Below are 113,314 nucleotides of genomic sequence, written 5' to 3'. Positions count from 1 at the left end.
TGGTCGCACGCGTGACCGCCACCGCCGTGGATCGGGACAAGGGCCGCTGCACCTTCGCCACGGTCGCCCATGTCGGCGAGGTCCTGGTGGTGGAGGGCGAGGCGCAGATCCTGGTGCCCAAGCGCCCGACGGCGTGAGGCAGCATTCCGCCCCTGCTATAGTTTCCGAGTGATGCGGCTGTTTCGCCATCCCAACGAGCTCACGCCCGAATGTCGCGGTGCCGCGATCGCGCTCGGCAATTTCGACGGCGTGCATCTGGGCCATCAGGCGGTGATCGCGCGCGCCTTCGAGCTAGCGCAGGCCTATGACAGCGCGGTGGGCATCCTCACCTTCGAGCCCCATCCGCGCGCGTTCTTCAAGCCCGACCTGCCGCCGTTCCGCCTGACTCCCTTCCGCATCAAGATGCGCGTGCTGCAGGCCTTGGGGCAGGACCACAGCATGGGCCTCGATTTCGTGTGCTGCCTCGCGTTCGACCTGCACCTGGCGAGCATGAGCGCGCAGGAATTCGCCCAGCAGGTCCTGCATGACGGGCTCAATGCCGCGCATATCGTGGTGGGCGAGGATTTCTGCTTCGGCAAGGGGCGCAGCGGCAATGTCGCGACGCTGAAGGCCTTGGGGCAGCAGCTGAAATTCGGCGTGGATGCCGTCTCCGCCGCAGTCGATGGCAAGGGCGCGGTCCATTCCTCGACCCTGGCGCGGGAGCATCTGCAGGCCGGCCGGCCGCAAGCGGCCGCCGCGATCCTCGGCCGGGCGTGGGAGATCGCAGGCCGCGTGGAGCATGGGCAGAAGCTGGGGCGCCGGCTCGGCTTCCCCACCGCCAACATCATGCTGGGCGACTATCTGCTGCCCAAGCTCGGCATCTATGCGGTGCGCGTGGCAGTGGATGAAACCGATCATCCGACCTGGATCGATGGGGTCGCCAGCCTCGGCTACCGGCCGACGGTGGGCGGCGAAGAGATCCAGTTCGAAGTCTACTTGTTCGACTATTCGGGCGACCTGTATGGTCGGCACCTGCGTGTGGCGCTGCTGGAGTTCCTGCGGCCCGAGTTGAAATTCCCCGGCCTTGATGAGCTGAAGGCGCAGATCGCAGCGGATTGCGAGCAGGCGCGCCAGTTCCTGGCTCACTATCAGGGGCCGAAGCCGGGTCCGCTCGGGCGCGGCAGTTTCGTGCTTTAGAAGAGGCTTTGTTCGTGGACTACAAGAATACCGTTTTCCTGCCCAAGACCGACTTCCCGATGCGCGGCGACCTGCCGAAGCGGGAGCCGGCGATTCTCAAGACTTGGGCGGACATGAAGCTGTTTCACGAATTGCGGCGCCAGTCGAAGGGGCGGCCGAAATTCATCCTGCATGACGGCCCGCCCTACGCGAACGGCAACATCCATATCGGCCACGCCCTCAACAAGATCCTGAAGGACGTCATCAACCGCCAGCAGCAGATGACGGGCAAGGACGCGAACTATGTCCCGGGCTGGGACTGCCACGGCCTGCCGATCGAGTGGAAGATCGAGGAAGAGTATCGCAAGGCCGGCAAGGACAAGGACGCGGTGCCGATCAACGAATTCCGCAAGCAGTGCCGCGACTTTGCCGAAAAGTGGATCGACGTGCAGCGCGAAGAGTTCAAGCGGCTCGGCGTCGAAGGCGATTGGGATAATCCGTACCTCACGATGGCCTACGAGGCCGAGGCGGTGATCGTCGCCGAAATCGGCAAGTTTCTGATGAATGGCGGGCTCTATCGCGGCTCCAAGCCGGTTATGTGGTCGGTGGTGGAGAGGACCGCGCTGGCCGAAGCGGAAATCGAGTATCACGACCACACCTCGGACACGATCTGGGTCAAGTTCCCGATTGTGTCCTCGCCGGCTGCCGCGCTGGCTGGCGCTGCGATCGTGATCTGGACCACGACGCCGTGGACCATTCCCGGCAATCGCGCGCTCGCGACCGGCACCACGATCGATTATGTGGCGCTCGAGGTACGGTCCGTCTCGGACGGATCGCGCGCAAAAGCCGGCGACAAGCTGGTCATTGCCGAAGCCTTGATGAGCGACTTCCAGAACGAGGTCGGCATCACCAGCTCGAAGGTGGCGTGGCGCGGCAAGGGCGCGGATCTGGTCGGCACCGTTACGCATCATCCGCTCCACGGGCAGGGCTACGATTTCGACGTCAGGGTCTGGCCGGGCGATTTCGTCACGACCGAAGCCGGCACCGGCTTCGTGCACATCGCGCCTGGTCATGGCACGGACGACTATGAACTCGGTCTCGCCAATGGCGTGGAGATGCCGCATACGGTGGGACCTGACGGGCGCTACTTCGATCACGTGCCGTTGTTTGCTGGCAAGGCGGTGCTCAATCCGCGCGGCAAGGCGGGCGACGCCAACCCGGCGGTGATCGCGGCGTTGGATGCGGCAGGCAAGCTGCTGAAGAGCGGCAAGCTGGTGCACTCCTATCCGCATTCCTGGCGGTCCAAGGCGCCGCTCATCTTCCGCAACACGCCGCAATGGTTCATCTCGATGACCACCAACAATCTGCGGGACGTGGCGCTGAAGGCGATCGAGGAGACGCGCTTTGTGCCGCAGCAGGGCAAGACCCGGCTGCATTCCATGATCGCGCAGCGGCCGGACTGGTGCATCTCGCGCCAGCGCGCCTGGGGCGTGCCGATCGCGGTGTTCGTGAACAAGAAAACGGGCGAGCTCCTGCGCGACTCGAAGGTGATGGAGCGCATCGTCGATGCCTTCCGTCGCGAAGGCGCCGATGCCTGGTTCGAGTCGCCGCCATCGCGCTTCCTCGGCAACGACCACAATCCGGACGAGTTCGAGCAGATTAAGGACATCGTCGATGTCTGGTTTGATTCCGGTTCGACCCACGCCTTCTGCCTGGAGCCGCGCAAGAACCAGGACCTGTCCTGGCCGGCCGACGTCTATCTCGAGGGCTCTGACCAGCATCGCGGCTGGTTCCATTCCTCGCTGCTGGAATCCAGCGGCACGCGCGGCAAGGCACCCTACAAAACGGTGGTGACCCACGGCTTCACCCTCGACGAGCAGGGCCGCAAGATGTCGAAGTCCCTCGGCAACACCGTCGCACCGCAGGACGTGATGAAGCAGTACGGCGCGGACATCCTGCGCCTGTGGGTGGTGATCGGCTGCGACTATGCCGAGGACCAGCGGATCGGCGAGCAGGCGCTGAAGCTGATCGCCGATCACTATCGGCGTCTGCGCAACACCTTCCGGTATTTGCTGGGCGCGCTCGAGGGCTGGACCGAAGAGGAGCGCATCGAAGCCAAACAGATGCCGGAGTTGGAGCGCTGGGTGCTGCACCGCCTGAGCCAGATCGACGAAAACGTGCGCGCGACGGCGGAGAGCTTCGACCTGCACGCGCTCTATATGGAGCTGCATAATTTCTGTGCGGTCGATCTCAGCGCCTTCTACTTCGACATCCGCAAGGACTCGCTCTATTGCGACGCGCCGGGCAGCGCGCGCCGCCGCGCGGTCCGGACCGTGCTCAACGAAATCCTCGCGCGCCTGACGGCGTGGCTTGCACCCGTGCTGGTCTTCACGGCGGAAGAGGCCTGGCGTGCACGGCCATGGGGTGATGGGGAAGCCAGCGTGCATCTGCGCACGTATCCTGAGACGCCGGCCGGTTGGCGCGACGATGTGCTGGCCGCCAAGTGGGACAAGGTGCGCGAGATTCGGCGCGTCGTGACTGGTGCGCTGGAGCTGGCGCGTGCCGACAAGAAGATCGGCGCCAGCCTGCAGGCGCACCCGGTCGTTCACCTGACGCCCGAGCGGCGCGCCATGCTCGATGGCGTGGATCTGAGCGAGATATCCATCACCTCCGGCATCACCATCAGCGACGGACCGGTGGCGAACGGTGCCTTCACGCTTGCCGACGTGCCGGGCGTTGCCGTCCTGGTCAACACGGCCGAAGGCGGGAAGTGCGATCGCTGCTGGCAAGTGCTCCCCGAGGTTGGCAGCCATGCCCATCACCCGACGCTCTGCAGCCGCTGCGCAGAAGTCGTCGAGGGCGCGGTGGGGGGCGCATGAGACTGACCGCGCCGCGGCTCTTCTACCGGATGTGCGGCTTGAGTGCGGTCGTGGTCCTGCTCGACCAAGTCACCAAGCTATGGGTATTCCGCATTCTGATGGAAGATCAGGCTGAAATCGCAGTGCTGCCGATCTTCAGCCTGGTGAAGCGCTACAATACGGGGATCAGTTTCTCGATCTTTGCGACCGACCATGCGATCGGGCCGTGGATATTCGCGTTGCTCGCCACTATCATCGCCGTTGGCCTTCTCATCTGGCTGTCGCAGACGGCGGACCGGGTGCCGGCCGTCGGACTTGCGCTGGTGGTCGGCGGGGCGATCGGCAACGTCATCGACCGGGTGCGCGAAGGCGCGGTCATGGATTTCCTCCTGTTCCATTGGGAAGTGTGGGCTTGGCCGGCCTTCAACCTCGCCGATACCGCCATCACCATAGGAGTCGCCCTGCTCATCTATGACGGTATGTTCGGCGGCAAGAAACGCGCCTAAAAAGCGTTACCTTTCAAATCCTTGCTATGCCGTTTGGGGCGGGTTGTTTGAACGCCCGGTTCGCGGTAAAAAGCAGGCCTTGGATCAAGAGGGGTTCATCCCATGCGTCGCACACCGATTCTCCTCGCGGCCCTGGCCGTTGGCCTGTTGCTGGCGACAGGGGGCTGCAGCAGCGTGAAGCAGACGCTTGGTCTCACCAAGCAGTCGCCTGATGAGTTCAAGGTCGTCTCGCGCGCGCCGCTTTCCATGCCGCCCGACTACAATCTGCGCCCGCCGACACCCGGCGCGCCGCGGCCGCAGGAGGGTACGCCACGCGATCAGGCCGCTGCGGCCGTGTTCCAGTACTCCACCACCAATGGCGCGGTGCCGGCCGACGCCATTCCGCCGATCGGTGAAGGCGAGGCGGAGACGGCGCAATCCTCCGGCGAATCGGCACTCCTGCAAAGCGCCGGCGCGTCCGGTGTGGATCCCAACATCCGGCGGATCGTCGATGCGGAAACCGCTGAGGACGAAGCCGATTCGCGGACGTTGGCCGACACGCTGACCTTCTGGCGCGATCCGGAGCCCTATGGCGAGGTGGTCGATGCCGCCGCCGAGCAAAAGCGCCTGCAAGAGAATGCGGCGCTCGGCAATCCGGTCACCGAAGGCGAAACGCCGACGATCGTGCGCAAGAAGAAAGGCATGTTGGAAGGCATCTTCTAGGATCATGAGATTTTCGATCACCAGGGGGCCGGCAACGAAGGTTGCCGGCCTTTTGCTTGGCGTGGCGCTGGCCTTGGCGGTGCCGCGCCCGAGCCATGCGGACATTTTCGAGGCCCACGAATTCACCCTGCCCAACGGGCTGGATGTGGTGGTGGTGCCGAACCACCTGTCTCCAGTCGTCGTGCAGGCCGTGGCCTACAAGGCCGGCGCGGCGGACGGACTGCCGGGGAAGAATGGCATCGCCCATTTCCTGGAACATCTGATGTTCAAGGGAACCGATACTCTGGCGCCGGGCCAGTTCAGCAGGGAGATCGACAAGCGTGGCGGCTCGGATAATGCTTATACGTCCCAGGACGTCACGGTGTATCACCAGGAGATCGCGAAGGAACATCTCGAACTCGTCATGAAGATGGAGGCGGACCGGATGGTCAATCTGCGCCTCACCGACGCGATCGTGCTGCCGGAGCGGGACGTGATCCTGCAGGAACGCGGCGAGCGCATCGATAACCAGCCCGGCGGGCGCCTGGGCGAAGCTGTGGATGCCACGCTCTATCTTAATCATCCCTACCGGCTGCCGGTCATCGGCTGGCGGCACGAGATGGAGCGCTACACGACCGAAGACGCGCTTGCCTTCTACAAGCGATTCTACTCACCCAGCAACGCGGTGCTGGTGGTCGGCGGAGACGTGACGGTTGAGGACGTGCGCAAGCTCGCGGAGAAATACTTCGGGCCGCTCCCGAAGGGCGCGGACGTCACGCGCGAGCGGCTCCACGAGCCGCCACCGGCCGCGCCGCGCCGCGTCTCCCTCAGCGATGAGCGTGTGCGCCAGCCCTATCTCGTTCGTTCGTATCTGGCGCCCAACTATCGAAACGCCAAGGGCAACGAGGGTTATGCGCTCACCGTTCTATCGGAGATCCTGACCGGCGGGAGCGCGGGCCGACTGTATCGCCGCATGGTGATCGAGCAGCAATCGGCCCTCGCAGTCGACAGCGGCTATGATGGTGGACCCTATGACATCGGCCGCTTCAACTTCTACGCCACGCCGCGCCAGGGCGGCGATCTCGCCGCCGTGGAGCAGGAGATCGATCGGCAGATCGCCGCCGTGTTGAAGGACGGCGTGACGGATCAAGAGGTCGCGGATGCCAAGCGCCGCCTGCAGATCTCCGCGGTCAAGGCGCGGGACAGCGTCAGCGGCCCGGTCTTCATGGTGGCCGACGCCTTGGGTAAGGGCCGCACGCTCGCCGACGTACAGGCCTGGCCGGAGCGTATCGGTGCGGTCACTGCAGCGGACGTACTGGCCGCTGCCACGCAGATATTCAAACCCGCCAACTCCGTGACCGGCACCTTGCTGCCCAAACCTGCGCAGGAGGCAGCACAGCCATGATCATGCGCCTCCTCATCCTCGCTTGCGTGCTGGTCCTGCCGCGCTGGGCGTTTGCGCTCGACATTCAGTCGGTCAAGAGCGACAGCGGGATCGAGATCTGGCTGGTGGAGAACCACGTCAATCCCATTGTTTCCGTGGCGTTCGGCTTCAAAGGCGGATCGGGCTTCGATCCCGATGGCAAAGAAGGGCTGGCGAAGCTGGCATCTGGCCTGCTGGACGAAGGGGCCGGCGATATCGATTCCGAAACCTTCCAGAAGCGGCTGACCGACCGTGGTATCGACTTTTCGTTCGATGCCGGCCTCGACGATTTCACCGGCCGCGTCCGGTTCCTGCGGGAGGACCGGGATGAGGCGGCGCAGCTGCTTGGCCTCGCGCTCACCGCGCCACGGTTCGATGCCGAGCCGGTGGAGCGCATCCGCAACGCGTTGCTGATCGAGATCGCGCAGGATGAAAGCGACCCGGACAGCGTTGCCGGGCGCCACATGGAAGAGATGGTGCTGGGTAGCCATCCGTATTCCAGGCCGGCCAACGGCACCGCAGCCAGCATGAATTCCATTACGGCCGACGACCTCAGGCAGTTTGCCCGTCAGCGCTTCGTGCGTTCGCGCCTCCATATCTCAATCGTCGGCGACGTGTCCGCGGAAGAGGCGAGACGCTTCGTGCACGAGGCGTTCGGGTCGCTGCCGCAGGATGCAGCGCTGCCCGATATGCCGCCGATCGCGCCCAGCAAGAACGGCCGCACGCGGGTCGTGGATTTTCAGGTGCCGCAGGCGGTCGTGCAGTTTGCGCAACCCGGTATCCCGCGCTCCGATCCCGACTTCTTCTCGGCGTATCTGGTGAACTATGTCCTCGGCGGCGGTGGCTTCTCGGCGCGGCTGATGGAAGAGGTGCGTGAAAAGCGCGGGCTGGTTTATGGCATCGGCACGGGCCTCTGGACCTTCGATGCAGGCGGGCTCGTCGCCGGACAGTTCCAGACCGATCCGGGCCGGGTGGCAGAGGCCATCGATATCGTGCGGACCGAATGGCAGCGCATGGCGAGCGAAGGCCCGACGCAGCAGGAGCTGGACGACGCCAAGACCTATCTGCTCGGCTATTATCCTCGCAACTTCACCAGCACGATGAGTACCGCGCGGGTCTTGCGAGAGCTGCAGATCGAGAATCTCGGCATCGATTATGTGACGCGCCGTCAAAAGGAGATCGCCGCCGTGACGATCGAAGATGCGCGGCGTGCTGCCAAGCGCCTGTTCGATGCGTCGCAGCTGACCTTCGTGGTAGTCGGCCCGGCGGACCAGATCCAACTGCCCGGCGCGGAGGTGGTGAAGACCCCGGCACAGAATTAGCCGTAGTCGCTATACTGCTGGGCACACCCATCCACCATCATGGTCTTGCCAAGCAAGACCATGACGAAGGCAGGACGCCCTCGTCACTTGTTGTTGCCGCGGGCTGGCAAGCCGACTTTTTCGCGCACGTTGTCGACCTGACTCTTCTCTGCCTTCGCGGGAGTGGCTTTACTGGTGGTTCCGCCCGCCCCGGTCAGCAGCTCGGTCAGCCACGACCTGTCGGATCCACCCTGCGCGTTGAGATCGGTGGCCGCAATGACGTCACCGCCCGGCCGTCGGACGTCGGCAATCGGCGTGTTGGCGAGGGCAGGGGCCATGAAATCGTGCCAGATCGTGACCGGCAGCGTGCCACCGGTCACCTTGTCCATCGGCGCGTTGTCGTCGTTGCCGATCCATACGCCAGTTACCAGATCGTGCGTCAGGCCGACGAACCAAGCGTCACGGAAGTTCTGGCTGGTGCCGGTCTTGCCATAGACCGGCCGATCCAGCTTCGCCTTGCGCGCTGTTCCGCTCTCCACCGTGGCCGCCATTACGTCCAGCATCTTGCGCACGGATGCGGGACTTGCCACCGGCCCCGGGCCGGAGCCCTGCCGCTCGTAAAGCACGGTGCCATCACGCGCTGCGATGCGATCGATGCCGAACGGCCACACGCCGTTGCCGACATTGGCGAAGGTCGCGTAGGCGCCGGTCATCTCCAGCAGGGTGGTCTCGCTGACGCCGAGTGCAATGGCCGCGGTATTGTCCATCGGCTCGGTAATGCCGAGGCGATGGGCGATATCGATGACCTTGCCGCGGCCGACACGCTCGGACAATTGGACGGCAACCGAGTTCAGCGAGCGCGCGAAGGCCTCGCGCAACGTCACTTGGCCGTAGTATTTGTCTTCGTAGTTGCCAGGTGACCATTTGCCGATGCGGATCGGGCCGTCGACGAACAGGTTGCCGGGCACATAGCCGTTCTCGAACGCCGCCAGGTACACGAATGTCTTGAAAGCCGAGCCAGGCTGGCGCAGCGCCTGCGTGGCCCGGTTGAACTGGCTGCTGCGGTAGTCCGTGCCGCCGACCATCGCCACCACGGCACCGTCGGGGCGCATGGATACCAAGGCGCCCTGGCTCGCTTCCACGGCGGCACCGTGCTCGGTCAGCACGCGCACCAAGGTCTGTTCCGCCTGATGCTGGAGCGCCGGATCGAGAGTCGTCTGCACCACCAGATCCTGATCGGCATAGCCCACGTAGGACGAGACCTGGTCGATGACCCAATCCGCGAAATGCTGGCCGATCTGGCCCTTGCCCTGGGCGACCATGGAGGGGGCAGCGGACTTGGATATCGCGTTCGCCTCCGCTTCGGTCAACTGGCCGGCGGCCACCATGTTGCGAATCACGAGCTCGGCGCGCGATTTGGCGAGCGCCTTGTCGTTGAACGGATTGAAGCGGGACGGCGCCTTCAAGAGGCCCGCCAGCATCGCCGCCTGATAGATCGTGACATCGCGGGCGGAGCGGCCGAAATATTTCTTGGCGGCGGCATCGACGCCGTAGGTACCGGCACCGAAATAGACCCGGTTGAGATAGAGCTCCAGGATCTCGTCCTTGGTGAACGTGCGCTCCAGCCAGAGGGCGAGCAGCATCTCTTGGCCCTTGCGATGCAGGCTGCGTTCCGGTGTCAGAAACAGATTCTTTGCCACCTGCTGGGTAATGGTGCTGCCGCCCTGCACCATCTCGCCCTCGCGGACATTGATGTAGAGCGCGCGCGCAACCCCGCGCAGATCGACGCCCCAATGGCTGTAGAAGCGCCGATCCTCGGTCGCGAGGACGGCAGCCGGCAGATAGGGCGGCAGATTGGTCAAGCGCACGGAATCGCCATAGAGATCGCCATAGCTCGCGATCAGCGACCCGTCCGCTGCCAGCAGGGAGACGCTGCGCTGGCGCTTCAGATCATTGAGCCGCTCCGGCCCCGGCAGGTCATAAGCGCACCAGGCCAGGAACAGCAGCGCGAAAAAGCCGGTCCAGATCGCACCGACCATGCTCCACTTGGCAAGGAACCATAGGGCCGCGCGCCGCCAGGAGCGGCGCGGCTCGGGTTTGTGCGACTCGGGTTTGACCATAGCCCGTTTTTAGCAGATCGAAAGGATCGCCCATAGCGACCAGACGGTGACGCGATAGACCCGGCAGATGGCCGATTTATGGCAGGATTGGCTTGGGATTGGGCAGGAGCCGCCTGAGTTTCCGGCCCGACGGCGGCTCACGTCAGCTTGGTGACGCGTAATGAGTGTTAACGGCCGGTTTTGTCGGCCCACATACTCCCGCGGAGCGAACTAGGGCCCCCAGGTGAGCCCGCGGCACGCTCCTCTTCGATCTCGATAAGGGCCTCGGTGACGATCTGTTCCAGCGACCAGTCGGCGTCGGAGTTCTGCAGCCGCTTGCGCAGGATCGGGGTCGCCAGCTCCAGCCAACCCGGCGGGGCCTTGCCGTCACGGGTCGCCGGGAAGTTGCGGGCGGCATAGGCGAGATCAACGAACAGCGGACGATACACGGGATCGAGGCCGCAATGCTCGAACAGCTCGGCCTGGCCGCGGCCGCCTTCATCGGCCATCAGCTTGCGCACGTTGCTGATCGGCACATTGGCCTTGATCGAGAGAGCCTGAAGCAGGAACCCGAACTGACCGATCGCGATGGCGCGCATGACCAAGGTCGGACCGAGCAGGCGGTTGTCCTCGAGACGTTGCGCAAAGGCGCGTAATTCTTCCGCCGGCTCGCCCGCGATGCTCTGCAGCAGGAAATGCTCGCGCGAATGATGCAGGATCATCGCGACGCGGTGCGCGGGCACCGCATAGCGGCCGATCAGGCGTTCCAGCGTGCGGCCGGTGACCAACGTCGCCATCCGCTCGACGATCGCCAGCGGCAAGGCCGGGCGATTGCTCACCGCCTCCGCGATGCGCGCGTGATCGCCGAACCGGTCCAGAATGTGATGGAAGCCGCCGGCAGAGATGCGCGCGTTGTTGTTGGCCGCAACTCGCACCACGACGATCTCGTCATCGGTGCGAATCAAGGCATCGGTCACCGCGACATTGAGTGTCGGGCGCATCGCGACGACGCGGGCATGATCGATCGAGCAGCGCTGGATCACCTGCACCAGATCCTCGTCGGTCAGAACGACCGAATGAACCAGGATGGGGGTCGCGACATCGAGCACGTCCTCCGCCAATTGGCGCGCAAGATCACGATCGAGGTGCGGCGTTGATTTCAGTGTCTCCGAGAGACGACGGCGAATCTCGAGCTCGGCTTCGGGCAGAACCGTCTGCACGATGGACAATGCAATCTGCCGCTCGGCCTGGCTGAGCGGCTCCGCACTATAAAGTTCCGCGACGCGCAGCATCGCGTCCTGGCGATTGGTCGGATTCGGGTCCGCCGCCAAGAGCTCTACATCGCGCTGCGACAACCGCGCCAAGGTATTGTCCATCCTTTTCGTTTCGATGCTCTCTTGAATACGATAGGCGTCAAAACTTGCAATTACAATAATAAGATAGGTTTACCCTAGCAGAAGGAAGTAAACGAATTCTTAACCATCGAATTGGGCCAACTTCAGCTCAAAATTGGCACAAATTGCTGCACTGCAGCGTGGGGCGATCTGCGCTGTTTGCGAACACCTTCCGAGCACTGTCCAGGTCAACATTTTGCGCTGCGCTGACGCGGCCGCGATATTGCCCCTTGGTCTTGCCTTGGGCGCATTCTTATCTATGATGCCGGCCGCTTCGAGGTCGCCGCCTCTTTTGAGTGCCTTGGCCTGCGAACGCCCTCCACGGCTCTTCGGAGCCGGGGCCCCTGTGGCGGAATTGGTAGACGCGCCTGACTCAAAATCAGGTGGATTCACATCCGTGCTGGTTCGAGTCCGGCCAGGGGCACCAACTTAAGCGGGCATTCTTCGGACAACTTGAGTTGGAATTCCTGGATTTTCCGGGCTCTACCGGAAATCCGTTGCCGACTAGGACGTATTTCATTCTATTATACGAGTGATTGAAGTATCGCCCGGATCGAGCCCAAAGCATGACCGCAGAAATCCTGATCGCTGACGACCATGCCCTGTTCCGTAAAGGCTTCGGCCTGTTGCTGGGAGACGCCCTGCCCGGGGTGGCCATCAAGGAAGTTGCAGGTTTCGATGCCGCCCTGGACCTCCTGGCCGGCAGCGCGCAGATGACGGGTGCCTTCTTCGATCTCATGATGCCGGGCATGGCTGGGCCGGACAGCATCCGCGCGGTACGCGAGGCCTATCCGGCGCTCCATTTCGCCGCGGTCACCGGGCTCGAGGATCGTGCCCTCGCCCTCCAGGTCATCGACGCCGGCGCCAATGGCTACATTCTCAAATCCTCGCCTGAGGACGAGATCCTACGCGCCGTCAATCGGGTCATGGCGGGCGAGACCTACCTGCCGAGCGTCCTGCCCCAGATGGCGGAAGCCAAGTCTACCTGGACTCCGCCCGAGGTCTCGTTGAAGGCGGAAAAGGTCGCCGATTTGCCGCTGACCCACCGCCAGCGCGACGTGATCAGCCAACTCGCCAACGGCCTCTCGAACAAGGAGATCGCCCGCCAGCTTGGCTTGGCGGAGGGGACGGTGAAGGTGCACCTCGCCGCCATCTTCCGCGTGCTGGCCGCGCGCAACCGCACCGATGCGGTGCTGAAGGCAGCGAAGCTCATCGCGCACTAACGTTGCGTCGACAGCGGCACATCCACCCAGAACAGCGAGCCCTTCGCATCTGACGCGCGCATGCCGATCGTCAGGCCGGCGAGTTCAGCCAGGCGCCTTACGATGGCGAGGCCAAGGCCGAGCCCACCGGCCTCGCGGCCCGGATCCAGCTGATTGTACTCGCCGAAGATGAAATCACGCTGATCGGCGGGAATGCCGACGCCGGTATCGCCGACGATCATGCGCAGCATCGCCCCATGCCGCCGCGCGCCCAGCAGAACTTTGCCGGAGGGTGTGAACTTCACCGCATTGTCCAGGAACTGCCGCAGAATGCGCCGCAGCAGCACCGGATCGCACGCGATCATTGCCCGCGACGAAACCCAGCGGAAGGCGAGGCCGCGGCGCGCGGCCTCCGGCGCGAACTCCTGCGCCAGCGAGCTGAGGACCTCGCTGGCCGGAACGGCGGTTGGAGCAGTGCCGACCAGGCCGCTTTCGAGGCGCGTCCATTCGACGATGTTCTCGAACGTCGCCTGGATCGATCGCACGATCCGCGACAGATCGGCGACGATTTCGCGCGAATCCGGATCCTGCGTCCGGCGCTCCAGCGCGCCCGTCATCAGGCTCAGGGCATGCAGCGGCTGGCGCAGATCATGGGTGATCCTGGACAGGAATTTTGCCGTGCCAGCATCCGCGCGGGCCACCTGAACCTGCGCGGGCTTGGCGGATGGTATCCGGGAAAGATCGCGCACCAGGCCGGCGAAGATGCGCTTGCCGTCCAGCCAGGCTTCGCTGATGGTGATTTCCGCCGGGAACGTGCCGCCATCCTTGCGCCGGGCCGTGACTTGCCGGCTGGTGCCGATGATGCGCTTCACGCCGGTCTCGCGGTAGCGCCGCAGATAGGCTTCGTGGCGGCTGTGATCCGGCTCCGGCATCAGTATTTTCAGGTTGCACCCGATGATCTCGGATGCCGAATAGCCGAACACCGCTTCGGCGGCGCGGCTGAAGCTGGTGATCGTTCCATCTTCATCGCTGGTGATGATGGGATCCGCCACGGCGTCCAGGATCGCAGCCAACTTTGCGCGCTGCTCCTCGCGGCTTGCTTCGAGCCGGCGGCGGTCCGTCACGTCCTCCATCACGCTGATGATCCCGATGATCGCGTTATCTGGATCGCGCAGTGGTGTCGCGTTGATGACGAGATCGCGCAACGCTCCTTCGTCGTTGCGGCGTTGCGCAGGCAGGTTCTGGATCTCGTTGCCGGCAAGCACCCGCTGGCGGATCGACGCGTCCTGCGCTGCATGCTCGGGCCCCACGAATGGCGCCTCTCCGCCTTCGACCGCGCTGCGGCGCCAGCCGAAGACCCGCTCTGCGCCGCGGCTCCACAGGCTGACCTTGCCGTCGGGCGTGGAGCTGACGATGGCCAAGGGCACGGCGTCCATGATTGCACGAAGCGCCTGCAAGGTGGTCTGGCGGGCGCGATCGCTGGCACGCTGCTCCTCGGTGAAGAGGCTGGCGAACAAGGCCGGCACGATGATCGCAAGCAGGTAGGCCTGCCGTTCCTCCGCCGGTGCCATCGCGCGCTGAACCGCGTCGTATTGCGGCCACAGATCCAGGGTGGTGACCGCCATGGGCAGCAAGGCTACCACGACGCACAGCAGCGACGTGGCGCGGAAATCCAGCCGCAAGGCGGCCCACAGAACCACCGGCAGGCTCAGGAGCGACGGAAACCCGTCGGTCGCGTGGCGCGCGATCGCCGCGAGCAGCACGACCAATGCCAGGACGAGCAGTGCTTCCCGCCAACGGCTCAGCAGCAGCTTGTAATCGCCGGGCGCCGCATGGACCAGCGACAGGAGGAACGGCAGCAAGACCGCAGTGCCGACGGCACTCGCAATCCACCAGGCGAGGAATGCCTGCGTTGCCGGCAACGAGCCGTCACCGGAGAGCGCGACGCCCGCCATAACGACGGCGCCGGCAATGGGGGAGAGCAAGGCAGTCCACAGCAAGACCTGCACCAGGGCCCCAGCCGTTGCGAGCCGCACCGCATCCGGCGCAAACCGCACCAGCAGGAAGCGGGCCAGCGCCGCATGGAGAACGCCGGCGACCGGCACCAACACGGCCGGTGCGACAAACGGGCCGGCGACCAGAAGATAAGCGAGCAGCATGCCGAGAGCGCCGGCTGCCAGATTGATGGCCAGGGCGTGGTCGGCGCGATCCAGCACCAGAAATATCAGCAAGGCATCGGCAAGCCACAGCGGCGAACCGTCAATGCCGGACGCCATGGCCAGGCTGAGCCAGGCCAGCAGGAAGCAGCCAACTCCTCCCAGCAGGACGCGACCCCATTCCGGCACCGGTTCAACTCCGTCTGGCTTTTTCCCGCCGCCACCATAACGCAAGTGGCTGGAATGCCATCCAAAGATCAAGCTCTAGTCCCTTCGGGCTACGGGTCGATAGCGCTGGCGGTTTAAGCCGTCGCGGCGAATTGTCGCTCTGCCATGCGGGTCTTACCTTGAATGCCATGACGCAGCCCGCGGGTGGAGAGCGATCGTGTTCGCCGAGGTGATCAGGGGCAGGTTCCGGGAGGATAAGACAACCGATGCGGCGCCCTATGCGCTGCCGGTATCGGCCGAGATCGGCTTGCCGGTGCTCGACCAGGCGCATACCGCCCTGCTGGCGCGCCTCAACGCGGCGCACCGCGCTCTGGTCTCCGGCGACGAACCGCGTGCCCGGCTGCAGCTTGACATGCTGCGCTCGGATCTCGCGGTCCACTTCGATATCGAGGAGCAGATCATGCAGGCGCTCGGCTTCGCCGATCTGCGCCATCACATCCGGTATCACGCGGCGAGCACGGCGCAGTTCGACGAGATCTGCCGCGTTTCGCTTTCGCGCGGCTCGCTTACCGTGGGCGACCTCGATCTTTGCTTCCAAAGCCTGATCGACGAGATGCTGCGCGGCGATATCGATCTCAAGAGCCACTTCCAGTCCATGGGCTCCAGGCCGGCTACATCGAGGCGAGGTGCATGATGGATCCGGTGATCTCCCGGCTCAGCGAACTCGGTGCCAAGGGCGGCGCGCTTGCCATGCTCGCCGCCTTTGCCGCTTTCGTCGTCTCGCACGATCCGATCGCGCTGCTCGTCTTCCCGATCCTGATCAGCATCGTGCAGCTGCTCTGCCTGATCGAAGGGCCGTGGACCGCGCCGATGATGCAGAGGCTGCCCGTCGCGATCAGGGCGCAGCGGCGCCTGCCTCGCTAGCTAGCTCATCACGCCTGGCTCAAGGCTTGCCCGGCTTGCTGCGCGCAGGCTGACGCGCGCGGCTCTTGTGCGGCAGCTCGGGGTAGATACAAGCCAGAACCGCATCGACTTTGATGCCGTCGCTCGACAACGGCAGGATCAGCTTGCGCTGGGCGACCACGCCGCGCTTGCTGAGCTCGACCTCGGTCTCGTAGTAGGCGGGAAGCCCGGTATCGATTACCACGCGATATTGCGGAAGAATGCTGCTGCGCTCCCCTTCGGAGGTCATGGCTTCGATGCCCGTTCCGGCACGTGGCGTGCCGAACATCGTGGCTATTTCGGGGCCGAGCCAGCGAATACGGAAGTCTACAAGCTCGCCCGGAACGTCGATCAGCATCAGATTGTCGGCCCAGCGCGTCATGTCTGCAGGATCGAGGTCATCCGGCCTCGGCATGCGCCGGCCCTTCAGCATGCCATGCCAGAACCGGAACAGCGCAAGCAGTCGCTGATCACGGATCGCTACCGGATTCTCGATATCGACAAGAGCCATCGTCCAGTTGCCGGATCATGCCCGGCTGATTGCAAATGATTTCAACAATGTCTTCGCCGCGCAGAAATGACCAGCGCGCGACCAAAGTAGAGCGGAGCGACTTAGCGTCGCTCCGCCCGCAATGCAACCATAAAGACGAGGCGATAGTGACTTTACGCCACTGCGCTCTTTGCGCCGCTGAGCTTCGGCTGCGTGGCCAGCGCCTTTTCATAGAGCGCGATGACCTGGGCGCGCTCCTCGCCTGCCAGCTCCAGGCGCGGCGCGCGCACCTTTTCGCTCCCGAGGCCCACCACCTGCTGGCCGAGCTTGATGTACTGAACCAGCTTCGGCGACGTATCGAGGTGCAGCAACGGCGTGAACCAGCGATAGAGCGCGCGTGCTTCGGCGAATCGTCCGGCCTGGCACAGGTTCCAGAGCGCGACCGATTCCTCGGGGAACACATCGGTCAGTCCACTGACCCAGCCTTCGATGCCGAGCGCGCTGCTTTCTAGCAGCAGGTCATCGACGCCACAGAACAGGATGAAGCGGTCGCCATGGAGATTATGCAGGTCCGTGATGCGGCGCGGGTCGTCGGAGCTTTCCTTGATCGCGACGATGGTCTTCTCCGAGGCGAGCTCGGCAAAGGTCTCCGGCTTCACATCGACGCCATACACCGGCGGATTGTTGTAGATCATGATCGGCAGATCGCTGGCGCGGGCGATGGCGCGGAAATGCTGCAGCGTCTCGCGCGTGTCGGACTTGTAGACCATGCCGGGCAGGGCCATCAGGCCGTCGATGCCGATCTTCGCCGCGTCCCTCCCGTATTGCGCCGCTTCGGCCGTGGTGAACTCGGCGACACCGGAGAGGACCGGAATACGGCCATTCACCACCTCCTTGGCGGCGCTCAGCACTTTGCGCTTCTCCTCAGGCCGCAGGGAGCAATTCTCGCCCACCGTTCCCAACATGATGAAGCCGTGAACCCCGCCCTGTATCAGGCGCTCCATCAGCTTCTGCGTGGCCGGGATGTTCAGGCTTTCATCGGCGTTGAACTGGGTCGTCACGGCGGGGAAGACGCCGTTCCATTGGGGTCGCGCCATTCTGCTCTCCAAGGGCTGAAAACAAGGTCGTCGCTGTATATTGTATACAATCTCGCTTCATGTCAATATGGGCGCCGGAGAGGAGAAGTCAGATGGATTCAGGACTGCCCGTCAAGCGCACGATCGCCGATCAGGTCGCCGAACTGGTGCGCCAGCGCATCCTGACGGGTCAGCTGAAAGGCGGTCAGCCGATCCGCCAGGAACATTTGGCGACGGAGCTGGGCGTCAGCCGCATTCCCCTGCGCGAGGCGCTCAAGCAGCTGGCGGCCGAGGGCTTCGTCACTATCACGTCGCATAAGGGCGCGGTGGTGGCGGAGCTCTCGATCGCGGAAGTCGAGGAGCTGTTCGATATCCGCCTGAAGCTCGAGACCTGGCTATTGCAACTGGCAATTCCCGCCATGATCGAGCGGGATCTCGCGGCGCTCGAGAAGAATCTGGAGGAGCAGCGTCGCCCCGACATCCTGCCGCGCTGGGGCGACGTCAATTGGCGCTTTCACGAGGTCATGTACCTGCCCGCCGGCCGGCCGATCACGCTGAAGCTGCTGAAGAACATCCATGACAAGATCGACCGCTATCTCAGACTCGAAGTCACCATGCGCTCCGGCTTCGACCGCGCGCTGCGCGAGCATGACGGCCTGATCGCCTTCTGCCGATCGCGCGATGTGCCGGCGGCGGTGTCGCTGCTCGAGCGTCACATCCGCGACACCGCGCGTGGGCTGATCGCGTCGCTGAAGGTGCAGTAGCGTCAAGCGGTGATCCGCTCGCTCGACACCACCGCAGCGAACCGATCCGCCAGCTCTGCCAATGCGATGCGATGAACCGTGTCCGCCGGGATCGGCGCGCCGCCATCGTGCGCGGGCAGTGCGCGCGTCGCGGTCGCGTCGGCAATGACCGTGTTCTGGTAGCCTAGGTCCAGCGCCGCGCGCGTCGAGGCGCTGATGCACATATGCGTCATGAAGCCCACCAGGATCAGGTTGCGGCGGCCGCTTTGCTGCAATCGCTCGTGCAGCTCCGTGCCTGCGAACGCGTTGGGCAGGCGCTTCATGATCACTGGCTCGCCGGCAATAGGCGCCGCTTGCGGCAGGATTGCGCCGCGTTCGGTGTCCGGATCGAACAGAGTGCCCGCTTGTCCTGTCTGGGCGACGTGGAAGATCGGCGTGCCGGCCGCGCGTGCACGCTCCAGCAGCGCCGCAATCCGCGCCAACGCCGGTTCGATTCCGGGCAGTGCCATCTGCCCGCTGCGATATTCGCCCTGCGCATCGATGATGACGAGCGCGGCCTCGGCCAACCGCGCCGGTGCGAGCGATAGCCCGCGCATTTGCAGAAGGGTCTGGGGCATCGTCGCGTTCATCTCCGGTCTCCTCTTGTGGCGCGATGGGCTGAGGAAGAAGATAGTGCCCGCCGCGTTCTTTCACAGCGGAGAGATGCGCGGATGAGGCTGCGTTTTTGCAGGGTGGAGAGCGTGCGATATGGAAAATTGGGATGGCTGGCATACGCTGCTGACGGTCGTGGAAACTGGCACCTTGAGCGGCGCGGCAGCGCAGCTGCACATCGATGCCACCACCATCGGGCGGCGCTTGAGCCGGCTGGAAGCAAGGACCGGGCGGCGTCTGCTGGTGCGGCGCGGCGGCAGGCTGGAACCGACGGCAACCTGTCGTGCCTTGCTGCCGCGCCTGGAAGAAGCAGCGCAGCAGATCGACTCCGCACGCACGCTGGCGGCGGGCGAGGGCGCCAAGGCGCCGCGCCGGCCGGTGCGTATCACCAGCCTTGCCTTCTTATGCGATCATCTGCTGGCGCCGCAGATCGAGACGCTCGCCGCCGCCCGCCAGCCGATCGAGTTGCTGGCGGAGGACAAGAACCTCAATCTGGCGCGGCGCGAAGCGGATTTGGCGCTGCGTCTCGGTCCGCCGCAAGGTTCGCGGCGCGGCGCACGGCAGGTCGGCTGGGTGCGCTATGCCATCTATGCCGCCATCGACCGCGATCCGGGAAAGCTGCCGTGGGCCGCGCTGGACGCCGCGCTCGCGCCCTTGCCGGAGGTTCGCTACGTCGAAGCGCAGGCCAAGGATGGCGGCATCCAGTTCCGCGCCAGCAAGCTCGAAACCCTGGCGGTAATGGCGGCCGCCGGCGCCGCGCGCGTGGTGCTGCCCCATCTGATGGGCGACCGCCATCCCAGGCTGCAGCGCGTCGGCGATCTTTCGGTGCTGAAGCGGCCGCTCTGGCTCATCTCCGGCACCGACAAAGCGCAGTCGCCGCACGCCGCAGCCGTGGCGCGGCGCATTGAGCAAATCGCGAAGGCAGCGCTCAAGAGCTGAGCGATATGCGGGTCCCTAGCGTGACTTCACTCGCCAGGGCTCGATCTGATCGATTGTTCCCACAAGCCCGAAATAATCCTCCAGGGCAACGAACTGCTCGACCAGATCGCCGCCGCGCCGCAACGGAAAGATGCCGAACTCGTAATCCACCATGCCGCCCGCGCTACGCGGGACGGTCGTCGATCCGAACAAGGGCATGCCCGATCGATAGACCGTCAGATAGTGCTTCTGCCACGGCTGGTCCGGCTCGGCGCTCAGGAGTTCGTCAAGATAGTGGCCGGTGATATCGAGGCCGGTGATCTCCGTCACCTTGGTGCCCTGCAATCGATACCGGACCCGGAACGGATCGTGCTCCACCTCGGCGATCAGGATGTTGGGAAGCAGCGCCTTCAGCTCCAGCGGGTCAAGCGTGCTGCGATCCGGCACGCGTGACGGCCCGCCCTTGCGGCACCACCACTGATTCAACTGCTGCACCAGGCTTGATTTGCACCGCGCGGCATCCGTCCAGACAGGCATTGAAGTGCTCTTGGCAGTATGAGTGCGGTCGAAGAAACACCGTCATGGTTTTATACAGGTGTACGCCGCCTCCTTCCAAACACTCGAAAGTCGCATCAACGTTTGTCCAGCACCCGCCGCATGTCCTTGAGCAGGGCCATGCGCGCCTTGTCGTTTTGCGCCTGATCGAGGATGCGACGCAGCTCCAGCGAGAAGGCGGCGAGCTCGTTGTGCCAGTCCCAGCCCTGCTTGGCCTCCTCCGTGCGCACCGGCTCGAGGCGCGGGGTGCTGGCCACGGCAAGCGCGCCGGCGGCGCGATCGAGCTGATAGCGCTGGTCGAGATCGGGCACGATCACCTTGTCGGGCTCCAGGCCGAGGGTCAGCACATTCTCCCGCATGCCGGCCAACGCCGTAGTCTCGCCATGGATCAGGAACAGGCCGCGCTGGATCGGCAACCGCGCTTTCACCCAGGTCAGCAGATCGCCGCGATCGGCGTGGCCGGAATAGATCTCCAGCTTCCTGATCTTGGCTTTGACCTGGATCTCCTCGCCCATGATCTTCACTTGCGCGGCGCCGTCCTGCAACAGGCGGCCCAGCGTGCCAGGCGCTTGATAGCCGATCAGCAGCACCGTGGTGCGCGGATGCCAGAGATGATGCCGCAGGTGATGGCGGATGCGTCCTGCATCGCACATGCCGCTGGAGGCGATGATGATGGCCCCGCCACTGATGCGGTTCAGCGCCATGCTCTGATCGACCGTCTCGACGTAGTGCACGTTGGGCGCGCGGAACGGGCTGCCGGCCTTGGGATCGACGTCGTCCAGCAGGTGAAGGTGCCGCTCGAACACTTCGGTCGCGCGCGTGGCGAGCGGCGAATCGAGATAGATCGGCGCCGTCGACAGCTTGCCGCGCGCCATCAGATAGACGAGATCGCCGATCAGCTCCTGGCTGCGCTCGATGGCGAAGGCGGGAACGATCAGATTGCCGCCCACGCCGAGTGCCTGCGTGACGTCGCGCGCGATCGCGGCGCGCCGCTGATCGTCATCGAGATGCGGGCGCTCGCGGTTGCCATACGTGGACTCGCACAGCACGTAGTCCACACCTTGCGGGCCGCGTGGCGATTGCTGCAGGGCACCGTCCTGCGGACCGAGATCGCCGGAGAACAGGATGCTGAAGTGCGGCAGGTCCGCAGCGCCGGTTTCCACTTCGAGCTCCACCGACGCGGAGCCGAGGATGTGCCCGGCATTCCACCAGCGGCCGCGAATGCCTTTGGCGACGGGCTGCCAGGTCTCGTATTCCACCGCGCGGATGTGGCGCAGGGTCGCCTGCGCATCCTCCATGGTGTAGACCGGCTGGAGCTCCGGTCGATCCCGGCGGCGGTTCTCGCGGTTCAACCGCTCGACTTCCGCCTCCTGGATGGAGGCGGAGTCCGGCAGCATCCATTCCAGCAAGTCGCGCGTGCCTTCGGTCGCGAAGATCGGCCCCTTGAAGCCGGACTTGACCAGCTTCGGCAGCATGCCCGAATGGTCGGTGTGCGCGTGGGTCTGGACCACGGCGTCGAGGCGGACCGGTTCGGACGGCAAGGGCTGGTAGTTCAGCTCCTTCAGGGTTTTCGGTCCTTGGAACATGCCGCAACCACGGCGATGCGCGCCGTTGGCGTTTCCAGCACATAGTGCGATCCGGTGACCGTTCCGGCGGCGCCATGGAACGTCAGGGTAGCACTCATCGTTATTTCTCCCGCGGGGCTGTGCTATGACTGGTGGCCGCGATCATACGGTCGACACGGAATCCACGATAGGCTTGAACGGAATGCAATTGGACGAGACGCCGGTCGCATCATTGGGTGATCGCTCCTCCCTGGCTTTGTTCCTCGATATCGACGGCACGCTGGTGCCGATCGCGCCGACTCCGGCTGAAGTGCGGCCATCACCCGAACTGTCCGGGCTTTTGACGCGCGCCGCCACGCATCTTGCGGACGCGCTTGCCATCGTGTCCGGCCGTGAAATCACCTCGATCGATCAGGTGACGCACGGGGTCGTGCCGTATGCCGCCGGCAGTCACGGCGCGGAGTTCCGTCTGGGACTTGGTCAGCCGGTCCTGCGTCCAGGACCGCAGCCCGACATCGCGGGCCTCGAAACGGACGTGCTGGAGTGTATGAAGGATTGGGCCGGGCTGCTGATCGAGCCGAAGCGTGCAGGTCTGGCGGTCCACTACCGCAAGGCGCCGCATCTGGGTCCCCGCGTGCGCGATGAACTGGAAGCGCTGCTGGCGCGCCGCGGGCAAAGGGACCTGGCGCTCCTGCAAGGCGACCATGTGGTGGAAGTGCGCTCGCCCGCGCACAACAAAGGCGAGGCGGTGCGCCGCATCATGCATGAGGCGGTCTTTCACGGGAAGCGCCCGGTCTTCATCGGCGACGACGTGACGGATGAAGACGGCTTCCTCGTCGTTCAGGAGCTGGGCGGCACGGCCATCATCGTCGGGGAACGACGCCCGACCGTGGCGACGCACAAGCTCGCCTCCGTCGCCGCCGTTCTGGACCTGCTATCGAAACTCTAAGCCGCGGCGCGTGCCTGGCTGGCCATGAGGCGCGTGGTGAAGCTGGTCCACCAGGCCTTCACGTCGTTGCGGGTGATGGTGTCCATGGCGGTGCGCCAGCGTGCCTGGCGTTCCTCCAGCGGCATGACGAGCGCCCGGTGCATCGCGTCGGCGCATTGGTCGACGTCGAAGGGATTGACGATGAGGGCGCTGCCCAGCTCGGCCGCGGCACCGGCAAAGCGGGAGAGGATCAGCACGCCAGGGTCGTTTGGATCCTGTGCGGCGACATATTCCTTGGCGACCATGTTCATGCCGTCGCGCAAGGGCGTCACCACGCCGACCGCCGCCATGCGACAGAAGCCCGCCAAGGACTGGCGTGGATACGTGCGGTTGATGTAGCGGATCGGCGCCCAATGCACTTCCGAGAATGCGCCGTTGATCCGTCCGCTGAGGCGGTCGATCTCGCGCCGCAGATCGCGGTAGCTCGCGACGTCGGTGCGGCTGGGGGAAGCGATCTGCACCAACTCGAATTGGCCGCGATGCTCCGGATGAGCGCGCAAGAGCTCCTCGCAAGCTTCGAAGCGGCTGGGGATGCCCTTGCTGTAATCCAGCCGATCGATGGCGATCAACAGCTTGCGCGAGCCCAGCCCCTCCTTGATCTGCTGGCACTCCGGTTTGCTCAGCGCCTTCTCCGCCAGACCCGCAAAGACGCGCGTGTCGATGCCGATGGGGAAAGCACCCGCCTCGATGGTGCGGTCGAAGCAGTTGATCGTGCCGTTGGCCCCGATCGTGCCGCCGACCTCTTGGCGCACATAATCCTTGAAGCTCTGCAGGTCGCGCTCGGTCTGGAAGCCGACCAGGTCGGCGGCGGCCAGTCCGCGCATCAGCGTGCCGAGGCCGGGCAGAACGGCCAGAGTGTCCACGCCAGGCAACGGAATGTGCAGGAAGAACCCGATCTTGTTGGTGACGCCTCGCTTGCGCAATTCGCCGGCCAGGGTCAGCAGCTGGTAGTCATGAATCCAGATCGTATCGTCGGGCTTCAAGTGCGGGATCAGCATCTCCGCGAAGCGCGCATTGACCGCGAGATAGGTCTGCAGGGCCGACCGCGAGAACTTGACCAGGCCGATGCGGTAGTGGAAGAGCGGCCAGAGCGTGCTGTTGGCGAATTGATTGTAGTATCCGTCGAATTCGGCCGGCGTCAGGTCGAAGACCGCGAACTCCATCTTGCCCTTGGTGTCGGTCTGGCATGTCGGCTCGGGCGTCTCGGAGAGCTCGCCGCTCCAGCCGAACCACAATCCGCCGCTGCGTCCCAGCGCCTCGCGGATGGCGACGGCAAGGCCGCCCGCGCGCTGGATGCGCTCGCTGGGCAGGATGACCCGGTTGGAGACGACGACCAGGCGGCTCACGATGCCACCTCCCAGCTCATGCTGAGCTTGATGGCCGAGTTGATGAGGCCGACCAGCGAATAGGTCTGCGGATAGTTACCCCACAATTCGCCGGTCGCGATCGCGATGTCTTCGGACAGCAGGCCGTGCTTGTTGCGGCGCGTCAGCAGGGTCTCGAACAGGGCGCGCGCTTCCTCGCGGCGCCCGAGTGCCACCAGGGCGTCGATGTACCAGAACGTGCAGATGGTGAAGGCGGCCTCCGGCCGGCCGAAGTCGTCCGGCACCACATAGCGGAACAGGAAATCGCCGCGCTTCAGCTCTTTTCCGATCGCCTCGACCGTCATCCGGAAGCGCGGGTCGTCAGCCTCCAGGAAGCCGAGCGGTTCGACGAGAAGCATGCTGGCATCCAGTTCATTTCCATCGAATGTTGAAACGAGCGACTTGCGCTTTTCGTTCCAAGCGCGCTTAAGAATGGTCTCGCGCAGCCGGTCGGCGGAGGATCGCCAGCGATCGACGCGATCGTCACGGCCCATCACGGCCGCGATCTTGGCCAGGCGGTCGCACGCCGCCCAGCTCATGATCGCGGAGAAAGTGTGGATCGCCGCGCTGGTGCGCAGCTCCCACGGACCGGCATCGGGAAGCTCAAACACCTCTTCCGCTTTACGGCCGATGGCTTCGAGCTGCTCGAATAAGGCGGCGTTGGCGCTCTGCCGGATCAGGCGCTTGTCGAAAAAGACGTGGGTGCAAGCCAGCACCAGGCTGCCATAGACGTCATTCTGCAGCTGGATATAAGCCTGATTGCCGATCCGCACCGGTCCCATGCCGCGATAGCCGTTCAAGTCCGGGCTGATCGTCTCTTCCAGATGCGATTCACGTGTGATGCCATAGACCGGCTGGATGCCGCCGTCGCGCGCGTCATCGACGATGTCGGTGATGAAGCGGATGTAGTCTTCCATGGTACGCGTGACGCCGATCGCGTTCAGCACGCGGATCACGAAGAACGAATCGCGGATCCAGCAATAGCGATAGTCCCAGTTGCGTTCCGTGTTCGGCGCTTCCGGGATCGAGGTGGTGAGGGCCGCGACGATCGCGCCGGTCTCCTCGAAATTGCACATCTTCAGCGTGATGGCGGAGCGGATGACCGCTTCCTGCCACTCGAACGGGATGGAAAGACCGCGCACCCAGGTATGCCACCAGTCGAGCGTGGCCTCGAGCTGATTGCGGCCGACATCGCGCACGTCTTCCAGCACGCTCTCATCCGGGCCCAGCACGAACCACACATCATCGCCGAGGCGGAAGCTGCGCTCCTCCAGCAGGTACGCGATCGGCGCATTGGTCGTCACGCGCAGGACCTGGCGCGGTCCGACGAAGCGCATGTGGTTGCTGCCGCGGGTGATCTCCGGAATCATGGAGCCATTCGCCATCCGCGGCTTGATCCGGACCGTCACGATCGGCCGGCCGGAGACCGGGCGGATGCGCCGCATGATGGTGGGCGGCCGGAACATGCGCCCGAAGCGCAGGAAACGTGGGCAGTAGTCGAGGATCTCGATCGTGTTGCCGCCGCTGTCGGTCACCAGCGTCTCGAGAACCGCGGAATTGTCGACATAGCGCTGGGTGGAACTGGCGACGTCCTTCATCTCCACCGTGAAGGCGCCCTCATGGCTGTTGTCGCGCAAGAGTGCGCAAAAGACCGGGTCACCATCGAGTCGGGGAAAGCAGGACCAGACAATCGAGCCCGAGGAGTCGATCAATGCTGAGATCGCACAATTGCCGATAACGCCGAGTTCGAGATTTCGATCAGCCATTCCACGCGCTTGCAAAATTGTTCCAGGAGCGATTCTCAGCCGAACCGCGAAGCCTCGGCGCCACCCTATGGTCATCGATGCGGTGGATCAACCCTAGTTCGGCATTTGGGGGCGGCCACGCGGAACGGCTGCAACATGGTGTGAGGTGACAGAGCTCTGCCACACGGAGCGGCGCAGAATGGCCACAGTGTGTGGCCTCAGCGCACCGCGTCAGGGAGTCCGGCCTTCTTCCGCGCGATGAAGTCCAGCAGGGCTTCGTCGATCGCGGGGTCCAGCGGCGGAGCTTCATATTGCGCTAGCAGCTTGCGGGCGCGCTCGGCGGCGCGTTGGTTGGCGTCCTTGGCGCCTTCGGCCTCCCACTGCTCGAAGCTGTTATTGTCGGCGATGGTCGACGTGTAGAACGCGGTCTTGAAATTGCGCTGGGTGTGCGCGCAGCCGAGATAGTGTCCGCCCGGGCCTACTTCGCGCACGGCTTCGAGTGCAAGCGCTTCATTGGAGAGGTCCGGCCCCTCCGCGAAGATCTGCAAGGAGGCGAGCTGGTCGGCGTCCATCATGAACTTGGCATAGCCGGCGGAAAGCCCCGCTTCCAGCCAGCCTGCCGTGTGCATCACGAAGTTGGTGCCCGCCATCAAGGTCGGGATCATGGTCTGGACGGATTCGTACGCCGCTTGCGCGTCGGCGATCTTCGAGCCGTTCAGCATGCCACCAGTCCTGACCGGCAGCTTGTAACGCCGTGCCAGCTGACAGCAGGCATAGATCATCATCGCTGGCTCCGCCGTTCCCATCATCGGCGCACCCGATTGCATGGAGACGGTGGTGACGAAGCTGCCATAGACCATGGGCGACCCCGGCCGCTCCAATTGCCCGTACGCGATACCGGCCAGCGCTTCGGCATTCAATTGCGCGATCGCACCTGCCGCGCTGGCTGGCGCCATCGCACCCGCCATGATGAAGGGCGTCACCAGCACAGCCTGGTTGGCGCGGGCATAGACGCGCAGGGCGGAGAGCATGCTCTCATCCCACACCATCGGCGAGTTGCAGTTGACGATGGACGTCATCACCGTATTGCCGGCATCGATGAAGTCGTCGCCGAACAGGATGCGCGCCATGGTCACGCAATCCTCGGCGCGCTCCGGCGCCGTCACGATGCCCATGTAGGGCTTATCGGAGTATTTGATGTGGCTGTAGACGATGTCGAGATGCCGCTTCGGCACAGGCACATCGACCGGCTCGCAGATCACGCCGCCCGAATGGTGGACGTTCGGCGCCATGTAGGCGAGCTTCACGAAATTCTGCAGATCCTCCAGCGTGCCGTAGCGGCGCTTGTTGTCCAGGTCGCGCACGAAGGGCGAGCCGTAGGTTGGCACGAAGATGGTGTTGCGTCCGCCCACCGTGACGCTGCGCTCCGGATTGCGCGCCCGCTGCACGAATTCGGACGGCGCCTTTGCCAGGATTTCCATCAGCAGGCCGCGATCGATATGCACGCGCTCGCCGACCACCTTGGCGCCAGCCTTGCGCCAGGCCTCGAGCGCGACGACATCGCGGAAATCGATGCCGACCTCTTCCAGGATGGTCATGGAGGCTTGGTGGATGCGCTCCAGTCCCTCTTCGGTGAAGTACTCGTAATCGGGAATGCCTCGCACGACCGGCCGGCGCTGGACAATGGGGGCGGAGCCGCGTTCGTGGTGGCGGCCCTGTGTGCCGCCCCGGCGTCTGGTGATCGCTTCCGCACCCATGGTCCCGACCCTGATCTGGTTGTGATGGCAGGATGTTAGCCCAGCCCAACGCCGCCGGTTAAGGCATGGAAAGTTCCGGCCTCGGGTGAGTTCTGCGCAAGATAGCTAGCCTGAATGATGTGGCAGACATCAGTATACAGATCATTGACATCATATTAGAGCTCATGAATATCATAAAGGTGGCACCAGACGTTAGAATGGATGTTCTGCGTATGATCTCCTCTGCCCAGATTCGGGCCGCCCGGGCCCTCTTGGGGATCGACCAGCGCAAGCTGGCCGAGTTGTCGGGCCTTTCGGTCCCGACGATCCAGCGCATGGAGGCGAGCGAAGAGGTCGTGCGCGGCAATGTCGATTCGCTGATGAAGCTGATCTCGGCACTCAACGCGGCGGGCATCGAGCTGATCAGCCCCGGCGCAGCCATCGCGGGCAGCGGGCGCGGCGTGCGGTTCAAAGAATGAGCGCCGCCGCACTGGTTCTTCTGTGCGTCGTCGAACGGCGAAACCGTCCATCATCATGGCGCGCAGCAACTGCGCGCGGGGCGGAGCTGTCACGTCGAGCGTATCACTTACGCGATCCGTCCTCGTTCCAGTGACCGCTGCCGGAGGCGGTGATCGAAGGCAACATCGTCGCCGAATTCCCGCTCTGCAACAAAAGCTTCAACTGCTCCTATTCGGGCCACGATCTCTGAGGCGGATGCGATGAACAAGCTGCTCCTTCCATCCTTCGTCCTGCCGCCGGTCACGGAGTCGGCGCCGGCAGCGGACGAGGCGGTGCTGAAAGAGGTGGCCGCCAACGTGGATGCGGTAGCGTGCCGCAGGCTCGGCCGCTCGCTCTCCATCCGCGAGGTCGATGCCGGCTCCTGCAACGGCTGAGAACCGGAGATCCACGCGGTCAGCAACGCGCTCTACGACCTCGAGCGCTTGGGCCTGCGCTTCGTCGCTTTGGCCGCGACATGCGGACGTGTTGCTGGTGACGGGACCGTTGACCCGCACCATGCGCGAGGCGCCGGAGCGGACCTGCCGCGCGACGCTGAATCCCAAACGGGTGGTCGCGATCGGCGATTACGCCGTGGATGGCGGTCTGTTCGCCGGTTCCTATGCCTGCGCGGGCGGCATCTCCGCGGCAGTTCCTGTCGATCTCCATATCCGCGGCTGCCCGCCCAGCCCGACGCAACTGTTGAAAGGCTTGCTGGCTCTGCTGCAACAATAGGGTGGTTGCGGGAGCGTCGGCCAATCGCCATTTTGGCGTGGTCGACTGACGGCGAGGGCAGTTCATTGCGGCGAGAGGAACCAAGGGGGATCCCGTTCCGCCGGCCATCCGGCTTGTGGCACCGGTTGGTGCGGGCGATGCGATTCCGCTTGCTGATCCCGCTGATGCGCAGCCGGCACACGCCGGAATGGTCAGCGCGCGCCGCCCTGGTCGGGCTGATCTGGGCCTTTACCCCGTCCGTCGGATTTCAGATGCCGCTGGTGTTCGGCACCTGGCTGGCGGCGCGGCGTCTGTTCAACTGGGAGTTCAGCCTGATCCAGGGTCTCGCCTGGACGTGGGTTACCAATCCTTTCACGGCCGTGCCTTGCTATTACGCCTTTTTCATCACGGGGCAGGTGATGCTCGGCCGGTGGTCGGATCTCAGCGGCTACGAATCTTTCCAGCGCATATTCCACGCGGTCTTCGCCGACGACTTCACGCTGGTAGGCGCGACCAAGGCGGTCTCTCAGGTGCTGCTGCTGGAATGGGGCACCGCCTTATGGATCGGCTCCATGCCCTGGGCGTTGCTGACCGGCTGGATCGGGTATCGCCTGACCTTGCGTTTCGTGACCGCCTATCGCCACGCGCGGGCGCGGCGGATGGAACGGCGCCTGAGCAAAGGATTGCCGGTGTAGCCAAGTTGGGCCGCTTGTCCCGCGCCCGCCGCTTCAGTAGCGTGCAGGCCGACCGAAGATCGAGGGGGACAGAATGGCGCGCCGCACGGCACAGCCCGCAGCGAGGGCCGCGACGAAGGCGTCGCGCGAACTTGCCCGCTTCCTGAAGGCTCATCCGCATGTCACGCAGCTCGATGCATTTCTCGCCGACATGAACGGCGTGCCGCGCGGCAAGCGCTTTCCGGCGCATGAGGCGGCGAAGATCTGGTCAGGCGGCGTGCAACTGCCGTTCTGCCTCTATTTCCTCGATGCGACCGGCGAAGATCTCGATCCGGGCGGACGCTCGGAGGCGCGCGGCGATCCGGACGGCAATGCCTGGCCGGTCGCGGGCACACTAGCGCCAGTGCCATGGGCAAGCGAGCCGACCGCGCAGGTCCTGCTCACCATGCCGGATCAGGAAAACCAGCCTTGCCTGGTCGATCCGCGCCAGGTGCTGGCGCGGCTGCTCGCGCGCTTCGCCAAGCGCGGCCTCACTCCGGTCGTCGCGGTGGAGATGGAATTCTATCTGATGGACCGCAAGCGCGGGCCGATGGGCGAGCCGCTGCCGCCGATCTCGCCGGCGACGGGCGAGCCCGATTCGACGCGTCAGCTCTACAGTATCGGCGGGCTGGACATCTATGCCGACTTCGTGCGCGACGTCGCAGCCGCGGCGAGGATGCAAAACGTGCCGGCTTCCACTGCCATCGCGGAGAACTCCCCCGGACAGTTCGAGATCAACCTGCGCCATGATGTCGATGCGGTGCGGGCCTGCGACCACGCCGTCCTGCTGCGGCGTATCATCAAGTCGATGGCGCCGCGCCATGGTTTTTCCGCCAGCTTCATGGCCAAGCCGTATCTCGACCGCGCCGGCAGCGGCATGCATGTGCATTGCAGCCTGGTGGATGCAAAGGGCCGCAACGCGTTCGATGACGACGGGGAGAAGGGGACAAAGCTCCTGCGCCATGCGATCGGTGGATTGGCGGCGACCACGGCAGAGGCGATGGCGCTGTTGGCGCCGAACATCAATTCGTACCGCCGCTATCGGCCGGGCTCGCTGGTGCCGATGGGCGCCACATGGGGCTACAACAATCGCTCGGTCGCATTCCGGATTCCGACCGGATCGCCCAAGGCGCGGCGGATCGAGCATCGCATCGCCGGCGCCGACGCCAATCCGTATCTGGCGCTGGCCGCGACCCTCGCCGGCATGCTGCATGGCATGGAGCGCAGGATCGACCCGGGGGCGCCGGCCATCAATGATGTCAGCGCGCGCATCGATTCCAGGATACCGTTCCAATGGCACGAAGCAATCGCGAAGCTGCGCAAGGCGAAGGTCCTGTCGGACTATCTCGGCGCCGATTACTTGGCGCTCTATGCCGATGCGAAGGCTGCCGAGTTGGCGAAATTCAACAACGCCATCTCACCGCGGGAGCATGAGTGGTATTTGTGACGACATAGTCATCATATCGTCATGGTCGTGCCAGCACGACCATGACGATAGAAGAAAGTGCTTGGATGAGTACAAACTCAGATGTCCTCATCGTCGGCGCTGGCCTCGCTGGCGCGACGGCGGCGGAAGCTCTGGCGGCGCGCGGCTTTTCCATCTCCGTGCTGGAGGCGCGGGAAAGGGTGGGCGGGCGTGGCTTTGCACGCAGTTTCGCTGGCGGTGATGAGTCTCTGGAGTTCGGCGGTGCTTGGATCACACCCTGGCAGAGGCACATCCGCCAGGCCTGTGCGCGGCACAATGTTGCCTTGCGCCAGCGAGCGCCGGTGACCGAGCGGCGCTGGTTCCGCGATGGGGCGCTGCATCGCGATGCGCCCGCCTCCGCAAACGATTTGCCCCAGCATGAGCGCTGCTTGGCGCAGATCGCGGCCGACGCACGCCTGCTGAAGAAAGGCGAAACACAGGATAGGGCGGGCCGCTCCCTGACCAATATCAGCTTCACTGCGTATCTCGCGCGCATGGCGGCGCCGCGGTCCACTCGCGATCTCTGCAGCGCTTGGTGGACCGTCAGTGGCAATGGTGACCCGGCGCGTGTTCCCGCCTCGGAGTTCCTGTCGAGCTGCGCCTATGGCGGCGGTGCGCCCGACAGCATGATCGAGGTCTGGGCTGATACGTTGGTCGGGGGCGTCGCACTGTTGGCAGAGCGCATGATCGCAGCGTCGCGCGCGACGCTGATCCGCAGTGCTCCAGTGGCTAGGATCGCGCATGAGGCGGACGGCGTCACAGCCGAGACCCCGGATGGCCGCTCCTGGCGCGCCAAGGCCGTCTTGATCGCGACCGGCATCAATCCGCTCGCCGGGATCGAATTCGCTCCGCCGTTACCGGCCCCCCAAGTAACCGCCCTGGCGACCGGTCATATCGGCGCCTCGGTGAAGATCTGGGCCAAGGCCGCGGGCGTGCCGGTCGGTGTGCTCGTCACCGGTGGCGGCGATGGCATCGAATGGATGTTCTCGGAACGCACCGCGCAGGACGGCGCCACGCTGATCGTCGGGTTCGGCTTGGCCGCGCAGTTTGATCCAACGGCTCCAGGCGCCGTCGCGCAGGCCATCGCGCGCTTTTTTCCGGAAGGGCGACTGCTGGGGTATGACTGGCACGATTGGGTCGGCGACCCGTTCGCGCGCGGCACCTGGATTGCGCCGGTGCTGGGCGCAGAGGATGTGCTGCTGCCGGCCACCTGGCGCAGGATCGGTCCGCTGGCCTTTGCCTCCTCCGACATCGCGGTGGAAGGGGCCGGCTGGTTCGAAGGAGCGATGATCGCTGGCTTGCGGGCGGCCGACGAGATCGCGGCTTTCATGACAACGCGTTAGCGCAAGTCGAGCACGCGCACACTTAACGGCGCACGACTGTCTGCATGCGCTCGGTTCGCCCGCCGAGCGGTGAAGGACTTGTGGCCGCGTTCGCGACGAATCCGGACGGAACCCGCACCTGCTCGTTCGATGAGAGCCGGTTGTCGCGCGCCAGGTCGCGCAGGTGGTTGAGCCAGGCGGCCAGATCGGCGGCGTCCTGCTGACCGTTCTTGGCGCCATATTCGTCGGCGAAGATGCGCAGCACCTCGCACTGGTGCGTCGCGCCTGCCTTCATGCCGGGCTCCAGTGGCGCGCCTTCCATCGCCACGGTGTACCAGTCGATCCGCGTGCCGTTCTTGGTACGGCGCCTGCGCTCCAGCGTGTTGAATGGTGGCAGCTCACGCCATCCGTAGCGCTTCTGCTTGAACAGCGAGCGGACGAGCAATCCGTCGGCATTGATCTCGAGGTGATAATAGGGACTGCCCGGCAGCAGCTTCAGCACGGCGCTCGCGATGCCGCCCGCGCCGATCAGGATGAACGGCACGCCGAACAGCGGGAACAGGCGGCTCAGCCAGAACTCCGTATCGCTGGAGTCGCTGAAGCTTCGCGTGTCGGTGGTCACTGCGGCGCTTACGGTCCAGAAGATCGCAAACCCCAAAAAGGCTCCGAAAAACAGAATCAGCGGAATCTGCGCGCCTCTGCGCGGCAGCAGGCGGATCGGCAGGCGAACGTGCTGGTCCATGCTGCTAGCCCCGGCTTGGCCGGTTCTTGCGGATGATCGCGATGATGATGAGGCAGAAGGTGACGAGGCGCGCCAGGTAGATGAGCGGCTGCGTCTCCTCGGAGAGGTCGGCGAAGCCCAGAACGAACCGCGCCAGCGCGTCCAGCCCGAAGGCCCCCGCGAAGAACAGGAAGAAGCTGTCCCGGGTCTGCCGCCAGAAGCGGAGGAAGAACAAAGCCGCCACGCCCGAGGCCATGGCGACCGCACCCAGAAGAACTGCGCTGACCTGATCCATCATTCGGCATCCCAGACAAGGCCGTAGAGCAGAACGGCCATGGCGATCAGGGCGACGGAGGTGCGCCAGATCGAGAGGTCCTCAGTGAGAACAATCTTGTCCAACACGAGGATGAGATTGTTGAGGGTGAGCCCGGCGAAGCACAGCCCGCTCCACAGCAGCAATCGGTATCGGCTGCGCAGATAAGCGCGGAACAGCAGGAACGCGCAGACAAAAGCCGCCACCGCGCATAGCAAGTAGATGATCGGCGCCATCCTAGTTGTCCTTTCGGAACTTGAATGCGTCGGCAAACTGCCGGATCCGACGCGGCTTGCCGTGGATCAGGTTGGTGATCGGGATAAGCTGCTTGCTATAGAATTCCGCCAGCCGGTCGATCATCGCCAGGGTCTCCGCCGATTGGCCGGCATAACGGTAGAGGTCGTTTTCGCTGGCGATCAGCCCTTCTCCGCAGAGCTGGGCGAGCACCTCGCCCGCCTGAGCCTCGCTGGTGTAGAGCCGGGCGGCAACGGCGGGCACATCCCACGAAGTCTGCGGATTGGCACGCAACAGGAGAAGCGCCTCAAGATGCGCCACGGAATCGATGTAGCGGAGGATGAAATCCCGCAGATCCGCGGGGATCGGCTCATCCATCATTTCAACCCGTATTGAATCTCAAAAGACCCCGGAGGAATCGCCATGTGCGATGGCGTGCCTGATGGCAATCGACAACAAGATGAGCGGAAATGCAACCTAGGCCAAAGTCTCTCCTCATGCCCACACCCCGCTGAGGCGCGACAAGACTGGCAGTGGGCGGAGACAGCGGGCGTGACTAGGATCACGACCCCTCAGCCTTTTATTCTTGGCCGCGCTCGGCCGATCACGCTAAAAAGACGGCCGACGGGGATTCCGCAGGCTGGGGGCAGTGCTCCAAGCCATTGGGCCAATTAACAAATTTGCGACTCAGGGGGAGCATGCGAACCATCAGCCTGGCGATATTCCTGTTCGCCTTCTGGCTCGCCTTGTCGGGGCACTACACGTTCGCTCTGGTCGGCGCCGGGCTGCTGAGCGCCGTGCTCTGCGCGCTCGCCGCCCGGCACATGTTGGTGGTCGATCCGGAGGGCCACCCGTTTCAGCTCCTGAAGGGCATGGTCACCTACCTTCCTTGGCTGGCGTGGGAAATCGTGAAATCAGCCTGGGCGGTCACCAGAATCATTCTGCATCCGGGCCTGCCGATTTCACCCACCATGACGCGCGTGCAGGCCAGCCAGCGCAGCGCCGCCGGAATCGCGACCTACGGCAACTCCATTACCCTCACACCAGGGACTCTGACAGTCGGGCTCACGAATAGCGAGTTGGTCGTGCACGCCCTCACCAGAGATGGCGCGCTGGACCTGGAGTCTGGGCGGATGGATCGCCGCGTGTCCAAGTTCGAGGGCACTCTATGATGTTCGCCGGCGCTGCTGCAGCACTGCTGGTTGCTTTCGCCCTCGCCGCCTTGCGGGCCATCAAGGGACCGACCGTGTTCGACCGGGCGCTCGCCGGCAACACGGTGGGATCGCTCGCCATTCTGCTGCTCGCCGTATTCGGTTTCCTGACCGGGCGGCCGGAGTTCCTCGACATCGCGCTGACCTACGGGTTGCTGAACCTCATCGGTACCCTTGCGGTCCTGAAATTCTTCCGTCATGGCGACCTCGCCTACGATGCAGACGAGGGGAAGGAGCCATGATGGCACTGCTGATCGACGTCGCCAGCGGCGTGCTGATCGCCGCCGGCTGCTTCTTCATCCTTGTGGGCGCGTTCGGCCTCGTGCGCATGCCGGACGTCTATACCAGGGCGCACGGCACCAGCATCATCGACACGGTTGGCGCCGGATTCCTCCTCATGGGGCTGATGCTCCAGGCGGGTTGGAGCCTGGTGACGCTGAAGCTGCTGTTCGTGCTGGCGATCTCCTTCTTCACGCTGCCGGTGGTGGCCCACGCGCTAGCCCAGGCCGCCTTGCATGAGAACATCACGCCCAAGCTTGCCGAGGACCGCCGCACGCGCGCGCTGGGCAAGGATGCGCCGACGGGAACAGGCGACGAGTCCGGAAAGGCATAGGATGGAAACCGTCATCAATATGGCGCTGTTGACGCTGCTGGCTGTGGTGACGGTCGCCATGGTCGTTCAGCGCAGCCTGCTGAGCGTGGTGATCCTGGCTTCCATCTACTCCTTCCTGATGGCGAGCGTTATGATCGTGCTCGACGCGGTCGACGTGGCCCTGACCGAGGCGTCGGTCGGCGCCGCCGTCTCTACAGTCCTACTGCTTGCCACGCTTCATCTCACCAAGACCCGCGAAGACATGCCGCGGCACGGCAGAGCCTTGCCGCTCCTGCTGTCGCTGGCTGTTGGCGGAATGCTTGTCTGGGGCACTTTGGTGTTGCCGCCCTTCGGCACGGCGAATGCGCCGATCCATCAGCACGTGGCGCCCCGCTACATCAACGATGTGATGGCGGAGACCGGCGTGCCGAACATCGTGACCGCGGTTCTGGCCGATTATCGCAGCTTCGATACCTTGGGAGAGACCACGGTCATTTTCATCGCCGGGATCGGCGTCATGCTGCTGCTCGGCGGATTGCGGCGGCAGAGTTCCGAGGAAGGCGCCCCGGAGGATCCGTCATGAGCTCCGATCTCATTCTCAGGGTCGGCACCAAGCTCATCCTGCCGTTCATCCTGCTATTCGCCATCTATGTGCAGTTGCACGGCGATTATGGGCCAGGTGGCGGGTTCCAGGCTGGCGTCATCGTCGCGGCCGTCGTGATCCTGATTGCGATTACCTTCGGCCACAATGCCGCCAAGCGGGTCGCGCCGCGTGGCCTGGTGGAATGCATGGTGCCGATGGGCGTGCTGATCTTTGCCGGCACGGGCGTCGCCGGTTTCTTCCTCGGCGGCAACTACCTCGACTATTCGGTACTGTCGCACGACCCGATCCACGGCCATCATCTCGGCATCTTCCTGGTGGAGATCGGCGTGGCGGTGACGGTCAGCGGCACCATGGTTGCCTTGTTCTACGCCTTCGTCGAGCGAGGGCGCTGATGGAAGCATTCCTGGATTTCGCCGATCGCTACAACTACGTCATCACCATCTTCCTGATGATCGCCGGCCTCTACATCGTGGTTGCGCGCAGCAACATGGTGAAGAAGCTTGTCGGGCTGTCGATCTTCCAGACCTCGGTCTACCTGCTCTATCTCGAGCCGGCGAAGATCGTCGGCGGCACGGCACCGATCATCGACCCCGCGTTCACTGTCTACTCGAATCCCTTGCCGCACGTGCTGATCCTGACGGCCATCGTCGTCGGCGTCGGCACGTTGGCTCTCGGCCTCGCCCTCGTGGTGCGGATCAACGAGGCCTTCGGCACGATCGATGACGACGAGATCAAGCCGCAGGACGGCGGCTGATGGAGCTGGTGTCGTCGCATCTTCCCGCCCTGCAGATCGTCATTCCTCTGCTCGGCGGCCTCCTCGCGGCGCTGCTCAGGCGCGGCGTGCCGGCATTCGCGCTCACGCTTGCCGTCAGCTGGATCATGCCTGTCATCTCGGCGGTCCTACTAGACCGAGTATTGACCGGCGGCCCGATCTCCTACGCGCTCGGCGGATGGCCGCCGCCCTGGGGCATCGAGTACCGCGTAGATGTCCTCAACGGCTTCGTGCTGATGCTGATCTCCACCATCGGCGCGGTCATCGTGCCATTCGCCCGCCGCAGCGTGGCCTTAGAGGTCGGGGAGCGGCGCGAGGCCTGGTTCTACTGCATGTATCTTATGTGCCTGACCGGGCTGCTCGGCGTCACCATCACGGGCGATGCGTTCAATGCGTTCGTGTTTCTGGAGGTCTCGTCGCTGTCCACCTACGTGCTGATCGCGCTTGGCCGCGACCGGCGCGCGCTGGTCGCCGCCTTCCGCTATCTCATCATGGGCACGATCGGTGCGACGTTCTATGTGATCGGAGTCGGCTTCCTCTATCTGCTGACCGGCAGCCTGAACATGGTGGACATGGCGGCGCGCCTGGCGGCCGCGCCGCCGGAGATGGCGCGGGCCATGGTGGCCGCACTCGCCTTCCTGACCGTCGGCATCAGCCTCAAGCTCGCCTTGTTCCCGCTGCATTCTTGGCTGCCCGGCGCCTATGCCTATGCGCCCTCCTGGGCGACGGTTTTCCTGTCGGCGACGGCCACCAAGGTCGCGATCTATCTGCTGGTGCGATTCCTCTTCTCCATCTTCGGCATCGCCCTTGATTTCCGCGGCCTGCCGATCGTGGAAATCCTGCTCGCTCTTTCGATCGCCGCGATGTTCATCGCCTCAATCATCGCGGTCTATCAGAACAACCTGAAACGCATGCTCGCCTATTCCTCGCTGGCACAGATCGGCTACATGATGCTCGGGATCGGCATCGGCAATCTGGCCGGGCTCACCGGCGGCCTGGTTCATCTCGTCAACCACGCCATGATGAAGGCCGCCTTGTTCCTGGCGCTCGGCTCGCTGTTCTATCGCATCGGCACCGTGCGCCTGGCGGAGATCGCCGGCATCGGCCGCAAGATGCCGCTCACCATGGGCGCCTTCGTCGTTGCCGGCCTCGGCATCATCGGAACGCCGGGGACCGCCGGCTTCATATCGAAATGGTATCTGGCCGTCGGTGCGCTCGATCGCGGCTGGTGGATCCTGGTCTTTTTGCTGGTTGTGAGTTCACTCATCTCGGTGCTCTATATCGGCCGGGTGATCGAAATGGCGTGGTTCCGCCCGGTGGCCATTCAGGTGGCGGAAGCCAAAGATCCGCCGCTATCCATGCTGCTGCCGCTCCTGATCCTCGCGGCGGCGACCGTCTATTTCGGCATCGATACCAGGCTGACCGCCGGCATCGCCGCACAGGTGGCGGAGTTCCTGCTCGGGGGCCTGCGATGATGGCCCTCAGTCCGGATAGTCTGGCCCAGATCGCGGTGCTCGCCCCCTTCATCGGCGCACTGCTGATTCCGCTCTTCCACAGGGTTCCGAATCTGCGGGAGGCCGTCACCCTCGCAACCGCCGCAGTCTTGTTGTTCACGGTGATTCAGCTGCTGCCCGTGGTGATGCAGGGGCTCCGACCTGGTGCGACGTTGATCGACGTGGTGCCCGGCCTCGCCATCGCCTTCAGGGTCGAGCCGCTGGGCATGCTGTTCGCGCTCATCGCCTCGGCGCTGTGGGTCGTGAATTCGATCTATTCCATCGGCTACATGCGTGCCCATGACGAGCCGCGCCAGACCAGCTTCTATACCTGCTTCGCGATCGCACTCGGCAGCACCATGGGCATTGCTTTTGCCGACAATCTGTTCACGTTGTTCCTGTTCTACGAAGCGCTGACGCTCTGCACCTTCCCGCTGGTCACGCACAAGCAGACTGCGGAGGCGATGCGCGCCGGCCGGCTCTATCTGCTGCTGCTGCTCGGCACGTCGATGGTGCTGCTGCTGCCGGCCATCATCGCGACCTGGTTCATCGCCGGCACGATCGATTTCACACCCGGCGGCATCCTGGCCGGCAAGGCGAGCCCGCTCGCCATCGGCATCCTGCTCGCGCTCTATGCCTTCGGCATCGGCAAGGCCGCGTTGATGCCCGTGCATTTCTGGTTGCCGGCGGCCATGGTGGCGCCGACGCCGGTCAGTGCGCTGCTGCATGCCGTGGCGGTGGTGAAGGCCGGCGTATTCTCCGTGGTGAAGGTCGTCGTCTATGTCTTCGGGCTGGAGACGCTGACGTTGAGCGGCGCTAACGAGTGGCTGGTCTATGTCGGCTCGGCCAGCCTGCTGCTGGCGTCGCTGATCGCGCTCACGCGGGACAATCTCAAGGCGCGGCTTGCCTTCTCCACCATCAGCCAGCTGGCCTATGTGGTAGTCGGCGCCGCGCTGGCGGGCCCCGCCGGCGTGATCGGCAGCGGGCTGCAGATCGCCACCCATGCGGCCGGCAAGATCACCTTGTTCTTCTGCGCGGGCGCCATCTATGTCGCCAGCAACAAGACGGAGATCTCCCAGATGGCTGGGCTCGGCCGCAAGATGCCGATCACCATGATCGCGTTCCTGGTGGGTTCGCTCAGCATCATCGGCCTGCCGCCGTTTGGTGGGATGTGGAGCAAATGGGCGTTAGTACTGGGGGCGCTCGATGCGGGTTATGTCCTGGTGGTCGTGGTGTTGATGGTGAGCTCGCTGCTCAACGTCGCCTATCTGCTGCCGATCGTCGCGCGAGCCTTCTTCCTGCCGCCGCCGGTCGAGCATGAGGCACACGGGGAGCACGGCGAACATGGCGTGCACCACGGGCAGCATGCGGGTGTCGGCGCGCGATTCGGGCTGCAGGAGGCGCCGGTCGCCTGCCTGATCGCGCTCTCCACCACGGCCTTGCTGTGCTTTCTCCTGTTCTTTCAGGCGGACAGGATCGAGCTTCTGCTCCAGGGCATGTTCACGGTTTCGAGCTGAGAGGCGCTGCCAATGTCGGCACATCGCGACCCGAAGGAAAAACGCTACTGGTTGGACGACCCGGCCAATGTCACGCGCCTGGTGCGGGTGTTCTATGTCGTCTGCGCGGCGCTGATCGCGATCGACGTTTTCGTCCCCAAGCACGGCCCGTTCGCGATCGAGCACTGGTTCGGCTTCTACGGTTTCTTCGGATTTCTTGCCTGCGTGGCGCTGGTTCTGATCGCCAAGCAACTTCGCAAGGTCCTGATGCGGCCGGAGGATTACTATGATCGGTGAATTCTCCCCCGGCCTGATCCTGATCCTGGGCGCGCTGTTGGTGCCGTTGCTGCGTGGCCGTCTCCGCGCGATCTACATGCTGGCGTTGCCGGTCGCGGCCTTCGCGCATCTCACGACCCTGCCGCATGGCGACCTCGGCATCATCGAGCTTTCCGGCGTGTCGCTCACGACCCTCAGGGTTGACAAGCTGAGCCTGCTGTTCAGCTACGTGTTCCTGGTCGCGGCGCTGATCTGCGTCATCTATTCGCTGCATCTGCGCGATACGGTCCAGCATGTGGCAGCGCTGATCTATGCCGGCAGCGCCATGGGCGCGATCTTCGCCGGCGATCTGGTGACTTTGTTCATCTATTGGGAAGCGATCGCGATTGCCTCCGTCTTTCTGATCTGGGCGTCGCGCACGGAGGATTCCTATCGCTCGGGCATGCGATACCTCATCATCCAGGTGGGGTCGGGCGTGCTGCTGCTCGCGGGCGTTCTGATCCACTATCGGCAGACCGGCTCGTTGGCCTTCGGTGCGCTGGGGTTGGATACCCCGGGCGGACTGCTGATCTTCCTAGCCTTCGGCATCAAGAGCGCCTTTCCCGTGCTGCATGCCTGGCTGCCCGATGCCTATCCGCGCGGCACGCCGACCGGCACGGTTTTCCTCTCCGCCTTTACTACCAAGGTCGCAATCTATGCGTTGGCGCGCAGCTTCGCCGGTACCGACATCCTGATCCCGATCGGCACCGTGATGGCGGCCTTCCCGATCTTCTACGCGGTGATCGAGAACGACCTCCGCCGCGTGCTGGCCTACAGCCTCAACAACCAGCTCGGCTTTATGGTGGTGGGGATCGGCCTCGGCACCGACCTCGCGCTCAACGGCGCGGTCGCCCACGCCTTCGCCGACATTCTCTTCAAAGGGCTGCTCTTCATGTCTATGGGTGCGGTGCTGTTCCGCGTCGGGACCATCAAGGGATCGGAGTTGGGCGGGCTCTACAAGTCGATGCCGTGGACGACAGGTTTCTGCATCGTGGGCGCGGCCTCGATCTCCGCTTTTCCACTGTTCAGCGGCTTCGTCACCAAGTCGATGATCATGACCGCCGCGATGGAGGAGGGGTACTTCTGGATCTGGATCGTGCTGCTGTTCGCGAGTGCCGGCGTGTTTCATCATGCCGGGATCAAGATCCCGTATTTCGCCTTCTTCGCGCACGATTCCGGCAAGCGCTGCCAGGAGGCGCCGCTCAACATGCTAGTGGCGATGGCAGTGGCGGCGGCGCTGTGCATCGGCATCGGCAGCTTCCCGGACTTCTTCTACACGCTGCTGCCGTTCGAGACCGGCTACCGGCCCTATACGCTGGACCACGTGGTGGCGCAGGTCCAGCTGCTGTTCCTGTCCGCGCTGGCTTTCACGCTGCTGATGCGCACCGGCATCTACCCGCCGGAGCTGCGCTCGGTGAACATCGATGCCGAATGGTTCTATCGTCGCGCAGGACGTTCCTTGGCCGACGGCGCCCGCATGGCAGCGGAGAACGGCTGGAAGTCCGTGACACATGGCATCGGCCGGACCATCTCGGTGGTGATCGCCTATGTTCAACGCCACCACGGACCCGAGGGCCTGCTGGCGCGGCCCTGGCCGGCGGGCACCATGGCGCTTTGGACAACCCTGATGCTGGGCGCCTGTCTCATCTTGTTCTATCTGTAGTCCGCTGCGACCGGCGCGAGATTCGCGAGGAACTGCCGGGTCGCCGCTTCCCACGAGAAGTTCTGGGCATAGAGCCGGCAAGCGGCGCGGGGCAGGGCGATCGCGCGCTCGACCGCCTTCGTAAGGTCCCAATCGAGCGCGCCGACCTCGCCCTCGCGCACCACATCCTGGGGGCCGGCGACCGGAAAGGCGGCGACAGGCAGGCCGCACGCCAGCGCTTCCAGCATCACCAGCCCGAACGTGTCGGTCAGGCTTGGAAAGACGAACACGTCCCCGGCCGCAACATGGCGCGCCAGATCCGCTCCATGCTTGGCGCCGAGGAAATGGACATCGGGATGGTGCGTCTTGAGCGCCGCAAGCTGTGGCCCATCGCCGATCACGACCTTGGAGCCGGGCAGCTTCAGCGCCAGGAATGCGCCGATATTCTTCTCCACCGCCACGCGCCCGACATAGAGGTGGATCGGCCGCGGCAGGTCGAGATCCGCCCGCTCATCAGGCCGGAACAGCTCCAGGTCCACGCCGCGGGTCCAGCGGCTGATGTTGGTGAAGCCGCGTTGGATGAGCTCGTTCTCGATCGACTGCGTCGCGACCATGACGCGCGCCGCCGGCGCGTGGAATCTTCGCACGATGGCATAGGTCCAGGCGAGCGGGATGGCCCACCGCGCAGCGACATATTCGGGGAAGCGTGTGTGATAGGCAGTGGTGAACGGCAGGCGCCGCTTCAGGCACCAGGCGCGCGCCGCGCGGCCGAGCGGTCCTTCCGTCGCGATGTGGATCGCGTCGGGCATCAGCGCATCAAGCCGTTTGCCGAGATTAGCCGCGGGCCAGAGCGCCAAGCGGATTTCTGGATAGGTCGGGCAGGGGACGGTGAAGAACTGGTCCGGCGAGATCACGTCCACTAGGTGGCCGAGGCGCTCCAGCTCCAGCTTGGTGCGCTGCAGCGTCCGTACGACGCCGTTGACTTGCGGCGCCCAGGCATCGGTCACGAGGGCCAGATGCACGGGGCACCCTCAGCGCGCGGCGGTCAGGCTGAGTTCGGGGGACAGCATGGAGAACTGCCGCTTGGCCGCCCATTCGATGATCTCGAGCCTGCCGTCCCGATGTTCGACCAGGGCGGTGCAACTCTCTACCCAATCGCCGTCATTGCAATAGAGGATGCCGTCGATCTCCTTGATCTCAGCTTTGTGGATGTGGCCGCAGACGACGCCATCCAGGCCCCGGCGTCTGGCCTCCGCCGCCATCGCATGCTCGAAGTCGCTGATGAATTTGACGGCGTCCTTGACCCGCGTCTTCAGGAACGCCGACAGCGACCAGTAGGGGTAGCCGAGCGCGACCCGCGCGTGGTTGTACCAATGATTGATGTGAAGACACCAGGCATAGGCGTGATCGCCGAGCTTGGCGAGCCATCGTGCGTATTTGACGATGCCGTCGAACGCATCACCATGGGCGATCAAGAGCCGCCTGCCGTCGGCGGTGACGTGGATGGTCTCGTTCATCATCATGACGCCGCCGAACGCCATGCCGTCATAGTCGCGTAGGGGTTCGTCGTGGTTGCCCGGCACATAGGTGACGCGCGTGCCCTTGCGCGCCTTGCGCAACAGCTTCTGCACCACGTCGTTGTGGCTCTGCGTCCAGAACCAGGAGCGCTTCAGGCGCCAGCAATCGATGATATCGCCGATCAGGTAGATCTCGTCGGCGTCATTGTGCTTCAGGAAATCGAGCAGGAATTCTGCCTTGCAGCCGCGTGTGCCCAGATGGATATCGGAAAGAAAAATCGTGCGGTAGCGGTTGGTCGGCGGCGTCGCCTGCATCTCTCCTGCTTTCCGGCCGTTGCCCCAGTGCGCGAAACCCCGCTTCGCGCGGCTTAGAGCTAGTCGAAAGCAGCAACGGGAAAATGACAGCCAAGTGACCGATTTGAGTCACGGTCAAAAGAGAAGGGCGGCCGGAGCCGCCCTTTTTTCGGTACAGGCATCGAAATGGCGAGCTCAGCCGCCTTCCCCTTCGCCTTCCTCGCCACTTGGCGCGCAGTCTGTGGCGCCGCCTTCCTCGCCTTCACCGCTCTCGGTGGTGCATTCGGTTGCGGTGCCTTCCTCGCCTTCACCGGATTCCTGGGCGCTCGCCTCGTTGGTCAGATCGAGGCCGAACATGCCCGCGGTAACGGGCGACAGGATCTGAGCGGCCGGCAAGGCGCCGCTCGCCATGGCCAAGGCACTGGCGCCAAGCCACAATTTCCATCGATTGGTCATTTCATCCTCCCCCAGTCGGTCCACTTCTAGGCAAGGCGGGATGGGGCAAATGCGACGCATTTGCAATAGGTGGACGCGCCATTCGCGCGACCCAAACCCGCCGGCGGACAGTCAGTCGCCGGAAGGCGCCTGCCCGAGCGGACGTGGTTCTAGTCGCCCGGCGCGGCCAGCTTGGCGATGGCGCTGTAGACGGACTCGCGGCTGGTGGGCGAGCAGCCCATGCCGATGATCCGGCGTTTGAAGCCGCCCCACGCCGGATTCAAGTAGCGCTGGATCGCGACGCACGACGAGGGCAGCCCGCTGATCACGGCGGTGAACTCGGCGGTGTCGTACCCGTTCTTGTTGCCGATGCCCTTCCAGTCCTCGGCCTTGATGTCATTGAAGGTCTCGCGAAAGTTCTGCCCGAGGTTCTGGCGTACCAGATAGAGGCGGGGCGCCGCGACTCGAACCCCGACCACCGTCATGAACATGCGCGGATCATCTCCGCTGATGGTCATGACGTCAATTTCGCTCGCACCCGTTGATCCGCCAGAGCGGACCTGATCGACGGAACGCTGGCAATCGACGTGATACCCCGCGCCGGCGAATTCGAACGACGAAGAGCTGCAATCGATATCATCCATCGCACCCGACGCGGCCACCGGCACGGCCGTGATCGCGGCTAGAAGAAAAGCTGCCGCGGCGTCGACAATCCTGACCCTCATTACCGACACTCCCCCAATTCGCGGACGAAAATCATCGCCGCATCAGCAATAGTGACGGTCGAACCGCTTGAGGGTCAATAGGATTTGATCAGACGAAAGTTGTAGAGGCCATAGTTGGTGTTCGCGGCCAGGTCCTGCAGATTCGTGCGCAGGATTCTGCCTCGGCACCAGCGGCGCGTCAGTCCCCGAGACCGCCGTCATTGACTCCACCGCGAATCGAATCGCCGGTGCTCAAGCCGCCGTTGCCGCTGCGCGGCTGGGCTGGTCGGACCAGGGGCTGGCTGCCGTCGTCTTCGCCGCGTTCATCCGGTGTTGTGGATTCGAAGCTCTCGCCCGCTTCGGCGCAGCCGCCAGGCTCGCCGCATTCGTGCTGGAACCCGCCATGGGGATCGAGGTCGTTGTCCTGCGAACTGCCCTGCTCGGCAAAGGCTGGAACCGGCAGGGTCAGCGCGCCCAGCAAGGCACAGGCGCTGACCCCCAACCAGAGTTGTAGGCGTCGGTTCATGGCTTACCTCTCGCTCTATTCTACAAGAGAACGCACGAGCGGAGCGCGCAGTTGCTCCTCTACTTCACAAGATGGTGACATCACCAAGGTTTCGCCAGTCCGGGTCACAGAGGCGTGTGAAACGCTTCACGCCACCCTGCCGCGCGCGGGGATATGAGGCGGCTACGAGCCGGCGTCACGCCCCGGCCAGCGTCATGCCGTCGATGCGCACGGTCGGGGAATCAGTACCGTACCGAAACAGCAGATCGTTGGCGGGTGTCAGGTTCTGGAACATGTCCTTGAGATTTCCGGCGACCGTCACCTCGGAGACGGGATGGGTCAGCTTTCCATTCTCGATCCAATAGCCGGCCGCGCCGCGGCTGTAATCGCCAGTGACACCGTTGATGCCATGACCGATCAGCTCGGTGACGTAGAAGCCTTGGCGGATGTCGGCCATCAGATCCTCCGGCGTCACCTTGCCCGGCTCCAGATAGAGGTTGGTGGCGGAAGGCGATGGCGGTGAAGAGGTGCCACGCGATGCATGCCCGGTGGTGGTGAGGCCGAGCTGGCGCGCCGAGCGGCAATCCAACAGCCACGTGGTCAGCACGCCATCCTCTATCAAGGCGCGCTTCTTGTTGGCGACGCCCTCACCATCGAACGGCTTGGAGCGCAGGCCGCGCGGCCGATGCGGATCATCGATGATGCGGATACCGCGCGCGAAAATCTGCTGCCCCATCTTGTCCTTGAGGAAGCTGGTGCCGCGCGCGATCGACGCGCCGTTGATGGCGCCGACGAAGTGGCCAATCAATCCGTTCGCCACACGCGGGTCAAAGACAATGGGAATCTTGGCGGTCGCAGCCTTGCGCGGGTTCAGGCGCCGCACCGCGCGTTCGCCGGCCGATTTGCCGAGCGCATCGGGCGCCGGCAGATTCTCGCCGAACACCACGCTGGCGTAGTCGTAGTCGCGCTCCATGGCGGTACCTTCGCCGGCCAGCACGGAGACGCTGATGCCCCAGCGCGTGCCGGCATAGGAGCCGCGGAGTCCATTGCTGGCTGCGAGTGCGACCTCCACGCGGCCCCAGCCCGCTTCCGCGCCTTCGGAGTTGGTGACGCCGGGAACGGCGCGCGCCGCATCCTCCGCGCGCGCGATCATCTCTGTCAGCTCGGCCTCGCTCGGTTCCGCCTTGTCGTCGAGATCCAGGGGGACCGGCGCCTTCACCAACAGGCCCGGATCGGCGAGCCCGCAGAATTCGTCCTCCGGCACGACGCGTGCCATCGCAACAGCGCGGTCCGCCAACTCATCCAACACCTTGGGCTCGAGATCGCTGGTGGAGACGATCGCTTGGCGCTTGCCCACGAACACGCGCAGGCCCAGATCCTGCGCCTCCGACCGTTCCAGCTTTTCCCGTTTGCCCAGGCGCTGCGCGACGTTGAGCGATGTGTCGCGCACCATCAGGCAATCGGCCGCCTGCGCGCCCTTTGCCTTGGCGCGCTTCAGCAAATCTTCCAATATCTGGAGGGGTTCTGGCTTTGCGGTCATATCAGGCTCTTTCGGCTTGAGGCGGCCAAACTAGGCCGGGGGATGGGTGGTGGCAAGCGTCCCGGCAGGATAAACAGATGAACCTGAAACACGTTCTGATCGGCGCCATCGTCCTTGCCGTCTTCCTGCTTGGCGGGCTGTGGCTGTTTCTGCGCCAGGTGCCGCCCAGCCACACGCTCAGCAGCTTCCAGCAGACTTGTATCGAGGGGCAGCGGCGCGGCATCTCCGGCAACGCGCGGCCGCTGGACGATGCGACGGAAACGCGGTTGCTGGCTTTCTGCGACTGCGTGGCAGAGGAGGTGGTCAGCCGGTTGTCACAGCAGGACATCGCCGCCATCGGCCTGGAACAGAGCAGCCAGGCGATCGACGCCAAGCTGGCGGCCATTTTCGCGCGCTGCCGGATGCGCAACCCCTAGCCGGGTAGGGTTTCGACCTCTGCAAGGCCGAACTGCGCCAGGGCTCGCCGCATCGCCGGGTCGCACGCGGCGGAGGTGAGGGCAAGATCGGCTTCAATGCTGCTCCCGCGCGGCAGCGGCAACACGTCCACCACGCGCCGTGCGACCGCCACGCCGGAATCGACCCAGACAACATCCGCTGGCCCGACCGCCTGGAACTCCGCGCGCAGCAGCGGGAAATGCGTGCAAGCCAACACGATGACATCCGGCTGCGTAGCGGCAGAGCGATCGAAGAAGGGCGACAGAATATGCCGTAATCGGTCGCGATCGACTGTCTCGCCCAGCAGTTTCACCTCCGCCATCTGCACGAGCTCTGCCGACCCGACCTTCAACACGGTGCAATCGGCGGCGTAGCGCTGGATGAGGTCATCGGTATAGGGCCGGTTGATGGTCGCTGGCGTTGCCAGAAGTCCGATGATCTTGCGCCTGCTCTGCTGCGCCGCCGGCTTGATGGCCGGCACCACGCCCACGACCGGGATGCTGGTAGCCGCGCGCAATTGCGGCAGGCAGATGGTGCTGATGGTGTTGCAGGCCGTAACGACGAGGTCCGGTCGCACCCGCTCGATCGCGCGGTTCATCACGCCGAGAAAATGCGACAGTAACGCCGCATCCGGCCGCGTGCCATAAGGAAAGAACGCGTTGTCGCACAGATAGGCAAGCCGCGCCTGCGGCATCGCCTTGCGGATCTCGGCGACGATGGTAAGGCCGCCAAGGCCGGAATCGGCGGCCAGGATGACCGGCGTTGCCGCCTCGCTCATGGGGCTATTCAGCCGCCAGTCCGGTCGGGGAGGCGAGCGCCTTGCGGATCAGCGCTGCGGTCTCCTGGCGGCCATAGAGCTCGATGAAGGAACCGAAACGCGGCCCCTGGTCCTGGCCCAGCAGCACCTCGTAGAGCGCCTTGAACCAGGCGCGCAGCTCCGGGAAGGGATGCGCCTTGCCGATCTCGTACACCTGGGTCTGCATATCCTCGCCCGTCGCCTCGGCGGGCGCCGTTTCGAGGTAAGTCAGGAGTTCGCCGAGCGCCTTGCGCTCCAGCTCCGTCGGCGCACGGTACTTCTTCGTGGGCTTCACGAAATCGCGGTAGTAGTTGATCGCATAGCCGACCAGTTTGTCCAGGAACGGTGCGGTCTCCGGCGTTGCCTCCGGGCGGTAGCGCGTGATGAAGCCCCAGAGCTGCGCCTTCTCCTCGGCGTTCGCGACGCTCGCGAGGTTGAGCAGGATGCCGTAGCTGAGGTCCGAGGTCACTTTCGGCGGCTGGCCGTTATGGATGTGCCACACCGGATTCTCCAACCGCTGCGCCGGATTCTCCTGATCGAACTTCGCGTTGAAGGTGATGTAGTCGTCGACCGCGCGCGGGATCACGTCGAAATAGAGGCGCTTCGCCGCGCGCGGCTTCTGGTACATGAACAGGGACAGGCTCTCCGGCGGCGCATAGGCCAGCCATTCCTCGACGCTGAGGCCATTGCCCTTGGACTTGGAGATCTTCTGGCCCTTCTCGTCCAGGAACAGCTCGTAGTTGAAGCCTTCCGGCGGCGGGCTACCGAGGATGCGGCAGATCTTCCCGCCCAGCTCGACCGAGGGGATCAGATCCTTCCCCGACATCTCGTAATCGACGCCGAGCGCATGCCAGCGCATGCCCCAGTCCGGCTTCCATTGCAGCTTGCAGCGGCCGCCAGTGACCGGCGTTTCCACCTCGCTGCCGTCCTCGTCTTGATAGGTGATGGTGCCGGCGGTGAGGTCGTATTTCGTGACCGGCACTTGCAGCACGCGGCCGGTCTTCTCGCTGATCGGCAGGAACGGCGAATAGGTGGCAGCCCGCTCTTCGCGCAGCGAGGGCAGCATCACTTCCATGATCTTGGCGTAGTGCTTCAACACCTCCAGAAGCGCCGCATCGAACCGGCCGGCAGCGTAGAGCTCGGTGGAGGACTGGAACTCGTATTCGAAGCCGAAGGAATCGAGGAAGCGCCGCAACATCGCGTTATTGTGATGGCCGAAGCTTTCGTACTCACCGAACGGGTCCGGCACCTTGGTCAAAGGCTTGCCCAGGTGTTCGGCCAGCATGTCCTGTTTCGGCACGTTGGTCGGCACCTTGCGCAGCCCATCCATGTCGTCGGAGAAGGCGAACAAGCGGGTCGGAATGTCACTGAGGCGCTGAAAGGCACGCCGCACCATGGTGGTGCGCACGACTTCGCCGAAAGTGCCGATGTGCGGCAGACCGGAAGGGCCATAGCCGGTTTCGAACAGCACATAGCCTTTGGCCGGCGGCGCATCCTTGTAGCGCTCGACCAGTTTGCGCGCCTCCTCGAAGGGCCAGGCACGCGCCGCTTGGGCATATTGCCGCTCGGAACTCATCACTTTCCTCAACTAGCAGCTGACAACCGGCCCGAACCTAGTGACTGGCGCCGGGCGGAGCAAGCGATTCAGTGATCAGAAGATCAGAGATCAGAGGTTAACCAAAGCGCGTTGGGAGTTTGCATTGGGCACAGGTTCTTGCGACCAGTCACCAGCCCTATCTGACATCTGACTTCTGATCTCTGATACCTGAATTCCAGCCGAGTTCGGCAACCAGCGGCAGATGGTCGGAGCCGAACTTCGGGCCAAGCGCGGTCCGGAGCAGCGTCACGCGTCCGCGCACCCAGACATGGTCCAACGGCAGGCGCACCAAAGGCGGCAGCCAGACCGGCCAGGAGGGACGCACCTTCCGGTCGTTCGCGAGGCCTGTTTTCCGCTCCAGGTCCTGCAGATAGGAGGACCAGCCGGCCGCATTGCAATCGCCGATCAGGATCAGGTCGTCCGGCGCGGAACGCGCGAGATCGGCAACGGATTCGAACTCCGCCGGAATGCGATGCGCGCGGCTGACGCGCAACGGATTGGTCGAATGGATCGCAACCAGGGTGATCCTGCGCTCGTCGATCATGAAATCGGCGGCAAGGTGGCGCGGCAACGGGTCTTCACCGATACCGCTGGTGCGCAGAACCAGTGGAAATCGCGACAGGATGAGAATGCCATAGACGCTCTCCGGTGCGCATGTGTCGAGCGTGTGCGGGAATCTCATCTCGAGGCTGCGGAAGCGTTCGCGCGCCTCCGGGGTCACTTCGCATAGCACGATGACATCAGCATCGGTCGCGTTCACTCCTTCGACCACGCGATCGAAGTTGATATTCTGGTAGAGCAGGTTGGCGGACACGAGGCGCAGAAGCGGCTCGCCCTCCTTGACATCAGGCAGGGGTTTGCGCGGCCATAACCGCCAACTCCAGTAGCACGCGACGGCGAGCGACAAGGCAGCCGCAACCCAGTCGCTGAGCAGGATGCTGCCGATAAGAGCGAGGAGCCCAAGCTGCCAGAGCTGCAACCCCCAATGCTGCGGCACCCCTAGCAGGGGGCGGCGCGGAAACAGGATCGCCAGCAGACTTGCCACCGCGACAAACGCGACCAGCAGATGCAGGGCAAGCGGCGGCAGCCAGTTCATGCCTTCCTCACGCGGCTCGCGGCGGAATCGCCGGCATTTTGCTCAAGTCCTAACCTCTGTTTACGTCTCATTCACGATCTTTCTTCAGTACTCGTTGATGCCAAGCCGCTTTACTGCGGGCAGGAAGCGACCGAACCAGAAGGATTCCCCCAGTGAGCGGCCAAAGTCCTCTTTTGCGGATCGGCATGACCTGCGCGGCGATCGTCGTCGGATCCGCCATCATCGGCTCGCAGCTCTCCACCAGCACCGATGTTTCCAGGGTGAGTGTCGACATTGCGGATGAAGAGGATGCCGGCGCCGCCGAGGAGAGCGCATACGCAAGTTCTGAGGAAGGCGAAGACGACAGCGAAGACGACGCCGACGAATATGCCGAAGGCAGCGACGAGGATTGGGCCGGAGACGAAGACGTCTCGCAGGCAGACTATGGCCCCGAAGACCAGGGCAACGAACAAGCCGATGAGGAAGATGACGAGGACCGCGGCTTTACCGCGGTCCGCCGCAATCCGTGATTGTACGGACCGCTACGCGTAGTAGCGGCCGAACCGGTTTGCCAGGAAATCGCCCATGTCGCACTGCTCCTGGCGGATGAAGCCCTGTTCTGGCAGCTTGCCGTCGAAGAAGAGATCGACCATCGCCGTGATGCCGGCCGCCGTGGTGATCTGGATGGCGCTCATCAATTTGCCGCCGATCTCCTGGGCATAGATCTTCTTGGCGTAGCTCTCCTGCGTCAGGCGTCCGTCGCGCATGCCGGTGACGACGACAAAGATCAGCACCACGTCCTGATGTGTGATCGGCACGGAGGATTCGAGGATGTCCTTGAGCAATCCGCGCCGCTCCTTCAGGCGCAGATCCTCCAGCAGCATTTTCATGATCTCGCAATGGCCGGGATAGCGCACGGTCTTGTAGTTCAGGCTTTCGACCTTGCCTTCCAGGGTCTCGCACAAGGTGCCGAGGCCGCCGGAGGTGTTGAAGCACTCATAATCGATGCCGTCGAGCGAGAAATGCTCGAGGCCTTCCATCGGCATCACTTCCGTGAGCTTGCCTTCGTAGATGGCTTCGCATGGGTTACAGTATTCGTTGATGAGACCGTCGGTCGACCAGGTCAGATTGTATTTGAGCGCGTTGGCCGGAAACTCCGGTAGCGCGCCGACCCGCATGTGCACTTCGCGCAGGTTGTCGAACCGCGTGGCTAGGTGATTGGCGACGATCGAAATGAAGCCCGGCGCCAGCCCGCATTGCGGTGCAAAGGCGACCTCAGCCGTCTTGGCGATCGCCTTTACCGCGCGCGTCGTCTCCACGTCTTCGGTCAGGTCGAAGTAGTGCGCGCCGGCTTCGGCGCAGACTTTCGCCACACCGGGATTGAGGAAGAAGGGCAGAGCGGACAGCACCGCATCCTGTCCCTCGGCCACTTTGGTCAATGACGCGCGGTCGCTGACGTCGATCTGGTGAGTCCTGGCCCGGGCGCCGGCTGCCTGCTTGAGAAACGTGGCATTGCTGTCGGCGACGGAGATCTCGTAGGCGCCGGTGGCATGGAGCAGATCGACAATGGCGCCGCCGATCTTGCCGGCGCCGAGGATCAGAACTTTGCGGGTCATCAGATTTCCTTTGGGTACGCCACCGACGCGGCGGCGAGGCTGAATGGTTCCGTAATAATAAGACCTTGGCAGGGCTTGCCTTAAGCCGGCGAAAGGTGAAAAAAGAGGCAACAGACCGGCGAATCGACGGGGGATTATGGCAAAACGCAATTTGGACGACACCGACCGCCGCTTGATCTCCTTGCTGCGGGCGAACGCGCGGATGCCGACCGCCGCTTTGGGGCGGCATCTCGGCCTCTCGCGCAGCGCGGTGCAGGAACGGCTGAAACGGCTGGAGCGCGACGGCGTCATCACCGGCTATACCATCGTGTTGGGCGAGACTGCGGAGCATCCCGGCGTTTCTGCCCACGTGCTGCTGACCCTCGACCCCAAATTCCAGGACCGCGCCATGGCGGCGCTCAAGGGTCTGCCGGAGGTCTCGAGCTGCTACACGGTGAGCGGGGTGTATGACGCGGTCGCGATGGTGCGCGCGTCCACGTCGGCGCATCTCGATGAGGTCCTGACCCGCATCGGGCGATTGCCAGGCATCACACGCACGACCTCGGCGATCCTGCTCTCGACCATGTTCGAGCGAGGATAAGGAACGATTCGTCCTACGCCCCCACATTCGTCATGGTCGGAGCAAGTCCGGCCATGAATGAAGAGCGTGGCGAGGACGGAAATGCGCCAGGGCGACCGCTCAAAAATCCCCGAACGCCGCGATCGCGGCCGTGTCGTAGCCGCGGCTGGCGATGAGCAGCTGGCGCGAGTAGGCGTGCAGCAGGCGACCTTCGCTCAGCTCATCAGCGCTCGCGGTCTCCACCACTTCGCCCGTGCGCATGATGGATAGCCGTGAACACATGTGCGCAACGACGCCGAGATCGTGGCTGACCAGCACATAGGTGAGGCCGAGCTGCTGGCGCAGGTCGGTGAGCAGGTTCAACACCTCCGCCTGGATCGAAACGTCGAGTGCCGAGGTCGGCTCGTCCAGCAGCACCACCTTGGGTTCCAGGATGAGGGCGCGCGCGATCGCGACGCGCTGGCGCTGGCCGCCCGATAGCTGGTGTGGATAGCGGAACCGGAACACTGGCCCGAGGCCGACACGGTCCAGCGCCGCGCGTACCCGCGTCTCGACATCGTCGAAGCCGTGGATGGTGAGCGGCTCGCTCAAGATGCGATCCACCGTGTGCTTCGGATGCAGCGAGCCAAACGGGTCCTGGAATACCATCTGGACCAGACGGCGCAAGGCACGCGGGCGCTTGGCGCCGAGCTTCTGTCCGGTGATCGCCATGTGGCCGGACCAGAACGGATTGAGCCCGGCCAATGCGCGCAGGATGGTCGATTTGCCCGAACCGGACTCACCAACCAGCCCGTAGCTTTCGCCCGGCGCCACGGTGAAGCTGACATTCTTCACCGCATCGACACGATCCTTGCCAAGGCCGAAGCTGATGGAGAGGTCCTCGATCTCGATCATCGGCTGGGTCATGATCCGACCGGCTCCATCCAGCTGGGGTCACGCTGCAACACCGGCAGCCGCGACCGCCGATGGTCGATTTCCGGCGGACAGGCGAGCAGGCCGCGCGTGTAGGGATGCTTCGCTTCGGTGAGCTCGCTGGCGGTCAGCTTCTCCAGCACTTGCCCCGCATACATGACAAGCGCGCGGTCACAGAAGGTGCGCACCAGGTTGAGATCGTGGCTGATGAAGATGAGCCCCATGTGTCGCGTCTTCACCAGATCGTCCAGGATCGCCAGCACCTGGAGACGCACCGTGACGTCGAGTGCGGAGGTCGGCTCGTCCGCGATCAGCAGCTCCGGCTCCGCCATCAGCATCATGGCAATCATGGCGCGCTGTCCCATGCCGCCGGAAAGCTCGTGCGGCCAGGCGCGGAACACGCGCTCCGGATCGCGGATGCGTACCGCCGCCAGCATGCCGAGTGCGTGCTGGCGCGCCGCCGCGCCTTCCTTGATGTCGCGCGCAGCTTCAAGCAGCTGGTCGCCGATGGTCATGACGGGATTGAGCGAATATTTCGGGTCCTGCATCACCATCGCGATGCGCTTGCCGCGAATCCTGCGCCATTGCTGCTCTGCGAGGCCGAGCAGGCTCTGGCCGTGAAACGCGAGTTTCTGCGCCGTCACCTTGCCGGGCGTCAGACCCAGGATGGCGCGGCCGGTCTGCGACTTGCCGGACCCGGATTCGCCGACGATGGCAAGCTTCTCGCGCCCCATGGTGAAGCTGACATCGCGCACCGCGTGCACTTCGCCGACGGGGGTGTTGAAGCGGATGTTGAGCTTCTCGACTTCGAGGATGGGGTCCTTATCCATCACCCCTCCCGCGGGTCGAGCACGTCGCGCAACCCATCGCCGATCAGGTTGAAGCCGAGGCTGACGACGAAGATCGCGACACCGGGATAGGTGCAGACCCACCATTGCTCCAGGATCTGCGTGCGGCCCTCGGAAACCATGGCCCCCCATTCCGGCTGCGGTGGGGCAACGCCGAGACCCAGGAAGCCGAGGCCCGCCGCGATCAGGATCACGCCTGCCATGTCGAGCGAGACGCGCACGATCAGCGATGGCATGCACATCGGCATGATGTGGCCGATGAGGATCCGCAGGTCCGAGGCACCGCTCAGCCGCGCGGCCGCGACAAAGTCCGTGCTGCGCACCGTCAGAGTTTCGGCACGGGCGATGCGGGCGTACGGCGGCCAGCTGGTGAGCGCGATCGCCAGCACGGCATTCTCGATACCAGGGCCCAGGGCCGCCGCGAAGGCCAAGGCCAGCACCAGCTTGGGAAAGGCGAGGAATGCGTCGGTCAAGCGCATCAGGATTGCTTCGGTCTTGCCGCCGAGATAGCCGGCGGTCGCGCCGATCGCGATGCCGACCGGTGCCGCGGTGATCGCCACCATGAAGATGATGAGCAGGGTGGTGCGCGATCCGAAGATGATGCGGCTCCAGATATCGCGCCCCTGCTGGTCGGTGCCGAGCCAATGCGATTCGCCCGGCGGCTGCAGGCGGTTGCCAAGGTCGCCGGCGATCGGATTGTGCGGCGCGATCCAGGGAGCGAACAGCGCCAGAAATACCAGGATCCCGACGATGATGAGGCCCAGCATGGCGAGCGGATTGCGCGCGAACGTCACCCAGCTGAGATACGTGCGGCTAAGCCGCGCCTGCAGCCGCGAATGCGGCGTCTCCGCCAGCAGCCACCGGCGCCATCGCGGCGGCGTAACGGCAATCGCCCAGTCGGTCATGCGTGCCTCCGCCGCACGGACGCACCCGTTCTCTTCGACCTCATGGTCGGACCAAGTCCGACCATGAGGGTATTTTGCATGGAGGAGCGGTGCATCATCGCGCCCTCGGGTCCAGCACGCGGTAAGCGACGTCGGTCAGCATGTTGATGATGATGAAGATCATGCCGACCACGATGGTACCGCCCAGCACGGCGGGCATGTCCTGGCCGAAGATGGAATCGGTGATGTAGAGGCCGAGGCCGCGCCACGCGAACACCGTCTCGGTCAGCACCGAGCCTTCCAGCAGGTTGCCGTAGGAGAGCGCAATAACGGTCAGCAGCGGCACCAGGATGTTGCCCATCGCATGCTTCCAGATGATGCGCCGCTCCGGCACGCCTTTGACGCGCGCGGTCAGGATGTATTCCTGGCGCAGCTGTCCCAGCATGAGCGAGCGAGTCATGCGGCTGATGTAGGCGAGCGAGAAATAGCCGAGCAGCGAGGCCGGCAGGATCAGGTGGCCGAGGGCGTTCTTGAACAAGTCGATGTCGCCGGCGATCAGCGTGTCCACGGTCATGAGGCCGGTGACCGGCGTCACCAGCTCCTCATAACCGAAATCCAGGCGCCCAGGTCCTGGCAGCCAGTCGAGCTTGGCGTAGAACACCAGCAGTCCCATGAGGCCGAGCCAGAAGATCGGCACCGAATAGCCGATCAATCCGAAGAAGCGCACCAGGTGATCGATGTGGGTGTCCTTGCGCACCGCAGCCCACACGCCGAGCGGAATGCCGAACACCACGCCGATGATCACGCCGCAGGTGGCCAGCTCCAGGGTCGCCGGGAACACACGTAGCAGCTCTTCTGCGATCGGCTGGCCCGTGCGGATGGAGTTGCCGAGGTCGCCCTGCAGCACGTTGCCGAGATAGATGCCGAACTGTACCAGCAGCGGCTTGTCGAGGCCGAGCTGGATGCGGGCCTGCTCGATGGTCGATTCGGAGGCGTGATCGCCGACGATCGCCAGCACCGGGTCGGCCGGCAACAGGCGGCTGATGACGAAGGTCACCAGCAGCAGGCCAAAAAGGGTCGTGGCGACCGACAGGACAACGCGGGCAAATGACTTCATGGATGCGAATAAAAAATGCGACCGGCCGGATTCGTTCCCTTGCGGAAGCGAAGCCAGCCGGTCTGCGAGCAGATCGTCAGTGCTTGACGACGTCCCGGTAGAGGTTGAGGTCGAAGGTCGGGCCGATGATCAGGCCGTCGACATTCTTGCGAAGCGCCGCAGTCTCGACCCGCTGAAACATGATGACGTAGGGACTCTCTTCCAGGGCCATCTTCTGCAGATCGACATACATCTGCGCCCGCTTGGCCGAGTCCTTCTCGTCGCGCGCCGCGAGCACCTTCTGGCTGCGGGCCTCATCGACCCACTGATTGCGCTTGGCAAGCGGCGCCATCAGATAGCCTTCGGCATTCGAATGCGGATCCTGATAGTCGGAGCCCCATTCGCCCAGGTAGATGTCGTGCTCGCTGGCGCGATACTTGGTCAGGGTCGTCTTGTTGTCGGCCAGTTTGATGATCAGGTTGATGCCGGCCTGGGCCATGGTGTTCTGCAGCGAGGCCGACAGCTCGCGCGCCTCGGTCTTGTTGGTGGTTTCCATGGTGATGTTGAACCCATCCGGGTAGCCGGCCTTGGCCAGCAGCTCCTTGGCCTTGGTGACGTTCAGCGAATAGGGGTTCTCGTTGTAGGCGCCGAGCTGGCCGTCCGGCAGGAAGGACTGGTGTTTGATGCCGGTGCCGGCGAACATGCTCTCCCCCAGGCCGTCGTAGTCGACAAGGTATTTCATCGCCTGGCGAACCTCGACCTTTGCGATGTGCGGGTTCTTGGTGTTCAGGCCCATGTACCAGAGCGCCGCCTTGGGCTTGGACTGGATCTTGACGTTTGGATCCTTGGAAACCGCCGTCACCTGGTCACCGGTCAGGTTGCGCGCCACGTCGATGTCGCCCTTCTGCAGCAGCAGCTGCTGGGTCGCGCTCTCGGTGACGTTCTTGATCAGGACGCGCTTGATCTTCGGCGCGCCGTCCCAGTAGCCCTCATTGGCTTCCAGCACGAGCGAATCGTTCGGCTTCCAGCTGCGGAAGAAGAACGGGCCCGAGCCGGCATAGTTGGTGCGCATCCAGCCGTGACCGAGATCGCCGTTCTCCTCGTGCTCCATCACGGTCTTCTTGTCGACCACGACGCTGGTGTAGGAGAGGCAGTTCATGAAGAAGCTCGGCGCGTATGGCGCATCCAGCTCCACTTCCAGGGTCATCGGATCCTTGACGCGGACCTTGTCCTTCACGTTCTCCGCCGTGAGGCCGAACTGGTTCATGATGAAGGCCGGGTTCTTGTTGAGCAGCACGAAGCGCTCCATCGAGAACTCGGCATCCTCCGCCGTCATCTCGTTGCCGGATTCGAACTTGATGCCCGGGCGGATCTTGAAGGTGAAGGTCTTGCCGTCGTCGCTCACCGACCAGCTCTCGGCCGCCTGCAGCTTCAGCTGCGAGGTGTTGTCGGGATCGATCACGACCAGCCGGTCGTAGGTGTTGGCCATGTATTCCGAGGCCGCGAACTCGTAGATCTCGGCCGGGTCAAGAGAGATGAAGTCGTCGATCACGTAAGCCATGACCAGCGTGTCCGCCGGGGTCTTCGCTTGCGCCGCGACGGACGAAGCCAGGATCGCGACCGCCGCCAGGGAGCCCTGGAGCGCGGATCGCAGGAACGGTTTCATGATGGTGCCTCCACGAGGTTTTTCGTTATTGCCCGCCGAATTTCTAGCCGATCGGTCAATTTGTCCAGCGGGAACGGGCCGAGAAGGACTCCCCGCCCATCACCTTCCCAATCTTTTACAAGCCATTCGTGGACGGGCGGCGCGCTTCTGTGCCCGGGAACCCACCGCCCGGTCACGCCGTTGTTTGTTGCAGAACGATGACCGTCGCGCCATATTCGCGTGAATTTTCAGCGACGTACGGGGCGGTTGGAACCCGTTTCATGACAAGGCAACAGGTGCAAGACCGGGGGGTTTTGGCCCGCTGGCGCTGGGCAGTGCCGGCCTTCTCGACGGTCGTGCTCTATGCCGTCGCCTACGTCACGTGTTGGGCGGCATTCGGGATCAAGATCATCGAATCGCGCGTGCCCTATGATCTGGGCCTCAACCTGCTCCTGGCATTCCTGGTGTTCTCGGTCTCGCGCCGAGTGTGGCCGTTCCTGCTGCTGCAGTTTCTCTATTTCACCGTGTTCTATGTGGGGAGCGCGCTCAAGATCGCCATGCTCGGCCGGCCGATCATGCCGGAGGACGTCCACAATCTGGCGGCGCTGATCGAGATTCTCGGCGCGGTCGGCTGGCTGGCCATTGCCCTGCCACTCGCCGCTCTGGCCTGCCTGTTCGTCTTCAACCTCAAATTCCGGGCGCGGCCGGCGCAAGCCGGCTGGGCGCTGCTGATCGCCCTGCCGCTGGGTGCCGCGAGCGATCCAAGCCCCCTCAGCAGCAGTTTCGACCGGTTGTTCGGCAATACCCCCTGGGACCAACGGGAGAATTTCATCTGGCGCGGCGGGGCACTGCATTTCGCTCAGGAGTCCCTGCGCACCCTGGCAGCCCGCCGTCCGATACCGACCGAAGAAGAGGTCCGTACCGCCGTCCGGCGCCGCGCGGCCGCGAGCGGCGGGATGGATCCGCTGGTCCCGCTCGGCCGCCGGCGCAATGTTCACATCATCCTGGAAGAGAGCTTCTGGGATCCGACCATCCTCAGCAAGGCGGGCTACAGTGCCGATCCGATCGACCCGCGGTTTCGCGCCCTGTGGAAGCAGTCCAATCACACCCAAGCCCTCAGCCCGGCTTTCGGCGGACAGACCGCCAATGCCGAGTTCGAAGTGCTATGCGGCTTGCCGGTGAGCCAGATCGCCGTCAAGTTCGAGTTCAGCCTGCTCAATGATGTGCCCTGTCTGCCGCGCATCTTGAGCGAGCTTGGTTATCGCACCGTGGCTTCGCATCCCAACGTGGCCGGCTTCTGGAATCGCTATGTGGCGTACGGGCACCTGGGCTTCGAGACCTTCTGGGCCCAGGACGAGATGGACATGAGCGACCGCAACGGGCCGTTCCTGGCGGACCGCTCGCTGCACCGCCAGATCAGCGAGAAGCTGCAGGCGACCGGCGACGGCAGGCCGGTCTTCAATTACATCGTCACCATCGACGGCCACTGGATGTACGATGCCGGAAAAGCGCGCCCGCCGGTCCTGACCAGCACGTCCAAAGTGAAAGAGGTCGGCGACTACGCCAACCTGCTGCACTACAAGTCGCGGGAGATGATGGATGCGATCGAGGCCATTCAGCGCGACGATCCCGATGCCCTGATCGTGGTGTTCGGCGACCATCTGCCGATGCTGGGCCGCAAGTTCGCGGGCTATGTGGAATCCGGTCTGCTACCGGACAATTTCGGCGCCTTCACCCGGGACCAATATGACGTTGCCGCGGCGACGCCGCTGCTGGTGGTGGACGGGCGCAACGGCCCCATGGATCTCGGCCGCATCCCGATGTACCGGCTACCCGGGATCATCTTGCGGCTGCTGGGCGAAGAGCGGCAGACCATCTTCGATCTGGTGCAGGTGCCCGCTTCTGTCATTCCCCGGCCGCTGCCCGATGTCATGCTGACCTATCAAGCAAGCGCGCCGCAGGAGCTGTGCAAAGATAAGACGGACTCTGCGAGCTGTGCGGAGGCCGCGGCCTGGCTATCGGACGCCCTGCTGCTCGATCACGATCTGTTCGCAGGCGATCAGCACGCGTTGAAGTTCCTGGGCCATGCACCGCCGGCTCGCGACGGCCTCCACGCCCGGTTTCACGTGAACTAGACGGCGACGCTGACCACGCGCGGCTGGTTGTCGATCGCCGATGGCGATCCGCCGGCGCGGCGATAGGCATTGGACGCCGCTTCGAATTGCGGATTGTAGAGGCCTCGGCGCAAGCGCTCCTGTGCGATGACGCTCGCGAGGAAGGTGCTCGAATTGCGCGCGTGCGCGCCGTCGCCGAAGCCATCGAAGATATCGACCGAGATCTCGTCATCGTCGGCGCCGGTGCCGACCGTGCCGGCATCGCTCGCCTCTCGCGACCGGTCCGCTTCGCGCGGGTCTGCTTCCGCGGCGCCGCGGCTGTTGTACGGGCGGAAGCGGAACGGCTTGCCCTTGACCTCGACCGTATCCTCGCGCCGCGAGTCGAGCAGCGTCAGGAAGGTGTGCGGTGCGCCCGGCGCCGGGCGCCGCGTGTTGCGCACTGTTTCGATGACGGAGTCCGAATCGATCTGCACCGCCCGGGCGCTGGCGCGCTGGGAGAATTGCGACGACGGCGGCAGAAGGATGGCGCGTGGAATCTCTTGCATCGGCTCTACAACGACACACGGTGATCGCCCGACGCGCAGCGGCGGGACGGTGCATCAACACCCGGCCCCACCCGGACGATCCTCGCAATTTGGGGCAATTCTGGCGGAACCGCAACTCGAGTCTGCGTGACAAGTTGAGATTCTGTCGCGTTTACAAAGCCTTAACCAATAGGATGCAATGCCCGTAAAATTGGCTGGATTCAGGAAATGTTAACGGTCCTGGCCCTACGGTCCAGGCCCAGTCCAGCTCACGCCAATTGGGTGCCCGTGAACGTGCCGATCGGAGAACCGGAAAGCAAGAAATCGGCCCCCGATCGGTCGAGCAAGCCAACGCCAGAATGGATCGAACACGCGCTGATCTCGGCCGGCGATGTGGCTTACTCCTGGGATGTGGCAACCGACCGGCTGGCCTGGGCCGGTAACCTCTCCGATGTGCTCACCGACATTCCGATGGAGACGCTGGCGACCGGTCACGCGCTGAACGACCGCATCCATCCGGAGGATCTGCCGCGCCGCCTAAAGGCGCTGTCCGACCATTTCGCGCTGGGCAGGCTGTACGATTGCGAATATCGCCTGCGCACAGGCCACGGCCAGGTGGTGTGGGTACATGATCGCGGCCTCGCGCAAATGGGCGGCGCCGGCATCCCGAAGACCATGGCGGGCGCGCTGCGCATCATCACCCAGCGCAAGCAGACCGAGGCGCGGCTGGAGCGCGCCGCCAATTACGACGACCTCACCGGCCACTTCAACAAGTCGCGCCTGCGGCAAGAGCTCGAGCAGTCGTTGAGTTTCGCGCGCCGCTTCTCGACGTCCGGCGCGTTCCTGGTGGTCGGCGTCGACAAGCTCGCGCTCATCAACAGCGCCTATGGCTATGAAGTCGGCGATGCCGTCCTGGTGACGGTCGGCCAACGTCTCGATCGCTTCGTGCGCTCCAGCGACGTGATCGGGCGCCTCTCCGGCGACCGGTTCGGCATCATCCTGACACAATGTCCGGAGGACATGATCGCGACCGCGATGGACCGCGTGATCGAAGTGATCCGCGAGCGGGCGATCGAGGTCGACAGCCAGTCGATCCCGGTGACTGTCTCCGTCGGCTGCGTGATGTTCCCGAATTTCACCTCCACCGCCTATGACGTGATCGCGCGCGCGGAGACGGCACTCAATGCCGCGAAGCTCGCTGGCCGGTCCTGCTGGCAGGTGCATCGCCCGTCGGAGCAGCAGAGCATCCAGCATCGCCGGCACATGGTGGTGGCGGCCCAGGTGCAGCGCGCCGTGCGCGAGGATCGCCTGATCTTCACCTATCAGCCGATCGTCAAGGCCGACACGTTCGAAGTCGTGAAATACGAATGTCTACTGCGGCTCAAGGACGAGCAGGGCAAGATCATGTCCGCAGCCGACTTCATACCGGTGGTCGAGGAATTGGGCATGACCCGTTTCATGGACCGCCACGTGCTCGATATGGCGATCGCCGAACTGCGCGCCAATCCGCAGGTCGAGCTGGCGATGAACATCTCCGGCCTCACGGCCACCGACCAGGCGTGGCTGCGCGCGCTCAACTCCGCTGTCAAAGCGACGCCGGAAGTGGCGCCGCGGCTGGTCGTGGAGATCACGGAGACTGCGGCCCTGCACGACATCGAAGAGACCGCACGCTTCGTCAATGCGGTGCGGGATCTGGGCTGCCGTGTCGCGATCGACGATTTCGGCGCCGGCTTCACCTCGTTCCGGCACTTGAAGGCCCTGACGGTCGACATGGTGAAGATCGACGGCTCGTTCGTCCGCGACCTGGCGGTCAATGTCGACAACCAGCTCTTCATCCGTAATCTGATGGGCCTTGCCGAGACCTTCGGCCTCAAGACCTGCGCCGAGTTCGTGGAGAACGCCGATGATGCCGCTTTCCTGGTGAAGGCCGGCGTCGACTATCTGCAGGGTTACTATTTCGGGCGCCCCGATTTCAGCCGTCACTGGCGCACCGGCGAGAAGATCGCGCCGGCGGTAAAGGGCTAGCGGCCACAACACGCATTGCGTACGCGCCCAGTTCGCGCAATAACCGGGCAATGCGAACAAGCCAAGAACAAGCATGACGGACCTGTTGAGCCCGCAGCCGCAGCGCGGCGGCGCGCGGCCCATTCTAGTCGCCGGCTTTGCCGAGGCGGCGTGGCTCGGCGCGGACGAACGCGTGGAGACGCTGGATCCCGTGCTGGCCGCGCGGCGGGCACTGGTGGAGGGGCCGATCGTCTGTCACGCGCCGGCGACCTTTCGCAGGCTGAGGAGCCAGCGCGCGCCGGTGGCGGACATCCTGGAGCTCTATGCCTTCGTGCGGCCGGCCAGCTTCTGCCTGCCGACGCCACGCGGCATCGCGCAGGCGATGAGCTTGCCTTTGCCCGATCACGCGCCGCTCGCAGACCAGGCGCGCCTGCTGGCCCAGGCAACACGTGCGTTGCTGGGAGAACTGGCGGCGACAACCTCGAAACGCCGCCGCGTCTTGGGGCTCGCCAATCTGATGGCCAGGGCCGGCTGGGTGTGGGGCCCCGATGTGATGAAGGCGCTGGAACCTGGTGGACCCCTATCGGCACAGGCTGGCGTCGCCGTATGGGAGGACCTGCCGGAGTGGCAGGACCAGGCGCAGGAACCCGCGCCCAGCGATCTCGCCGTGGAGCCGGCGGAAACGCGCCGCCGTCTGGCCGAATTGCTCGGGCCCCAAGCGGAGCAGCGCCCGCAGCAAGCGGACTATGCGGAAGCTCTGGTGCCGGCCTTTGCGCCGCGTCCGGCGGAAGATTCCCCGAACGTCGTGCTGGCGGAGGCGGGAACAGGCGTCGGCAAGACCCTCGGCTATCTGGCGCCGGCCGGCCTGTGGGCGGAGCGCAACAAGGGCGCGGTGTGGATCAGCACCTTCACGCGTCATCTGCAGAACCAGATCGATCAGGAGCTGGATCGGCTCTATCCAAATCCTGCCGCCAAGGCATCGCGCGTGGTGCTGCGCAAGGGCAGGGAGAACTATCTCTGCCTGCTGAATCTCGCGGAGCATTCGGGGCCGGCTTCCTTGCGCACGCAGGATGCAATCGCGTTCGGCCTGATGGCGCGCTGGACCATGGCGACGCGCGACGGCGATCTCGCCGGCGGCGACCTGCCGGGCTGGCTGGGCGACATCCTCGGCACCTCACGTATTGGCAATCTCGCCGACCGCCGCGGCGAATGCGTCTACAGCGCCTGCCCGCATTACGGCCGCTGCTTCATCGAGCGCTCAGTGCGCCGGGCACGCCGCGCCGATATCGTGATCGCTAACCACGCCTTGGTGATGATCCAGGCGGCACTCGGCGCGGAGGATCAGCGCCTGCCAACGCGCTACGTGTTCGACGAAGGCCATCATCTCTTCGAGGCGATCGACAGTGCTTTCGCCGCGCACCTGACGGGGCAGGAAACGATCGAGCTGCGCCGCTGGCTCCTCGGCGGCGAAGGCGGCGGGCGCGCCTCGCGTGCGCGCGGATTGCGGAGACGCGTGGAGGATCTAATCCTGGATGATGCGGGTGCGATCGACCTGATGCGCGACATCGCGGAGGCCGCGCGCGCCTTGCCTGGCGATGGCTGGCTGCAGCGCCTGCAGGACAAGCGGCCGAATGGCGCGGTTGAATCGTTCCTCCATGCTCTGCGCCAGGAGGTACTGGCGCGCGCCACCGACGATGCGATGGGCTATGGGCTGGAAATCGACGCACGGCCGGTGAACGAGCACGTGCTCAGGTCGGCGCTGACATTGGATCGCGAGCTCCAGCGCCTGCAGACCCCGATGCGCGAGTTGGCCAAGCGCCTCGCCAAGCGGCTGGACGACGATGCCGATGTGCTCGATTCCAACACGCGCCTCAGGATCGACGCCATAGTGCGCGGCATCACCCGGCGCGCGGAGAGCGAAGTCACCGCCTGGCGCGCCATGCTGCAGTCGCTTAGCGCACCGATGCCACCAGAATTCGTCGACTGGTTCGCGATCGAGCGCGTGGAGGGGCGGGAGTTCGATGTCGGCTTCTATCGTCACTATCTCGATCCCACCAAGCCCTTCATCGAGGCGGTGGCCAAGCCGGCGCATGGGGTTGTCGTCACGTCCGCGACACTGACTGATGGCTCGGGCAGCGAAGCGGCGTGGGAGGCTGCGGGGCAGCGCGTTGGCGCGCCACATCTGGTCACGCCGGCCTTGCGCGTGCGCGTGCCGTCACCCTTCGACTACGCCAACCAGACACGGGTCTTCATCGTGACCGATGTGCCGCGCACGGACGGAGCGCAAGTAGCGGCCGCCTATCGCGAATTGTTCCTGGCGGCCGGCGGCGGCGCGCTCGGCCTCTTCACCGCCATCGCCCGCCTGCGCGAGGTGCATAAGCGCATCGCACCGGCCCTGGAGCAAGCCGGCCTCGATCTCCTGTCGCAGCATGTCGATGCGATGAGCACGGCCTCGCTCATCGATGTTTTCCGGGGCGAGCGCGACGCCTGCCTGCTTGGCACCGATGCGGTGCGCGACGGCGTCGATGTGCCAGGTCCCGCCTTGCGCCTGATCGTGTTCGATCGCGTGCCCTGGCCGCGGCCGCACCTCCTGCACCGTGCGCGCAAGAGCGTGTTCGGTGGCACCGAGTACGATGACCAGCTCGTGCGCCTGAAATTGAAGCAGGCATTCGGCCGCCTGATCCGCCGCGCCGACGATCGCGGCGTGTTCGTACTGCTGGATCGCCAGATGCCCTCGCGCCTGCTCGGCGCCTTCCCGGCCGAGATCAAGGTCGAACGGCTCGGTCTCGCGGAAGTGATCGAGAAGACGCGCGCCTTCCTGGAGCCGAATCGCTTGCGATAGGCTTCAGCCCACGCCGATGCCGACATCCGCCCGAAGCCGCGCGAGATCATGCGAGGGCAGCACGCCCGCCAAGCTGGTCCATACTGGTTCCGCGGGGACAGCTCCGCTCTTCATCATGCCGGCCAGCAGCATCGCGCGTTCATGGGGCGACAGGGCCGGCACTTGGCTTCGCAGATCGTTGATCTGGTCCGTTGTCGTCCGCGAGGCGGTAAACGCCCTGATCACGGCGAAGATCTCATCATCCGTGCAGGTGTCCCACAAAGCGGCCATCCCCACACGCTCTTCAGCGTCGAGATGCGCAAGATAGGCCGAAACCATGCGGCACCAGGCGCGATAGAGCTCCACGCAGGCATTGAACGGGTCATCCGCACCATCGAAGCCGCGCAGCATCTCCTCCACCTCCGCCAATGCGGGCTCAAGGGCGTGATGCTCTCGCTCCAGCCGCGCCGCAACTTCGGGCGCCCGCGCGCGCAGCAGCGGGTGAATGAACCGCTCTTCGTTCTCAGCGTGCTGGTGCAACTCGCCTACTGCCGCGCGCAGGCCACTGGCAAGCGCTGCGACAGCCGAAGCATCCGCGTGGTCGACACGCCCCAGCGCCACCGCAAGACTGAAAAGGTGCGCGCGCTGGCCCTTGTGAACGTTGCGATACAGATCGATCCTGGCCATCCGTTCCTCTCCGGGATATAATGGATATATGTTGCCAAAATGACAATATATTGTCAATATGGCCTCCGATGAGAAAACCTTCGTCCGATCCCTACGCCCTGCTGGTCGCCAGAGTGTTCCAAGCCGCCGGCGAGATGCGCCGCGCCGGCGAGGCAATCGCGGCGCAGGTGGGCCAGACCCAGGCGCGCTGGCAGCTCATGTCGGTTGTGTCGGAAGGACATTGGACCGTACCGGACGCCGCGCGCGAACTGGGCGTCACGCGTCAAGGCGTCCAGCGCATCGCCGATGAGCTGGTCGCAGACGGTCTCGCACAATATGTCTCCAATCCCCGCCACCAACGCTCGCCGTTCCTTCAGCTGACGCCGCGTGGTCACGAGACGCTTGCGAAGATCACGGCGGTGGCGCGCCGCTCAAATCAAAAGATGGCGCGGCTGCTCACGGCCGAGCAGCTCGACGCGACACGCGACGTGCTTCATCGAATCATTGCGTCCTTGCAGGAAATGCGATGACCGGCGCCGGCTTCCTCACACGCCGAGATAGTCCAGCAGCCAGGACAAGGTGACGACCGAGGCCAGCGTGCTGCCAAGGATGATTCCCGTCGCGCGCCGCACATAGGTGTCGTGCTGCGAGGCCAGCACGAACACCAGCGAGCCCGTCGGCAGGGCGGCCATCAGCAGCAGGACATCGCGCCAGGCCGGCTCGATGGGGATCAGCCACAGGACGATCGCGAACGTCGCCAGTGGATGCAGGATCAGCTTCAAGGCCGACATGGCGGAGACTTCGACCAGATCGCCTTTGAAGCTCTTGCCGACCATGAACAGGCCCATGGCGAACAAGGCCGCCGGCGGCGCCGCCGCGCCCATGATATCGCAGAAGGTGAGCAATGGCGCCGGCACGTCGAAGGCGAAGGCGGAAGCCAGGATGCCGGCGATCGCCGAGAGCACTAGCGGCGACCGGAACACCCCGGCGAAAGCATCGCGCGCCACGTGCAAGTGATGGCTTGCCGTCGAGCGCTGTGCCTCGATCCATAGGATGTAGAGACCCATGATCAGCGCACCATTCACGATGGTCGCCAGGATCGCAGGCAGCGCCGCCTCCCGGCCGAACGCGGTGATGGCGAGCGGAATGCCCATGTAGCCCGTGTTGGAAAACAGCGCGCCCATGTTCTGCACCGCCAGGGCTGGGCCGCGCGTGCGGAACACCAGCCGTCCGATGATGAGCGCCGCGACCGCCGTCGCCAGCATTCCAAGCAGAAAGGCGATGAGGTAAGGCCAGTTGAAGATCTGCGACAACTCGACCTTCGCCAGCGAGCCGAAGAACAAGGCCGGCAACGCGGCGAAATAGACGAATCCGTTCAACGCCTCGCTGCCGCCTTTCCCCAGCAGGCGCATCCGCCCGCAGGCGAAACCCGCAAGAACAATGGCGAAGACCGGGAGAACGACGTTGACGACGGCTTCCATGCGGCCGCGACCTTGGCAGAGGCTTGAAGCCGGGTCCAGGGCTTGAGTTTCCGGTCGTGCCCGCTAGAGTGCGCGCAAGTGCAAACGTAGAAAGCGAGCCACCGGATGATCAGCCACCACGCCGCCCTTATCTACACCATGGTCATCATGTCCGCTGCCGACCGCGACATGTCGGATGCTGAATTGGGTGCAATGTCGGACATGGTCGGGCACCTACCGGTGTTCCGGGACTATGATAGGTCGATGATCACCAAGACGTCGGCCTCTTGCGTCGAGACGCTGAAAGGCGAAGACGGCCTGGAGAAGATCCTGAAGCTGATCCGCGCCAGCCTGCCGGAGAAGCTGCGCGAGACGGCCTATGCGCTCGCCTGCGACGTGGCCGCCGCCGACAGCAGCGTGACGCGGGAGGAGGCGCGCCTGCTCGACCTGCTGCGCTACGAGCTGCAGATCGGCAAGCTGGTCGCCGCCGCCATTGAACGCGGCGCCCGCGCGCGCCATTTGACGTTGTAGCGCAAAGAGCTCTGACGGCCGCCACTCACACCCTCGTCATGCCCCATGCTCGGCATGGGCATGACGAGGGTGCTTGCGACTGTCGGATCACGCTCTTCGAAATTCGTGGATGGTCGGGCCAAGCCCGAGAGGGCATCAAACCGGCTGCGTCTTCGCGTATTCGAAATAGAGTTCGCGCGCCTGGCGATAGACCGGGCCGGGCTGGAAGTCGCGCGTTTCGTAGCGCGTGACCGGCAGCACCTTGGCGTAGTTACCGGTGGAGAACATCTCGTCGCATGTGTCGAGATCTTCCACCGTCAGGTCGCGCTCTTCTGCCTTGACGCCGCTGTCGCGCAGCAGCTTCAGCACGCGCTGCCGTGTGATGCCGTTCAGGAACGTGCCGTTGGGCTTGGGTGTCAAGGCGACGCCATCCCTCACGATGAAGATGTTGGAGCCCGAGAATTCCGCGACGAATCCGTCCGGGCTCAGCATCACGGCGTCATCGAAGCCACGCTGTTGTGCCTCGGCCTGCGCGCGGCCGGCCTGCGCATAGAGGCCGACGGCCTTCGCGTCGGTGGTGGCTGAATCGGGGCCGGGGCGGCGGTATTTCGTGAGGCAAACCGACATCGGCCCGGGCTGCGGCAGCGGTGTCACGCTGAGCGAGATGATGAGCTGCGTGCTCTCCGGATCGGGCACAAGGCCGCCCCGCTCCGCCCACATGAAGGGGCGCAGGTAGAGCGGCACGCCATGGGGGAATTTGCGGATGCCTTCGCGCAGGATGGCTTCGATCTCCTTCGGGCTCTTGGGCGACTTGAGGCCGAGATTGGCGGCGGAGCGGATCGCTCGCTCGCAATGCAGGTCGAGATCGGGCGCATAGCCATCGAAAGCGCGCGCGCCGTCAAAGATCGCCGCACCCAGCCAGATCGCCTGATCCCACGCTTTCATGATCAGTGGATCGCCTTCGACCCACTTGCCGTCGATCCAGTTCAGCTTGTCCACGTTCCTGCCCCTGACTTCTCTCTATCAAACGCGTGCGAGCATAGCGGTAGGGGATGTCTGAATCGAGGCTGCGTTCGTTCGGCAAAGGCGGCGAAACGTGTGCCGGTACAATGTCCGCCGTGGCGAATCGCATTTCCGACGCCGAACGGCTTCTGCGGGCCGGAAAATTGCCGCAGCTGAAATGAGACGGGCGATCGGCTCGCACCGATCGCCCGCTCCTTCCCCAAGTCAGCTAAGCCGACGCCAACGATAGTGATGAATGTCGTTATTGAGTCGCCCAGAGCACGCGCGCGATCCAGCGGATGTCGCTGGATTTGAAGAAGGCGCCCGAGGCAGTGTCCGTCAGCGATTCGAGGTAAAGCCCTTCGGCTTCCTGCCGCCCGACGCGGCGGAGCAGCACCGAACCCGACGTGGTTCCAACCACGATCCGGTCGCCGCGGCGCACCTCCTGTTCCGGCGAGGCGATGACGATATCGCCGTCGCGATAGACCGGGTCGAACTCGTGACCGTTGATCTCGATCGCGAAGGCGGTGCGGTCCACGATACCTGGCGCATTGAAGCGGCCCCAGGCGCTGCCCACCGGCTGGCCGCTCTGATCGAAGCAGCTCTCGGTCGCCAGCCGGGCCAGCGCGACCACCGGGATCGACTTACCCGCCGCACCGCGGCCGGCGAGCTTGCCACCCTGGAACACCTGGCCTTCGCCGGTGCCGGGCGCGCCGGTCAGCGACACGAAACTGGAGAAGCTCTCGCCGGTCACGGTCAGGATCTTGGCGACCGATTCGGTCGACGGCCAGCGCGGCCGTCCCTCGCGCGTGATGCGCTTGCTCGGGTTGAAGGCGGTCGGATCAAGACCCGCCCGCCGCGCCAGGCCCGATGCCGACAGGCCATGCTTGGCCGCCAGACGATCGATGCCGCGCCATACATCCGCATGCTGGAGCATGGGAACTAGACCGGGACGCACGCTGGTCTCGCTCGGACGTTCCACAGCGCCCTCGATACCATTATTCAACATTTACCCCTCCCAATGATCGGGCCGCATCCGCGTCCGAACGACCCAAAAACCCGAAAGCCCCTTCTCGGTCGGGAGGCAATGTACTCCCATCCCACCTGAAAATATTCAGCGCAGAGGTATAGGTAGTTCCAACGATGTATGCCCGGTACCCACAAATCATCGGTTCTTTTGCGCCTCGGTCCCGCAGTTCAACGGGCGGTTTGGCCAAATAACAGTCAGCCTGTATAAACCCGCGGCAAGTTGGGGGGATTTCGATAATGGACTTTTATTCCCTTATAAGGCCAGTGCTTTGGCGGCTTGATCCGGAGCGCGCCCATCGGCTGGCGCTATGGGTCCTGGCCCACCAGCCGATTGGCGCCTTGAAGGACGATCCGCGCCTTCGGATCGAGGTGCTGGGCCGCCAGTTCGGCAATCCGATCGGCTTGGCCGCCGGGTTCGACAAGGATGCCAAGGCTTGGCGCCAAGCGTCGCGCCTCGGCTTCGGATTCGTGGAGGTCGGCAGTGTCACGCCACGTCCACAGCCCGGCAACCCGCGCCCGCGTCTGTTCCGCCTTGATCAGGACCGCGCAGTCATCAATCGCATGGGCTTCAACAATGAAGGCATGGAAGCGATGGCTGCGCGCCTCAGATACACATGGCCGGAGAAAGGCATCCTGCTTGGCATCAATCTCGGCAAGAACAAGGATACCGAGGATGCCGCCGCTGACTATGAAGAGGCCGCGCAACGGCTCGGCGGCCGCTGTGACTACATGGTCATCAACGTGTCGTCGCCGAATACGCCGGGCCTGCGCGCGTTGCAAGGCAAGGAGCCGCTGGCGCAGCTGGTCGCGCGCACCCATGCGGCCCTGGCTCAATCGGACGCGCCCACGCCACCGCCGCTGCTGCTCAAGATTGCGCCGGATCTGACCGACCAGGATCTGGCCGACATTGCCGAGGTTGCGCTGGAAGGAAAGCTCGCCGGCCTCATCGCCACCAATACGACGATCGCGCGGCCGTCCGGGCTCGATGCACGCTACGCCGCGCAGGTGGGCGGGCTGAGCGGCCGGCCGCTGTTCGAACCGTCCATCAACGTGCTGCGTGCGCTTTATCGCCTGACCCAGGGCAAGCTGCCGCTCATCGGCGTCGGCGGTGTGTCCAGTGGTGCGCACGCCTATGCCAAGATTCGCGCCGGCGCGTCCCTGGTGCAGCTCTATTCCGCTCTGGTGTTCGAAGGGCCTTATCTCGTACACCGATTGAAACGGGAATTGCTGCAATGCCTCGAGCGCGACGGCCTGAACTCGATCGGTGACGCCATTGGCTTGGATCATCGATGAACGCTCCTTAATGTTGCATTAACCACGCCGGCGTTACGACCTGAGACCAGCATGTCGGGATTTCGCGCCTTTCTGCCTTGCCTGATCTACATCGTGCCGGCCGCGATCATCGCGTCGGGATGGCCGCCGCGCGTGGCGGGCCTCGCGCCCGGAATGGCCCTGGTGTTCGGATTGCTGGTGCTGCTGAGCGGTGCGTTGCTGCATCTGGCGTACGCGCTGATGCGCGCCCGCGAACGCGCCGACGGCGAGGTCGCCGGTGCGATGGAAGCGATTGCGCATCTCGAGCGCGTGCAGCGCCGGCTTGAAGGTGATCTTGCACAGGTGCGCAACGCGCTCTCAGATCTGCAGGCGCGGCCGGAGCAGAATGTCGGCGCCGTCATCGCGGAGGTGAAGGTGCTGCAGTCGCTGGTGGAGCGGCTCTACTCGGCGCGCGCCGGATCGCCGGCATCGCAAGCAGCGGCGCCCGCGTCTACGCCTCTGAAGCCTACTGCAGCCCCGGCTGAGAATGGCGTTGCCGCGGCCGCCTCTTCCCTGCCGATGCCGCCCCTGGCCGAAGGATTGGACGAACAGACGATTCTCGACCTGGTGCGCGAAGGCCTGCGCGAGAACGCGGTCGAATTGGCGCTGCAGCCGATCGTCAGCTTGCCGCAGCGCAAGCGGCGCTTCTTCGAATGCTATTCGCGGGTGCGCACCAATGACGGCCGGATCATCGTGCCGGAGCAGTATCTCGAGGTCGCGGAGCGCCACGGCCTGGTGACTGCGATCGACAACCTGTTGCTGTTCCGCTGCATCCAGACCTTGCGGCGCCTCCGCAAGAGCAACGCCAATGTCGGCTTCTTCCTCAACATCTCGCCGCATACGCTGGCGGACCGCGGCTTCTTCCGCGATTTCATCCAGCTGATGTCGCAGAATATCGAGCTGGCACCGGCTCTGGTCTTCGAATTCCCGCAGCGCGCACTGCGCGAGGCCGACGAATCGCTGTGGCGCGATCTCGACCGGCTAGCGCAGATGGGCTTCCGCTTTTCCATGGACCAGGTCGGCGATCTCGATATCGACGCCGCGACCTTGTCGGGCCGGCACTTCCGCTTCCTGAAACTGGAGGCTGGCCGCGTGATGGAAGCGGCGCGCAGCGGCCTGCTCGGCAACGATCCGAAGCTGCTCAAGCGAACCCTCGATTCCTACGCCATCGACCTCGTCATCGAGCGCATCGAGACCGAGTCCATGCTACTGGAAGTGCTGGATTTGCACGTCGATTTCGGGCAAGGCTTCCTGTTCGGCGAGCCCAGGATCGCGAAGAGCGAGACCGCCGGCGCGCTCACCTGACAGAAGAACCCTGACCACGCATGAGTTTCCCGACACGAGTGATCCGCGGCCTCGGCGAAATCGCGGGCCGATACGATGCTTTCATCCTCGATCTTTGGGGCTGTCTGCATGACGGAGTAACGGTCTATCCCATGGCACTCGAGGCACTGAAGCAGCTGAAGTCTGCAGGCAAGCGTTCGATCATCCTCTCCAACGCGCCGCGCCGCGCCAGCGAGGTCAAGGCGCGCATCGGGGAGATGGGCATCACTCCGGACCTCTACGAGTTCCTGCACACCTCCGGCGAGGAGACCTGGCGCGAGCTGTCGCAGAACGAGATCGAGGTGCTGAAGGGCCGCGGCCGACGTCTCTATCCGATCATGCCCGCGCGTGACCGCGCCGTCATCGAGGGGGTGACCGCAACCTTGGTCGACGATCCGGCCGAGGCCGACTTCATCCTGGTGACCGGCACCGAAACGGGACAGGAGGAATTGAGCTCGTTCGATCCCGTGCTGGCACCCGCGGCCAAGCGCGGCATTCCGCTGGTCTGCGCCAATCCCGATCTGGTCGTGCATCGCGGCGGCGTGGAGGAGATCTGCGCCGGCTCCATTGCCCAGCGTTATGAAATGCTGGGCGGTGCGGTGATCTGGTTCGGCAAGCCTTATCCGGCAGTCTACCGGCGCATCCTCGCCGAATGCAGCCTTTCGTCCGATCACCTGCTGTGCATCGGCGATGCCTTGCGCACCGATGTGGCCGGCGGCAAGGCAATAGGCGCGGCCACCTTGTTCACCGTCGGTGGCATCCATCATCAGGAGCTGCTCGTAGACAACCAGATAGACCCGGCCCGCCTGGAGGCCCTGTGCCGCAGGCTGGGCCCAACACCGGATTTCGCGATCGCGCATCTGGGCTGGTAGCGATTGCGCCGATCGGGGGCGGAGCGATGAGCGCGGTATCGCAGACCTGGGAATGGAGGTTCCAGCATCCACCCGCGGCGATGTGGCCGCTGCTGGCCGACACCGCGCGCTTCAATGAGGCCGCGAGACTGCCCAAGCATCAAATCACCGAAATCCTTCAAGCCGACGGCTCGGTGCATTACCTCGCCGATGCGAAGATAGGCCCCTTCGGGATCAAGTGGCAGGAAAAGCCGGTTAATTGGGTGAGCGAGCAATGGTTCGAGCACACCCGCTATTTCCGCAACGGCCCGCTGAAGGTGTTGAGTGCCGAACTTCAGATCGAGCCCGAGGGGTCCGGCAGCCGTGCCCATTATTCGGTGACCATCGAGCCGGCGAACCTACTGGGCAAGCTGATGGTGGGCCGGATGCTTGCGTCCACCAAGGCGACCTTCGGTCGGCTGGCGGACGAAGCCGCCGCCTATGTCGCGGGGCAACGCAGCGAGCCTTTCCCCTACGCTGCGCCACAGGTAAGCGACGAGGTCAGGCAGCGGGTCGACCGCATGGTGGCGGAGATCGAGGCGACGCCCAACGGCCACGGTCTCGCGCGCCAGCTCGCTGACCACATCCTCAATGCTCAGGAGGTCGATCTTTGGCGTGTGCGGCCGCTAGCGCTCGCGCGCCTGTGGAACTGCCCGCCGCGCCATGCGATCGAGCTCTGCCTGCAGGCGGTGCGCGCCGGCCTGCTGCAATTGCGCTGGGATCTGCTGTGCCCGCGCTGCCGGGTGGCAAAGGGCTGGTCGGGTGGGCTCGATCACCTGCCGCAGGGAGCGCACTGTTCCTCCTGCAATATCGACTACGAGCGCGACTTCTCACGCAACGTGGAGGCCAGCTTTCACCCCGCGCCTTCCGTGCGCGTGCTGGAGAGCGGCGAATATTGCATGTGGGGCCCGATGTCGGTGCCGCACGTGAAGGCACAGGTCCTGTTGCAGCCGGGCGAGACGCGGGAGCTCAAGGCGACTCTGCCGTTCGGCCCCTATCGCTTCCGGACGCTCGAGCCTGGCCCGGAGGCCGACGTCGACTGGCGATCTGGCGGCCTCCCGGAACTGATCCTGGAGGACAAGCAAGTCGCCATCGGTGCGGCGGCGGCGCCGGGCCTGCTGCGCCTCACCAATCACGCACAGCGCCCGCTGATCGCCATCATCGAAGATCGCAGCTGGGTGGCCGATGCCTTGACCGCCGATCGCGTGACGGCGGTGCAGACCTTCCGCGACCTGTTCTCCGATGACGTGCTGCGGCCAGGCGATGAAGTGGCGGTCGGCCGCATCGCGCTGTTGTTCAGCGACCTCAAAGGCTCCACTGCGCTCTATCAATCGATCGGCGATGCCAGCGCCTATCACCTGGTGCGCGATCATTTCGCGTTCATGGCCAAGGTGATCCGCGAGCACGAGGGCGCGATCGTGAAAACCATCGGCGATGCGGTGATGGCGGCCTTCGTCTCGCCGGGGCAGGCGGTCGCGGCGGCCATCGACATCCAGCGCCGGGTCGCCGCGTTCAACCGCGAAAACCACATGGCAGGCGGCGCGGCCAGCCCGCCCATCGTCATCAAGCTCGGCGTCCACAGCGGCCCGACCATCGCCGTGACGCTGAATGACCGCCTCGACTACTTCGGCTCCACGGTCAACATGGCGGCCCGCCTGCAGGGCCAGAGCGAGGGCGGCGAGATCGTGCTATCGGCAGAAATCGCCGAGGATTCCGCCGTCGCGCCGCTCCTGGCGGACCTTCCAATGTTGCCTGATCAGGCCAACCTTAAAGGCTTCGGCCAGCCGATCAGGTTCTTTCGGCTCGGACCTTCGCTCTAAGGTATGTCCCACGGCCCTCCGCCGGCGCGGCACATCAAAAATTAACGCCTGCGGGCCAAAGCTGGTCGCGGGCGGAACGTTTGGTTCCTTCGGAGTTTCGCATGAATGCGTTAGCATCGGTTCGCGCAAGGAGGGCGACCGGTTTGGGGCTCAGCAACATCAGCCACGAAGCCGGCGAACGGGACTGGCGGTCCCGCTATCCCGAATTCTGCGCCCGGGCCAAGGGCACCAACGTCAACGACCGGACGCTGTTGGCGACCGACTATCTCAATCACGTCAATGAAATCATCATGCTCATGGAACTGGTGCCCGACGCTCCGGAATGCCTGGAGGATTGCCGCGTCTGGCAGCCGATGAGCTATGTCGAGCATTTCGAGGGCTCGTCGATCGCCGACCGCGACCTGGCCATCGAAGCCTATGCATTCTCTCCGCCGGAATTCCGCGCCACTTTCGACCGGCTCACCAATGAAATGCACCGGGTCATCGCCGGCGCCCTGGCCAGTCTGGAGGCGGCGATCACCCAGGGGGACGAAGAGCGCGCGCGCCGCGTGGTCGAGCTGGCGGTCGGCGCCCTCAAGACCATGGTAGACCAGGCCAGCTCCACCATTCATGGCGATGTCCAGATCATGGACCAGGCTGCCATCGATGGCCTCATGGACATGATGTAAGTCCCAAGCGAACCTATTGGCGTTCCTAGACTTCCAGTAATCCGGTCCGCTATAGTTGGAACTCGTTGCTGCACTGCGGAAGGTTCGCGCGTGGCCGATTTCAAGCATCATGAGCGGAAGGCTTGGGAAGCGCTTGCGTCCAAGGAGCTGAAGGGCGCCGATCCCGCCACCTTGACCTGGACGACGCCGGAAGGGATCGCGGTCAAACCACTCTACACGGCCGAGGATCTGGAAGGGCTTGAGGTGGCCGGCAGCCTGCCGGGCCTGCCGCCGTTCACCCGTGGCCCGCGCGCCACGATGTATGCCAATCGGCCGTGGACCATCCGGCAATATGCCGGCTTCTCCACTGCCGAGGAATCCAACGCCTTCTACCGCGACAATCTCCGGCGCGGCCAGATGGGGCTCTCCGTCGCCTTCGATCTCGCTACCCACCGCGGCTACGATTCCGATCATCCGCGCGTCGTCGGCGATGTCGGCAAGGCTGGCGTCGCGATCGACTCCGTCGAGGACATGAAGGTCCTGTTCGACGGCATCCCGCTCGACAAGATGAGCGTCTCCATGACCATGAACGGCGCCGTGCTGCCGGTGCTCGCGAGCTTTATCGTCGCGGGCGAGGAGCAGGGGGTGAAGCAGGCGCTGCTCTCCGGCACCATCCAGAACGACATCCTGAAAGAGTTCATGGTGCGGAACACCTATATCTATCCGCCCACGCCCTCGATGCGCATCGTCGCCGATATCATCGCCTACACGGCGCACCGCATGCCGAAGTTCAACTCGATCTCGATCTCCGGCTATCACATGCAGGAAGCCGGCGCGACCGCTGTGCAGGAGCTTGCCTTCACGTTGGCGGATGGCCTCGAGTATGTGCGCGCCGCCTTGTCGAAAGGGTTGAAGGTCGACGAATTCGCGCCGCGGCTGTCCTTCTTCTTCGCGATCGGCATGAATTTCTTCATGGAGATCGCGAAGCTGCGCGCCGCTCGCTATCTGTGGGCCAAGCTGATGAAGCAGTTCGATCCCAAGGACCTGCAATCCCTTGTGCTGCGTACGCATTGCCAGACTTCGGGCGTCTCGCTCACGGAGCATGACCCCTACAATAACGTCGTGCGCACCACGATCGAGGCGCTGGCGGCGGTGCTGGGCGGAACACAATCGCTCCATACCAACGCGCTCGACGAGGCCATGGCGCTGCCGACGCCGTTCTCCGCTTCGATCGCGCGCAACACCCAGCTCATCATCCAGGAAGAGAGCGGCGTGCCGCATGTGGTCGATCCGCTCGGCGGCAGCTACTACGTCGAGAGCCTGACCAATTCGCTGGTGGTGGAAGCCGAAAAGCTGATTGCCGAAGTGGAAGCGCTGGGCGGCATGACCAAGGCGGTCGAGTCCGGCATGCCCAAGCTGCGCATCGAGGAGGCGGCGGCCCGGCGCCAGGCGCGCATCGACCGCGGCGAAGACGTCATCGTCGGGGTGAACAAGTACCAGTCCGGCCAGCAGGCGGATGTCGACGTGTTGGCCATCGACAACACCAAGGTGCGCGAGCAGCAGATCGCGCGGCTCAACAAGGTCAGGGCGACGCGGGACGGCGCGAGAGTGGCCGCTGCACTCGATGCCTTGACCGAGGCCGCCGCCGGGAACAGCGGCAACCTGCTGGAGCTCTCCATCGCCGCGATGCGCGCGCGGGCGACGGTGGGCGAGGTGTCGGGCGCGCTGGAAAAGGTCTATTCGCGCCACAAGGCGGAAGTGCGGTCGATCTCCGGCGTCTACGGCGCCGCCTATCGCAACGATCCGGAGTTCCAGACCATCAAGAACGAGGTGCAGGCCTTCCTGACGGCGGAAGGACGGCGTCCGCGGATGCTGGTGGTCAAGCTGGGGCAGGACGGCCATGACCGGGGTGCCAAGATCATCGCGACCGCCTTCGCGGACATCGGCTTCGATGTGGATATCGGTCCGCTGTTCCAGACGCCGGATGAGGCGGCGCGCCAGGCGGTCGAGAACGACGTGCATGTGATCGGCGTTTCGAGCCAGGCGGCGGGGCACAAGACCCTGGTGCCGCAACTCATCGCGGCGCTGAAATCCGAGGGGGCCGGCGACATTGCCGTCGTCTGCGGCGGCGTCATTCCGGCCCAGGATTACGAGTTCTTGAAAAATGCCGGGGTGGCGGCAATCTTCGGCCCCGGCACCAACATACCAAAGGCGGCTGCGGAGATCCTCGGGTTGATCCGACGGCAACGAAAAGCCGCCTAGCATCGAATGGAGTGATCCGACCGGCGGGGGTAGGGGAGACGCCGCGCACGGATCACGAGGGAGGATTACATGACGATTTTGGGCCATCGGCGGATCTGGTCTGTTGCCGCCGGGGTAGCCACCGTGCTGTGGCTGATTGCTGTTGTCTGGTATGTGTTCGACTTCATCGGATTGGGATCGCTCGCGGGCATGTTGCCCCACGAGCTCGGCTTAATCGTCGCGGGCATCGCGACGCCGCTCCTGCTGGTGTGGATACTGGTCGCTTTCGCGGCGCGTGGCCAGGCGCTGAAGGAGCACACGGAGCTCCTGGCCAGCCGCCTTGCAGAGCTCACCTTCCCGGACCAGAGCGCGGAGCATCGCGTCAATTCCATCGCGGAATCACTGCGTCGCCAGGCGCTGGATCTGCGCCTGGCGACGGAAGAGGCCGCCACCGCGCTCGATGGCACGCGGGCCTTGTTCCGATCGCAAGCCAGCGACATCGACACGGCCGCCAAGGCCGCGCGCAGCCGCAACGAGGAGGTCGAAAGCACGCTGGCCGAACAGCGCCGCATCCTCGGCGAAATGATGGGCATGGTGGAGAAGCAGCGCGAAGGCCTGAGCCAGACCGGCAAGGACCAAGCCGCGGCCATGGAAGCAGCAGCGGAGGAAAGCGCGCGGCGCATCGCGGAGGTGCTGGAGAAAAAGCGCACGGAGATTGCTGGCGTCATCGACCGCATCCTGGATCATGGATCCAGCGTGCGCGACGCGGTGGAGACCCAGGCCGAGCGGTTGGGCGATCACATCGAGCAGGCGGCCGGCCGGTTCCGAGAACAGATGACCGCGCTCGCCGGCCGGATCGACGAGGCGACCGAAACCTCGCGCCACGAGACCCGCACCATGATCCAGGCGACGGAGTCCTCGCAGCGCGAATTCACCGCCCACACCGAAACGCTCGTCGCGCAGATCCGCGGCAGCGCCAAGCAGATGAGCCAGCAATTGACGCGCCTCGCCGATCAGGCGGTGGCGGCGGCCGAGAAGTGCGCGGCGGACAGCGCCGTGCTCGAACAAACGAGCCGCGCCCAGGTGGAGCGTCTCGGCGCAGCAGCCAACATCGCGGGCGAACAGTTCCGCCAGGCCTTCGATCAGGTGGCGGACAATGTCAATGCCTTGGCGCAATCGACCGCCGACCGCCTGGACGAGAAGCAGCAAGCCATGCACATGGCCCTCGACGGGCATGGCAAGCGGCTCGAAGTCGCCTTCGATCGTTTGTCCGCGGATATCGGGGGTGCGGTGCAGACTGCATCTGATCGCGTCGGCGAGCGTCAGCAGACCATGAGCGCCGCACTTGAGGATCACGGCAAGAAACTGGAAAGCGCGTTCGACCAGCTCGCGTCCAACGTGGCGGCCATGGCGCAATCCGCAGCCGATCGGCTGGACGAGCGTCAGAAATCGATCGGCACCGCGCTGGACGAGCACAGCAGGAAACTGGGCGAGGCGACCGTCGAAGCGGCCAAGGCCTTCGCAGGCAAGATCGAGGAATTCAAATCCGTCCTGGCCGGTGCGACAGATGCAGCAGGCCGGCAGACGACCGAGCTGCAGCAGCTGGTGGATCAGCAGAGCGGGCGCATGACATTGGCGGCCGATGCCGCCTCGCAGCGCTTTCGCACCCACATCGAAGGACACGAGGCGAAGCTCGATGAGCTCGCGCAGCTCGCGGCCAAGAAGGCTGATGAGCTCGCGGCGGCGATCGAGGCCCATGGCGCGGTGCTGGAAAGCGCGGCTGGCCGCGGCTCGGAGAAATTCGCCGAGTTGCTGCGCAGGGAAGCGTCCAAGATCGACGAGCACCTGTTCGAGGTGGAAAAGCGCAACAACAAGTTCGAGACCGTGATCGACAAGCAGTCGGAACGGATCGGCGGCATCATCGACAAGGCCGGCGAACGCATCACCGTGCACGTGTCCTCGCAGGAATCGAAGCTGGATGAGCTCGACAAGGCCGCAGCCGAACGCCTGGCCAACCTCGCCGAACTGATCACGCAGCAGCGCGATCAGCTGGTCGCGGCCGGCGAGCAGGCCGGCGATGCATTGCGCCAGCGCATGGCGCTGCACACCATGGCTCTGGGCGAGACCTGGCGCGAGCAGCACGGCAAGCTGGGCGAGCTGGTGCAGACGCTGGAGCAACGGACGAAGGATCTCGGCGAAGAGCTCGAGGCGCATGCCAAGCGCGCCAACCAGGTGGCGGCCGAAGGGGCTGACCGTTTCGGCGAACGGCTCACCGAGCACAGCGCGCGCATGCGCTCCCTGGAGCAGCAGGCTGCCGAGCATTGGCGCTCCGCCATCAGCAACTACGGCGATTCGATCGCGAGCGCGCTGCAGGAGATCGACCGCCGCGCCGCGGCGCTCGCCGATGCGGCGGCCGGGCAGAGCCGCTTGCTGTCCGAAGCGGCCGACCGCGCGGCGCAGAGCCTCCGCGGCCAGCTCGACGGCCATTCCCAGGCCCTGAGCGCCGTAGTGGACAGCCTGATCCGGCGCACTGGCGACCTCTCCAGCATGGCGCTGGCGCACGGCGACCGCTTGAACGAGGCGACCGATCAGGCCGGCGCGCGGCTGCGGGAGCAACTGGACCGTCACCTGCTTTCGGTGCGCATGGCGACGAATGAGCTCGAGCAGCGTTCGACGTCGCTCGAGCAATCCATGAGTGCGGCCAACACGCGGCTGCAGGAGATGGCGCAGCAGGCGGCGGCCTCGCTGCACAACCTGATGCGCGGGCAGTCGGACGAGTTCCTCAATGCCGCCGAGCAGATCGGCGCGCGCATCAAGGAGCTGCAGGTTGCGACCATCACTCAGCGCGACGAGCTGATCGCTGCGGCCAAGCAAGCCGGCGCGTATCTGGAATCCGCGCTCAAGCTGCAGGCACAGGAGATCGCCGCGACCGCCGCCGGCCTGGTGCAGCAGACCCACGGCCTCAGCGCCTCGGCCAAGGTACAGGCCGAGCTCACGGAGCAGGGCCTGGCCGACATTGTCGCCAGCTTCGAAGAGGCAGCACAGCGGCAGGCGGCGCATCTGAAGGACGTGGCCGCCCAGGCTGCGACGGAAGCGACCAAGAATCTCGGCACCGAGAGCGATAGCGTGAAGGCCTTGTTCCAGGACCTAGTGGATCGCGGCCGGCAATTGTCGGACGCCGCCAATTCACAGGCAGTGACCCTGGGCAAGGCGGCGGCACAGGCGGCCGATGTCGCCATCGCCATGCGCGATGCGCTCTCGAAGCAGGCGCAGGAGGCAAGCCGCGCCGGCCTGCAATTGACCGAGCGCGCCGCCGAGGCAAGCCGCGGTCTGCAGCGTCAGGTCGAGGATCTGGCAGGCTCGATCGAGACCTTGATCAATCGTCACGCCGCCGGCTTGAAAACCGCCGGCGCGGCGGCCGCCGAGCGCGCGATGGAGCTGGGGCAATCGCTGCAGCGGCAGAGCGACGATCTACAGGCCGCGCTCGCGAAGACCAATGCCGCCACGCTGGATATCCGCCAGAGCCTCAAAGCCCAGGTCGACGACGTCAGCAAGGTGGCGGAGCGGATCGCAGTCGAAGCACAGGCGATCGCCAATTCCTTCAAGAACGATGCGGCCACGCTGATCGAAGCCTCCGCCCGCGTCACCGATGGCGCCGGCACGCTCAACCAGACTCTGCGCAAGTCGATCGCCGACCTGGACACCGCAACGGCGACTGCTGCTGCCAAAACGACTGTCATCCGCGCGGAAGTGGAGGCGCAGTGCGAGACCTTGCGCCAGGCCGCGGCCGAAGGCGCGCGCCAGTCCGACCAGCTGGCGCAGCTCCATACGGGGCAGGCCGCACAGCTGGCTGGTGCCGCCGATGTCGCACGCCGGCGGCTCGAGGAAGTCGGGCAGAGCCTTGCGCAGCAGACCGAGAGCCTGACCGCCGTCATCGACCGTTCGCTGCTGAGGCAGAGCGATCTGAACGACTCCTTGACACAGCGCATGAGCCTGGTCGGTGAGGTTGCGAAGGATGGCGAAGCGCAGCTCACAACCCTGAACGAGTCGGTCGAGAACCTGGCTCAGACCTTGAAGAACGCGACCCTCGAAGGCGCCCGCCAGGCGCGGGACGTGGTGCAGAGCTTCCGCGACGGCGGCGAAGCCTTGACCCAGCTCGCCAAGCGCGCCGGAGGACAGCTGGAGGACCTCAAGGCCTCGGTGCAGGTGCAGCTGCAGGAACTCTCACAGCTCTCGCAGCAGGTCGTCAATCTCGGCCAATCGGTGCGTGGGCAGCTCCAGAACCAGATCTCGGAGTTCGCGGCCGCGGCCGCCGCCGCCAAGTCCAGCGCCGAGGCGGCCAAGGCGGAAGCAGCTGCTGCCAGCGACCTGTCCGGCAAGCACTCGGTGGTCCTGATCGATGCCGCGCAGAAGCTCAACAAGGAATTTCAAACCGCTTCGGTGACGCTGGAGGAGCGCGTTTCCGCCATGACACGGGTAGCGGAGCAGGCGATCCAGCGCGCTACGCTGGTCGCGCAAAGCTTCGACAAGCAGACCAACACCCTGCGCCTTTCTCTCGACACCGCGACCCAGCGCACCAGCGAGCTCGGCGCGCGCTTCCAGCTTCAGACCCAGGAGATCGCGAAGTCGACCCAGGCGGCGATGGATCGCCTGGATAAGCTGCGCCAGGCGACGGCGCTCACCACGCGCGATGCCTTCCTGAAGGTCGCGGCCGTGATGATCGACGAGCTCAACGGCCTCGCGCTCGATATGCACAACCTGCTCGATTCCGAAGTGCCGGAAGACGTGTGGAAGCGCTACCGCAACGGCGATCGTTCGATCTTCGCGCGGCGCCTGTTCAAGGCCAAGGATTCCTACGTCATTCCGGCAATCGAGCAGCGCTATCAGCGCGACGACAAGTTCCAGGACATGGTCGATCGCTATCTCACCAAGTTCGAGGACCTGCTGAAGCATTCCGCCTCGGCGGATCCCGAATCGGTCTTGAGCGCGACCTTCATCACCGCGGACGTGGGCAAGCTGTATCTCGTGATGTCAAGGAGCCTCGGCCGCGCGACGGAGCACTAAAGAAAGCGCAGAGATGCGCGCCGAATGATTGACCCGAACGAATACTACGCCGGCGGCCTAGCGGTCCGAACCTATGATCTCTTTGCCGGTGGTGGGCCGCTTACTGGCGACATCGATTTCTATCGCGCATGCGCGCGCCGCTTCGGCACGAACGTTCTGGAGCTCGGCGTCGGCACGGCGCGCATCGCGATTCCGCTGGCACAAAATGGCTGCAGCGTTACCGGCGTCGACCTTGCTCAGGCCATGCTCGACCTTGCGGCGAGAAAGATCGCCAGCTTGCCGCCCGCGACCGCCGCGCGCATCGATCTCGTGCGCGGGAACATGGGCGACTTCGATCTTGGAAAGCAGTTCGACTGGATCGTCATCGCGGCGCGCGCGTTCCAGCACTTGATCGAGCCGGCGACGCAACGCTCAGCCTTGCGCGCCATGCATCGGCACCTGAGACCAGGCGGTCATCTCGTCATCGACCTGTTCGATCCGCGTCTCGAGTTTTGCCTGCCTGAGGCGCCATTGCCGGAGCAGGCACGAGAGGTCTGGGACCCCGTCACTGGTTGTCGCATCCGGCGCACCATCATAGCGCGGAACAACGACCCCTTCCGCCAGCTGGTCAGCGAGCGGCTTCGCCTCGAGGCCATCGATGGGGCGGGCGCCGTTCTTGCCGCTGAGGAAACCTCTTGGGCGCTGCGTTGGACCTTGCGCCAGGAGATGGAATATCTTCTGGAGCTCTGCGGGTTTCGGGCAGTCGAGCAATTGTCCGATTTTGCCGCCTCTCAGCCCACCTACGGCAAAGAACAGATCTGGATCGCCCGAGCGGTTTGACCCCTCCAACCGAACCGGCTCGCCCGGCTTGAATGGGGCTTGGCGCATAAGCCCGTTGCCAATCATGCACTTTCAAACCCCCACCACCTGCCATACATAGAAGCGGAGAGCTGGGAGTTGGTCAGGACGATCCATGGCAATTGAGGAAAGTGCCGAGCGCGGCCAGGAACGCGTGGGGCAGTGGCAGGCGGTCAAGGACCTTATGCCCCATCTGTGGACGCGCATCGGCTGGGACCTGCGGGCGCGGGTCGGGGCGGCAGTGGCGTGCCTGATCGTCGCCAAGCTGGCCAATGTCTATGTCCCCATTCTGTTTAAGGCCATGGTGGATGCCCTGTCGCCGCATGTCGGGCAGCAGGCCGCCACCGCAACGACAGTGGCGATCGCTGTCCCCATCGGCCTGCTCATCGCCTACGGCGTGGCGCGGGTCGCGACCCAGCTCTTCTCCGAACTGCGCGACGGCATCTTCGCCCGCGTGGCACAGCGGGCGATCCGCAACGTCGCGCTGCAGACCTTCCGCCATTTGCATGCGCTGTCGCTGAAGTTCCACCTGGATCGGCAGACCGGCGGTCTCACCCGCGCCATCGAGCGCGGCGCCAAGGGCATTGAGTTCCTGCTGTTCTTCGTGCTGTTCAACGTGCTGCCGACGCTGATCGAGATCGCGATGGTCTGCGGCATCCTGTGGGTGCTCTACGACTGGCGCTTCGCGCTCGCGACGGCGGTCACCATTGGCGGCTATGTCTGGTACACGCTGGCAGTCACGGAGTGGCGCATCAAGTACCGCCGCGAGATGAACGAGTCGGACCAGAGCGCCAACACCAAGGCGGTCGACTCCCTGCTCAATTTCGAGACCGTCAAATACTTCAACAACGAGGAGCACGAGGCACGGCGCTACGATGTCGCGCTGCAGTCCTATGAGCGGGCGGCGGTCAAGTCGCGCACGTCGCTGGCCACGCTCAATGTCGGGCAGGCTTTCATCATCGCCATCGGCGTCACGGTCATGATGACCATGGCGGCCTACGGTGTCGTGGGCGGCACCATGACCATCGGCGATTTCGTGCTGGTCAATGCCTATCTCATCCAGCTCTATCTGCCGCTCAACTTCCTTGGCACGGTCTATCGCGAGATCCGGCAATCGCTGATCGACATGGAGGCAATGTTCGCCCTGCTGCGGGTCGATGTCGACGTTGAGGACAAGCCCGGCGCGCCGCCGGTACGCGTGAGTGCGGGCGAGATCGAGTTCGACAACGTGGTGTTCGGCTATGACCCGCGGCGGCCGATCTTGAAAGCCATCAGCTTCCGCGTTCCCTCCGGCAAGACACTCGCCATCGTCGGCCCGTCGGGGGCCGGAAAGTCGACCATCTCACGCCTGCTGTTCCGCTTCTATGACGTAACCTCGGGGCATATCCGGATTGACGGCCAGGACATCCGTGACGTGCAGCAGCAGAGCCTGCGCTCCAACATCGGGATCGTCCCGCAGGATACCGTGCTGTTCAATGACACGGTCGAATACAACATCGCCTATGGCAGGCCTGGCGCGAGCCAGGCCGAAATTGAACAGGCCGCCTGGATGGCGCAGATTTCCGGCTTCATCGAAAAGCTCCCGGACGGCTATCAGACGCGCGTCGGTGAGCGCGGCCTCAAGCTCTCCGGCGGAGAGAAGCAGCGCGTCGCGATCGCACGCACCATATTGAAATCCCCGCCGATCCTGCTGTTCGACGAGGCGACCTCCGCCCTCGACACGCAGACCGAACGGGAGATCCAGAGCAACCTCAAGGAGCTGTCGCGCAATCGCACGACTCTGGTCATCGCCCATCGTCTCAGCACCATCGTCGACGCGGATGAGATCATCGTGCTCTCCGACGGCCGCATCGCCGAGCGGGGCCGCCACGCTGAATTGCTGCAGCAGGACGGCATCTACGCCGCCATGTGGTGGCGTCAGCAGGAGGCTGCGGAACGCAAGCTGCGCGGCATCGACCAGGCGCTCGACATCGATGCCTCGCCACCCAAGGTTCCGCCAAAGATCCCGGCTGAGGCTGCGAAGTGACCGAACAGGAGCTCGCCGACAAGATAAGAGCGGGCGACCGCCGCGCCCTGGCGCGCGGCATTACCTTGGTGGAATCGCGGCGCGAGGATCACCGTCCGTCGGCGGAGAAGCTGCTAGATTTGCTGATGCCCAGGACCGGCAAGTCGATCCGTCTCGGCATCTCCGGCCCGCCCGGCGTCGGCAAATCCACCTTCATCGAGGCCTTCGGCCAGTATCTGATCGATGAGGGCCACAAGATCGCGGTGCTCGCCATCGATCCGTCCTCCAAGATCTCCGGCGGCTCGATCCTGGGCGACAAGACGCGCATGACGGAGCTCGCGAAGCGCAAGGAGGCATTCATCCGCCCCAGCCCCGCCGGCGAGACGCTCGGCGGCGTCGCGCGCCGCACGCGCGAGGCGATGCTGCTGTGCGAGGCGGCGGGCTTCGATGTCGTGATCGTGGAGACGGTCGGCGTCGGCCAGTCGGAAACCGCAGTTGCCGAGATGACCGACATGTTCCTGTTGTTGCTCAGCCCCGGCGGCGGCGACGACCTGCAGGGCGTGAAGCGCGGCGTGATGGAGCTGGCCGACCTGCTCATCGTCAACAAGGCGGACGGCGATCTCGCCGCCGCGGCCGAGCGGACGGCCTCCGACTATGCGCACGCGCTGCGCCTGATGCATGCCTTGCATGCGGACTGGCAGCCCAGCGTGGTCAAATGCTCGGCCCTCAAGAGCGAGGGCATGGTGGCGGTGTGGGATAAGGTCCAGGCCTTCCGCAAGGCGACTGCCAAGACCGGCGAGTTCGATACCCGCCGCAGCGAGCAGGCCAAGAACTGGCTGTGGCAGGAGGTCAATGACGGGCTGCTCGAGCGCCTGAAATCCGACCCGGACCTGGCGGACCGGTTGCTGCGGCTAGAGGCCAAGGTAACCCAGCGCAAGGCATCGCCAGCCGCGGCGGCGCGGTCGCTGCTTTCCAGCTTTTTCAAAGGCTTGGACGACTAGCGGCGGTTCCATACCCGCGGAATCACCTTGACGCCGCACCGCCCCTTCTCTAAAACCCGCGCGACCCGGCCGGCAGGTGACGCTTGTCCGGCCCCTTTGTTTTGAACGAAGTCGCTGAAGAAAAAGGATTTTTGCCATGGCCCGGCGTTGCGAGATCACCGGCAAGGGCGTGCAAACTGGCCATCACGTCAGCCACGCCAACAACAAGACGAAGCGGCGCTTCCTGCCGAACCTGCAGGTGACCTCCCTGCTGTCGGATGCGCTCGGCGAGTTGGTGAAGCTGCGCCTGACCGTGAATGCGATCCGCACCATCGAGCACAATGGCGGCCTCGACGCCTATCTGCTCTCGACCCCGGATGCCAAGCTGCCGGCTGAAGCCCGCCGCCTGAAGCGCCGGATCGAGAAGGCGGCCGAGCGCGCCGCCGCTTGATGCCGCCTCGCCGGCTGAAGCCGGCGCGCAAAGAGTTTGAGAAACCCGCGCGGCCTGGTCGGCTTCGCGGGTTTGTCATGGGTGGGTGACGCCGCGGGCCTGGACCCGAGGCCACCAGCCGTCGCACCGGGCTCCTCCCGGAGCGCGACGGCGCAACGCGCAACTTGAATGAGAACCTTTCGGCTCGCCCGGGCTGTCATCCCGGTCACCGAGGAAGGGAGCACAAGATGTTTGCCGAACTGGTGGCGGGCTTCAACGCCCTGCCGACCGAATCCATGCTCGTGATCGAGCTGGTCGTTGTCTTCAGCCTCATTCCCCTGATGCTGCGCCCGTTCGGCGCGGCGGGAATGTTCATCTTCGTCGCCGTCGGCATCATTGCCGCCAACGTGCAAGTGCTGAAGTCGGTGAGCTTCTACTTCTATGACGCCCCTATTCCGCTGGGCACAGTCGTGTTCTCCGCAACCTATATCGCGACCGATGTGCTGACCGAATATTACGGCCGGCCGGTGGCGCGCAAGGCGGTGTGGCTTGGCTTCGCGGCCATGCTGCTGATGACGATCATGATGCTGCTTGTCATGGGCTATAAGCCGATGACGCCGGAGGTAGCGCACGAATCGGGCATGGACTGGGCGCTGCCCAATCACGATCACATCCTGGCGCTCTATCTGCCGCAGGCGACCTTGCTGATCGCGGGCTTGAGCTCTTACCTCATCAGCCAGTTCAACGACATCTTCCTGTTCCAGAAGATCCGGAAGTGGACCGGCCGCGGCCAGCTGTGGGTGCGCTCCTGCGGCTCGACCGCCGTGTCCGCGCTGATCGACAATACCGTGTTCTCGACCCTCGCCTGGATGGTGTTCCCCTGGCTGCTGGGCCAGCACGATCAGGTGGTGGATCTCGACACCCTCATCTTTAGCTTCATCCTTGGCACCTATTGGATCCGCCTAGCCATGGCGCTCCTGGAAGTGCCCACGATGTATGCCGCGCGCTGGTTCCTGCCGGAGGAGGATCGCCGTGCTTACGACGCGCGTGATGGCGGCCCAATGGTGGCGGCAGCAGCGTGAGCCTCACCTATCCCAACTTCGCGTTCGAGATCCTCGCCGAGGACCCGCAGGGCACGCGAGCCCGGCGGGGACGCTTGGTCACGCCCCATGGCGCCTTGGATACGCCCGCCTTCATCTTCTGCGCGACCAAGGCGGCGATGAAGGCGTGCTCGCCGGCTGCTTTGCGCGAGGAGAAGACGCAGATCATCCTCTCCAACACCTATCACCTGATGCTGCAGCCAGGCGCAGATCTGGTGGCGAAGATGGGCGGGCTGCATCGCTTCATGGGCTGGGACGGGCCGATGCTGACCGACTCCGGCGGCTTCCAGATCTTCAGCCTGGGCCACGGCTCTGTGGCGGACGAGATCAAGGGACGGCGCGACGTCGCGCGGCCCAAGACACTGCTGAAGATCAGCGAGAAGGGCGCTGCCTTCCGTTCCTACATCGACGGCAGCAAGCATCTGCTGACGCCAGAAAGCTCGATCGACATCCAGCGCCAGCTCGGCGCCGATCTCATCGTCACGTTCGATGAATGTACGCCGTACCATTCCGACCGCACCTATACCGAGCGCTCGCTGCGCCTCAGCAATCGCTGGGGCGACCGCTGCATTGCCGCGTTCGAGCGCGGCCATGACGGCCGCCAGGCGCTCTATGGCATCCTGCAGGGCGGCGTGTATCAGGACCTGCGCCACGAGGCCGCGGCCTACGTGAACGATCGGCCGTTCTTCGGCAATGCGGTCGGCGGCACGCTCGGCGGCACCAGCGCCGAGATGGACGAGGTGGTCGGCTTCGCGATGGAGCGGCTCAACCGCCATCGCCCGACGCATCTGCTGGGCATCGGCGGCTTCCGCGATGTCTTCGCCGGCATCGCGCAGGGCATCGACACCTTCGATTGCGTGACGCCGACGCGGATCGCGCGCCATGGTGCGGCCCTGATGCCGGCTGTCAAAGGCGAGCGCATTAACCTCAAGAACGCACGCTTCCGCGACGATGCCGCGCCGATCGACGAAGCTTGCGACTGCTATTGCTGCCGCAACTTCTCACGCGCCTACGTGCATCATCTGATCAAGGTGGAAGAGCTGCTCGGCATGCAGCTCCTGACTCAGCACAACATCGCCGTGATGAACCGCCTGATGCGCGAAGTGCAGGCGGCGATCCCGGAAGGGCGGTTGGCGGAGCTGCGAAAGCGCTGGGTCGCTGATCAGTGATCAGATGCCAGATGCCCGGGACCTGAGATCTGGCATCTGACGTCTGTCATCTATAGCCCCATCGACAGAGCCGATTTGCCCCGGCGCGGGCGCGTGTGCCAGGATCGTGACGGTTTTCTTACGACGTTCCTGCCGCTGGGCCGACCCCCGTGACACTTTCCCTCGAATGGACCTTGCTCGTCCTGCTGGCGGCCGTGATGCATGCCGCCTGGAATGTGCTGGTCAAGTTCGGCGACGATGCCCTGGTCAACATGACCCTGATCATGGGCATGGCGGGGCTGATCGCGCTCTTCTTCACGCCCTTCGTCTCCTTCCCCGATCCGGAAAGCTGGATCTTTCTCCTCGGGTCCCTGGTCACGCACATCGGCTATTACATTTTTCTGCTCTTCGGCTATCGCTATGGCGATCTGTCGCTGGTCTATCCGATCGCCCGCGGGTCGGCGCCGCTGCTGGTCGGCGCGACCTCCTGGATGTTCGTCGGCGAGGCGCTCTCGACCACCGAGATCCTGGGCGTGGCCGCCATCTCGGCGGGGATCTTCAGCTTGGCAATCGACCGCGCTACCGAGCGTGAGCACAAGTGGCGGCCGGTGATCTTCGGCCTGCTCACCGGCCTCACCATCATGGCCTACACCTTGTGCGACGGGCAGGGGGTGCGGGTCGCCGGCGACAAATACGGTTACATCGTCTGGCTGTTCGTGCTGGATGCGCCGGGCCTAGTACTGATCGCCTATTGGCGCCGCGGGCCGGTACTGTTCTCCCTGGTCGCGCGGCACTGGAAGGTCGGCGCGATCGGCGGCGCGCTGTCGATGGCGGCCTACGGCATCGCGATCTATGCCATGAGCCAGGCGTTCATGGCCCATGTGGCGGCACTGCGCGAGACCAGCGTGATCTTCGCCGCCATATTCAGTGCCGTCATCCTGAAAGAGCGCTTTCACCCGCGCCGCTACGCCGCCGTCGCGATGGTAGCGCTCGGCGCGGTGCTATTGCACTGACTACTCGGCGAACTTGACGCTCTTGATCTTGTCGCCCTGCTTCAGGGCGTGCATCGCCTCGAGCCCTTCGGTGATCTGGCCGAACACCGTGTGATTGCCGTCGAGATGCGGCTGCGGTTCGAGCACCAGGAAGAACTGCGAGCCGCCGGTGTCGCGGCCGCGATGCGCCATGGACAGCGCGCCTTCGACGTGCTTGTGCGGATTGCCTTTCAGCTCGCACGCGATTTCCCACCCCGGCCCGCCGGAGCCGGTGCCCTGCGGGCAGCCGCCTTGGGCGACGAAGCCGGGAATGACGCGATGGAACTTGAGCCCGTCATAGAATCCGTCCTTGGCGAGCGTGTAGAAGTTCGCGACGGTGTTGGGCGCCACATCCGGATAGAACTCGATCGTGATGTCGCCGCGGTCGGTCGACATCACCGCCTTGGTGAGGGTCTTCAACTTGTCCGGCGCGACGTCGTGGACCTTGAGACTGGCCATGATGATCTCCTTTGTCGATTGGGCCTTGGTAAAGATCCCTGCTGCCAGAGTCCAGGCGAGTCTAACGTCGGATCAGCGGGGTGAATTCGGCGATCAGATCGTGATAGAGTTGGCGCTTGAACGGGACGATCAGTCCTGGCAGCTCCTCGAGCTCGGCCCAGCGCCAGGAGGAGAATTCGGGATGCTCCGTCGCGATGTTGATGTCGCGGTCGGTCCCGAGGAAGCGAAAGACGAACCATTTCTGCCGCTGGCCGCGGAACCTGCCCTTCCATATCTGGGGAACGAGTTCCGCCGGCAGGTCGTAGGTGAACCAGTCGCGGCTCTCGCCGAGATAACGCGCACGGTCCGTGCCGACCTCTTCGTGCAGCTCGCGCCAGGCGGCCTGGAGCGGCTCCTCGCCCTTGTCGATGCCGCCTTGAGGCATCTGCCAGGCGGGACCAGGATTGTCGATGCGCTGCGCCACGAACACCCGGCCCCTCTGATTGACCAGCATGATGCCGACGCCCGGCCGATACGGCAGCTGCGCGATCTGCTCTGCGGTCAAAGTGGATGGCGGATTTTTCATTGAACTGCGATTCAAGGAGAAGCCAGCGCTCTACTCTCCAACCACGGCGCTGGCCGGCACAAGTGAAATTTCGTCGCGTCCCACCAACGCACGCTGCCAGGCGGGAAAGAGACTCGCAGCGCTGGAGGAATCGACGAGCCCCAGCGCGGCGCCTCGATGGCGGGCCAAGCCCATCACGGAATCGATTGCGCGGGCGATCTCCCTTTGCGTCTCCTCAGGCGCGATGACTTCGTCTGCCCCGACGGTCAGCGGTGCCGTCACCGGCAAACCGACGATGGCCAGCCCCGCCGCCTGCAGATGTTTGAGGATCGGCTGCAACGCCGCGCCGTCTGCCAGAAAGGCCTCGCTGCCTCTCATGACAACGCCGGCGATCATCGGCGCGCGCGCGAGCATTGCATCCAGCCGCTGCACGTTATCTTCGGGTTTTTGCTCTGGCGCGAGCGCATCCGCGCGTGCCGTCTCGCTCAGCGGCAGGTCCAGGAACACCTCGTGCCCATAGGCGCGGGCCGCGGCGATCCAATCCGCGAGCTCCGGCACATCGGGGTCGAAGCTCAGGCTGGCCTCCGGCGGCGCGCCGGTAATTGCCCGCACCGTATCTGTCCGGTTTCGTCCAAGCCCGGTGATGATCAGAGCGACTCGCCGCGCCTCGGGAGAGATCATGCTTGTTCGGCCGAAACGTTGCCATGCTGGCAAATCCTGGGCTCCTGTCGGCAGTGCATCGCTCGGATCGGGCGGATATTTGGCAAGCAGCTCGGCCGGCGACAGGTCTTCCTCGATCGCCACGTTGACTGTCATCTCCTTGGCGACCGGTGCCGCCGGCATGGACTGTAACGGCGGCGTGCTGCCGGACGCCACCGGCGCAGTCGCTGGCGCCGGGGGCACGCCTGCACCAGGCAGGGAGATGGTCGCTCTGCCGCCGGAACCAAGACCGCCGGTGAGAGCCAGATAGGCGACCGCACCGGCAATGCCGACGAGCAGCAGGCACACCACAAGAAAACCGGGGCCGCCGAACAGCCCGAATACGGACTGTGGCGACCCCGATGAACGCAAGGACAGGGTCCTTCTCGGACGTGCTACTTCGCTGCTTGCTTCTGCAGCAGCGTCAGGCCGCGCAGCAGATCGACCGCGCGTGCCAGCTGATAGTCTTCGGTGGGACGAGCGATCTGCTGCTTCTCCGAACCGACGAAGGGCTGCTTATCCTCCGGCTTGGCTTCTTTCGCGGCCGTGCCGTTGGCCGGCGCGGCGGGTTGTCCCTCGACACCTTGAGTCTCCGGCGGCACCTGCTCCGGCGTATTCTTCGGATCGTCTGGGTTCGACAAGGCGCCGCGCAGATCCGCCTCATGGGTGCCCCGCTCTGGTCCCAGGGCTTCGACCTTGGCCTGCTGGACTTCGATATCGGGCTCGATGCCCTTGGCCTGGATCGAGCGGCCAGACGGCGTGTAATAGCGCGCGGTGGTCAGGCGGATGGCGCCGTGATTGGGGATCGGAATGATGGATTGCACCGAGCCCTTGCCGAACGATTTGGTGCCCAGCACGATCGCGCGGCGCTGATCCTGCAATGCACCCGCAACGATCTCCGAGGCCGAGGCAGAGCCGCCATTGATCAGGACGACGATCGGCTTGCCTTCCATGAGGTCGCCGGATTCGGCGTTCCAACGCTGTGCTTCCTCGCTCCTGCGGCCGCGGGTGGAGACAATCTCCCCCTTAGCCAGGAAGTCGTCGCTGACCGCGATCGCCTGGTCGAGCAGGCCGCCCGGATTGTTGCGCAGGTCCAAGACGAGGCCCTGCAGATTGTTCTTGCTCGCGTCCTTAAGCTTGGTCAGCGCCTCCCTGAGGCCGCTGTCAGTCTTCTCGCTGAAGCTCGAAATGCGGACATAGCCGACATTGCCGTCTTCAAGCTCCCAACGCACCGACTTGACCGCGATCACGGCACGCTTCAGCGTTACCTCGAACGGATCCTGGTTGCCGCGAATGATCGTGAGGCGGATGGACGAGCCGACTTCGCCGCGCATCTTGTCCACCGCATCGTTCAGCGTCAGGCCCATGATCGGCTGACCGTCGAGCGCGGAGATGAGATCACCCGGTTGCAGCCCGGCCTCGGCCGCCGGCGTGCCATCCATCGGCGCCACAACCTTGATCAGGCCTTCTTCCATGGTGACTTCGATGCCAAGACCGCCGAACTCGCCTTTGGTCTGGACCTGCATGTCCCCGAAGTCTTTTTGATTGAGATAGCTCGAATGCGGATCGAGCGAGGTCAGCATACCGTTGACGGCGGCTTCGATCAGCTTCTGCTCGTCCGCTGGCTCGACGTAGTTATCGCGGATGCGCTCGAACACCTCGCCGAACAGATTGAGCTGCTCGTAGGTGCTGGGAGACGAAGCGGCCTGCGCCCGGACGCCGGCGGCATGGAACGCGACGCCGCCGATGGCAATACCGGCAGCCAGCGCGGTGGCGGCGAGGAGTGGGGTTCGGAACATTCGGTTAGCGACCTTCTGTGAAGTGCGAGACGTCTGCCTATTGTAGTCGGCAGTATCCTGGTCCGACCTTTCTGATCACTTAAACCAGGGGGCCGGGTCGAACGGTTGTCCGCTGCGACGCAGTTCGACATAAAGCTGGGGGCGCCCCTGCGTGGTTTCAATCATGGCACCCACAGGCTCGCCAGCCTTCAACCATTGTCCGACCACAACGTCAACATGGGCAAGGCCGGCCAGCACCGTATGATAGCCGCCGCGGTGCTCGATGATCAATATTTGCCCATAGGACCGGAATGGCCCTTCGAACACGATTTGACCATCGAATGGCGTGACCACCTGGGCCCCGGCACGGGTCGCGATGACCAGCCCCTTGCCCTCGCCGAAGGCATCCGTCCTTTGCCCAAATTTCGCCGCAATCTCCCCCCGCGCGGGCCGGATCAGGCCCCCCACCTGCTTGGGAAAGGCCGGCAGATCCGCTGGAGGCGGCTGCAGTCTTATGGCGGGGGCTGCCGGCCGTTCGACCGCCGCCACTTGCTCGCCGTTTTCGGCAGGTGCCTCGCCCTGTTCCTGCCGGGCCTGCTCGGCGGCCAACCGCTCGGCCTCCCTTTTGGCCGCTTCCTCTGCCTTTCTGGCGGCCTCGGCCGCTGCGGCCTGTTGCCGCGCCTCTTCCTCGGCGCGCGCGGCCTCCAGCCGGTCGAGCAGATCTTTCAGGCTCTTCGCCTGCTGCGCCAGCTGGGCCTGACGCTTCTTGGTCTCCTCGCTCTGTGCCAGGGTGGCTTCCTGGAGCTCGGCTTTTTGCTTGAGAAGGGCGGCCAGGTGCTGGTTCTCCTGCGCCAGCCGGTCGACCGAGGCGGCCAACTCCTCCTGACGTGCCGCGGTCACTTCGCGCAGCTCCCGGACCTTGGCCAGGTCGCTCTGCAGCTGCCGCGCCCGCTCATCAAGCGCCTTGGTCGCCGCCGCCATCAAGGTGGCGGCACGCGCCTCGTCGAGTGGCGTGCGGTCGGAGAAGAAGGCAGCCTGGGCGGGGCGCAGCGACAGCCGCTCCAGAGCCATCAGTGTTTGGCTGAGCTGCGCGCGCTTCTGCTCGAGGTCGGCGGCGCTCGCCTTTTCCCGCTCCGACAATTCTGCGAGCTCGTGCTCCAGCTCGGTCGCTTCGGACTCGGCATCCTGCACTTCGGCTGCGGACCGGATCAGCGATTGCTGCAGGCGTGTGACTTCCCGGGCGAGCTCGTCGGCCTTCTTCTTCAGCTCCGTCGCTTCGATCTTGCCCTGATTGATCTGCTCCTGGATCTGCCGCAGCTCCTCGGGCGATTGCGCCCAGGCCGTCACGACTCCCACCGGCAACAGTGCCAGGGGAAGCAGCCATCGCAGGAGCCGCAAATCAGGCAGTGGCACGGGCGCGCGTATCCTCACCGGGCGCAAGCAGCGACCGGCCCGTCATTGTGGCAGGCTTGGGCAAGCCCATCAGCTCCAACAATGTCGGTGCCACGTCCGCCAGCTTGCCGTCGATCACCCTGCGCCCAGGTGCTCCGACCACGATCACAGGCACACGGTTGAGCGTGTGAGCGGTGTGCGGCTCGCCGGTGGTGGGATCGGTCATCATCTCGGCATTGCCGTGGTCGGCGGTGATGAGGATCGCACCACCCTTAGCATCGATCGCGGCGCGCAGCCGGCCGAGACAGCGATCGACCGCTTCCACCGCCTTGACGGCCGCATCGAGATTGCCGGAGTGGCCGACCATGTCCGTGTTGGCGAAGTTGACGACGATGAGGTCGAACTTGTCCGATTCGATCGCTTCCACCAGCTTGTCGGTCACTTCGTAGGCCGACATCTCCGGCTTCAGATCGTAGGTCGCGACCTTGGGAGAGGGCACGAGGATGCGCTCCTCGCCTGCAAAGAGCCGCTCCTCCCCGCCGTTGAAGAAGAAGGTCACGTGCGCGTATTTCTCGGTCTCCGCGATACGCAGCTGCTTCAGGCCTGCCTTGGATGCGATCTCGCCCAATGTGTCGGTCAGCTCCATCGGTGGGAACAGGGCCGGCATGAACTTGGCGAGCGCTGTGGAATATTCGACCATGCCCAAGGTCGCGGCGAACTTCGCAATATGCTTGCGCTGGAAGCCATCAAACGTCGGGTCCACCAAAGCCGTCAGGATCTGCCGCGCACGGTCGGCGCGGAAGTTGCCCATCAGCACTCCGTCGCCGTCTTTGATCCCGTCGAACCCTTCGATCAGCGTCGGTTTGACGAATTCGTCGGTCTCCCCGCGAGCATAGGCTGCGTCGACCGCCGCGACGGCGTTCGGCGCGCGATAGGGCGCTTCGCCAAAGAGCGTGTTGTAAGCCAGCTCGACCCGTTCCCAGCGTTTGTCGCGGTCCATCGCGAAGTAGCGCCCGCCGATCGTTCCGAACCGCACGTTCACGAGACCCGACAGTGCCGCCGCGACTTCCGTGACGTAGTCCTTGGCGCTGCTGGGCGGCGTGTCGCGGCCGTCGAGGAACGCGTGCACCGCCACCGGCACACTGGCGGCGCTTAGGAGCTTCGCCAGCGCAATCAGATGCGTCTGATGCGAATGCACGCCCCCGGGCGAGAGCAGGCCCATCAGGTGACAGGTGCCGCCGCTCTGCTTCAGCTTGGCGATGAAGTCCTTGAGCCGCGGATTGGCTGCCAGCTCGCACTTGCTGATCGCCAGGTCGATGCGCGGCAGATCCTGCATCACCACTCGGCCGGCGCCCAGATTCATGTGGCCGACTTCGGAATTGCCCATCTGCCCTTCCGGCAGCCCGACATGCAGCTCCGAGGCGTCGATCAAGGCATGCGGGCACTCGCGCATCATGGCGTCCCAGGCCGGCGTGTCCGCTTGCTCGATGGCGTTGTTGTCGTGCTGAGGGCGATGCCCCCAGCCGTCGAGGATGCACAGGACCACCGGTTTGGGTCGCTTGTTGGGATTCGTCATCGTCTTCTAGTCGTCACTGTTGTTCCACATAGGCCGGGCCAATTCGCCTGAATGTGCTCGGCTCGCCAAAGAATTCCACCGGTGCCTTGGCAAGAAACGCCTGCCACTGTTCCGAAGTTGCGGTGATCCGGACATCGATACCGCTACCGTCCTGCTTGGTCGTGCCGGCCAGCGTTCCATCCTTTACCGCCTGAACAAGCTTTTCGTTCTCCATGGACCACACCGAAAGGTGATCAGTCCCCTCGAACTCATATTTGATAAACACATATCCGTCTTCCGTCTCGGAACTCATGACATTCAAATAATCGCCCGACGGCAACCGCGTGACATGTACGTCATAGGTCTCCACGTCGCCCAGCCCTTCGACACCATGGTCGGCCAGCGAAATCCGGAGCTTATCGTCCTCGGTGGCGAAGACGTGGGCAATCAGGTACTCGTCCTCCTCTTCCAGGATCCAGGAACCCCACAGCCGCGCATCGTTCTTCTCCGGGTCGGCGGCGGCGATCGGATGTTCCGATTCGGCCAGGCATCCTCCAACCACGGTAGCCGCCACCAGGGCCAGACTCGCCAGCAGGCGGCGCGTGTATTTCCCCCAAGCTCTCATTTTGCCCTCAGTCGCGGTGATAAGGATGCCCCGCCAGGATTTGTTGTGCGCGGTAGATTTGCTCCACAAGCATGGCACGCGCCAGCAGGTGGGGCCAAGTCATCTGGCCCAGGGATAGCACGAAGTTGGCCTGGTTGCGCAGTTCCGGCGCCAGTCCGTCCGCCCCGCCCAGCAAGAACAGGATTTCCGGCGCGCCCTGGTCCTCCCAAGCCTTGAGGCGGCTGGCGAAGTCCCGGCTGCCCAGGAGCTTGCCGCGCTCGTCGAGCGCAACGACCACTGGCCGGCCGCCCGTTTTCGCCGTGGCGCGGTCGATCGCCGCCTGCAGCAGGGCGCCCTCGCGTGCCTTCAGTTCGGCGCCCGAGAGTGGCCGCTTCTCCTCGACCTCTTCAATGGCGAGCGGCCAGTGCAAGCGCTTCTGATACTCCGCGATCAGCGCCGCTTCCGCACCGCTCCTGGCCCGGCCCACTGCCAAAATCCGCAGCTTCATGACAGTCTGGCCGAATTGCGAAGCGGGAGGGGAATCATGAAAAATGCGGTCGGAACGTGCCGTCGGGTGTGCCTGGTGGCGCTCTTGGGCTCTCTGCTGGCTGCGTGCGCGATCCAGCCGACGGTGCGCCGCCCGCCGGTCGACCCCGCTCTGGTCAAGGGCAATATCCTACGGTTGGCGAGCGCGGAATGGAATGCATTCGGTGGGCAGATTGTCTATCTCGAGGGCGGGCGCGAGCGGATCGATCCGGTCGGAGTCTGGGAGGATGAGCGGCGCGGCTCCCCGCGCGTTGCCGCCTATTGGCGCAGCGTGGACGAGAATTGGGCGGGCTATGATTGCGACAAGCCTTGGTCCGCCGCTTTCATCTCATGGCTGATGCTGGAGTCCGGCGTGCCGCCGGAATTGTTCAAGCCCAGCGGCCTGCATGCCGACTATCTCCGCTTGATCGCCACCAACGGCAGCGAGCCGACCGCGCGCTTTGTCTTGCGTGACGCCAGGCTGTTCAGCCCACGCGCCGGCGATCTCATCTGCGCCACCCGGGCCGGCGCCAGCATTGCGGCCTATAATGACATCCCTGACGGCACGCCGATGCATTGCGATCTCGTCGTCTTCAATGAAGGCGGCCGGCTGGAAAGCATCGGCGGCAATGTGCGCAACTCCGTCTCCAAGACCGTGCGTCAGGTCGGCCCTAACGGATTGCTGCCCATGATCGGCGACCGTCCCTGGGCACTGGTGGTGGAGCTTCGTTATCCCGATTAGGGCGCCCGACTAGCGCGCCTTGCCCTCGAGCAATGGCTTCTGCTCCTGGAACAAGGCCGCCAGTGCGTCCATGACGCGGCGCACCCGCGCCAGCTCGCGCAGGTCGCGATGCACCAGCAGCCATTGATCCGCCCACACCTCCTTGAGGATCGGACCAATGCGCCGCAACGCGGGGTCGGTATCGCCGAGATAGCAGGGCAGGACCGCGAGGCCCGCGCCGCCGCGCACCGCATCATGGAGCACCAGCCAGTTGTTCACGCGCATCGCCGGCTTCGCGCCTTCCAGAAGCTCAAGCATCCAGGTCTGGCCCGGCATGTAGGTATGATCCTCGTCGAAGCCGACCCATGGCATGCGGCGCAGCTTGTCGCGCGTATGGCTGACCGTCATGTCCGCATGCCCGTAAATCGCAAAAGCGGCGCGGCCCAGCTTCCGCGTTACCAGGCTGGCAAGGTCTGGCATCTGTTCGCGGATCAGCAGGTCGGCTTCCCGCCGCGACAGGTTGGCAAGCATGTGGTTGGCGCTGAGTTCGAACTCGACGCACTGCAGGTTGTCCCGCAGCCGCGGCAGGTGGATCGCGAGGAAGCCGGTCATTGCCTCGTGCGCGGAGATGCGCACCGTGCCATGAGCGGCGTCGGTGAGGCCCGCGCTGCGGCGGTGGATCGAATCGGCGGCGCGCTCCATCGCCTCGGCGTCGGCCATCAGCCCTTCGCCGGCCGCGGTCAGGACGTAGCGGTCGGGCAGGCGATCAAACAGCCGCGCGCCGATTGAATCCTCCAGCGCCTTCACTCGGCGCGCGACCGTCGGATGGCTTACGTCGAGTTGCTTGGCAACCGCCGTCAGCTTGCCGGCGCGGGCGAGAGTTAGAAAAACGTGCAAATCGTCCCACTTCATGGGGTGCTGTCCGAAATGTCAGGAGCCTACTGTTCAATAATTTACAGCAGATGCTCCGATTTGTCGAATGCAGAACATTGTTGTTCAGCCTACCGTGCTGGTCTGCGATGATCGAGGGGCTTTCCATCATGCATATAGAGCCGAGGCTTTGGACCTTCACGCGCGGCGTCAGACTGCGCATTCTATGGGCCGTTCTGGTCGGTCTCGCGGCCAGCGCGCTGGGCGTTGCGCGCCTCGGGCTGCTGGGCTGGCTGATCGGCGCGTTGTTCGCGGGGCAGAGTCTCGGACAGCTGCTGGTGCCGGTCGTCGCGATCGGCGTGGTGATGGTGCTGCGCGGCGTCTTCGAACATTGGCGTGCCATGATCGCGCACGAGACCGCATCGCGAGTCCAGGTCGTTCTGCGCCGGACAATCTATGAAAAGATCGCATCGCTGGGTCCTGGCACGGTTGGACGCCAGCGCTCCGGCGCGCTCACCTTGTCCCTGATCGACGGGGTGGAGCAGCTCGAGACCTACTTCGGCCAGTTCCTGCCTCAGTTCCTGATCTCTCTGCTCTCCCCGATCCTCATCTTCGCTGCGATCGCGTTCATCGACCTGCCGGTCGCCGGCGTAATGCTGGCATTCGCGCTCATCGCCTTGTTCGCGCCGGCGCTGTGGCACAAGTTCGACGTCGCGCGATCTTTGGATCGCCAGCGCGCCTATGCGACCTTCGCGGCCGAGTTTCTCGATTCTATTCAAGGACTCGCGACCCTGAAGGCGTTCGGGCAGAGCAAGTCCCGCGGCGATCACCTGGAACGCGAGGCCAAGGATTTGTTCCAGCGCACCATGTGGGTGCTGGCGACCAATGTGCTGGCGCGCGGCATCACCGACAGCGCCATCGCCTGCGGCGCGGCGGCTGCCCTGGCACTCGGCGCGTTCCGGGTCGAGGCCGGGGCGATGGACCTGTCGGCGCTGCTGGTCATCCTGATGCTGGGCATCGAGATCTTCCGCCCGATGCGGGAACTGCGCACGGTCCTGCATCAGGGCATGGTCGGCATGTCGGCGGCGCAGGGTCTCTATCAGATTCTCGACAGCCTGCCGTTGATAGAGGACGCGCCGGCCGCGCACTTGGCGCAGCCATTGGCGCCCAGCATCGCCTTCGAGCATGTGCAGTTCCGCTATCCCGGCACTAGGCGGCTGGTGCATGACGGGCTGGATTTCCAGGTCGCGCCCGGCGAGCGGATCGGCGTGGTCGGTGCCTCGGGCGGCGGCAAGTCCTCCATCGTGCGCCTGCTGCTGCGCTTCTACGATCCGGAACAGGGTGCCATCCGCATCGGCGGTCACGATCTGCGTCAGCTTTCGTTCCACCAGATCCGGGGCATGATCTCCGTCGTCAACCAGGATACGTTCCTGTTCCACGGCACGGTCGAAACCAACATCCGCATGGGCCGGCCCGACGCGACCGTGGACGAGATCCGCGCTGCGGCAACAGCCGCCAACATCCACGATTTCATTGTGGCGCTCCCCAACGGCTATGACACCGTGATCGGGGAGCGCGGTATCAAGCTTTCCGGCGGCCAGCGGCAGCGCATCGCAATCGCGCGAGCCATCCTGCGCGATTCCCCGATCCTGGTCCTCGACGAAGCGCTGTCGGCGGTCGATGCGGAGAACGAAGCCGTGATCCAGAGCGCGCTCGATCGCCTGATGCGCGGCCGCACGACGCTGATCTTTGCGCATCGCCTCTCCAGCGTGATCGATTGCGACCGCATCCTGGTGCTCTCGGACGGCAAGGTCGTCGAAGGCGGTCGCCATGAAAGCCTGATGAAGGCCGGCGGTATCTATGCCCAGTTGATGGCGGAGCAGGCGCGGGAGGCCGGCGGCAACGCCCTCGTCGATGCCGCCGCGCCAACATCGGCCGCAGCGGAAGTGATCGCCCACGTTCCCGATGCGAGCACCAAGCCCGTGACCGAAGGCATCATCAAGGCGGAGGGGCTGAACTGGCTGCAGCTCATTGCGGCCCTGATGAAGCTGGTGATGCGCTGGAAAGGCAGGCTGACCGCGACGTTCCTGTTCGGCGTCTTGCGGGTCGTTGCCTTCATCGGAGTCGGAATCCTGAGCGCACTGGTGGTGTTCGATCTGAAGCATGGCGAGCCCTATGGACAGTGGCTGTGGGCGCTGGCGGTGCTGGCGCCGCTCTCAGGCCTGCTCCACTGGCTGGAATCCTGGATTGCACACGACATGGCGTTCCGATTGCTGGCGGACATGCGGCTCGACGTGTTCCGCAAGCTCGATTCGCTGGCGCCCGCCTATCTGGTGCGCCGGCGCACCGGTGACCTGATGGCGCTGGCAACGCACGATATCGAGCTGGTGGAGTATTTCTTCGCCCATACGGTCGCGCCGGCTTTCGTTGCCATCCTGGTACCGGCCGTCGTGCTGGTGGTCCTAGGCATGTCGTCGCCTTGGCTGCCGCTGGCGCTGCTGCCGTTCCTGGCGGCGGTCGGGCTGTGCCCCTTCCTGCTGCGCGGCAAGGTCGATCGGCTCGGCTCGGAAGCACGCGAAGCGGCGGGCGAGCTGGGCGCGTTCGCGGTCGATTCGGTGCAGGGCCTGAGCGAGATCGTAGCGTTTCAGCAGGAGCAGGCGCGTGCCAGCCAGCTCGATGCGCTGTCGCAGCGCCATGTGCGGTTGCGGCTGCCGTTCTATCGCGAGCTGACTCTCCAGGGCAGCCTGCTCGAAGTCTTCACCGGCCTCGGCGGTCTGGCGATCGTGCTGGCCGGCGCGATCCTGATGCAGCACGGGCTGATCGATCCAGCCATCCTGCCGCTGCTCGCCCTACTGGCGATGGCGGCATTCCTGCCGGTGTCGGAGATCGCGCAGATCGGCCGCCAGCTCGCCGACACGCTGGGAGCGACTCGCCGGATCTACGCCCTGATGAACGAGCCCGTGCCGGTGCGCGATGGTGTTGGCGCTGCGACCCCGGACGGAAGCGCAGCATTGGCGGTGCGCGAGGTCGGCTTCGCTTATGCAGGACAGAACCGGCGTGCCCTCGATCAAGTGACGTTCGATATTCCCGCAGGCAAGACGGTGGCGCTGGTCGGCATGTCCGGTGCGGGCAAGACAACGCTGGCTCAACTTCTGATGCGCTTCTGGGACCCCGACCAGGGATCGATCACACTCAACGGAATCGATCTTCGCGACTACACGCTCGATGACCTGCGCAGCCGGATCGCACTGGTCGCGCAGGATACCTACCTGTTCAATGACACGCTGCGGCGGAACATCCTGATTGCCCGGCCGGACGCCAGCGAGTCGGAGTTGCAGGCCGCGATCCGCCACGCATCCCTGGAAGATCTCGTGGCGGCCCTGCCGGACGGGCTCGAGGCGATCGTCGGCGAACGCGGAATGAGTTTGTCGGGTGGCCAGCGCCAGCGCGTCGCCATCGCTCGTGCGTTCCTCAAGGATGCGCCGATCCTGATCCTGGATGAGGCCACCTCGCATCTGGACGCGCTGAACGAAGCGGCGGTACGGCACGCGCTCGATCTGCTTCAGACCGACCGGACCACCATCGTGATTGCCCATCGCCTCTCGACCATCCGCAATGCCGATGTGATCGTCGTCATGCAAGACGGTCGGGTGAAGGAGGTTGGGGATCACGAGAACTTGGTGCGGCGCGCGGGCCTCTACGCCCAGCTTGTATCGCGGCAATTCGCTTCGGCCTATTCGTCGGCCGCTCAGTGAAGCAAAAGCGCCAAGCTAGGCCTGCAGACGCGCGTCCGCATCGGCATCCTGGATCACGCGCTCGGCGGGCATGTGCAGTGTTACGCGCGTGCCGCGGCCGGGCTGGCTGTTGATCGCGATATCGCCGCCATGCAACTCCATCAGCTTCTTGCTGATGGCGAGGCCGAGGCCGCTGCCCCCGAAACGCCGGCTGATCGAGGCGTCCGCCTGGCGGAACGGCTGGAACAAGTCCCGGAGCACGTCTTCGGCGATGCCGATGCCGGTATCGCTGATGGCAATGTCGAGCTTGCGTTCCTTCGTCACTTCGGCGGCGACGGTCACTGCGCCGCCCTGCGGCGTGAACTTCACCGCATTGGACAGCAGGTTCAGCAGGATCTGCTTCAACGCGCGCTCGTCGGCACGCAGGGCGGGCAGCGGCCCCTTGTTCTCCACGATCAGGCGCACGCCGCCGTCCGCCGCCTTGGACGTGACCATGCGCACGCAGTCGTTGATCACAGAATCGACGGAGATCACCTCTTCCATCAGCTTCTGCTGGCCGGCCTCGATTCGCGACATATCGAGGATGTCGTTGATGAGCGCGAGCAAGAGCTTGCCGCTGCTGTTGATGTCGTTGGCGTAGTTGACGTAGCGCTCCGGAATCTTGCCGAACGCCTGATCGCAGATGAGCTGCGAGAAACCGATGACGGCATTGAGCGGCGTGCGCAGCTCATGGCTCATGTTGGCGAGGAACTGGGTCTTGGTGCGGTTGGCGATCTCGGCCGTGCGCTTGGCGGTCAACAGCTCGAGCTCGCGCTCGCGCTGCTCGGTCACGTCCTGGATAACGCCGATCTCGTAGAGGATGCGTCCTTGCGCGTCGCGCAGCCGCTCCGCCTCCATGTGCACGTGTGCGATCGACTGGTCCGGCCTGACGACGCGGAACTGCGCGTCATAGCGGTCCGTCGTGCGATTGACGAAGCCCTCGACAGCGGCAAGCGCGAAGGCCTGATCGTCGGGATGCACGAACTTGCGGACGAGATCGATCTCCTCGAGCGGTATGTCCTCCGGCCTCGCGCCCAGGATGTCGGCGAATTCGCTGGAAAGGTGCAGCCAGCCGCGGTCGGCCGACTGCGCGACGTCGCGGGGTTCCCATACCCAGTAGCCGACACGCGACAGACGGTGCGCATGGCGCAGCAGGGTTTCGTTGCGCGCGATCGCCCGCTCGTTGCGCTTGCGGTCGGTGATGTCTTGCACCACGCCGATCACCTGGCCGAGCGGGCCACGGTTGTTCACCACTTTTTCCGCGGAAACGCTGACATCGCGGATCTCGCCGTCGCTGCGCGCCAGGCGATACTCGAAGGTCCACGCCGTCTCGGTCGATGCCATGAAGGCGCGCCACTCATTGAGGATGCGGTCGCGATCCTCCGGATGGGCCATGGCAATGAGGGGGCTCGCATTGGCGGAATTGAGATCGGCGGCGGGCGCGCCCAGGATTTCCTCGGCATCGCCGGAGAAGACCAGGCGCTCGCCGCCCCCGCTGGAGGCCGCGATCGGGTCATAGGTCCAGTAGCACAGCTTTGCCAGGCGATGCGCGCGGCGCAGCTTGATCTCGCTCTCCCGCAGCATCGCGTCGGCCGCCATCTGCTGGGTCACGTCCTGCGACAGTCCGATCAGTTCCACCAGGGCGCCGCTCGCATCGACGCGCTTCTCGGCGAAGTCGCGAATATAGCGATAGCTGCCGTCGCGTTGCTTGAAACGGAAGGTGATCGCGAGGCGCTGCTCCCGGCCCTCATAGAACGAGCGATAGGCTTCGGTCATCTCGACCTGATCGTCGGGGTGAACGAAACGCTCGATGAACTCGGCGAGCGGCACGTCGATCTCGGCAAGGCTTTGACCGAAGACGACCTCGAGATTGGCGGAATAGATGAAGGTAGAGGTTGCCCAATCGCCAGTGGCCGATTCCGACTTTGCGGTCCAATAGCACATATGCGCAATCGACTGCGCGCGATCCATGATGGCGTTGTTGCGCGCGATCTCATCCTGCTGTGCGCGCTCTTCGGTGACATCGGTGCCGACGCTCAAAACCCAGTCGCGCCGTCCGGTCGCATCTGGCAAGTTGGTGGTGGACCATCGGATGAGGCGCCGCTCGCCCGCCCGGGTCAGCAGGTGGCATTCGTACAGTTCCGGGGCCGCAGCGCGGCGGGCGCGGCGCCGGGCGGCGGCGACCATCTCGCGTTCCTCGCGCGGCACCAGATGCATGAAGGGGTCGAGCGCGAGAATCTCGGTCTGCGGGTAGCCGAGCTTCTCGGCTTCGGCGTTGCAGCTGACCAGCCGTCCGGCTGCATCCTGGACGAACACCATGACGTCGGCGGAATCGAGCACGCGGGTCACGAAGTCGCGTTGCTGGCGCAACCGCGCCTGGCTCAACAGGATGCGACGACCGAGAATGACGGCGATGAAAGCGAGGCCAAGCCCAGCCGCCGCAATCACCCCCGATATGACGATGAGAGCAGGCCGAATACTGTCCGTCACCACCGATCGCGGCAGCGAGACCGCGACCACCAATGGAAAATCACCGACCCGCTGCAGATAGGCGAGACTTGCGGTTCCGTCGGCCGTGATCCAGCGATCCCGATCCCCCTCTGCGATCGGATTCGACGCGCCCGCACCGAGAAAGCTCTCACGCGCGACGCTGGCGCGGTCGGCATCGTCGATCATGAGGACGCCGTCGATCCGAAGCAGCGCCACATGGTGATCGGTGGTTGGGCGCACAACGCGGAAGCGCTCGGCCAGGACCGGCGCATCCACCACCAGGGTCACGGCCCCGGTCAGCGTGCCCTTGCCGGTGATGATCGGCCGGCTGATCGGAAATGCCCACTTATCGGTGCCAGCCAGCTTGAAGGGGGCGCCAATCGTCAGGCCCGCATCGGGATGAGCTCGGAAGTATTCGAATAGCGGACGGGGATCGAAACCCGTAATGGGCAGCGCGGTGGTGTCCCGCGTCACCATGCGCAACGTGCCTTCGTCGGTGCTCACGATGATGCTCTGCGCCGCAGGCAGGCCGGTCAGCCGCGGCTGCACCCGCTCCTGCAGGCGCGAACTGCCATAGGCGTCCAGTTTCTCGGAGCGGCCCAGCCAAGTACTGGCGAGCTGCAGGATGCTGTCGAGCCGATTCAGTTCCCAGGCGGTCTGCTCCGTCACCGCAAGGGCGAAGCGGCGCAGATTGGCCTGGCTATCGTCATACTGCGCGGCATAGAGCCGCCAGCTTGCCGCGCCGGCACCGATGGCCGCCAGTGCGAGCACGAAGACAACCAGAGCCGCGAGCGCTCGGCGAGTCTGCCGGCGCTCCGCATCATGAGTCTCGATGGGCCGGTCGCGTTCCGTCATCCGATCAGCGTGATCATCGCGCGCTTCTTGTTCCCCAGGGCGTTCGGCACGGGTGCCGTCCAAGGGAGGCTGGACGTCATTGTCGGCTCCGATGGTGGATAATTCGTTTACCAGCGGAGTCAGCAAGGAATTTCAATGCCCAGAATAGTTAATCCGGATTAAGACAAACAGCCGAGTGCCTGGGCGTGGACTGCGCCTCAACGTAGGCAGGGGTCGCCGGCAGGATCGGGAACATCATTCATCCATGCCTGGATCTGTCCGGCCCGGCGCGAGATGTAGCTGCTGGGCTTGCTGGCGGAGAAACGCCGGGGGTTGGGCAGCACCGCGGCCAGCAAGGCGGCCTCCCGGCGGGTCAGGTCCGCCGCCGGCTTGCGGAAATGGTGCCGCGCCGCTGCCTCCGCGCCATAAACGCCAGGCGCCCATTCCACCACATTGAGATAGACTTCGAGGATCCGCCGCTTGCCCCACATCACTTCAACCAGCAGCGTGAAATAGGGTTCGATCGCCTTGCGGGCATAACGGGTCAGCATAGTGTCGCCGGGCCACAGAAAGACGTTCTTGGCAGTCTGGTTGCTGATCGTGCTACCGCCGCGCAGACGGCCGGACTTCTCGTTATGGCGAAACGCCTTCTGGATGGCTGCGAAATCGAACCCCCAGTGCGCACAGTAGCCGCTGTCTTCGGCGGCGATGACGGCGCGCATGAGGTTGGGCGAGATGGCGTCGTAGGAGACCCAGTCCTTGGAGATCCAGTTACCCTCGAACAGGCGGATCACCATCAAGGGCGTCAGCGGCGGAGGCACGACACGATAGATCGCCGTCATGATGACACTCAGTCCGATGACGAGCACGATCACACGGCCAAGCCGCCGCAGACTCCGCCGCATCCAACCACCGGGCCGCTGGGCGCGTTTGGAGCGAAGCATGGGATCCACGGGATTGTCCATCGCGGCCTTGATACTGGCGTGCGCGGGCCCGGACAAGAGCAAGGGTTGCGGAACGAGGCGCGATCATCGAAGGATAGCGCCATGACCGATCCCGATCCGGAATTCCCGGCGACCGCGGTGCGCATCCTGCGTGGTGCGACTAGGCTCCTGGAGGGCCTGGGCTATGCGGCGATCGCCGAATACACTCTCGGCAACGGACGCCGCGCCGACATCCTCGCCATTGATGGGGCAGGGCAGGTGGCGATCGTGGAGATCAAATCGTCGCGCGCCGATTTCGCGGCCGACCGCAAGTGGCGCGACTATCTCGATTTCTGCGACCGGTTCTATTTCGCGGTGGCGCCGGACTTCCCGCTCGGCCTGCTGCCGGAGGAGGTCGGCCTCATCTGCGCCGATGCCCATGGCGGCTCGATCCGGCGCGAAGGGGTGCTTCAGCCCATCAATGCCAACCGCCGCCGCAGCCTCATCCTCGGCGTCGCCCTCACGGCCAGCCGCCGCCTCGCCCGGATCGCCGATCCGGAACTGCCCTGGTGATTGCTACTGGGCGGCTGCTATGTCCGCGAGCTGGGCGCGGCCGTCGCGGTTGTCGAGGTAGTTGACCAAGGCGGCCACGACCCTGCGGTCGTAGGCATGGCCGGCCTCCTTGAACAGGATCTCGATCGCGGAATCCATCGACATGCCCTGGCGGAAGGCGCGGTCGCTGATCATGCCGACCAGGGCATTGGCGACGGCGATGATGCGCGCGGTGATCAGGGTCTCCTCGCCTTTCAGACCGCGCGGCTGGCCGCTGCCGTCCCAGCGCTCCTGCGCTTGGCGCAACGTCTCGACCACCGGCCCATCGAACTCGATTTCCTGGATCATGTCGGCGCTGACCTGTACGGAATTGCGCAGCAGGCGCCGCTCTTCCTCCGTCAGATCACCGGTCTTGGCCAGCACCTCCGGCGGGATCATGATCTTGCCCAGATTGAGCAGGTTGGCGGCGATCTCGGCGGTATCGGTTTCGGTCTCCGTCAGGCCCATCTCGCGCGCCACTGCCCGCGCCACGCGGGCCACGCGCGTCGAATGATTGGCGGCGAAGGGGTCGCGCCGGTCGACCACGCCGACCAGGGTCTTGACCAGGTTCTGCAGCGTGCGCGCGCGCTTCTCGCGCTCCGTCACCACGTCGGTGATGTCGTGCTCGACCGTCAGCACGCCAGCGGTCGCACCCGAACGCTCCTTGAGCGGGATGTGCTCCGACTGCAGCACCTTGCGGTCCCCCTCGGTCTCGAGCCGCGCGACATTGTTGATGGCGGCGCCGGCCTTCAGCGCCTGTTCGTTGAGCTCGAGGTAGCGCTTGGCGCTGGCTGGGCCGAGCACGGCGGCGATGTCCTTGTTCAACATCTCACCCGGTGTAATTCCCGTCGCCTTGCTGGCCTGGGCATTGGCGAAACGATAGCGGTGCTGATTGTCGAGGATGAAGATGCTGGTCGGCTGGCTATCGGTGACCAGCTGCAGCAGGTCTTTTTGCGCTTCATATTGATGGGCGAGCAACTGGGCGCGGGATGCCGCCTCCGATGCGCGGCGCGAAGAGCCGTGACGCCACACCGCGATGATGGCAACGGCGATCACCAGCAGTGCAAGGCCGAGCATCACCGTCAGGGCGCGGAACCGGTTGTCGGCCGCGCCCAGGGCTTCTTCATATTCGACCGTGTGCATCAGTACCCAGGGCGCGCCGCTGATCGCGCGCGCGGCCACCAGAACACGGCGTCCGGAATAGTCTCTATTGCCGGCTGCGAAGCCGTTGCCGACCGTCACCGCATAGGCCGCATCAAGATCGGGAGTCGACAATTCCATGGTGAGGCCCAGCGGCTCGGCCGTCTCGCCCGGGCGCCGGACCGGAGAAAGATAGGCAACTTTGTCTCCGACCTTGGTCAGCAGGACAGTGGTTGCGGTCCGCGTGGTATCGCCCGGCTGGCGCAACAGAGGATAGAGCGCTCGTGCTACGCGCTTGACGCCGACAATCCGGCCGATCTGGGCGCTGGTCGCCTGATCGGACTGGACCGCGAACAATGGCACCACGAACGTCATGGTCGCTTCCCCGCGCGAATCGACGGTCAGCGGGCCGGTCGCGGAAGCGCCCGGCGCAACTGCGGTCACGAAGTCTCTCAGCGCGCCGTCGAACGGCGGCGCATCGGGCGAGGCCGCCACCACCGCGCCATCATTGTTGATGATCAGGATGCCACCGGTACCGATTCGCGTTTGGTTGAAATTGGGCTGCGTATCCTGGTCGGCTTCGCCGAACCCGCCGCGCATCGCCGCGACCAGCAGCAGATTGCGCAGATACTGGCGGAACCCTTCGACTTGCTCCCGCTGTTCCGGATCGTTACTGAACTCGTCGATCGATCCGACATAGAGCTGCACCGACTCGTTGTCGGCAAGCGCATTGAGGTCGGCGAGGTTGCCGGCCAGCCAGCGATTGACTTCGGCGGCGCGGCTGTCGGCGACGATGCCGAGGCGCACTTGCCACTGGGTCAGTTCGCGTTCGCGCTCCTCGTCCACGAAGCGGTTGATCGCCCAGATCCCGACCACCCCGAGCACGATCAGGATGATTGCGGGAAACAGGATCTTGAGATCGAAACCGCGCCTTGGAGCGCCGGACTCGAACATGCCAGCGGCGGATTCCCCCCTTGCACCCCCATTTGCCGTCGATTGCGCGGGGGACGGCCCCTGGTCCACCAATGCTCGCTCCTCGGTCTTCTGTTTGAACAGGTTGCGACGATCTCCTACAACCTAACATGATCTTGGGACCGGGCCAATTAACGGCTTATTAATCGTAACGGCTGAGTTTGACGGCGGCAAAAAAAGCGGCGCACCGGCGCCGAAGGTACCCAGGCATGGAACGAAGGCGACGCTCAATTTCCGCCGCGCAATGGCTAGGCCGCATGATGGCCGCCGCCGGGCTGCTGTTCATGGTCGTCAGCGCCGCGCCGGCCGAGGCGCGCAAATATCCCAAGATCTTCGGCTCGATCGAGCTGTTCTCCGCCAAGACCACGCGCTTCCCCAAATGGCTCGGCATGCTCGACCGATTCCAGGGCGGCACCAAGCTGTGTGAAAGCGCCACCTGCACCACCAAGGGCTGGAAGGAGTTCATCACCGACTTGCAGGGCAAGGATCTGGCGACGCAGCTCAGGGAAGTGAATCGCGCGTTCAACGGCCACCGCTACATCCTCGACATCAACAATTGGGGCGAAGAGGATTATTGGGCCACGCCCTACCAGTTCCTGAAGAAGCACGGCGATTGCGAAGACTATGCGATCTCCAAATACTTCACGTTGAAGGCCCTCGGTGTCCCGATCGAGGACATGCGCGTCGTTGCCCTGCGGGACCTCAACCTCAATCTCGGCCATGCCGTTCTGGTGGTTTATGTCGGCGACCAGCCGATGATGCTGGACAACCAGATCGCCTCGGTGGTGCCCGCGAACTCGGTCAAGCACTACAACCCGGTCTTTTCCATCAACGAAGCAGGCTGGTGGCTGCACCGGCGGTGAGCGCGCCGAAGGCAGTCTCGATTTTCCCAGACCGACACCGTCACGTGAGCATCGGCTCGCCGAATCTTAGCAGTTCATTTACCATGACGCTCGCAAGCTGAGGCTCGGGGTGCCGTCAGCCGCGCTCCATGGCGGGCCGGATGAATGACTGGAACAAAGACGCGCGCGTATTGACCTACGAGGAACTGCTCCTCGATTTTGCCACGCGTCTGGATCGCCATCGCGCCGGACGCGTGGCGTGCGAGCTTCATCTCAGCCTGCTCCGGCCCTACCATCAGCAGCCGCATCATCTGCGCATCGTCCGCAGGACGCTGGAACCGCTCGCACGCAGGTACGACGCCGGCATCTACGAGCTGCACAACAGGAACCTGATCATCCTGACCAAGGGCGCAGCGGCGACGGACATCGAGCCTTACGTGAGCCAGGTCCGCGCCCTGTTCTCCGAGGACCCGTTGTTCCTTGGCGCGGACGACTCACGGTTCTGCAGCTGGTACGGGCTGGAGCGCGACTATGACGCGTTGCTGATGCGTGCCCGGCAATTGAACGAGGACCGCAAGGCCGCGCAGGAAACCGGCGGAGCGCAGGACGCGATGAACCGCCTTGTCGGCGGGACGGCGATCCGTCCCACTCATCTGGAGCAGATCGAGCGTGCCATCGAGCATGCCGATCTCGCCAACATCCTGCGCCGGCAGGATGTCTGCGCGGTGATACCCGGCATGCGGCCGGAGCCGATGTTCCACGAGCTCTATTTCTCGATGTACTACCTGGCGCAGACCTTGCTGCCTGGCCACAACGTGACGTCGGACGATTTCCTGTTTCGCCATCTGACGCGGGTACTGGACCGACGCATGCTGTCCCTGATGACTCAACGTGAACTATTCCCGATGCTGCGCACGGCCGCGCTCAATCTCAATGTCCGCACCGTCCTTTCGGCGGAGTTCATGGAGTTCGACAAGGCGACCAACATCAAGGATCGCGGCTCGCTGGCGATCGAGCTGCCGGCGCTCGACATCATGAACGAGCCAAACGAGTACCTGTTCGCCCGCGACTTCCTGAAAGAGCGCGGCTACAAGATCGTGCTCGACGGCGTGAAGTACCTGAACCTGCCGCTGATCGACCGCGAGTGGCTTGGCTTTGACTTCGTCAAGGTCACCTGGACGCCCAGCCTGCTCGATGATGCCGCCGGCCAGCGCGGCGAAGCCCTCAAGGCATCGATCGCGAAGATCGGCCGCGATCGCGTTGTGCTCTGCCGCGTCGACAGCGAGGATGGCTTGAAAGCCGGCGAGGCGCTCGGTGTCACGCTATATCAGGGCCGGCTGATCGACGCGATGAACGCGGTGAAGCTGAA

General features: G+C 64.6%; 104 protein-coding genes and 1 tRNA gene (2 of these 105 only partly in view). 57 read left to right on the top strand and 48 right to left on the bottom strand.

Annotated features, from left to right (window positions below):
* From DTX69_RS02755 to DTX69_RS02725, 7 genes are all read left to right on the top strand, one after another.
* Positions 1–137, top strand: partial view of a MaoC family dehydratase gene (locus DTX69_RS02755; RefSeq protein WP_119299933.1) — the end only. It extends 319 nt beyond the left edge of the window; only the last 137 of its 456 coding nucleotides appear in the window; its start codon lies beyond the left edge, outside the window; the stop codon is at positions 135–137.
* A gap of 34 nt (positions 138–171) precedes the next feature.
* Positions 172–1,176, top strand: coding sequence for a bifunctional riboflavin kinase/FAD synthetase (locus DTX69_RS02750; RefSeq protein ID WP_119299932.1), 1,005 nt, complete (start codon positions 172–174; stop codon positions 1,174–1,176).
* A gap of 8 nt (positions 1,177–1,184) precedes the next feature.
* Positions 1,185–4,034, top strand: coding sequence for an isoleucine--tRNA ligase (ileS, locus tag DTX69_RS02745; RefSeq protein WP_119299931.1), 2,850 nt, complete (start codon positions 1,185–1,187; stop codon positions 4,032–4,034).
* Entirely contained in the window at positions 4,031–4,519 is a 489-nt protein-coding gene (gene lspA, locus DTX69_RS02740) for a signal peptidase II (protein ID WP_119299930.1), read from the top strand. The genes ileS and lspA overlap by 4 nt, the downstream gene beginning before the upstream one ends.
* 102 nt (positions 4,520–4,621) lie before the next feature.
* Positions 4,622–5,221, top strand: a complete 600-nt coding sequence (locus DTX69_RS02735; RefSeq protein ID WP_119299929.1) for a DUF3035 domain-containing protein — start codon at positions 4,622–4,624, stop codon at positions 5,219–5,221.
* Positions 5,222–5,225: 4 nt separating this feature from the next.
* Entirely contained in the window at positions 5,226–6,605 is a 1,380-nt protein-coding gene (locus DTX69_RS02730; RefSeq protein ID WP_162916561.1) for a M16 family metallopeptidase, read from the top strand.
* The gene (locus DTX69_RS02725; protein ID WP_119299927.1) at positions 6,602–7,945 is read left to right on the top strand and encodes a M16 family metallopeptidase; all 1,344 of its coding nucleotides are present in this window, start codon (positions 6,602–6,604) and stop codon (positions 7,943–7,945) included. The genes DTX69_RS02730 and DTX69_RS02725 overlap by 4 nt, the downstream gene beginning before the upstream one ends.
* A gap of 83 nt (positions 7,946–8,028) precedes the next feature.
* Here DTX69_RS02725 and DTX69_RS02720 read toward each other — a convergent pair whose 3' ends face one another.
* Together DTX69_RS02720 and DTX69_RS02715 are read right to left on the bottom strand one after the other, a co-directional pair.
* Complete coding sequence (locus DTX69_RS02720; RefSeq protein WP_119299926.1) at positions 8,029–10,044, bottom strand: transglycosylase domain-containing protein; 2,016 nt, start codon at positions 10,042–10,044, stop codon at positions 8,029–8,031.
* A gap of 167 nt (positions 10,045–10,211) precedes the next feature.
* Complete coding sequence (locus DTX69_RS02715; protein WP_119299925.1) at positions 10,212–11,399, bottom strand: DUF2336 domain-containing protein; 1,188 nt, start codon at positions 11,397–11,399, stop codon at positions 10,212–10,214.
* A gap of 358 nt (positions 11,400–11,757) precedes the next feature.
* Here DTX69_RS02715 and DTX69_RS02710 point away from each other — a divergent pair.
* Both DTX69_RS02710 and DTX69_RS02705 read left to right on the top strand, forming a co-directional pair.
* Positions 11,758–11,844 (top strand) — tRNA-Leu (locus DTX69_RS02710).
* 139 nt (positions 11,845–11,983) lie between these two features.
* Positions 11,984–12,640: a LuxR C-terminal-related transcriptional regulator gene (locus DTX69_RS02705; RefSeq protein ID WP_119299924.1), complete on the top strand. Its 657-nt coding sequence runs from the start codon at positions 11,984–11,986 to the stop codon at positions 12,638–12,640.
* On the opposite strand, the gene DTX69_RS02700 is transcribed toward DTX69_RS02705, so the two are convergent.
* Positions 12,637–14,964 carry a PAS domain S-box protein gene (locus tag DTX69_RS02700; protein WP_119299923.1) on the bottom strand — a complete coding sequence of 776 codons (2,328 nt, stop codon included), beginning with the start codon at positions 14,962–14,964 and terminating at the stop codon, positions 12,637–12,639. The two genes, DTX69_RS02705 and DTX69_RS02700, sit on opposite strands and share 4 nt — an antisense overlap.
* Before the next feature lie 196 nt (positions 14,965–15,160).
* Between DTX69_RS02700 and DTX69_RS02695 the strand changes: the two genes are divergently transcribed.
* Both DTX69_RS02695 and DTX69_RS02690 read left to right on the top strand, forming a co-directional pair.
* Entirely contained in the window at positions 15,161–15,637 is a 477-nt protein-coding gene (locus tag DTX69_RS02695) for a bacteriohemerythrin (RefSeq protein ID WP_119299922.1), read from the top strand.
* A complete protein-coding gene (locus DTX69_RS02690) occupies positions 15,634–15,867 on the top strand; it encodes a hypothetical protein (protein ID WP_162916560.1) in 234 nt (77 codons plus the stop codon). Before DTX69_RS02695 ends, DTX69_RS02690 begins: the two co-directional genes overlap by 4 nt.
* A 19-nt stretch (positions 15,868–15,886) precedes the next feature.
* Here DTX69_RS02690 and DTX69_RS02685 read toward each other — a convergent pair whose 3' ends face one another.
* Together DTX69_RS02685 and DTX69_RS02680 are read right to left on the bottom strand one after the other, a co-directional pair.
* A complete protein-coding gene (locus DTX69_RS02685; protein ID WP_119299920.1) occupies positions 15,887–16,396 on the bottom strand; it encodes a PAS domain-containing protein in 510 nt (169 codons plus the stop codon).
* A 152-nt stretch (positions 16,397–16,548) separates the two neighbouring features.
* On the bottom strand, positions 16,549–17,472 hold the full coding sequence (locus tag DTX69_RS02680) for a dihydrodipicolinate synthase family protein (protein WP_119299919.1): 924 nt from the start codon (positions 17,470–17,472) through the stop codon (positions 16,549–16,551).
* A gap of 92 nt (positions 17,473–17,564) precedes the next feature.
* Here DTX69_RS02680 and DTX69_RS02675 point away from each other — a divergent pair, with 92 nt between their 5' ends.
* Positions 17,565–18,215 (top strand): GntR family transcriptional regulator, encoded by a 651-nt coding sequence (locus DTX69_RS02675; protein ID WP_162916558.1) that lies wholly within the window; start codon positions 17,565–17,567, stop codon positions 18,213–18,215.
* A gap of 2 nt (positions 18,216–18,217) precedes the next feature.
* On the opposite strand, the gene DTX69_RS02670 is transcribed toward DTX69_RS02675, so the two are convergent.
* Positions 18,218–18,823, bottom strand: coding sequence for a cysteine hydrolase family protein (locus tag DTX69_RS02670; RefSeq protein WP_119299917.1), 606 nt, complete (start codon positions 18,821–18,823; stop codon positions 18,218–18,220).
* 118 nt (positions 18,824–18,941) lie between these two features.
* On the opposite strand from DTX69_RS02670, the gene DTX69_RS02665 reads away from it, so the two are divergent.
* Positions 18,942–19,784 (top strand): LysR family transcriptional regulator, encoded by an 843-nt coding sequence (locus DTX69_RS02665; RefSeq protein ID WP_119299916.1) that lies wholly within the window; start codon positions 18,942–18,944, stop codon positions 19,782–19,784.
* Positions 19,785–19,799: 15 nt separating this feature from the next.
* Here the strand turns inward: DTX69_RS02665 and DTX69_RS02660 are convergent, their stop codons facing one another.
* From DTX69_RS02660 to DTX69_RS30535, 3 genes are all read right to left on the bottom strand, one after another.
* The gene (locus DTX69_RS02660) at positions 19,800–20,300 is read right to left on the bottom strand and encodes a PAS domain-containing protein (RefSeq protein WP_119299915.1); all 501 of its coding nucleotides are present in this window, start codon (positions 20,298–20,300) and stop codon (positions 19,800–19,802) included.
* A gap of 95 nt (positions 20,301–20,395) precedes the next feature.
* Positions 20,396–21,904 carry an MBL fold metallo-hydrolase RNA specificity domain-containing protein gene (locus DTX69_RS02655; protein WP_284735502.1) on the bottom strand — a complete coding sequence of 503 codons (1,509 nt, stop codon included), beginning with the start codon at positions 21,902–21,904 and terminating at the stop codon, positions 20,396–20,398.
* Positions 21,880–22,002 (bottom strand): hypothetical protein, encoded by a 123-nt coding sequence (locus tag DTX69_RS30535; RefSeq protein ID WP_284735501.1) that lies wholly within the window; start codon positions 22,000–22,002, stop codon positions 21,880–21,882. Before DTX69_RS30535 ends, DTX69_RS02655 begins: the two co-directional genes overlap by 25 nt.
* 83 nt (positions 22,003–22,085) lie before the next feature.
* On the opposite strand from DTX69_RS30535, the gene otsB reads away from it, so the two are divergent.
* Positions 22,086–22,832 carry a trehalose-phosphatase gene (gene otsB, locus DTX69_RS02650; RefSeq protein ID WP_162916556.1) on the top strand — a complete coding sequence of 249 codons (747 nt, stop codon included), beginning with the start codon at positions 22,086–22,088 and terminating at the stop codon, positions 22,830–22,832.
* Here the strand turns inward: otsB and DTX69_RS02645 are convergent.
* The 3 genes from DTX69_RS02645 to DTX69_RS02635 form a co-directional block, all read right to left on the bottom strand.
* Positions 22,829–24,217 carry an alpha,alpha-trehalose-phosphate synthase (UDP-forming) gene (locus tag DTX69_RS02645; protein ID WP_119299913.1) on the bottom strand — a complete coding sequence of 463 codons (1,389 nt, stop codon included), beginning with the start codon at positions 24,215–24,217 and terminating at the stop codon, positions 22,829–22,831. The two genes, otsB and DTX69_RS02645, sit on opposite strands and share 4 nt — an antisense overlap.
* Positions 24,214–26,001, bottom strand: a complete 1,788-nt coding sequence (locus DTX69_RS02640) for a glycoside hydrolase family 15 protein (RefSeq protein ID WP_119299912.1) — start codon at positions 25,999–26,001, stop codon at positions 24,214–24,216. Before DTX69_RS02640 ends, DTX69_RS02645 begins: the two co-directional genes overlap by 4 nt.
* A gap of 197 nt (positions 26,002–26,198) precedes the next feature.
* Positions 26,199–27,737 carry a trimethylamine methyltransferase family protein gene (locus DTX69_RS02635; RefSeq protein ID WP_119299911.1) on the bottom strand — a complete coding sequence of 513 codons (1,539 nt, stop codon included), beginning with the start codon at positions 27,735–27,737 and terminating at the stop codon, positions 26,199–26,201.
* Between the two features lie 212 nt (positions 27,738–27,949).
* On the opposite strand from DTX69_RS02635, the gene DTX69_RS02630 reads away from it, so the two are divergent.
* The 6 genes from DTX69_RS02630 (at position 27,950) to DTX69_RS02610 (ending at position 32,446) form a co-directional block, all read left to right on the top strand.
* Positions 27,950–28,195 carry a helix-turn-helix domain-containing protein gene (locus DTX69_RS02630; RefSeq protein ID WP_119300043.1) on the top strand — a complete coding sequence of 82 codons (246 nt, stop codon included), beginning with the start codon at positions 27,950–27,952 and terminating at the stop codon, positions 28,193–28,195.
* 240 nt (positions 28,196–28,435) lie between these two features.
* Positions 28,436–28,609: a hypothetical protein gene (locus DTX69_RS30900; RefSeq protein WP_322090874.1), complete on the top strand. Its 174-nt coding sequence runs from the start codon at positions 28,436–28,438 to the stop codon at positions 28,607–28,609.
* A gap of 97 nt (positions 28,610–28,706) precedes the next feature.
* Entirely contained in the window at positions 28,707–28,946 is a 240-nt protein-coding gene (locus tag DTX69_RS30895) for an NADH-quinone oxidoreductase subunit B family protein (RefSeq protein ID WP_322090873.1), read from the top strand.
* Between the two features lie 137 nt (positions 28,947–29,083).
* The gene (locus tag DTX69_RS02620; protein WP_119299910.1) at positions 29,084–29,620 is read left to right on the top strand and encodes a DUF2062 domain-containing protein; all 537 of its coding nucleotides are present in this window, start codon (positions 29,084–29,086) and stop codon (positions 29,618–29,620) included.
* Between the two features lie 73 nt (positions 29,621–29,693).
* On the top strand, positions 29,694–31,085 hold the full coding sequence (locus tag DTX69_RS02615) for a glutamine synthetase family protein (RefSeq protein ID WP_119299909.1): 1,392 nt from the start codon (positions 29,694–29,696) through the stop codon (positions 31,083–31,085).
* 65 nt (positions 31,086–31,150) lie between these two features.
* The gene (locus DTX69_RS02610) at positions 31,151–32,446 is read left to right on the top strand and encodes a flavin monoamine oxidase family protein (protein ID WP_162916547.1); all 1,296 of its coding nucleotides are present in this window, start codon (positions 31,151–31,153) and stop codon (positions 32,444–32,446) included.
* A gap of 22 nt (positions 32,447–32,468) precedes the next feature.
* Here the strand turns inward: DTX69_RS02610 and DTX69_RS02605 are convergent, their stop codons facing one another.
* The 4 genes from DTX69_RS02605 to DTX69_RS02590 are packed head-to-tail and all read right to left on the bottom strand — an operon-like array spanning position 32,469 to position 34,071.
* Entirely contained in the window at positions 32,469–33,167 is a 699-nt protein-coding gene (locus tag DTX69_RS02605) for a hypothetical protein (RefSeq protein ID WP_119299907.1), read from the bottom strand.
* 4 nt (positions 33,168–33,171) lie between these two features.
* A complete protein-coding gene (locus DTX69_RS02600) occupies positions 33,172–33,444 on the bottom strand; it encodes a DUF5985 family protein (protein ID WP_119299906.1) in 273 nt (90 codons plus the stop codon).
* Positions 33,441–33,695 (bottom strand): DUF5985 family protein, encoded by a 255-nt coding sequence (locus DTX69_RS02595; protein ID WP_119299905.1) that lies wholly within the window; start codon positions 33,693–33,695, stop codon positions 33,441–33,443. Before DTX69_RS02595 ends, DTX69_RS02600 begins: the two co-directional genes overlap by 4 nt.
* A gap of 1 nt (position 33,696) precedes the next feature.
* A complete protein-coding gene (locus DTX69_RS02590) occupies positions 33,697–34,071 on the bottom strand; it encodes a hypothetical protein (RefSeq protein WP_284735500.1) in 375 nt (124 codons plus the stop codon).
* Between the two features lie 320 nt (positions 34,072–34,391).
* Between DTX69_RS02590 and DTX69_RS02585 the strand changes: the two genes are divergently transcribed.
* The 10 genes from DTX69_RS02585 to DTX69_RS02540 are packed head-to-tail and all read left to right on the top strand — an operon-like array spanning position 34,392 to position 41,839.
* Positions 34,392–34,865, top strand: a complete 474-nt coding sequence (locus DTX69_RS02585) for a Na+/H+ antiporter subunit E (RefSeq protein ID WP_119299903.1) — start codon at positions 34,392–34,394, stop codon at positions 34,863–34,865.
* Complete coding sequence (locus DTX69_RS02580; RefSeq protein WP_284735499.1) at positions 34,862–35,146, top strand: monovalent cation/H+ antiporter complex subunit F; 285 nt, start codon at positions 34,862–34,864, stop codon at positions 35,144–35,146. Before DTX69_RS02585 ends, DTX69_RS02580 begins: the two co-directional genes overlap by 4 nt.
* Entirely contained in the window at positions 35,143–35,517 is a 375-nt protein-coding gene (gene mnhG / locus DTX69_RS02575) for a monovalent cation/H(+) antiporter subunit G (protein WP_119299902.1), read from the top strand. The genes DTX69_RS02580 and mnhG overlap by 4 nt, the downstream gene beginning before the upstream one ends.
* Before the next feature lies 1 nt (position 35,518).
* Positions 35,519–36,079: a DUF4040 domain-containing protein gene (locus tag DTX69_RS02570; RefSeq protein WP_119299901.1), complete on the top strand. Its 561-nt coding sequence runs from the start codon at positions 35,519–35,521 to the stop codon at positions 36,077–36,079.
* Positions 36,076–36,492, top strand: coding sequence for a Na(+)/H(+) antiporter subunit B (locus DTX69_RS02565; RefSeq protein WP_119299900.1), 417 nt, complete (start codon positions 36,076–36,078; stop codon positions 36,490–36,492). Before DTX69_RS02570 ends, DTX69_RS02565 begins: the two co-directional genes overlap by 4 nt.
* A complete protein-coding gene (locus tag DTX69_RS02560; protein WP_119299899.1) occupies positions 36,492–36,854 on the top strand; it encodes a cation:proton antiporter subunit C in 363 nt (120 codons plus the stop codon). The genes DTX69_RS02565 and DTX69_RS02560 overlap by 1 nt, the downstream gene beginning before the upstream one ends.
* Positions 36,854–38,347 (top strand): monovalent cation/H+ antiporter subunit D family protein, encoded by a 1,494-nt coding sequence (locus tag DTX69_RS02555; RefSeq protein WP_284735498.1) that lies wholly within the window; start codon positions 36,854–36,856, stop codon positions 38,345–38,347. The genes DTX69_RS02560 and DTX69_RS02555 overlap by 1 nt, the downstream gene beginning before the upstream one ends.
* Positions 38,344–39,882, top strand: a complete 1,539-nt coding sequence (locus DTX69_RS02550; RefSeq protein ID WP_119299898.1) for a proton-conducting transporter transmembrane domain-containing protein — start codon at positions 38,344–38,346, stop codon at positions 39,880–39,882. The genes DTX69_RS02555 and DTX69_RS02550 overlap by 4 nt, the downstream gene beginning before the upstream one ends.
* Before the next feature lie 12 nt (positions 39,883–39,894).
* Entirely contained in the window at positions 39,895–40,158 is a 264-nt protein-coding gene (locus DTX69_RS02545) for a hypothetical protein (RefSeq protein WP_119299897.1), read from the top strand.
* Positions 40,148–41,839, top strand: coding sequence for a Na(+)/H(+) antiporter subunit D (locus DTX69_RS02540; protein WP_119299896.1), 1,692 nt, complete (start codon positions 40,148–40,150; stop codon positions 41,837–41,839). Before DTX69_RS02545 ends, DTX69_RS02540 begins: the two co-directional genes overlap by 11 nt.
* Here the strand turns inward: DTX69_RS02540 and DTX69_RS02535 are convergent.
* From DTX69_RS02535 to DTX69_RS02510, 6 genes are all read right to left on the bottom strand, one after another.
* Positions 41,830–42,840 (bottom strand): glycosyltransferase family 4 protein, encoded by a 1,011-nt coding sequence (locus DTX69_RS02535; RefSeq protein ID WP_119299895.1) that lies wholly within the window; start codon positions 42,838–42,840, stop codon positions 41,830–41,832. The two genes, DTX69_RS02540 and DTX69_RS02535, sit on opposite strands and share 10 nt — an antisense overlap.
* 9 nt (positions 42,841–42,849) lie before the next feature.
* The gene (locus tag DTX69_RS02530) at positions 42,850–43,650 is read right to left on the bottom strand and encodes a UDP-2,3-diacylglucosamine diphosphatase (protein ID WP_119299894.1); all 801 of its coding nucleotides are present in this window, start codon (positions 43,648–43,650) and stop codon (positions 42,850–42,852) included.
* 174 nt (positions 43,651–43,824) lie between these two features.
* The gene (locus DTX69_RS02525; RefSeq protein ID WP_162916544.1) at positions 43,825–44,085 is read right to left on the bottom strand and encodes a hypothetical protein; all 261 of its coding nucleotides are present in this window, start codon (positions 44,083–44,085) and stop codon (positions 43,825–43,827) included.
* A gap of 149 nt (positions 44,086–44,234) precedes the next feature.
* A complete protein-coding gene (locus DTX69_RS02520) occupies positions 44,235–44,732 on the bottom strand; it encodes a hypothetical protein (RefSeq protein WP_162916542.1) in 498 nt (165 codons plus the stop codon).
* A 235-nt stretch (positions 44,733–44,967) separates the two neighbouring features.
* Complete coding sequence (locus tag DTX69_RS02515) at positions 44,968–45,294, bottom strand: hypothetical protein (RefSeq protein WP_162916540.1); 327 nt, start codon at positions 45,292–45,294, stop codon at positions 44,968–44,970.
* A gap of 175 nt (positions 45,295–45,469) precedes the next feature.
* On the bottom strand, positions 45,470–46,813 hold the full coding sequence (locus DTX69_RS02510) for a TldD/PmbA family protein (RefSeq protein ID WP_119299890.1): 1,344 nt from the start codon (positions 46,811–46,813) through the stop codon (positions 45,470–45,472).
* A 77-nt stretch (positions 46,814–46,890) separates the two neighbouring features.
* Here DTX69_RS02510 and DTX69_RS02505 point away from each other — a divergent pair, with 77 nt between their 5' ends.
* Positions 46,891–47,229, top strand: coding sequence for a hypothetical protein (locus tag DTX69_RS02505; protein ID WP_119299889.1), 339 nt, complete (start codon positions 46,891–46,893; stop codon positions 47,227–47,229).
* Here the strand turns inward: DTX69_RS02505 and murI are convergent.
* From murI to DTX69_RS02490, 3 genes are all read right to left on the bottom strand, one after another.
* A complete protein-coding gene (gene murI, locus DTX69_RS02500; RefSeq protein WP_119299888.1) occupies positions 47,226–48,026 on the bottom strand; it encodes a glutamate racemase in 801 nt (266 codons plus the stop codon). The genes DTX69_RS02505 and murI overlap by 4 nt on opposite strands.
* Positions 48,027–48,030: 4 nt before the next feature.
* Positions 48,031–49,620: a lysine--tRNA ligase gene (locus tag DTX69_RS02495; RefSeq protein ID WP_119299887.1), complete on the bottom strand. Its 1,590-nt coding sequence runs from the start codon at positions 49,618–49,620 to the stop codon at positions 48,031–48,033.
* A 157-nt stretch (positions 49,621–49,777) separates the two neighbouring features.
* Positions 49,778–50,737 (bottom strand): endonuclease/exonuclease/phosphatase family protein, encoded by a 960-nt coding sequence (locus tag DTX69_RS02490; RefSeq protein WP_119299886.1) that lies wholly within the window; start codon positions 50,735–50,737, stop codon positions 49,778–49,780.
* 152 nt (positions 50,738–50,889) lie between these two features.
* Here DTX69_RS02490 and DTX69_RS29950 point away from each other — a divergent pair, with 152 nt between their 5' ends.
* Entirely contained in the window at positions 50,890–51,246 is a 357-nt protein-coding gene (locus DTX69_RS29950; RefSeq protein ID WP_162916538.1) for a hypothetical protein, read from the top strand.
* Positions 51,247–51,258: 12 nt separating this feature from the next.
* Here DTX69_RS29950 and DTX69_RS02480 read toward each other — a convergent pair whose 3' ends face one another.
* A complete protein-coding gene (locus DTX69_RS02480) occupies positions 51,259–52,332 on the bottom strand; it encodes a saccharopine dehydrogenase family protein (RefSeq protein WP_119299885.1) in 1,074 nt (357 codons plus the stop codon).
* 136 nt (positions 52,333–52,468) lie between these two features.
* On the opposite strand from DTX69_RS02480, the gene DTX69_RS02475 reads away from it, so the two are divergent.
* Positions 52,469–52,912: an Lrp/AsnC family transcriptional regulator gene (locus DTX69_RS02475; RefSeq protein WP_284735497.1), complete on the top strand. Its 444-nt coding sequence runs from the start codon at positions 52,469–52,471 to the stop codon at positions 52,910–52,912.
* A 99-nt stretch (positions 52,913–53,011) separates the two neighbouring features.
* On the opposite strand, the gene DTX69_RS02470 is transcribed toward DTX69_RS02475, so the two are convergent.
* From DTX69_RS02470 to DTX69_RS02450, 5 genes are all read right to left on the bottom strand, one after another.
* Positions 53,012–53,797 (bottom strand): ABC transporter ATP-binding protein, encoded by a 786-nt coding sequence (locus tag DTX69_RS02470; RefSeq protein WP_119299884.1) that lies wholly within the window; start codon positions 53,795–53,797, stop codon positions 53,012–53,014.
* Complete coding sequence (locus tag DTX69_RS02465; RefSeq protein WP_119299883.1) at positions 53,794–54,633, bottom strand: ABC transporter ATP-binding protein; 840 nt, start codon at positions 54,631–54,633, stop codon at positions 53,794–53,796. The genes DTX69_RS02470 and DTX69_RS02465 overlap by 4 nt, the downstream gene beginning before the upstream one ends.
* Complete coding sequence (locus DTX69_RS02460; protein ID WP_119299882.1) at positions 54,633–55,556, bottom strand: ABC transporter permease; 924 nt, start codon at positions 55,554–55,556, stop codon at positions 54,633–54,635. The genes DTX69_RS02465 and DTX69_RS02460 overlap by 1 nt, the downstream gene beginning before the upstream one ends.
* A 94-nt stretch (positions 55,557–55,650) precedes the next feature.
* Positions 55,651–56,652, bottom strand: coding sequence for an ABC transporter permease (locus DTX69_RS02455; protein WP_119299881.1), 1,002 nt, complete (start codon positions 56,650–56,652; stop codon positions 55,651–55,653).
* 76 nt (positions 56,653–56,728) lie between these two features.
* A complete protein-coding gene (locus DTX69_RS02450) occupies positions 56,729–58,297 on the bottom strand; it encodes an ABC transporter substrate-binding protein (protein WP_119299880.1) in 1,569 nt (522 codons plus the stop codon).
* Between the two features lie 260 nt (positions 58,298–58,557).
* Between DTX69_RS02450 and DTX69_RS02445 the strand changes: the two genes are divergently transcribed.
* Positions 58,558–60,411, top strand: a complete 1,854-nt coding sequence (locus DTX69_RS02445) for an LTA synthase family protein (protein WP_162916536.1) — start codon at positions 58,558–58,560, stop codon at positions 60,409–60,411.
* Here the strand turns inward: DTX69_RS02445 and DTX69_RS02440 are convergent.
* A complete protein-coding gene (locus tag DTX69_RS02440) occupies positions 60,408–60,935 on the bottom strand; it encodes a hypothetical protein (protein ID WP_119299878.1) in 528 nt (175 codons plus the stop codon). The two genes, DTX69_RS02445 and DTX69_RS02440, sit on opposite strands and share 4 nt — an antisense overlap.
* A 273-nt stretch (positions 60,936–61,208) precedes the next feature.
* Here DTX69_RS02440 and DTX69_RS02435 point away from each other — a divergent pair, with 273 nt between their 5' ends.
* Positions 61,209–62,939: a putative bifunctional diguanylate cyclase/phosphodiesterase gene (locus tag DTX69_RS02435; protein ID WP_162916534.1), complete on the top strand. Its 1,731-nt coding sequence runs from the start codon at positions 61,209–61,211 to the stop codon at positions 62,937–62,939.
* A 73-nt stretch (positions 62,940–63,012) separates the two neighbouring features.
* The gene (locus DTX69_RS02430; protein WP_119299876.1) at positions 63,013–65,760 is read left to right on the top strand and encodes an ATP-dependent DNA helicase; all 2,748 of its coding nucleotides are present in this window, start codon (positions 63,013–63,015) and stop codon (positions 65,758–65,760) included.
* Positions 65,761–65,763: 3 nt separating this feature from the next.
* Here DTX69_RS02430 and DTX69_RS02425 read toward each other — a convergent pair whose 3' ends face one another.
* Positions 65,764–66,426: a hemerythrin domain-containing protein gene (locus tag DTX69_RS02425; protein ID WP_119299875.1), complete on the bottom strand. Its 663-nt coding sequence runs from the start codon at positions 66,424–66,426 to the stop codon at positions 65,764–65,766.
* A 68-nt stretch (positions 66,427–66,494) separates the two neighbouring features.
* Between DTX69_RS02425 and DTX69_RS02420 the strand changes: the two genes are divergently transcribed.
* Complete coding sequence (locus tag DTX69_RS02420; RefSeq protein WP_119299874.1) at positions 66,495–66,935, top strand: MarR family winged helix-turn-helix transcriptional regulator; 441 nt, start codon at positions 66,495–66,497, stop codon at positions 66,933–66,935.
* A 15-nt stretch (positions 66,936–66,950) separates the two neighbouring features.
* Here DTX69_RS02420 and DTX69_RS02415 read toward each other — a convergent pair whose 3' ends face one another.
* The gene (locus DTX69_RS02415; protein WP_119299873.1) at positions 66,951–67,886 is read right to left on the bottom strand and encodes an AEC family transporter; all 936 of its coding nucleotides are present in this window, start codon (positions 67,884–67,886) and stop codon (positions 66,951–66,953) included.
* Between the two features lie 105 nt (positions 67,887–67,991).
* On the opposite strand from DTX69_RS02415, the gene DTX69_RS02410 reads away from it, so the two are divergent.
* Positions 67,992–68,396 (top strand): tellurite resistance TerB family protein, encoded by a 405-nt coding sequence (locus tag DTX69_RS02410; RefSeq protein ID WP_119299872.1) that lies wholly within the window; start codon positions 67,992–67,994, stop codon positions 68,394–68,396.
* Between the two features lie 135 nt (positions 68,397–68,531).
* On the opposite strand, the gene DTX69_RS02405 is transcribed toward DTX69_RS02410, so the two are convergent.
* Positions 68,532–69,374 carry a branched-chain amino acid aminotransferase gene (locus tag DTX69_RS02405; protein ID WP_119299871.1) on the bottom strand — a complete coding sequence of 281 codons (843 nt, stop codon included), beginning with the start codon at positions 69,372–69,374 and terminating at the stop codon, positions 68,532–68,534.
* Positions 69,375–69,639: 265 nt separating this feature from the next.
* A complete protein-coding gene (locus DTX69_RS02400; RefSeq protein ID WP_284735496.1) occupies positions 69,640–70,386 on the bottom strand; it encodes a S24 family peptidase in 747 nt (248 codons plus the stop codon).
* Between the two features lie 254 nt (positions 70,387–70,640).
* On the opposite strand from DTX69_RS02400, the gene DTX69_RS02395 reads away from it, so the two are divergent.
* The 14 genes from DTX69_RS02395 to DTX69_RS02330 all read left to right on the top strand — a co-directional run bounded on the left by DTX69_RS02395 (position 70,641) and on the right by DTX69_RS02330 (position 91,215).
* Entirely contained in the window at positions 70,641–71,699 is a 1,059-nt protein-coding gene (locus DTX69_RS02395) for a quinone-dependent dihydroorotate dehydrogenase (protein ID WP_119299869.1), read from the top strand.
* 51 nt (positions 71,700–71,750) lie between these two features.
* On the top strand, positions 71,751–73,022 hold the full coding sequence (locus tag DTX69_RS02390; protein ID WP_119299868.1) for an EAL domain-containing protein: 1,272 nt from the start codon (positions 71,751–71,753) through the stop codon (positions 73,020–73,022).
* 20 nt (positions 73,023–73,042) lie between these two features.
* Positions 73,043–73,912: a TIGR01459 family HAD-type hydrolase gene (locus DTX69_RS02385; RefSeq protein WP_119299867.1), complete on the top strand. Its 870-nt coding sequence runs from the start codon at positions 73,043–73,045 to the stop codon at positions 73,910–73,912.
* 26 nt (positions 73,913–73,938) lie between these two features.
* On the top strand, positions 73,939–75,750 hold the full coding sequence (locus tag DTX69_RS02380) for an adenylate/guanylate cyclase domain-containing protein (protein ID WP_119299866.1): 1,812 nt from the start codon (positions 73,939–73,941) through the stop codon (positions 75,748–75,750).
* A 101-nt stretch (positions 75,751–75,851) separates the two neighbouring features.
* Complete coding sequence (locus tag DTX69_RS02375) at positions 75,852–76,418, top strand: hypothetical protein (protein ID WP_162916532.1); 567 nt, start codon at positions 75,852–75,854, stop codon at positions 76,416–76,418.
* Positions 76,419–76,508: 90 nt separating this feature from the next.
* Complete coding sequence (gene scpA, locus DTX69_RS02370) at positions 76,509–78,659, top strand: methylmalonyl-CoA mutase (protein ID WP_119299864.1); 2,151 nt, start codon at positions 76,509–76,511, stop codon at positions 78,657–78,659.
* A gap of 69 nt (positions 78,660–78,728) precedes the next feature.
* Positions 78,729–83,702 (top strand): coiled-coil domain-containing protein, encoded by a 4,974-nt coding sequence (locus DTX69_RS02365; RefSeq protein ID WP_119299863.1) that lies wholly within the window; start codon positions 78,729–78,731, stop codon positions 83,700–83,702.
* 24 nt (positions 83,703–83,726) lie between these two features.
* On the top strand, positions 83,727–84,521 hold the full coding sequence (locus DTX69_RS02360; protein WP_119299862.1) for a class I SAM-dependent methyltransferase: 795 nt from the start codon (positions 83,727–83,729) through the stop codon (positions 84,519–84,521).
* Positions 84,522–84,654: 133 nt separating this feature from the next.
* Positions 84,655–86,565: an ABCB family ABC transporter ATP-binding protein/permease gene (locus DTX69_RS02355; protein ID WP_119299861.1), complete on the top strand. Its 1,911-nt coding sequence runs from the start codon at positions 84,655–84,657 to the stop codon at positions 86,563–86,565.
* On the top strand, positions 86,562–87,545 hold the full coding sequence (gene meaB / locus DTX69_RS02350) for a methylmalonyl Co-A mutase-associated GTPase MeaB (protein ID WP_119299860.1): 984 nt from the start codon (positions 86,562–86,564) through the stop codon (positions 87,543–87,545). Before DTX69_RS02355 ends, meaB begins: the two co-directional genes overlap by 4 nt.
* Positions 87,546–87,681: 136 nt before the next feature.
* Positions 87,682–87,975: a 50S ribosomal protein L28 gene (gene rpmB, locus DTX69_RS02345; protein ID WP_119299859.1), complete on the top strand. Its 294-nt coding sequence runs from the start codon at positions 87,682–87,684 to the stop codon at positions 87,973–87,975.
* 227 nt (positions 87,976–88,202) lie between these two features.
* Positions 88,203–89,036 carry a queuosine precursor transporter gene (locus DTX69_RS02340; RefSeq protein WP_119299858.1) on the top strand — a complete coding sequence of 278 codons (834 nt, stop codon included), beginning with the start codon at positions 88,203–88,205 and terminating at the stop codon, positions 89,034–89,036.
* Positions 89,033–90,223 carry a tRNA guanosine(34) transglycosylase Tgt gene (tgt, locus tag DTX69_RS02335; protein ID WP_119299857.1) on the top strand — a complete coding sequence of 397 codons (1,191 nt, stop codon included), beginning with the start codon at positions 89,033–89,035 and terminating at the stop codon, positions 90,221–90,223. Before DTX69_RS02340 ends, tgt begins: the two co-directional genes overlap by 4 nt.
* 149 nt (positions 90,224–90,372) lie before the next feature.
* Positions 90,373–91,215: an EamA family transporter gene (locus DTX69_RS02330; RefSeq protein WP_119299856.1), complete on the top strand. Its 843-nt coding sequence runs from the start codon at positions 90,373–90,375 to the stop codon at positions 91,213–91,215.
* On the opposite strand, the gene DTX69_RS02325 is transcribed toward DTX69_RS02330, so the two are convergent.
* The 8 genes from DTX69_RS02325 to rlmH all read right to left on the bottom strand — a co-directional run bounded on the left by DTX69_RS02325 (position 91,216) and on the right by rlmH (position 98,772).
* Positions 91,216–91,692 carry a peptidylprolyl isomerase gene (locus DTX69_RS02325; protein ID WP_119299855.1) on the bottom strand — a complete coding sequence of 159 codons (477 nt, stop codon included), beginning with the start codon at positions 91,690–91,692 and terminating at the stop codon, positions 91,216–91,218. It abuts the gene before it with no gap.
* Positions 91,693–91,753: 61 nt separating this feature from the next.
* Positions 91,754–92,257, bottom strand: coding sequence for an RNA pyrophosphohydrolase (locus tag DTX69_RS02320; protein WP_119299854.1), 504 nt, complete (start codon positions 92,255–92,257; stop codon positions 91,754–91,756).
* Between the two features lie 30 nt (positions 92,258–92,287).
* A complete protein-coding gene (locus DTX69_RS02315) occupies positions 92,288–93,040 on the bottom strand; it encodes a divergent polysaccharide deacetylase family protein (RefSeq protein ID WP_162916530.1) in 753 nt (250 codons plus the stop codon).
* Positions 93,041–93,330: 290 nt separating this feature from the next.
* Positions 93,331–94,734 (bottom strand): S41 family peptidase, encoded by a 1,404-nt coding sequence (locus DTX69_RS02310; RefSeq protein ID WP_119299852.1) that lies wholly within the window; start codon positions 94,732–94,734, stop codon positions 93,331–93,333.
* Between the two features lie 75 nt (positions 94,735–94,809).
* Positions 94,810–96,060, bottom strand: a complete 1,251-nt coding sequence (locus DTX69_RS02305) for a murein hydrolase activator EnvC family protein (protein ID WP_162916528.1) — start codon at positions 96,058–96,060, stop codon at positions 94,810–94,812.
* Between the two features lie 52 nt (positions 96,061–96,112).
* Positions 96,113–97,681, bottom strand: a complete 1,569-nt coding sequence (gene gpmI / locus DTX69_RS02300) for a 2,3-bisphosphoglycerate-independent phosphoglycerate mutase (RefSeq protein WP_119299850.1) — start codon at positions 97,679–97,681, stop codon at positions 96,113–96,115.
* 13 nt (positions 97,682–97,694) lie between these two features.
* A complete protein-coding gene (locus DTX69_RS02295) occupies positions 97,695–98,285 on the bottom strand; it encodes a hypothetical protein (protein WP_119299849.1) in 591 nt (196 codons plus the stop codon).
* A 7-nt stretch (positions 98,286–98,292) separates the two neighbouring features.
* Complete coding sequence (gene rlmH / locus DTX69_RS02290) at positions 98,293–98,772, bottom strand: 23S rRNA (pseudouridine(1915)-N(3))-methyltransferase RlmH (protein ID WP_119299848.1); 480 nt, start codon at positions 98,770–98,772, stop codon at positions 98,293–98,295.
* 36 nt (positions 98,773–98,808) lie between these two features.
* On the opposite strand from rlmH, the gene DTX69_RS02285 reads away from it, so the two are divergent.
* Complete coding sequence (locus DTX69_RS02285) at positions 98,809–99,531, top strand: DUF2272 domain-containing protein (RefSeq protein WP_119299847.1); 723 nt, start codon at positions 98,809–98,811, stop codon at positions 99,529–99,531.
* 9 nt (positions 99,532–99,540) lie between these two features.
* On the opposite strand, the gene DTX69_RS02280 is transcribed toward DTX69_RS02285, so the two are convergent.
* Positions 99,541–100,422, bottom strand: coding sequence for a LysR family transcriptional regulator (locus DTX69_RS02280; RefSeq protein WP_119299846.1), 882 nt, complete (start codon positions 100,420–100,422; stop codon positions 99,541–99,543).
* A gap of 128 nt (positions 100,423–100,550) precedes the next feature.
* On the opposite strand from DTX69_RS02280, the gene DTX69_RS02275 reads away from it, so the two are divergent.
* Complete coding sequence (locus tag DTX69_RS02275; protein ID WP_119300039.1) at positions 100,551–104,135, top strand: ABC transporter ATP-binding protein; 3,585 nt, start codon at positions 100,551–100,553, stop codon at positions 104,133–104,135.
* Between the two features lie 15 nt (positions 104,136–104,150).
* On the opposite strand, the gene DTX69_RS02270 is transcribed toward DTX69_RS02275, so the two are convergent.
* Both DTX69_RS02270 and mtgA read right to left on the bottom strand, forming a co-directional pair.
* Complete coding sequence (locus DTX69_RS02270) at positions 104,151–107,498, bottom strand: PAS domain-containing protein (protein ID WP_119299845.1); 3,348 nt, start codon at positions 107,496–107,498, stop codon at positions 104,151–104,153.
* A 197-nt stretch (positions 107,499–107,695) separates the two neighbouring features.
* A complete protein-coding gene (gene mtgA, locus DTX69_RS02265) occupies positions 107,696–108,382 on the bottom strand; it encodes a monofunctional biosynthetic peptidoglycan transglycosylase (RefSeq protein WP_119300038.1) in 687 nt (228 codons plus the stop codon).
* 141 nt (positions 108,383–108,523) lie between these two features.
* On the opposite strand from mtgA, the gene DTX69_RS02260 reads away from it, so the two are divergent.
* Entirely contained in the window at positions 108,524–108,973 is a 450-nt protein-coding gene (locus DTX69_RS02260) for an MmcB family DNA repair protein (RefSeq protein WP_119299844.1), read from the top strand.
* Between the two features lie 3 nt (positions 108,974–108,976).
* Here DTX69_RS02260 and DTX69_RS02255 read toward each other — a convergent pair whose 3' ends face one another.
* On the bottom strand, positions 108,977–111,085 hold the full coding sequence (locus DTX69_RS02255; protein ID WP_119299843.1) for an HD domain-containing phosphohydrolase: 2,109 nt from the start codon (positions 111,083–111,085) through the stop codon (positions 108,977–108,979).
* 275 nt (positions 111,086–111,360) lie between these two features.
* Between DTX69_RS02255 and DTX69_RS02250 the strand changes: the two genes are divergently transcribed.
* Positions 111,361–111,966, top strand: a complete 606-nt coding sequence (locus DTX69_RS02250) for a transglutaminase-like cysteine peptidase (protein WP_284735495.1) — start codon at positions 111,361–111,363, stop codon at positions 111,964–111,966.
* 140 nt (positions 111,967–112,106) lie between these two features.
* A protein-coding gene (locus DTX69_RS02245) for an EAL domain-containing protein (protein ID WP_162916526.1) crosses the window boundary here: on the top strand, positions 112,107–113,314 show its 5' portion. The gene runs 28 nt beyond the window's last position; only the first 1,208 of its 1,236 coding nucleotides appear in the window; its start codon is at positions 112,107–112,109; its stop codon lies off the right edge, out of view.

Origin of the sequence: Dongia deserti (assembly GCF_003574735.1) — a bacterium.
Taxonomy (GTDB): Bacteria; Pseudomonadota; Alphaproteobacteria; order Dongiales; family Dongiaceae; genus Dongia_A; species Dongia_A deserti.
This window is presented reverse-complemented; position numbering and strand designations above follow the sequence as displayed.

What these genes read in the sequence shown, in the direction of transcription:
- DTX69_RS02475 (WP_284735497.1), top strand. Translation starts at nt 52,469, where the DNA reads ATGGCAAAACGCAATTTGGACGACACCGACCGCCGCTTGATCTCCTTG.
- DTX69_RS02285 (WP_119299847.1), top strand. Translation starts at nt 98,809, where the DNA reads ATGAAAAATGCGGTCGGAACGTGCCGTCGGGTGTGCCTGGTGGCGCTC.
- DTX69_RS02555 (WP_284735498.1), top strand. Translation starts at nt 36,854, where the DNA reads ATGGAGCTGGTGTCGTCGCATCTTCCCGCCCTGCAGATCGTCATTCCT.
- DTX69_RS02600 (WP_119299906.1), bottom strand. Translation starts at nt 33,444, where the DNA reads ATGATGGATCAGGTCAGCGCAGTTCTTCTGGGTGCGGTCGCCATGGCC.
- DTX69_RS02390 (WP_119299868.1), top strand. Translation starts at nt 71,751, where the DNA reads ATGTCGGGATTTCGCGCCTTTCTGCCTTGCCTGATCTACATCGTGCCG.
- DTX69_RS30900 (WP_322090874.1), top strand. Translation starts at nt 28,436, where the DNA reads ATGAACAAGCTGCTCCTTCCATCCTTCGTCCTGCCGCCGGTCACGGAG.
- DTX69_RS02735 (WP_119299929.1), top strand. Translation starts at nt 4,622, where the DNA reads ATGCGTCGCACACCGATTCTCCTCGCGGCCCTGGCCGTTGGCCTGTTG.
- DTX69_RS02410 (WP_119299872.1), top strand. Translation starts at nt 67,992, where the DNA reads ATGATCAGCCACCACGCCGCCCTTATCTACACCATGGTCATCATGTCC.
- DTX69_RS02635 (WP_119299911.1), bottom strand. Translation starts at nt 27,737, where the DNA reads ATGGGTGCGGAAGCGATCACCAGACGCCGGGGCGGCACACAGGGCCGC.
- DTX69_RS02260 (WP_119299844.1), top strand. Translation starts at nt 108,524, where the DNA reads ATGACCGATCCCGATCCGGAATTCCCGGCGACCGCGGTGCGCATCCTG.
- DTX69_RS02545 (WP_119299897.1), top strand. Translation starts at nt 39,895, where the DNA reads ATGTCGGCACATCGCGACCCGAAGGAAAAACGCTACTGGTTGGACGAC.
- DTX69_RS02465 (WP_119299883.1), bottom strand. Translation starts at nt 54,633, where the DNA reads ATGGATAAGGACCCCATCCTCGAAGTCGAGAAGCTCAACATCCGCTTC.
- DTX69_RS02630 (WP_119300043.1), top strand. Translation starts at nt 27,950, where the DNA reads ATGATCTCCTCTGCCCAGATTCGGGCCGCCCGGGCCCTCTTGGGGATC.
- DTX69_RS02425 (WP_119299875.1), bottom strand. Translation starts at nt 66,426, where the DNA reads ATGGCCAGGATCGATCTGTATCGCAACGTTCACAAGGGCCAGCGCGCG.
- DTX69_RS02605 (WP_119299907.1), bottom strand. Translation starts at nt 33,167, where the DNA reads ATGGACCAGCACGTTCGCCTGCCGATCCGCCTGCTGCCGCGCAGAGGC.
- DTX69_RS02595 (WP_119299905.1), bottom strand. Translation starts at nt 33,695, where the DNA reads ATGGCGCCGATCATCTACTTGCTATGCGCGGTGGCGGCTTTTGTCTGC.
- DTX69_RS02445 (WP_162916536.1), top strand. Translation starts at nt 58,558, where the DNA reads ATGACAAGGCAACAGGTGCAAGACCGGGGGGTTTTGGCCCGCTGGCGC.
- lspA (WP_119299930.1), top strand. Translation starts at nt 4,031, where the DNA reads ATGAGACTGACCGCGCCGCGGCTCTTCTACCGGATGTGCGGCTTGAGT.
- DTX69_RS02255 (WP_119299843.1), bottom strand. Translation starts at nt 111,085, where the DNA reads ATGTTCGAGTCCGGCGCTCCAAGGCGCGGTTTCGATCTCAAGATCCTG.
- DTX69_RS02470 (WP_119299884.1), bottom strand. Translation starts at nt 53,797, where the DNA reads ATGACCCAGCCGATGATCGAGATCGAGGACCTCTCCATCAGCTTCGGC.
- gpmI (WP_119299850.1), bottom strand. Translation starts at nt 97,681, where the DNA reads ATGACGAATCCCAACAAGCGACCCAAACCGGTGGTCCTGTGCATCCTC.
- DTX69_RS02640 (WP_119299912.1), bottom strand. Translation starts at nt 26,001, where the DNA reads ATGGCTGATCGAAATCTCGAACTCGGCGTTATCGGCAATTGTGCGATC.
- DTX69_RS02490 (WP_119299886.1), bottom strand. Translation starts at nt 50,737, where the DNA reads ATGAACTGGCTGCCGCCGCTTGCCCTGCATCTGCTGGTCGCGTTTGTC.
- DTX69_RS02375 (WP_162916532.1), top strand. Translation starts at nt 75,852, where the DNA reads ATGAATGCGTTAGCATCGGTTCGCGCAAGGAGGGCGACCGGTTTGGGG.
- DTX69_RS02280 (WP_119299846.1), bottom strand. Translation starts at nt 100,422, where the DNA reads ATGAAGTGGGACGATTTGCACGTTTTTCTAACTCTCGCCCGCGCCGGC.
- murI (WP_119299888.1), bottom strand. Translation starts at nt 48,026, where the DNA reads ATGAGCGAGGCGGCAACGCCGGTCATCCTGGCCGCCGATTCCGGCCTT.
- DTX69_RS02550 (WP_119299898.1), top strand. Translation starts at nt 38,344, where the DNA reads ATGATGGCCCTCAGTCCGGATAGTCTGGCCCAGATCGCGGTGCTCGCC.
- DTX69_RS02495 (WP_119299887.1), bottom strand. Translation starts at nt 49,620, where the DNA reads ATGAGTTCCGAGCGGCAATATGCCCAAGCGGCGCGTGCCTGGCCCTTC.
- DTX69_RS02250 (WP_284735495.1), top strand. Translation starts at nt 111,361, where the DNA reads ATGATGGCCGCCGCCGGGCTGCTGTTCATGGTCGTCAGCGCCGCGCCG.
- DTX69_RS02275 (WP_119300039.1), top strand. Translation starts at nt 100,551, where the DNA reads ATGCATATAGAGCCGAGGCTTTGGACCTTCACGCGCGGCGTCAGACTG.
- DTX69_RS02505 (WP_119299889.1), top strand. Translation starts at nt 46,891, where the DNA reads ATGAACCTGAAACACGTTCTGATCGGCGCCATCGTCCTTGCCGTCTTC.
- DTX69_RS02725 (WP_119299927.1), top strand. Translation starts at nt 6,602, where the DNA reads ATGATCATGCGCCTCCTCATCCTCGCTTGCGTGCTGGTCCTGCCGCGC.
- DTX69_RS02360 (WP_119299862.1), top strand. Translation starts at nt 83,727, where the DNA reads ATGATTGACCCGAACGAATACTACGCCGGCGGCCTAGCGGTCCGAACC.
- DTX69_RS02750 (WP_119299932.1), top strand. Translation starts at nt 172, where the DNA reads ATGCGGCTGTTTCGCCATCCCAACGAGCTCACGCCCGAATGTCGCGGT.
- DTX69_RS02670 (WP_119299917.1), bottom strand. Translation starts at nt 18,823, where the DNA reads ATGAACGCGACGATGCCCCAGACCCTTCTGCAAATGCGCGGGCTATCG.
- DTX69_RS02310 (WP_119299852.1), bottom strand. Translation starts at nt 94,734, where the DNA reads ATGTTCCGAACCCCACTCCTCGCCGCCACCGCGCTGGCTGCCGGTATT.
- DTX69_RS02560 (WP_119299899.1), top strand. Translation starts at nt 36,492, where the DNA reads ATGGAAGCATTCCTGGATTTCGCCGATCGCTACAACTACGTCATCACC.
- DTX69_RS02430 (WP_119299876.1), top strand. Translation starts at nt 63,013, where the DNA reads ATGACGGACCTGTTGAGCCCGCAGCCGCAGCGCGGCGGCGCGCGGCCC.
- DTX69_RS02510 (WP_119299890.1), bottom strand. Translation starts at nt 46,813, where the DNA reads ATGACCGCAAAGCCAGAACCCCTCCAGATATTGGAAGATTTGCTGAAG.
- DTX69_RS02585 (WP_119299903.1), top strand. Translation starts at nt 34,392, where the DNA reads ATGCGAACCATCAGCCTGGCGATATTCCTGTTCGCCTTCTGGCTCGCC.
- DTX69_RS02655 (WP_284735502.1), bottom strand. Translation starts at nt 21,904, where the DNA reads ATGTTCCAAGGACCGAAAACCCTGAAGGAGCTGAACTACCAGCCCTTG.
- DTX69_RS02680 (WP_119299919.1), bottom strand. Translation starts at nt 17,472, where the DNA reads ATGGCGCGACCCCAATGGAACGGCGTCTTCCCCGCCGTGACGACCCAG.
- DTX69_RS02415 (WP_119299873.1), bottom strand. Translation starts at nt 67,886, where the DNA reads ATGGAAGCCGTCGTCAACGTCGTTCTCCCGGTCTTCGCCATTGTTCTT.
- DTX69_RS02385 (WP_119299867.1), top strand. Translation starts at nt 73,043, where the DNA reads ATGAGTTTCCCGACACGAGTGATCCGCGGCCTCGGCGAAATCGCGGGC.
- DTX69_RS02675 (WP_162916558.1), top strand. Translation starts at nt 17,565, where the DNA reads ATGGATTCAGGACTGCCCGTCAAGCGCACGATCGCCGATCAGGTCGCC.
- otsB (WP_162916556.1), top strand. Translation starts at nt 22,086, where the DNA reads ATGCAATTGGACGAGACGCCGGTCGCATCATTGGGTGATCGCTCCTCC.
- DTX69_RS02320 (WP_119299854.1), bottom strand. Translation starts at nt 92,257, where the DNA reads ATGAAAAATCCGCCATCCACTTTGACCGCAGAGCAGATCGCGCAGCTG.
- DTX69_RS02665 (WP_119299916.1), top strand. Translation starts at nt 18,942, where the DNA reads ATGGAAAATTGGGATGGCTGGCATACGCTGCTGACGGTCGTGGAAACT.
- DTX69_RS02565 (WP_119299900.1), top strand. Translation starts at nt 36,076, where the DNA reads ATGAGCTCCGATCTCATTCTCAGGGTCGGCACCAAGCTCATCCTGCCG.
- DTX69_RS02525 (WP_162916544.1), bottom strand. Translation starts at nt 44,085, where the DNA reads ATGACCAATCGATGGAAATTGTGGCTTGGCGCCAGTGCCTTGGCCATG.
- DTX69_RS02450 (WP_119299880.1), bottom strand. Translation starts at nt 58,297, where the DNA reads ATGAAACCGTTCCTGCGATCCGCGCTCCAGGGCTCCCTGGCGGCGGTC.
- DTX69_RS02540 (WP_119299896.1), top strand. Translation starts at nt 40,148, where the DNA reads ATGATCGGTGAATTCTCCCCCGGCCTGATCCTGATCCTGGGCGCGCTG.
- mnhG (WP_119299902.1), top strand. Translation starts at nt 35,143, where the DNA reads ATGATGGCACTGCTGATCGACGTCGCCAGCGGCGTGCTGATCGCCGCC.
- DTX69_RS02380 (WP_119299866.1), top strand. Translation starts at nt 73,939, where the DNA reads ATGAGCGCGGTATCGCAGACCTGGGAATGGAGGTTCCAGCATCCACCC.
- DTX69_RS02660 (WP_119299915.1), bottom strand. Translation starts at nt 20,300, where the DNA reads ATGCCTGTCTGGACGGATGCCGCGCGGTGCAAATCAAGCCTGGTGCAG.
- DTX69_RS02295 (WP_119299849.1), bottom strand. Translation starts at nt 98,285, where the DNA reads ATGAGAGCTTGGGGGAAATACACGCGCCGCCTGCTGGCGAGTCTGGCC.
- DTX69_RS02515 (WP_162916540.1), bottom strand. Translation starts at nt 45,294, where the DNA reads ATGAACCGACGCCTACAACTCTGGTTGGGGGTCAGCGCCTGTGCCTTG.
- DTX69_RS30535 (WP_284735501.1), bottom strand. Translation starts at nt 22,002, where the DNA reads ATGAGTGCTACCCTGACGTTCCATGGCGCCGCCGGAACGGTCACCGGA.
- DTX69_RS02620 (WP_119299910.1), top strand. Translation starts at nt 29,084, where the DNA reads ATGCGATTCCGCTTGCTGATCCCGCTGATGCGCAGCCGGCACACGCCG.
- DTX69_RS02730 (WP_162916561.1), top strand. Translation starts at nt 5,226, where the DNA reads ATGAGATTTTCGATCACCAGGGGGCCGGCAACGAAGGTTGCCGGCCTT.
- DTX69_RS02610 (WP_162916547.1), top strand. Translation starts at nt 31,151, where the DNA reads ATGAGTACAAACTCAGATGTCCTCATCGTCGGCGCTGGCCTCGCTGGC.
- DTX69_RS02720 (WP_119299926.1), bottom strand. Translation starts at nt 10,044, where the DNA reads ATGGTCAAACCCGAGTCGCACAAACCCGAGCCGCGCCGCTCCTGGCGG.
- DTX69_RS02480 (WP_119299885.1), bottom strand. Translation starts at nt 52,332, where the DNA reads ATGACCCGCAAAGTTCTGATCCTCGGCGCCGGCAAGATCGGCGGCGCC.
- DTX69_RS02570 (WP_119299901.1), top strand. Translation starts at nt 35,519, where the DNA reads ATGGAAACCGTCATCAATATGGCGCTGTTGACGCTGCTGGCTGTGGTG.
- DTX69_RS02365 (WP_119299863.1), top strand. Translation starts at nt 78,729, where the DNA reads ATGACGATTTTGGGCCATCGGCGGATCTGGTCTGTTGCCGCCGGGGTA.
- DTX69_RS02270 (WP_119299845.1), bottom strand. Translation starts at nt 107,498, where the DNA reads ATGACGGAACGCGACCGGCCCATCGAGACTCATGATGCGGAGCGCCGG.
- DTX69_RS02590 (WP_284735500.1), bottom strand. Translation starts at nt 34,071, where the DNA reads ATGGATGAGCCGATCCCCGCGGATCTGCGGGATTTCATCCTCCGCTAC.
- DTX69_RS02440 (WP_119299878.1), bottom strand. Translation starts at nt 60,935, where the DNA reads ATGCAAGAGATTCCACGCGCCATCCTTCTGCCGCCGTCGTCGCAATTC.
- DTX69_RS02690 (WP_162916560.1), top strand. Translation starts at nt 15,634, where the DNA reads ATGATGGATCCGGTGATCTCCCGGCTCAGCGAACTCGGTGCCAAGGGC.
- DTX69_RS02340 (WP_119299858.1), top strand. Translation starts at nt 88,203, where the DNA reads ATGTTTGCCGAACTGGTGGCGGGCTTCAACGCCCTGCCGACCGAATCC.
- rlmH (WP_119299848.1), bottom strand. Translation starts at nt 98,772, where the DNA reads ATGAAGCTGCGGATTTTGGCAGTGGGCCGGGCCAGGAGCGGTGCGGAA.
- DTX69_RS02530 (WP_119299894.1), bottom strand. Translation starts at nt 43,650, where the DNA reads ATGCAGGCGACGCCGCCGACCAACCGCTACCGCACGATTTTTCTTTCC.
- mtgA (WP_119300038.1), bottom strand. Translation starts at nt 108,382, where the DNA reads ATGCGGCGGAGTCTGCGGCGGCTTGGCCGTGTGATCGTGCTCGTCATC.
- DTX69_RS02455 (WP_119299881.1), bottom strand. Translation starts at nt 56,652, where the DNA reads ATGAAGTCATTTGCCCGCGTTGTCCTGTCGGTCGCCACGACCCTTTTT.
- DTX69_RS02420 (WP_119299874.1), top strand. Translation starts at nt 66,495, where the DNA reads ATGAGAAAACCTTCGTCCGATCCCTACGCCCTGCTGGTCGCCAGAGTG.
- DTX69_RS02400 (WP_284735496.1), bottom strand. Translation starts at nt 70,386, where the DNA reads ATGTTGAATAATGGTATCGAGGGCGCTGTGGAACGTCCGAGCGAGACC.
- rpmB (WP_119299859.1), top strand. Translation starts at nt 87,682, where the DNA reads ATGGCCCGGCGTTGCGAGATCACCGGCAAGGGCGTGCAAACTGGCCAT.
- DTX69_RS02460 (WP_119299882.1), bottom strand. Translation starts at nt 55,556, where the DNA reads ATGACCGACTGGGCGATTGCCGTTACGCCGCCGCGATGGCGCCGGTGG.
- DTX69_RS02580 (WP_284735499.1), top strand. Translation starts at nt 34,862, where the DNA reads ATGATGTTCGCCGGCGCTGCTGCAGCACTGCTGGTTGCTTTCGCCCTC.
- DTX69_RS02685 (WP_119299920.1), bottom strand. Translation starts at nt 16,396, where the DNA reads ATGGCTCTTGTCGATATCGAGAATCCGGTAGCGATCCGTGATCAGCGA.
- DTX69_RS02325 (WP_119299855.1), bottom strand. Translation starts at nt 91,692, where the DNA reads ATGGCCAGTCTCAAGGTCCACGACGTCGCGCCGGACAAGTTGAAGACC.
- DTX69_RS02705 (WP_119299924.1), top strand. Translation starts at nt 11,984, where the DNA reads ATGACCGCAGAAATCCTGATCGCTGACGACCATGCCCTGTTCCGTAAA.
- DTX69_RS02355 (WP_119299861.1), top strand. Translation starts at nt 84,655, where the DNA reads ATGGCAATTGAGGAAAGTGCCGAGCGCGGCCAGGAACGCGTGGGGCAG.
- DTX69_RS02715 (WP_119299925.1), bottom strand. Translation starts at nt 11,399, where the DNA reads ATGGACAATACCTTGGCGCGGTTGTCGCAGCGCGATGTAGAGCTCTTG.
- DTX69_RS02615 (WP_119299909.1), top strand. Translation starts at nt 29,694, where the DNA reads ATGGCGCGCCGCACGGCACAGCCCGCAGCGAGGGCCGCGACGAAGGCG.